This window comes from Streptomyces sp. QH1-20, from assembly GCF_041283565.1.
In the GTDB taxonomy this organism is placed as follows: domain Bacteria; phylum Actinomycetota; class Actinomycetes; order Streptomycetales; family Streptomycetaceae; genus Streptomyces; species Streptomyces syringius.
Genome location: NZ_CP166299.1, coordinates 6,799,459 through 6,912,234, shown reverse-complemented (window position 1 = coordinate 6,912,234; position 112,776 = coordinate 6,799,459). Strand labels below are relative to the sequence as shown.

The 112,776-nt window shown below is 72.1% G+C and carries 101 protein-coding genes, 1 tRNA gene, 2 pseudogenes and 1 riboswitch (2 of these 105 cut by a window edge); of the genes and pseudogenes, 55 read left to right on the top strand and 49 right to left on the bottom strand.

Annotated elements, in window-relative coordinates; translation table 11 throughout:
- Together AB8O64_RS31135 and AB8O64_RS31130 are read right to left on the bottom strand one after the other, a co-directional pair.
- Positions 1-684 carry the 5' end (the start) of an SDR family oxidoreductase gene (locus tag AB8O64_RS31135; protein ID WP_370422825.1) on the bottom strand. The gene continues 858 nt to the left of window position 1, outside the view, so the window shows 684 of its 1,542 coding nt (coding positions 1-684); it begins with the start codon at positions 682-684; the stop codon falls past the left edge of the window.
- Between the two features lie 97 nt (positions 685-781).
- Positions 782-2,263, bottom strand: coding sequence for an SDR family NAD(P)-dependent oxidoreductase (locus AB8O64_RS31130; protein ID WP_370422823.1), 1,482 nt, complete (start codon positions 2,261-2,263; stop codon positions 782-784).
- Between the two features lie 442 nt (positions 2,264-2,705).
- Between AB8O64_RS31130 and AB8O64_RS31125 the strand changes: the two genes are divergently transcribed.
- Positions 2,706-3,023, top strand: a complete 318-nt coding sequence (locus AB8O64_RS31125) for a chaplin (protein WP_370422821.1) — start codon at positions 2,706-2,708, stop codon at positions 3,021-3,023.
- Between the two features lie 155 nt (positions 3,024-3,178).
- Here AB8O64_RS31125 and AB8O64_RS31120 read toward each other — a convergent pair whose 3' ends face one another.
- The 3 genes from AB8O64_RS31120 to AB8O64_RS31110 form a co-directional block, all read right to left on the bottom strand.
- Entirely contained in the window at positions 3,179-3,349 is a 171-nt protein-coding gene (locus AB8O64_RS31120; protein WP_370422819.1) for a hypothetical protein, read from the bottom strand.
- 39 nt (positions 3,350-3,388) lie between these two features.
- Positions 3,389-3,613, bottom strand: coding sequence for a DUF5133 domain-containing protein (locus tag AB8O64_RS31115; protein WP_130881256.1), 225 nt, complete (start codon positions 3,611-3,613; stop codon positions 3,389-3,391).
- A 77-nt stretch (positions 3,614-3,690) separates the two neighbouring features.
- Positions 3,691-4,473, bottom strand: a complete 783-nt coding sequence (locus tag AB8O64_RS31110; protein WP_370422817.1) for a sigma-70 family RNA polymerase sigma factor — start codon at positions 4,471-4,473, stop codon at positions 3,691-3,693.
- A gap of 392 nt (positions 4,474-4,865) precedes the next feature.
- Between AB8O64_RS31110 and AB8O64_RS31105 the strand changes: the two genes are divergently transcribed.
- The 6 genes and pseudogenes from AB8O64_RS31105 to AB8O64_RS31080 all read left to right on the top strand — a co-directional run bounded on the left by AB8O64_RS31105 (position 4,866) and on the right by AB8O64_RS31080 (position 13,539).
- Positions 4,866-7,196 carry a phosphoketolase gene (locus AB8O64_RS31105; RefSeq protein WP_370424025.1) on the top strand — a complete coding sequence of 777 codons (2,331 nt, stop codon included), beginning with the start codon at positions 4,866-4,868 and terminating at the stop codon, positions 7,194-7,196.
- Between the two features lie 144 nt (positions 7,197-7,340).
- Entirely contained in the window at positions 7,341-8,354 is a 1,014-nt protein-coding gene (locus AB8O64_RS31100) for a LacI family DNA-binding transcriptional regulator (RefSeq protein WP_370422816.1), read from the top strand.
- 36 nt (positions 8,355-8,390) lie between these two features.
- Complete coding sequence (locus AB8O64_RS31095) at positions 8,391-9,974, top strand: sugar ABC transporter ATP-binding protein (protein ID WP_370422815.1); 1,584 nt, start codon at positions 8,391-8,393, stop codon at positions 9,972-9,974.
- A pseudogene (locus tag AB8O64_RS31090) lies at positions 9,964-11,855 on the top strand (substrate-binding domain-containing protein). The gene AB8O64_RS31095 and the pseudogene AB8O64_RS31090 overlap by 11 nt, the downstream one beginning before the upstream one ends.
- A 34-nt stretch (positions 11,856-11,889) precedes the next feature.
- On the top strand, positions 11,890-12,846 hold the full coding sequence (locus AB8O64_RS31085; protein WP_370424024.1) for a ribokinase: 957 nt from the start codon (positions 11,890-11,892) through the stop codon (positions 12,844-12,846).
- 183 nt (positions 12,847-13,029) lie between these two features.
- Positions 13,030-13,539, top strand: coding sequence for a hypothetical protein (locus AB8O64_RS31080; protein ID WP_370422813.1), 510 nt, complete (start codon positions 13,030-13,032; stop codon positions 13,537-13,539).
- Between the two features lie 2 nt (positions 13,540-13,541).
- On the opposite strand, the gene AB8O64_RS31075 is transcribed toward AB8O64_RS31080, so the two are convergent.
- Positions 13,542-14,552 (bottom strand): streptomycin biosynthesis protein, encoded by a 1,011-nt coding sequence (locus AB8O64_RS31075; protein WP_370422811.1) that lies wholly within the window; start codon positions 14,550-14,552, stop codon positions 13,542-13,544.
- Between the two features lie 284 nt (positions 14,553-14,836).
- Here AB8O64_RS31075 and AB8O64_RS31070 point away from each other — a divergent pair, with 284 nt between their 5' ends.
- From AB8O64_RS31070 to AB8O64_RS31055, 4 genes are read left to right on the top strand one after another with little or no spacing between them, the layout of a single operon-like run.
- On the top strand, positions 14,837-15,280 hold the full coding sequence (locus AB8O64_RS31070) for a helix-turn-helix domain-containing protein (RefSeq protein ID WP_366686815.1): 444 nt from the start codon (positions 14,837-14,839) through the stop codon (positions 15,278-15,280).
- 46 nt (positions 15,281-15,326) lie between these two features.
- Positions 15,327-15,857, top strand: a complete 531-nt coding sequence (locus AB8O64_RS31065; protein WP_370422810.1) for an ImmA/IrrE family metallo-endopeptidase — start codon at positions 15,327-15,329, stop codon at positions 15,855-15,857.
- Positions 15,854-17,104, top strand: a complete 1,251-nt coding sequence (locus AB8O64_RS31060; protein ID WP_370422808.1) for an MAB_1171c family putative transporter — start codon at positions 15,854-15,856, stop codon at positions 17,102-17,104. The genes AB8O64_RS31065 and AB8O64_RS31060 overlap by 4 nt, the downstream gene beginning before the upstream one ends.
- Positions 17,105-17,151: 47 nt before the next feature.
- Complete coding sequence (locus AB8O64_RS31055) at positions 17,152-17,883, top strand: alpha/beta hydrolase (RefSeq protein WP_370422807.1); 732 nt, start codon at positions 17,152-17,154, stop codon at positions 17,881-17,883.
- 61 nt (positions 17,884-17,944) lie between these two features.
- Here the strand turns inward: AB8O64_RS31055 and panD are convergent, their stop codons facing one another.
- Entirely contained in the window at positions 17,945-18,361 is a 417-nt protein-coding gene (gene panD, locus AB8O64_RS31050; RefSeq protein ID WP_356457021.1) for an aspartate 1-decarboxylase, read from the bottom strand.
- 394 nt (positions 18,362-18,755) lie between these two features.
- Here panD and AB8O64_RS31045 point away from each other — a divergent pair, with 394 nt between their 5' ends.
- From AB8O64_RS31045 to AB8O64_RS31030, 4 genes are all read left to right on the top strand, one after another.
- Positions 18,756-19,274 (top strand): helix-turn-helix domain-containing protein, encoded by a 519-nt coding sequence (locus AB8O64_RS31045; RefSeq protein ID WP_370422805.1) that lies wholly within the window; start codon positions 18,756-18,758, stop codon positions 19,272-19,274.
- A gap of 74 nt (positions 19,275-19,348) precedes the next feature.
- Positions 19,349-19,852: an ImmA/IrrE family metallo-endopeptidase gene (locus AB8O64_RS31040; protein ID WP_370422804.1), complete on the top strand. Its 504-nt coding sequence runs from the start codon at positions 19,349-19,351 to the stop codon at positions 19,850-19,852.
- The gene (locus AB8O64_RS31035) at positions 19,849-21,054 is read left to right on the top strand and encodes an MAB_1171c family putative transporter (RefSeq protein WP_370422802.1); all 1,206 of its coding nucleotides are present in this window, start codon (positions 19,849-19,851) and stop codon (positions 21,052-21,054) included. Before AB8O64_RS31040 ends, AB8O64_RS31035 begins: the two co-directional genes overlap by 4 nt.
- On the top strand, positions 21,051-22,295 hold the full coding sequence (locus AB8O64_RS31030) for a cytochrome P450 (protein ID WP_370422800.1): 1,245 nt from the start codon (positions 21,051-21,053) through the stop codon (positions 22,293-22,295). Before AB8O64_RS31035 ends, AB8O64_RS31030 begins: the two co-directional genes overlap by 4 nt.
- Here the strand turns inward: AB8O64_RS31030 and AB8O64_RS31025 are convergent.
- The 4 genes and pseudogenes from AB8O64_RS31025 to ddaH form a co-directional block, all read right to left on the bottom strand.
- Positions 22,252-24,357, bottom strand: a complete 2,106-nt coding sequence (locus AB8O64_RS31025) for a SpoIIE family protein phosphatase (protein WP_370422799.1) — start codon at positions 24,355-24,357, stop codon at positions 22,252-22,254. The genes AB8O64_RS31030 and AB8O64_RS31025 overlap by 44 nt on opposite strands.
- A gap of 183 nt (positions 24,358-24,540) precedes the next feature.
- Complete coding sequence (locus AB8O64_RS31020; RefSeq protein WP_370422797.1) at positions 24,541-24,987, bottom strand: ATP-binding protein; 447 nt, start codon at positions 24,985-24,987, stop codon at positions 24,541-24,543.
- Positions 24,988-25,470: 483 nt separating this feature from the next.
- Positions 25,471-26,124 carry a DUF4360 domain-containing protein gene (locus tag AB8O64_RS31015; RefSeq protein ID WP_356457007.1) on the bottom strand — a complete coding sequence of 218 codons (654 nt, stop codon included), beginning with the start codon at positions 26,122-26,124 and terminating at the stop codon, positions 25,471-25,473.
- Between the two features lie 450 nt (positions 26,125-26,574).
- A pseudogene (ddaH, locus tag AB8O64_RS31010) lies at positions 26,575-27,354 on the bottom strand (dimethylargininase); the annotation flags it as partial.
- A 58-nt stretch (positions 27,355-27,412) separates the two neighbouring features.
- Between ddaH and AB8O64_RS31005 the strand changes: the two are divergent.
- Positions 27,413-27,823 (top strand): (2Fe-2S) ferredoxin domain-containing protein, encoded by a 411-nt coding sequence (locus AB8O64_RS31005; RefSeq protein WP_370424023.1) that lies wholly within the window; start codon positions 27,413-27,415, stop codon positions 27,821-27,823.
- Between the two features lie 6 nt (positions 27,824-27,829).
- On the opposite strand, the gene AB8O64_RS31000 is transcribed toward AB8O64_RS31005, so the two are convergent.
- Both AB8O64_RS31000 and AB8O64_RS30995 read right to left on the bottom strand, forming a co-directional pair.
- Positions 27,830-29,368, bottom strand: coding sequence for an APC family permease (locus AB8O64_RS31000; RefSeq protein ID WP_370422795.1), 1,539 nt, complete (start codon positions 29,366-29,368; stop codon positions 27,830-27,832).
- A gap of 71 nt (positions 29,369-29,439) precedes the next feature.
- The gene (locus tag AB8O64_RS30995) at positions 29,440-30,405 is read right to left on the bottom strand and encodes a hypothetical protein (protein ID WP_370422793.1); all 966 of its coding nucleotides are present in this window, start codon (positions 30,403-30,405) and stop codon (positions 29,440-29,442) included.
- A 345-nt stretch (positions 30,406-30,750) separates the two neighbouring features.
- On the opposite strand from AB8O64_RS30995, the gene AB8O64_RS30990 reads away from it, so the two are divergent.
- Positions 30,751-31,638 (top strand): DMT family transporter, encoded by an 888-nt coding sequence (locus AB8O64_RS30990; RefSeq protein WP_370422792.1) that lies wholly within the window; start codon positions 30,751-30,753, stop codon positions 31,636-31,638.
- Positions 31,639-31,673: 35 nt separating this feature from the next.
- The gene (locus AB8O64_RS30985; protein ID WP_370422791.1) at positions 31,674-32,189 is read left to right on the top strand and encodes an NUDIX hydrolase; all 516 of its coding nucleotides are present in this window, start codon (positions 31,674-31,676) and stop codon (positions 32,187-32,189) included.
- A 225-nt stretch (positions 32,190-32,414) separates the two neighbouring features.
- Here AB8O64_RS30985 and AB8O64_RS30980 read toward each other — a convergent pair whose 3' ends face one another.
- Positions 32,415-33,335: an NADP-dependent oxidoreductase gene (locus AB8O64_RS30980; protein WP_370422789.1), complete on the bottom strand. Its 921-nt coding sequence runs from the start codon at positions 33,333-33,335 to the stop codon at positions 32,415-32,417.
- A 49-nt stretch (positions 33,336-33,384) separates the two neighbouring features.
- Positions 33,385-34,884, bottom strand: coding sequence for an MFS transporter (locus AB8O64_RS30975; RefSeq protein WP_370422787.1), 1,500 nt, complete (start codon positions 34,882-34,884; stop codon positions 33,385-33,387).
- 139 nt (positions 34,885-35,023) lie between these two features.
- Here AB8O64_RS30975 and AB8O64_RS30970 point away from each other — a divergent pair, with 139 nt between their 5' ends.
- From AB8O64_RS30970 to AB8O64_RS30955, 4 genes are all read left to right on the top strand, one after another.
- Positions 35,024-35,461, top strand: a complete 438-nt coding sequence (locus AB8O64_RS30970; RefSeq protein WP_370422785.1) for a MarR family winged helix-turn-helix transcriptional regulator — start codon at positions 35,024-35,026, stop codon at positions 35,459-35,461.
- Between the two features lie 85 nt (positions 35,462-35,546).
- Entirely contained in the window at positions 35,547-36,488 is a 942-nt protein-coding gene (locus tag AB8O64_RS30965; protein WP_370422784.1) for an MBL fold metallo-hydrolase, read from the top strand.
- Positions 36,489-36,656: 168 nt separating this feature from the next.
- Complete coding sequence (locus AB8O64_RS30960; protein ID WP_370422782.1) at positions 36,657-37,679, top strand: phosphotransferase family protein; 1,023 nt, start codon at positions 36,657-36,659, stop codon at positions 37,677-37,679.
- Positions 37,680-37,682: 3 nt separating this feature from the next.
- A complete protein-coding gene (locus AB8O64_RS30955) occupies positions 37,683-38,915 on the top strand; it encodes an acyl-CoA dehydrogenase family protein (RefSeq protein WP_370422780.1) in 1,233 nt (410 codons plus the stop codon).
- Between the two features lie 164 nt (positions 38,916-39,079).
- On the opposite strand, the gene AB8O64_RS30950 is transcribed toward AB8O64_RS30955, so the two are convergent.
- The 3 genes from AB8O64_RS30950 to AB8O64_RS30940 all read right to left on the bottom strand — a co-directional run bounded on the left by AB8O64_RS30950 (position 39,080) and on the right by AB8O64_RS30940 (position 42,253).
- Entirely contained in the window at positions 39,080-39,688 is a 609-nt protein-coding gene (locus AB8O64_RS30950; protein WP_370422779.1) for a TetR/AcrR family transcriptional regulator, read from the bottom strand.
- Positions 39,689-39,721: 33 nt separating this feature from the next.
- A complete protein-coding gene (locus AB8O64_RS30945; protein WP_370422777.1) occupies positions 39,722-41,386 on the bottom strand; it encodes an AMP-binding protein in 1,665 nt (554 codons plus the stop codon).
- A 90-nt stretch (positions 41,387-41,476) separates the two neighbouring features.
- Positions 41,477-42,253: an SDR family oxidoreductase gene (locus AB8O64_RS30940; protein ID WP_370422776.1), complete on the bottom strand. Its 777-nt coding sequence runs from the start codon at positions 42,251-42,253 to the stop codon at positions 41,477-41,479.
- Between the two features lie 372 nt (positions 42,254-42,625).
- Here AB8O64_RS30940 and AB8O64_RS30935 point away from each other — a divergent pair, with 372 nt between their 5' ends.
- Positions 42,626-43,930, top strand: a complete 1,305-nt coding sequence (locus AB8O64_RS30935) for an alpha/beta fold hydrolase (RefSeq protein WP_370422774.1) — start codon at positions 42,626-42,628, stop codon at positions 43,928-43,930.
- A 195-nt stretch (positions 43,931-44,125) separates the two neighbouring features.
- The gene (locus AB8O64_RS30930; RefSeq protein WP_365215355.1) at positions 44,126-44,737 is read left to right on the top strand and encodes a hypothetical protein; all 612 of its coding nucleotides are present in this window, start codon (positions 44,126-44,128) and stop codon (positions 44,735-44,737) included.
- 118 nt (positions 44,738-44,855) lie between these two features.
- On the opposite strand, the gene soxR is transcribed toward AB8O64_RS30930, so the two are convergent.
- Positions 44,856-45,443 carry a redox-sensitive transcriptional activator SoxR gene (soxR, locus tag AB8O64_RS30925; protein ID WP_370422772.1) on the bottom strand — a complete coding sequence of 196 codons (588 nt, stop codon included), beginning with the start codon at positions 45,441-45,443 and terminating at the stop codon, positions 44,856-44,858.
- Between the two features lie 96 nt (positions 45,444-45,539).
- Here soxR and AB8O64_RS30920 point away from each other — a divergent pair, with 96 nt between their 5' ends.
- Positions 45,540-46,001, top strand: coding sequence for a MaoC family dehydratase (locus tag AB8O64_RS30920; RefSeq protein WP_370422770.1), 462 nt, complete (start codon positions 45,540-45,542; stop codon positions 45,999-46,001).
- Between the two features lie 61 nt (positions 46,002-46,062).
- Here AB8O64_RS30920 and AB8O64_RS30915 read toward each other — a convergent pair whose 3' ends face one another.
- The 5 genes from AB8O64_RS30915 to AB8O64_RS30895 all read right to left on the bottom strand — a co-directional run bounded on the left by AB8O64_RS30915 (position 46,063) and on the right by AB8O64_RS30895 (position 53,537).
- A complete protein-coding gene (locus AB8O64_RS30915) occupies positions 46,063-46,683 on the bottom strand; it encodes a TetR/AcrR family transcriptional regulator (protein WP_370422768.1) in 621 nt (206 codons plus the stop codon).
- 128 nt (positions 46,684-46,811) lie between these two features.
- Positions 46,812-47,906, bottom strand: coding sequence for a zinc-binding dehydrogenase (locus tag AB8O64_RS30910; RefSeq protein ID WP_370422766.1), 1,095 nt, complete (start codon positions 47,904-47,906; stop codon positions 46,812-46,814).
- A gap of 87 nt (positions 47,907-47,993) precedes the next feature.
- Positions 47,994-49,412, bottom strand: a complete 1,419-nt coding sequence (locus AB8O64_RS30905; RefSeq protein WP_370422764.1) for an aldehyde dehydrogenase family protein — start codon at positions 49,410-49,412, stop codon at positions 47,994-47,996.
- 258 nt (positions 49,413-49,670) lie between these two features.
- Positions 49,671-51,128, bottom strand: coding sequence for a CitMHS family transporter (locus AB8O64_RS30900; RefSeq protein WP_370422763.1), 1,458 nt, complete (start codon positions 51,126-51,128; stop codon positions 49,671-49,673).
- Between the two features lie 120 nt (positions 51,129-51,248).
- Entirely contained in the window at positions 51,249-53,537 is a 2,289-nt protein-coding gene (locus tag AB8O64_RS30895; RefSeq protein WP_370422761.1) for a molybdopterin oxidoreductase family protein, read from the bottom strand.
- Between the two features lie 349 nt (positions 53,538-53,886).
- Between AB8O64_RS30895 and hmgA the strand changes: the two genes are divergently transcribed.
- Together hmgA and AB8O64_RS30885 are read left to right on the top strand one after the other, a co-directional pair.
- Entirely contained in the window at positions 53,887-55,227 is a 1,341-nt protein-coding gene (gene hmgA, locus AB8O64_RS30890) for a homogentisate 1,2-dioxygenase (protein ID WP_370422759.1), read from the top strand.
- A gap of 48 nt (positions 55,228-55,275) precedes the next feature.
- Positions 55,276-56,037 carry a GntR family transcriptional regulator gene (locus AB8O64_RS30885; RefSeq protein WP_370422757.1) on the top strand — a complete coding sequence of 254 codons (762 nt, stop codon included), beginning with the start codon at positions 55,276-55,278 and terminating at the stop codon, positions 56,035-56,037.
- Positions 56,038-56,195: 158 nt separating this feature from the next.
- Here AB8O64_RS30885 and AB8O64_RS30880 read toward each other — a convergent pair whose 3' ends face one another.
- Entirely contained in the window at positions 56,196-56,459 is a 264-nt protein-coding gene (locus AB8O64_RS30880; protein ID WP_130881299.1) for a hypothetical protein, read from the bottom strand.
- Between the two features lie 468 nt (positions 56,460-56,927).
- Positions 56,928-57,734: an SGNH/GDSL hydrolase family protein gene (locus tag AB8O64_RS30875; RefSeq protein ID WP_370422755.1), complete on the bottom strand. Its 807-nt coding sequence runs from the start codon at positions 57,732-57,734 to the stop codon at positions 56,928-56,930.
- Positions 57,735-58,157: 423 nt separating this feature from the next.
- Here AB8O64_RS30875 and AB8O64_RS30870 point away from each other — a divergent pair, with 423 nt between their 5' ends.
- From AB8O64_RS30870 to AB8O64_RS30845, 6 genes are all read left to right on the top strand, one after another.
- The gene (locus tag AB8O64_RS30870) at positions 58,158-58,595 is read left to right on the top strand and encodes a hypothetical protein (protein ID WP_370422753.1); all 438 of its coding nucleotides are present in this window, start codon (positions 58,158-58,160) and stop codon (positions 58,593-58,595) included.
- 1 nt (position 58,596) lies between these two features.
- Complete coding sequence (locus AB8O64_RS30865; RefSeq protein WP_370422751.1) at positions 58,597-59,691, top strand: GNAT family N-acetyltransferase; 1,095 nt, start codon at positions 58,597-58,599, stop codon at positions 59,689-59,691.
- 405 nt (positions 59,692-60,096) lie between these two features.
- Positions 60,097-60,915: a glycosyltransferase family 2 protein gene (locus tag AB8O64_RS30860; RefSeq protein ID WP_356455110.1), complete on the top strand. Its 819-nt coding sequence runs from the start codon at positions 60,097-60,099 to the stop codon at positions 60,913-60,915.
- Complete coding sequence (locus AB8O64_RS30855; protein WP_370422749.1) at positions 60,912-62,039, top strand: glycosyltransferase family 2 protein; 1,128 nt, start codon at positions 60,912-60,914, stop codon at positions 62,037-62,039. Before AB8O64_RS30860 ends, AB8O64_RS30855 begins: the two co-directional genes overlap by 4 nt.
- Positions 62,036-62,836, top strand: coding sequence for a polysaccharide deacetylase family protein (locus AB8O64_RS30850; RefSeq protein ID WP_370422747.1), 801 nt, complete (start codon positions 62,036-62,038; stop codon positions 62,834-62,836). The genes AB8O64_RS30855 and AB8O64_RS30850 overlap by 4 nt, the downstream gene beginning before the upstream one ends.
- Positions 62,829-66,686: a lipopolysaccharide biosynthesis protein gene (locus AB8O64_RS30845; RefSeq protein WP_370422745.1), complete on the top strand. Its 3,858-nt coding sequence runs from the start codon at positions 62,829-62,831 to the stop codon at positions 66,684-66,686. The genes AB8O64_RS30850 and AB8O64_RS30845 overlap by 8 nt, the downstream gene beginning before the upstream one ends.
- Before the next feature lie 73 nt (positions 66,687-66,759).
- Here the strand turns inward: AB8O64_RS30845 and AB8O64_RS30840 are convergent, their stop codons facing one another.
- A complete protein-coding gene (locus AB8O64_RS30840) occupies positions 66,760-68,118 on the bottom strand; it encodes a xylan 1,4-beta-xylosidase (protein ID WP_370422743.1) in 1,359 nt (452 codons plus the stop codon).
- A 114-nt stretch (positions 68,119-68,232) separates the two neighbouring features.
- Between AB8O64_RS30840 and AB8O64_RS30835 the strand changes: the two genes are divergently transcribed.
- Positions 68,233-69,378 (top strand): DUF5925 domain-containing protein, encoded by a 1,146-nt coding sequence (locus tag AB8O64_RS30835; RefSeq protein ID WP_356455118.1) that lies wholly within the window; start codon positions 68,233-68,235, stop codon positions 69,376-69,378.
- Between the two features lie 36 nt (positions 69,379-69,414).
- Here AB8O64_RS30835 and AB8O64_RS30830 read toward each other — a convergent pair whose 3' ends face one another.
- Both AB8O64_RS30830 and asnB read right to left on the bottom strand, forming a co-directional pair.
- Positions 69,415-69,801 (bottom strand): GntR family transcriptional regulator, encoded by a 387-nt coding sequence (locus tag AB8O64_RS30830; RefSeq protein WP_370422740.1) that lies wholly within the window; start codon positions 69,799-69,801, stop codon positions 69,415-69,417.
- A 90-nt stretch (positions 69,802-69,891) separates the two neighbouring features.
- A complete protein-coding gene (gene asnB / locus AB8O64_RS30825; RefSeq protein WP_370422739.1) occupies positions 69,892-71,751 on the bottom strand; it encodes an asparagine synthase (glutamine-hydrolyzing) in 1,860 nt (619 codons plus the stop codon).
- Positions 71,752-72,509: 758 nt separating this feature from the next.
- Between asnB and AB8O64_RS30820 the strand changes: the two genes are divergently transcribed.
- The 10 genes from AB8O64_RS30820 (at position 72,510) to AB8O64_RS30775 (ending at position 81,245) form a co-directional block, all read left to right on the top strand.
- Positions 72,510-72,932: a minor capsid protein gene (locus tag AB8O64_RS30820; RefSeq protein WP_370422737.1), complete on the top strand. Its 423-nt coding sequence runs from the start codon at positions 72,510-72,512 to the stop codon at positions 72,930-72,932.
- Between the two features lie 57 nt (positions 72,933-72,989).
- Complete coding sequence (locus AB8O64_RS30815; RefSeq protein ID WP_370422735.1) at positions 72,990-73,481, top strand: phage tail tube protein; 492 nt, start codon at positions 72,990-72,992, stop codon at positions 73,479-73,481.
- A complete protein-coding gene (locus AB8O64_RS30810) occupies positions 73,478-73,966 on the top strand; it encodes a hypothetical protein (protein WP_370422733.1) in 489 nt (162 codons plus the stop codon). Before AB8O64_RS30815 ends, AB8O64_RS30810 begins: the two co-directional genes overlap by 4 nt.
- A gap of 59 nt (positions 73,967-74,025) precedes the next feature.
- Positions 74,026-74,175, top strand: a complete 150-nt coding sequence (locus AB8O64_RS30805; RefSeq protein WP_356455130.1) for a hypothetical protein — start codon at positions 74,026-74,028, stop codon at positions 74,173-74,175.
- A 16-nt stretch (positions 74,176-74,191) separates the two neighbouring features.
- Positions 74,192-75,904, top strand: a complete 1,713-nt coding sequence (locus AB8O64_RS30800) for a hypothetical protein (RefSeq protein WP_370422731.1) — start codon at positions 74,192-74,194, stop codon at positions 75,902-75,904.
- Positions 75,904-76,776 carry a hypothetical protein gene (locus AB8O64_RS30795; RefSeq protein ID WP_370422729.1) on the top strand — a complete coding sequence of 291 codons (873 nt, stop codon included), beginning with the start codon at positions 75,904-75,906 and terminating at the stop codon, positions 76,774-76,776. Before AB8O64_RS30800 ends, AB8O64_RS30795 begins: the two co-directional genes overlap by 1 nt.
- Positions 76,777-76,819: 43 nt before the next feature.
- The gene (locus tag AB8O64_RS30790) at positions 76,820-78,082 is read left to right on the top strand and encodes a hypothetical protein (RefSeq protein WP_370422727.1); all 1,263 of its coding nucleotides are present in this window, start codon (positions 76,820-76,822) and stop codon (positions 78,080-78,082) included.
- Between the two features lie 4 nt (positions 78,083-78,086).
- Positions 78,087-79,250 (top strand): hypothetical protein, encoded by a 1,164-nt coding sequence (locus AB8O64_RS30785; protein WP_370422726.1) that lies wholly within the window; start codon positions 78,087-78,089, stop codon positions 79,248-79,250.
- A 41-nt stretch (positions 79,251-79,291) separates the two neighbouring features.
- Positions 79,292-80,020, top strand: coding sequence for a hypothetical protein (locus tag AB8O64_RS30780; protein WP_370422725.1), 729 nt, complete (start codon positions 79,292-79,294; stop codon positions 80,018-80,020).
- 205 nt (positions 80,021-80,225) lie between these two features.
- A complete protein-coding gene (locus tag AB8O64_RS30775; RefSeq protein ID WP_370422723.1) occupies positions 80,226-81,245 on the top strand; it encodes a DUF5937 family protein in 1,020 nt (339 codons plus the stop codon).
- A 40-nt stretch (positions 81,246-81,285) separates the two neighbouring features.
- Here AB8O64_RS30775 and AB8O64_RS30770 read toward each other — a convergent pair whose 3' ends face one another.
- From AB8O64_RS30770 to AB8O64_RS30715, 12 genes are all read right to left on the bottom strand, one after another.
- Positions 81,286-82,494, bottom strand: coding sequence for a type III PLP-dependent enzyme (locus AB8O64_RS30770; protein WP_370422721.1), 1,209 nt, complete (start codon positions 82,492-82,494; stop codon positions 81,286-81,288).
- Positions 82,491-84,266, bottom strand: coding sequence for an IucA/IucC family siderophore biosynthesis protein (locus AB8O64_RS30765; RefSeq protein WP_370422720.1), 1,776 nt, complete (start codon positions 84,264-84,266; stop codon positions 82,491-82,493). The genes AB8O64_RS30770 and AB8O64_RS30765 overlap by 4 nt, the downstream gene beginning before the upstream one ends.
- Before the next feature lie 149 nt (positions 84,267-84,415).
- Complete coding sequence (locus AB8O64_RS30760) at positions 84,416-86,152, bottom strand: IucA/IucC family protein (protein WP_370422718.1); 1,737 nt, start codon at positions 86,150-86,152, stop codon at positions 84,416-84,418.
- Positions 86,149-87,378, bottom strand: a complete 1,230-nt coding sequence (locus AB8O64_RS30755; RefSeq protein ID WP_370422716.1) for an acetyl-CoA carboxylase biotin carboxylase subunit family protein — start codon at positions 87,376-87,378, stop codon at positions 86,149-86,151. Before AB8O64_RS30755 ends, AB8O64_RS30760 begins: the two co-directional genes overlap by 4 nt.
- Before the next feature lie 657 nt (positions 87,379-88,035).
- On the bottom strand, positions 88,036-89,595 hold the full coding sequence (locus AB8O64_RS30750; RefSeq protein WP_370422714.1) for a carboxyl transferase domain-containing protein: 1,560 nt from the start codon (positions 89,593-89,595) through the stop codon (positions 88,036-88,038).
- Positions 89,596-89,794: 199 nt separating this feature from the next.
- Complete coding sequence (locus AB8O64_RS30745) at positions 89,795-90,304, bottom strand: DUF402 domain-containing protein (RefSeq protein ID WP_370422712.1); 510 nt, start codon at positions 90,302-90,304, stop codon at positions 89,795-89,797.
- A gap of 93 nt (positions 90,305-90,397) precedes the next feature.
- A complete protein-coding gene (locus tag AB8O64_RS30740) occupies positions 90,398-91,171 on the bottom strand; it encodes an enoyl-CoA hydratase (protein WP_370422710.1) in 774 nt (257 codons plus the stop codon).
- Positions 91,168-92,094 carry a 3-hydroxyisobutyrate dehydrogenase gene (mmsB, locus tag AB8O64_RS30735; RefSeq protein ID WP_370424022.1) on the bottom strand — a complete coding sequence of 309 codons (927 nt, stop codon included), beginning with the start codon at positions 92,092-92,094 and terminating at the stop codon, positions 91,168-91,170. The genes AB8O64_RS30740 and mmsB overlap by 4 nt, the downstream gene beginning before the upstream one ends.
- Before the next feature lie 23 nt (positions 92,095-92,117).
- On the bottom strand, positions 92,118-93,200 hold the full coding sequence (locus tag AB8O64_RS30730; RefSeq protein ID WP_370422708.1) for an enoyl-CoA hydratase/isomerase family protein: 1,083 nt from the start codon (positions 93,198-93,200) through the stop codon (positions 92,118-92,120).
- Complete coding sequence (locus tag AB8O64_RS30725) at positions 93,197-94,351, bottom strand: acyl-CoA dehydrogenase family protein (RefSeq protein ID WP_370422706.1); 1,155 nt, start codon at positions 94,349-94,351, stop codon at positions 93,197-93,199. Before AB8O64_RS30725 ends, AB8O64_RS30730 begins: the two co-directional genes overlap by 4 nt.
- Positions 94,348-95,847 carry a CoA-acylating methylmalonate-semialdehyde dehydrogenase gene (locus tag AB8O64_RS30720; RefSeq protein WP_370422704.1) on the bottom strand — a complete coding sequence of 500 codons (1,500 nt, stop codon included), beginning with the start codon at positions 95,845-95,847 and terminating at the stop codon, positions 94,348-94,350. The genes AB8O64_RS30725 and AB8O64_RS30720 overlap by 4 nt, the downstream gene beginning before the upstream one ends.
- A 203-nt stretch (positions 95,848-96,050) precedes the next feature.
- Positions 96,051-96,233, bottom strand: a riboswitch (cobalamin riboswitch).
- A gap of 68 nt (positions 96,234-96,301) precedes the next feature.
- Positions 96,302-97,711 carry a short-chain fatty acyl-CoA regulator family protein gene (locus AB8O64_RS30715; RefSeq protein WP_370422703.1) on the bottom strand — a complete coding sequence of 470 codons (1,410 nt, stop codon included), beginning with the start codon at positions 97,709-97,711 and terminating at the stop codon, positions 96,302-96,304.
- 409 nt (positions 97,712-98,120) lie between these two features.
- On the opposite strand from AB8O64_RS30715, the gene aceA reads away from it, so the two are divergent.
- Positions 98,121-99,404: an isocitrate lyase gene (gene aceA / locus AB8O64_RS30710; RefSeq protein WP_370422701.1), complete on the top strand. Its 1,284-nt coding sequence runs from the start codon at positions 98,121-98,123 to the stop codon at positions 99,402-99,404.
- A 144-nt stretch (positions 99,405-99,548) separates the two neighbouring features.
- On the opposite strand, the gene AB8O64_RS30705 is transcribed toward aceA, so the two are convergent.
- The 3 genes from AB8O64_RS30705 to AB8O64_RS30695 all read right to left on the bottom strand — a co-directional run bounded on the left by AB8O64_RS30705 (position 99,549) and on the right by AB8O64_RS30695 (position 101,917).
- Positions 99,549-100,262, bottom strand: a complete 714-nt coding sequence (locus AB8O64_RS30705; RefSeq protein ID WP_370422700.1) for a transglycosylase SLT domain-containing protein — start codon at positions 100,260-100,262, stop codon at positions 99,549-99,551.
- Between the two features lie 446 nt (positions 100,263-100,708).
- Positions 100,709-101,287, bottom strand: a complete 579-nt coding sequence (locus tag AB8O64_RS30700; protein WP_370422699.1) for a hypothetical protein — start codon at positions 101,285-101,287, stop codon at positions 100,709-100,711.
- Positions 101,288-101,341: 54 nt separating this feature from the next.
- Positions 101,342-101,917 (bottom strand): antibiotic biosynthesis monooxygenase, encoded by a 576-nt coding sequence (locus AB8O64_RS30695; protein ID WP_370422697.1) that lies wholly within the window; start codon positions 101,915-101,917, stop codon positions 101,342-101,344.
- 135 nt (positions 101,918-102,052) lie between these two features.
- Here AB8O64_RS30695 and AB8O64_RS30690 point away from each other — a divergent pair, with 135 nt between their 5' ends.
- From AB8O64_RS30690 to AB8O64_RS30650, 9 genes are all read left to right on the top strand, one after another.
- Positions 102,053-103,042, top strand: a complete 990-nt coding sequence (locus tag AB8O64_RS30690; protein ID WP_370422696.1) for a hypothetical protein — start codon at positions 102,053-102,055, stop codon at positions 103,040-103,042.
- 232 nt (positions 103,043-103,274) lie between these two features.
- Positions 103,275-103,964 carry a sporulation delaying protein family toxin gene (locus AB8O64_RS30685; RefSeq protein WP_370422694.1) on the top strand — a complete coding sequence of 230 codons (690 nt, stop codon included), beginning with the start codon at positions 103,275-103,277 and terminating at the stop codon, positions 103,962-103,964.
- Positions 103,965-104,134: 170 nt separating this feature from the next.
- The gene (locus AB8O64_RS30680) at positions 104,135-104,671 is read left to right on the top strand and encodes an SdpA family antimicrobial peptide system protein (protein WP_370422692.1); all 537 of its coding nucleotides are present in this window, start codon (positions 104,135-104,137) and stop codon (positions 104,669-104,671) included.
- Positions 104,665-105,687 (top strand): sporulation-delaying protein SdpB family protein, encoded by a 1,023-nt coding sequence (locus tag AB8O64_RS30675; RefSeq protein ID WP_370422691.1) that lies wholly within the window; start codon positions 104,665-104,667, stop codon positions 105,685-105,687. Before AB8O64_RS30680 ends, AB8O64_RS30675 begins: the two co-directional genes overlap by 7 nt.
- A 93-nt stretch (positions 105,688-105,780) precedes the next feature.
- Positions 105,781-106,323: a hypothetical protein gene (locus AB8O64_RS30670; RefSeq protein WP_370422689.1), complete on the top strand. Its 543-nt coding sequence runs from the start codon at positions 105,781-105,783 to the stop codon at positions 106,321-106,323.
- A 7-nt stretch (positions 106,324-106,330) separates the two neighbouring features.
- Positions 106,331-106,654: a hydroxyisourate hydrolase gene (locus AB8O64_RS30665; RefSeq protein ID WP_370422688.1), complete on the top strand. Its 324-nt coding sequence runs from the start codon at positions 106,331-106,333 to the stop codon at positions 106,652-106,654.
- A gap of 28 nt (positions 106,655-106,682) precedes the next feature.
- A complete protein-coding gene (locus AB8O64_RS30660) occupies positions 106,683-107,525 on the top strand; it encodes a hypothetical protein (protein ID WP_370422686.1) in 843 nt (280 codons plus the stop codon).
- Between the two features lie 150 nt (positions 107,526-107,675).
- Entirely contained in the window at positions 107,676-108,062 is a 387-nt protein-coding gene (locus AB8O64_RS30655; RefSeq protein WP_365376331.1) for a hypothetical protein, read from the top strand.
- Positions 108,063-108,280: 218 nt separating this feature from the next.
- On the top strand, positions 108,281-109,270 hold the full coding sequence (locus tag AB8O64_RS30650) for a phospholipase (RefSeq protein ID WP_370422684.1): 990 nt from the start codon (positions 108,281-108,283) through the stop codon (positions 109,268-109,270).
- A 71-nt stretch (positions 109,271-109,341) separates the two neighbouring features.
- Here the strand turns inward: AB8O64_RS30650 and AB8O64_RS30645 are convergent, their stop codons facing one another.
- From AB8O64_RS30645 to AB8O64_RS30630, 4 genes are all read right to left on the bottom strand, one after another.
- Positions 109,342-110,196 (bottom strand): methyltransferase domain-containing protein, encoded by an 855-nt coding sequence (locus tag AB8O64_RS30645; RefSeq protein WP_370422682.1) that lies wholly within the window; start codon positions 110,194-110,196, stop codon positions 109,342-109,344.
- 171 nt (positions 110,197-110,367) lie between these two features.
- On the bottom strand, positions 110,368-111,171 hold the full coding sequence (locus tag AB8O64_RS30640) for an ABC transporter permease (protein WP_370422681.1): 804 nt from the start codon (positions 111,169-111,171) through the stop codon (positions 110,368-110,370).
- Positions 111,168-111,773: an ATP-binding cassette domain-containing protein gene (locus tag AB8O64_RS30635; protein ID WP_370422680.1), complete on the bottom strand. Its 606-nt coding sequence runs from the start codon at positions 111,771-111,773 to the stop codon at positions 111,168-111,170. Before AB8O64_RS30635 ends, AB8O64_RS30640 begins: the two co-directional genes overlap by 4 nt.
- A 205-nt stretch (positions 111,774-111,978) precedes the next feature.
- Positions 111,979-112,052: transfer RNA gene (locus AB8O64_RS30630), tRNA-Pro, on the bottom strand.
- Positions 112,053-112,263: 211 nt separating this feature from the next.
- Between AB8O64_RS30630 and AB8O64_RS30625 the strand changes: the two genes are divergently transcribed.
- Positions 112,264-112,557, top strand: a complete 294-nt coding sequence (locus AB8O64_RS30625) for a YiaA/YiaB family inner membrane protein (protein ID WP_184738031.1) — start codon at positions 112,264-112,266, stop codon at positions 112,555-112,557.
- Positions 112,558-112,596: 39 nt separating this feature from the next.
- Here the strand turns inward: AB8O64_RS30625 and AB8O64_RS30620 are convergent, their stop codons facing one another.
- Positions 112,597-112,776 carry the 3' portion of an MmcQ/YjbR family DNA-binding protein gene (locus AB8O64_RS30620; protein ID WP_370424021.1) on the bottom strand. The gene runs 210 nt beyond the window's last position, so 180 of the gene's 390 nt are visible here — the last part of the coding sequence; its start codon lies beyond the right edge, outside the window; its stop codon occupies positions 112,597-112,599.

Sequence of the window (112,776 nt, the reverse complement as noted above, 5' to 3'; positions counted from 1 at the left end):
GCTGCGGCTGACGTCGTCGGGCAGCCCTGCCGCCGCCACGAGGCAGCGCAGCACGTCGCGGACGGCGATGGGCTGGATGCGGGTGTTCACCCAGCTCGGGGTGACCATCACCGGGAGCCGCTCGGTGAGGTAGCGGAGCATCTCGAAGGAGGCGGAGCCGGATCCGATGATCACCGCGGCGCGCAGCTGTGCCGTGGGAACCCCGCTGTCGAGGAGGATCCGTCCGACCTCGGCGCGGGAGCGCAGGTGGGGTGAGAGCAGCCGCTCGGGCACCTGGCGGGGGGAGAGTCCGCCGAGGTAGACGATGCGTCGCACCCCGGCGGCCTTGGCGGCGCGCCCGACGGCGAACGCCGCCCGCCGGTCGGTCTCCTCGAAGTCCGCTCCGGTGCCCAGCGCGTGCACGAGGTAGTAGAGGACGTCCACGCCGGCGAAGGCGTCGGGGAGGGTGTCCGGGCGGGTCACATCGGCCTTGGCCGTCTCGACCCGGCCGGCCCAGGGCTGGTCGCGCAGCCTCCGCGGGTCGCGCGCGAGGCAGCGCACCCGGTAGCCGGCGTCGAGCAGTCCGGGGACCAGCCGGCCCCCGATGTAGCCCGTGGCCCCGGCGACGAGGACGCGGGGCGCCGGCTTCTCCGTGCTCCCGTGGTCGTCCCGGATCCGGTCCTGGTCGTTCCCTGTGGTGCCCATGGGATCCACGGTCTCCCGCCCGGCACACCTCGCGCCAGGCGGGACTGGTCCTTTAGGGGGTGCGGCGGCTCCCGTACGGGTGCCGCCGCGGCGTCCGTCACCAGTTGGCGGGGGCGTAGTCCTTGAGGAAGCAGCCGTAGAGGTCCTCGCCCTGCTCGCCGCGGACGATCGGGTCGTAGACCCGGGCCGCGCCGTCGACGAGGTCCAGGGGGGCGTGGAAGCCCTCCTCGGCCAGACGCACCTTGTCGGGGTGCGGGCGCTCGTCGGTGATCCAGCCGGTGTCGACGGCGGTCATCAGGATGCCGTCGGTCTCCAGCATCTCCTGGGCGCTGGTGCGGGTGAGCATGTTCAGGGCGGCCTTGGCCATGTTGGTGTGCGGGTGGCCGGCGCCCTTGTAACCGCGGCTGAAGACGCCCTCCATGGCGGAGACGTTCACCACGTACTTACGGCGTGCGGCGGACGCGGCCATGGCCGGGCGCAGTCGGCTGACCAGCACGAACGGCGCGGTCACATTGCACAGCTGCACTTCGAGGAGCTCGACGGGGTCGACCTCGCTCACCGTCTGGACCCAGGTGTTCGTGGCGTCCAGGTCGGGGACGAGCCCGCCCGCGTCGATCGCGGTGCCCGCCTCGACCCGGGCGAGGGAGGCGGAGCCGCTGGTCAGGGCCAGGTCGGTGAGGGCCTGGGGGGTCAGCTCGTCGTGCCGGCTGCCGGCCGGGGCCGGCAGGGCGGCCTGGGCGCCGCTGCCGAAGGCGCCGAAGACGACCGAGGCGGGCAGCTCACCGGCGGGCAGCGGCGCGGACTCGGCGCTGACCAGCTCGCGGTAGGCGGAGGGGCTGCGGCGCACGGTCTGGGCCGCGTTGTTGATCAGGATGTCGAGCGGGCCCTCGGCGGCGACGGAGTCGGCCAGGGCGACGACCTGGGCGGGGTCGCGCAGGTCGATGCCGACGATCTTGAGGCGGTGCAGCCAGTCCGCGCTGTCCGGCATGGCCTTGAAGCGCCGGATGGCGTCGTTGGGGAAACGCGTGGTGATGGTGGTGTGCGCACCGTCGCGCAGCAGCCGCAGCGCGATGTACATACCGATCTTCGCCCGGCCGCCGGTGAGCAGCGCGCGCTTGCCGGTCAGGTCCGTGCGGGCGTCCCGGCGGGCGCGGTTCTCCGCGGCGCAGGGCTGGCACAGCTGGTGGTAGAAGGCGTCGACCTCGGTGTACCGGGTCTTGCAGATGTAGCAGGAGCGGGGGCGCTCCAGGATGCCGACGATCTGGGCGGTGGACGTGGCGGCCAGGGGTATGCCGCGGGTCTCGTCGTCGATGCGGTCGGCGGCACCGGTGGCGGTGGCCTCGGTCACGGCCCGGTCGTTGGCGGTCTTGGCGGCCCGGCGCTCCTGGCGGCGGCGCTGCTTGACGGTCCGGTAGATACCCGCGGTGGCCCGTCGGATCTCGATCGCGTCGGGGTGGTCGACGGGCAGTGCGTCGAGCTCCTCGAGCACGCTCAGGCACATCGCCATGCGCTCCGGATCGATACCGGATTCACCGGACTGGCGACCCGCACCGTCGCGGCTTTCTTCTGTGACCGTCATCGGCGCTGTCGTTTCCCAGTTCGTCTGATCAATTGAAGCTTCGAAGAACTGTACGTAGACAGGGGCGGCCACGCCAAACGCGCACCTTAGAGCATGCCCCCGGCAAAGCGGCAGGGGGGTGCGCCGGAAGGACGGGCGGCCACGATCAGTGACGCAGGTCACAGATCCGCGCGCGGCGGAGGGACGTCGGTGATCACCCCCGGGGCGCCGACCCGGGACGAGGGAATGGCCGACGGAGGCCGAGGAATAAGGCGGAAAACGCGAAAACGCACTGCGCCAGCCGAGAAACAGCGAAGAAATGCGGAGAAATACCCCACCCTGTATTTCATACGACTTATTGGCCTTTCCGGGTTAATCATGACCGCTGGAACCTAAATTGGCTCAACTGCGGCCATTCCGGCGGTAACAATTGCCGCTCAACGCCCCTTAGAAAGGTTTAGTCATGTCGCGTATCGCCAAGGCAGCCATCCTGACCGTCGCCGCCGGCACCGCCCTCTCGGGTGCGGCGGGGATCGCCGTCGCCGACTCCGGCGCCAAGGGTGCGGCCGTGGGTTCGCCCGGCATCATCTCCGGCAACGTCATTCAGGTGCCGCTGCACATCCCGATCAACCTCTGCGGCAACACCATTGACATCGTCGGTCTGCTGAACCCGACCTTCGGCAACACCTGCGTCAACGCCGATGGCGACCACGGGGACCACAAGGGTCACGACGGGCACAACGGCCACAAGGGCCACAACGGGCACAACGGCCACCACTGAGCCCTCCCTTAAGACGCGGGCAGCAGACCGCGTCCGCGCAGCCCGCGTGGGGCAGGGAGCCACAGTCAGCCGCCGGAGCCCTTACTCGCGCGTCCGTGGCGTCCACCATGTTCCTCATGGTGGACGCCACTGCCATGTCCGGACGCACCGCCGGGTCAGTCGGCGGGTGCGCGCCGGGTGGGCGAGCCGTCGGGCGGCTCCTCCCGGTGCGGCTCGCGCTCGCCGTGGTCGGTGCGGGGGTCATGGGGGTGCGGGGCGCCGGGGAGATCGGGTACCTCCACGGTCGGGGGCAGGTCGGGGGTCAGATGTGTGTGGCGTGACGTCATGATGATGCGCCTGGCCTGTCGTTGTAGGGGGAGGGGCGATCAGACGGCGACGGCCTCCGCCGCCGGGTACTGCGCCACGCGCGACCGCGCGGCGCGCAGGGCGGCATCGATGTCGCGGGTGCCGGTGGTGACACACAAGGTGTAGGCGGTGTCCTGGAGCCGCCGGTAGATCTGGGCGCGGACGACCCGCTCACCCGCGACGGCCCGCAGGCTTTCGTACCGGTCGAGCAGATCGCGCAGAACCGCCGGGTGAGCCATCAGCATGAGGGGGATCCCTTCGACGGTGGACGGGCGGGCCCATGACGTGCCAGGTCACCACCGGGTGACCGCCGGCGCGGACCTCACACCGGCGCGAGCAGCTGCTCGCGCAGCCGGGCGCAGGTGCGGCTGAGGATGCGGGAGATCTGCATCTGGGAGACGCCCAGCCGGGCGCCGATCTGTTTCTGGGTGAGGCCCGCGAAGAACCGCCAGTACAGGACGGTCTTCTCCCGTTCGGGCAGCGCGTCCAGCAGGGGCCTGAGCGACTGGCGGTCGATGACCAGGTCCAGGGTGCGGTCGGCGCGGCCGAGGGTGTCGGCGAGCGGCAGCTCCCCCAGCCCGGCCGACGGCTGGTCCAGCGACAGCGTGCGGTGCACACCGTCGGCGTCGAGCCCGCGCCGCACCTCCTCCTCCGTCAGCCCGGCCTCCACGGCCAGCTCGGCGAGGGTGAACCGGCCCCCGGCGCCGCGCTGTTCCAGCCGCCCCTGGGCGGAGCGGACGGCGGAGCGGAGTTCCTGGTCCCGGCGCGGGATGCGCAGGGACCACACATGGTCGCGGACGTGCCGTTTGAGTTCGCCGTTGATGGTGGGGACGGCGAAGGACTCGAAAGCGAACCCCAGCTCCGGATCGAACCGGTCCACGGCGTTGACCAGCGCCAGGGCCGCCACCTGCCGGAGGTCCGCCGCACTCTCCCCGCTGGCGCGGAACCGCCGGCTGATGCGCTCGGCCATCGGCAGCCACGCGGCGATCACCTCCTGCCGCAGCCGGTCACGCTCGGGCCCGTCAGGGAGGGCCGCCATCCGCAGGAAGAGGGCTGCCGTGTCGGGTGCGTCGCGCACACACCGGGGGGACGTCGTCTCGGCCATGGTCACAGTGATCCCCTCGCTCGTGCGACAGGAGTGCCGGCCGGAACGCCGTCCGCCCGGCCGCCACCCTCGCGTACCCGTGAACGGATCGGCGCCGGGGCCGGGGCGGCCGGAGTCGGCCACGGCTCTCAGCATGCCGCGCACGGGCCGAACACGCGACTCGACGCAAGTGCCCCATCACAGGGAGTGAGGGCGTCGACGGAGAAAGGCCCTCACGTTCCCCCGCAGCCGTGCAGCGGCCGTTTCCCGGCCCAGGACCGGGGTACTCGCGGCAGCGGCAGCAGCTCCGTCCGGCCATCACCGAGGAGATCCCCGTGGCCCCGCACGCCCAGCCCTTTGCCCACTCCCCCGAGCCGGGTGCCCACGAACTCACCGACCGCGACCTCGCGGCCCTGGACGCCCACTGGCGCGCGGCCAACTACCTGTCGGTCGGCCAGATCTATCTGTTGAGCAACCCGCTGCTGGCGGTGCCACTGGAGCCGGAGCACATCAAGCCCCGGCTGCTGGGGCACTGGGGGACGTCCCCCGGCCTCAACCTCGTACACACCCACCTCAACCGTGTCGTCAAGGCACGGGACCTCGACGCGATCTGCGTCTGGGGGCCGGGGCACGGCGGGCCGGCCGTGCTCGCCAACTCCTGGCTGGAGGGCAGCTACCGCGAGGTCTATCCGGACGTGAGCCGGGACGCGGCGGGCATGGAGCAGCTCTTCCGGCAGTTCTCCTTCCCCGGCGGGGTCCCGAGCCATGTGGCCCCGGAGACGCCCGGATCGATCCACGAGGGCGGCGAGCTGGGCTACTCCCTCGCCCACGCCTACGGTGCCGCCCTGGACAACCCCGGCCTGCTGGTCGCCTGCGTCGTCGGCGACGGCGAGGCCGAGACCGGGCCGCTCGCCACGTCCTGGCACGCGAACAAGTTCCTCGACCCCGTCCACGACGGTGCGGTCCTGCCGATCCTGCATCTCAACGGTTACAAGATCGCCAATCCCACCCTGCTGGCCCGGCTCCCCGACGAGGAGCTGGACAGGCTGCTGCGCGGCTACGGCCACGAGCCCCTCTACGTGACGGGCGGCGACGACCCGGCGCAGGTGCACCGGGCGATGGCGCACGCCATGGACCGGGCGCTGGACCACATCGCCACCGCCCAGCGCGTCGCCCGCGAGGAGGGCGTCACCGACCGGCCGCACTGGCCGATGATCGTGCTGCGCACCCCCAAGGGCTGGACGGGCCCGGCCGAGGTCGACGGCCTGCCCGTCGAGGGCACCTGGCGCTCCCACCAGGTCCCCCTCTCCGGAGTCCGCGACAACCCCGAGCACCTGCGCCAACTCGAGGACTGGCTGCGCTCGTACCGGCCGGAGGAGCTCTTCGACGAGGACGGCGAGCCCCGTCCGGAGGTGCTGGCCTGCTGTCCGGAGGGCGACCGGCGGCTGGGGGCCAACCCGCACGCCAACGGCGGCCTGCTGCTGCGGTCCCTGCCGATCCCGCCGCTGGAGCACTTCGCCGTCCCCGTCGACAAGCCCGGGGCGGCGCTCCACGAACCCACCCGTGTGCTCGGCCGGTTCCTCGCCCAGATCATGGCCGACACCGCCGGGAGCCGGAACTTCCGGGTGGTCGGCCCGGACGAGACCGACTCCAACCGGCTGGAGGCGCTCTACGCCGCCACCGGCAAGGCGTGGCAGGCCCTCACCCTCGACACCGACGAACACCTCGCCCACGACGGCCGGGTGATGGAGGTGCTCTCCGAGCACCTCTGCCAGGGCTGGCTGGAGGGGTATCTGCTGACGGGCCGGCACGGGTTGTTCTCGTGCTACGAGGCGTTCGTCCACATCGTCGACTCCATGGTCAACCAGCACATCAAGTGGCTGCGGACCTCCCGCGCGCTGCCCTGGCGCCGCCCGGTGGCCTCCCTCAACTACCTGCTCACCTCGCACGTCTGGCGCCAGGACCACAACGGCTTCTCCCACCAGGACCCCGGCTTCGTCGACCACGTCCTCAACAAGTCCCCCGAGGTCGTGCGGGTGTATCTGCCGCCGGACGCCAACACCCTGCTGTCCGTGGCCGATCACGCCCTGCGCAGCCGCGACTACGTGAACGTCATCGTCGCGGGCAAGCAGCCCTGCTTCGACTGGCTCGGGATGGACGAGGCCCGCGCCCATTGCGCGCGGGGCGCCGGGGTGTGGGACTGGGCTGGCACCGAGACCGGCGAGCGGGAACCGGACGTCGTGCTCGGCTGCGCGGGCGACGTCCCCACCCAGGAGACGCTGGCCGCCGCCGACCTGATCCGCCGCCACCTGCCCGAGCTGACCGTACGCGTCGTCAACGTCGTCGACATGACCCGGCTGCTGGCGCACGGGGAACACCCGCACGGCATGACCGACGCGGAGTACGACGCGCTGTTCACCCCCGACAAGCCGGTCATCTTCGCGTACCACGGCTACCCGTGGCTGATCCACCGCCTCACCTACCGCCGCACCGGCCATGCCCATCTGCATGTACGCGGCTACAAGGAGAGGGGCGCGACGACCACGCCCTTCGACATGGTCGTCCGCAACGACCTCGACCGCTACCGCCTCGTCATGGACGTCATCGACCGGGTCCCCGGTCTGGGGGTCCGGGCGGCGTCCGTGCGGCAGACCATGGCCGATGTCCGTACCCGCCATCACGCGTGGATCCGCGAGCACGGGGTGGACCTGCCGGAGGTCGCCGACTGGTCCTGGTCGCGCTGAACCCCGCGCGGCACGGGCACCGTTCCGGCCAGGCGGCTGTGCCGCGCGTCACCTTGGCGAGATCTTGACGCCATGACCGTGTAATCGATTACCTGTCCCCGTCACGCCGGTACGAAATCGATTACACCCGCGGTCGGAGGCCTCATGGCGAACATCAAGGACGTGGCCGAACGGGCCGGTGTATCGGTGGCCACCGTCTCCCGAGTCCTCAACGGCCGCTCCCCCGTGGCCGAAACCCGCGAGCGCGTACTGGCCGCCGTCGACGAGCTCGGCTACCGCCCCAACGTGGTCGCCCGGTCGCTGCGCACCGCCCGCACCCGCACGCTCGGGCTGGTCATCAGCGATCTGCGGAATCCGTTCTTCACCGAGCTGGCCGACGCCGTGGAGCAGGAGGCCCGGCGACTGGGGTACAGCCTGATCATCGGCAACGCGGGCGAGAGCCCGGAGCAGCAGGACGACTACATCCGCACCCTGCTGGACCGCCGGATCGACGGGTTGCTGGTCAGCTCCGCCGGCACCGGGTCCGCGATGCTCGGTGAGGTCGTCGCCTCCGACACCCCGCTGGTGCTCCTCGACCGCACGGTCCCGGGGATCGACGCCCCGTGCGTGCGGGCGGCCGGCGGCGCGGCCCTCACCGACCTCGCCGCGCATCTCGCCGCGCTGGGCAGGCACCGGCCCGCCGTGATCGTCGCGCCCGCGGGGACGCCCATCGGCGACGAGCGCCTGGAGCTGTTCCGTACGGCCCTCGCCGCGCACGGCATCGCGCTGCCCGCCGAGCGGATCGGCTCCTCGCCCGACCTCGGCCCCGGCGGGGGGCGGCGGGTGATGCGGGAACTGCTGGATCTGCCGCAGCCGCCGGACGCCGTGCTGGCCACCGACAATCTGATGGCGCTGGGCGCCCTGGACGAGGTGCGGGCGCGGGGCCTGCGGGTCCCGGCCGACGTGGCGCTGGTGGCCTTCGACGACGTGGCGTGGTTCGCGCACACCGACCCGCCGCTCACCGCCATCGCCCAGCCGACCCGCGACCTCGGCCGGGCCGCGGTGCACGCCCTGCTGGAGCGGATCGACGGCCGCCCGGCCGAGTCGGTGCTGCTGCCCGCGCGGCTCGTCGTCCGCCGCTCGTGCGGCGAGAGCGCCACCCCAGGACCGTCCCATTAGAAGGACCGACCCACCGACGATCGAGAGGGGCAGCGCATGACCGGCGTCAACGACGACGTACCGGGCGGCCGCGAACTGCTACGGGTGGAAGGAGTCACCAAGTCCTTCCCCGGGGTCCGCGCGCTGGACGGCGTGGACCTGAGCCTGCGCGCGGGCGAGGTGCACGTCCTGCTCGGGGAGAACGGGGCGGGCAAGAGCACGCTCATCAAGATGCTCTCCGGCGCGCACCGCCCCGACGGGGGCCGTGTCCTGGTGGACGGGCAGGAGGTGGCCATCCGCTCCGCCCAGGACGCCGAGCGCCTGGGCATCGCCACCATCCACCAGGAGTTCAATCTCGTCCCCGGTCTCACGGTGGCCGAGAACATCTTCCTGGGGCGGCAGCCACGCACCTCCCTCCGTCTGGTCGACAAGCACGCCATGCGCGCCCGGGCCGCGGAGCTGCTGCGGCGGGTCCGCCTGGATGTCTCCCCCGCCACACCGGTGGCCGAACTCGGCATCGCCCGGTTGCAGATGGTGGAGATCGCCAAGGCCCTGAGTCTGGACGCACGCGTTCTGATCATGGACGAGCCGACGGCGGTGCTCACCTCCGAGGAGGTGGCGACGCTGTTCGGGATCGTCCGCGAACTGCGCGCGAGCGGCGTCGGGATCCTCTTCATCACACACCATCTGGAGGAGATCGCCGCCCTGGGCGACCGGGTCACCGTCCTGCGGGACGGCCGTTCGGTGACCGAGGTGCCCGCGAGGACCGACGAGGACGAGCTGATCCGGCTGATGGTCGGCCGGGACATCGCCGAGCAGTACCCCCGGCAGCGGCCCGAGCGGCCGGGCGCGCCCCTGCTGCGGGTGCGCGGGCTGACGCGCGGCGGCGGCAGGCAGGGCGCCGTCTTCCGGGACGTCGGCTTCGAGGTCCGGGCGGGGGAGGTGGTCGGGCTGGCCGGGCTGGTCGGCGCGGGGCGCACCGAGGTGGCGCGGGCGCTGTTCGGCGTCGACCGGTACGACGCCGGTTCCGTCGAGGTGGACGGCCGGGTGCTGCCCCCGGGGGATGTGCGGGCCGCGATGCGGGCGGGCGTCGGGCTCGTGCCCGAGGACCGCAAGGGCCAGGGGCTGTTGTTGGACGCGTCGCTGCGGGACAACCTCACTTTGGCCCGGCTGGAGCGGGACACCCGGGGCGGGCTGGTCGACCGGCGCGGTCAGCGCCGCGCGGCGGCGGAGGTCGCGGCGCGGCTGAAGGTGCGGATGAGCGGGCTGGAGCAGTCGGCGCGCACGCTGTCCGGCGGCAACCAGCAGAAGATCGTCATCGGCAAGTGGCTGCTGGCCGGGGCCCGGCTGCTGATCCTCGACGAGCCGACGCGCGGCGTCGACGTCGGCGCCAAGGTCGAGATCTACCGGCTCGTCAACGAGCTGACGGCGGCGGGCTGCGCGGTGCTGATGATCTCCAGCGATCTGCCCGAGGTGCTCGGGATGAGCGACCGCGTGCTGGTGATGGCGCAGGGCCGGCTGGTGGGCGAGCTGTCCGGCGAGGCGGCCACCCAGGACGCCGTCATGGAACTGGCCGTGCGGTCGGCCACGGAGACGAAGAAGTGTGACGAGAGCGCGATGGAGGGCTCCGATGTCGGCTGAGGTGCTGCGGGCGCCCGGGAGTGTGTCCGGGCAGTGGTTCACGAGGGCGGTGCTGCGCAACGGCCCGCTGGGCGGTCTGATCGCCCTGGTCGTGGTGATGGCGGTGCTGTCCCGGGACTTCCTGAACGGTCAGAATCTGCTGAACGTCGGCGTCCAGGCGTCGGTGACCGCGATATTGGCCTTCGGTGTGACGTTCGTGATCGTGTCGGCGGGCATCGATCTGTCCGTGGGGTCGGTGGCCGCGCTGTCGGCGACCGTCGTCGCGTGGGCCGCCACCTCCGAGGGCCTGCCCGTGTGGCTGGCCGTGCTCCTCGGTCTCGGCGTCGGCGCGGGGGCCGGACTGGTCTCCGGCGCCCTGGTCGCGTACGGGCGGCTGCCGGCCTTCATCGCCACGCTGGCGATGCTCTCGATCGGCCGCGGTCTGGCACTGGTGATCTCCGGTGGTTCGCCGATCGCCTTCCCCTCCTCGGTCGGCCGGCTCGGTGACACCCTCGGCGGCTGGCTGCCGGTACCGGTGCTGGTCATGGTGGTGATGGGGCTGATCGCGGCGCTGGTCCTGGCGCGTACGTACACCGGCCGGGCGATGTTCGCGATCGGCGGCAACGAGGAGGCGGCCCGGCTGTCGGGGATCGATGTCAAGCGCCGCAAGCTCGTCATCTACGCCCTCTCCGGGCTGTTCGCCGCCGTGGCGGGCATCGTGCTGGCCGCCCGGCTGACGTCGGCCCAGCCGCAGGCCGCGGCGGGCTATGAACTGGACGCCATCGCCGCGGTCGTGATCGGCGGGGCGAGTCTGTCGGGCGGCTCCGGCAAGGCGTCCGGCACGCTGATCGGGGCACTGATCCTCGCGGTGCTGCGCAACGGTCTCAATCTGCTGAGCGTCTCCGCCTTCTGGCAGCAGGTGGCCACGGGGCTCGTCATCGCGCTGGCCGTGCTCCTGGACACCCTGCGCCGCCGGAGCGCCCGATGAGGGGGCGCACGGGCGTCCTCGCCGCGGTGGCGGTGCTGGCGGGGTCGATGGTGCTGTCCGGCTGCGACCGGGGCGGCAACACGGACCTGGGGCTCGCGCTCTCGACGATGAACAACCCCTTCTTCGTCGGCATCAAGAAAGGTGCGGAGGCGGAGGCCGATGCGCGCGGCCTGAAGATCAACACGACGGACGCGCAGAACGACCCGATGCAGCAGGTCAATCAGATGGAGACGTTCACCAGCCAGAACGTCAAGGCGGCCATCATCAACCCGGTCGACTCCGACGCGGCGGTACCCGCGGTGGGTGTGGCGAACCGGGCGGACGTGCCGGTGATCTCCATCGACCGCGGGGTGAACGGCGGCCGGGTCGGCTGCACGATCGCCTCCGACAACGTCGCGGGCGGGCGGCTGGCCGCGAGGACGCTCGCCGCGTCGCTCGGCGGCAAGGGGAAGGTGGCCTTCCTCGAGGGCCGGCCCGGTACGTCCGCCGCCCGTGAGCGCGGCAGGGGCTTCGAGGAGGGCATCAAGGCGTTCCCGGGCATCGAGGTCGTCGCCCGGCAGCCCGCCGACTTCGACCGCGCCAAGGGCATGGACGTGATGGCCAACATGCTCCAGGCGCACCGCGGCATCACCGGGGTGTTCGCCGCCAACGACGAGATGGCGCTGGGCGCGGCCAAGGCGCTCGGCTCCGCGGCGGGCAAGGGGGTGAAGGTCGTCGCCTTCGACGGCACGCCGGACGGGATCAAGGGTGTGCGCGGCGGGACCCTGACGGCGACGGTGGCCCAGCAGCCGCGGCTGCTGGGCCGGCAGGCGGTCCACTGGGCGGTGCGGGCCGCCGAGGGCGAGCGGCTGCCGCGCCTGGTGAAGGTGCCCGTGGTCCTCGTGACGCGGGAGAACGCGGCGGAGTTCGACTGATGAGACGGTGTACGACAACGGAAACGGCAGGAGGATGACGGTGAGCGGTACGGAGTCCGCCGGCACGCGGACGTACGACGTGTTGGTGATCGGTTCGGCCAACGCGGATCTGACGGTCCGGGTGGACCGGCGGCCGGGGGCGGGCGAGACCGTGCACGGCACGGATCTGGTCGAGTCGGCGGGCGGCAAGGGGGCCAATCAGGCCGCGGCGGCGGCCCGGCTCGGCGCCCGGACGGCGTTGCTGGCGAGGATCGGTGACGACGCCTACGGCGAACTGCTGCTGGCCGCCCAGCGGGAGGCCGGTACCGAGGTGCGGCACGTGCTGGTCGAGGCGGGCGCGCGGACGGGTACCGCGCTGATCGTGGTGGGCCCGGACGGGGACAATTCCATCGTGGTCTCCCCCGGCGCCAACGACCGGCTCACCCCCAAGGACGTCACCTCGGCGCGGGAGACGGTCGCGGCGTCGGCGGTCCTCTCGCTCCAGTTGGAGATCCCGCCCGCGACCGTACGGGCGGCTGTCGCCGTCGCGCGGGAGACCGGCACCCGGGTCGTGCTCAACCCCTCCCCCACCCCGGACCGGCTGGAGCCCGAACTCCTGGCCGCGGCGGACCCGTTGGTGGTCAACGAGCACGAGGCGCGGCAGTTGTCCGGGCTCACGGACGGCACCCCCGCCGAGTGGGCCCGCGCGCTGCGGGACCGGGGCGCCCGGTCGGTCGTGGTCACGCTGGGCGGTGACGGCGCGCTCGCGCTGGACTACGCGGACGCGGAGCCGGTGACGGTGCCGGGGGCCGCGGTCAAGGCCGTGGACACCACGGGTGCCGGGGACGCGTTCACCGGGGCGCTGGCGGTGCGGCTCGCGGCCGGCACCCCGCTGGCCGCGGCCGCGCGGTTCGCGGTGCGGGTCGGTGCCGCGTCCGTCACCAAGGCCGGTGCGCAGCCGTCGTACCCGACCCTCGCGGAGCTGCCGTCGGCGCCCGGATTGTCCGCATAGCGGACGGGACAACGGTCGTGGTCAGTCCGCCGGATGAACGTTTTTCTCTGGCGGGTGATGTTCTGTCGGCGGCGTCGGCCGGGCGGTACGGTCGGGAGTCGAGGTGAACGCGGCGTCGGACGAGGCGGGTGGGGGGAGCCCGGTGGTCCGGCGGACCGCCCCCGACCCGATCTGGAGGAACCGATGTTCCGTGACCGTCCCCGCCGTACCGTCGCCGCCGCCGTCGCCGGTGCGGCGGCCCTCGGGGCCGTGGCCTTCGGCCTGACGTCCCCGCACACCGCCTCCGCCGCCCAGGAGGACACGGAGCTGCGGCTGACCACCGTGGAGAAGACCGACACCCGGACCGAGTACCCCAAGGCCGGGGACCACTGGGTGAGTTACTTCGATGTGCACACCACCGAGACCGGCAAGGACGGCAAGGAGAGCGCCGGTCGCCGCGTGGGCGACGGGAGCGACCGCTGCGACGTGGTCCTCGCCCGGTACGAGGGCGTGGTCACGCAGTGCCAGCGGGTGCTGCGCACCGAGAACGGCACCCTGGTGCTGACGTCGATGACCGACCGCTTCGGCCGTGGCCCGCACACCGGTACCGCCGCCGTGACCGGCGGTACCGGCGCGTACGCCAAGGCGCGGGGCGAGGCCTCGCTCACCCAGACCGACAAGCAGGGTTCCTTCCGCATCCGGCTGCGGGACTGACCTCAGGCGCCCTTCCGCTCCAGCTCCAGCGCGAAGCGCTGCCACGCCTCCGCGCAGTTCCGGGCGGCCTGGGCCACCATCGCGGTGCGGTGCGCGGGGACGCTCTCGACGAGCCGCTGCCAACGCTCGCCGCCCATGGCGTGGGCGCTGAGGAGTTGGAGCAGCGCCCGGCCGCCCTCGGTGAAGCGGAGGGAGGGGTCGCGGCGCAGATTGGGCAGCGGCTGCTCCCCGCCCGTGGTCACCGGCGCGGAGGCCACGGGGGTGGTGCGCAGTGTCATGGAGGAGTCGGCGGCCGTGCGGCTCTCCGCCTCCCGCAGCTTCTTCGGCACCGGGTCCTCGCCCAGGCGCAGCCGCTGCCGTACGTCCCGCGCGGTGCCGACGGCTATTCCGGCGACATCGGCGATCTCCCGCAGACTGGCGTGCGGCTTGGCGGTGATGAGCGCGACGGCCCGTCGGCGCCCCTCCGCCGCGTTGAGCGGGCGGACCCGTCCGTCGCGGCCGGTCCTGGCGTTCACCTGCACGCTGCCCGCACATCGTCTGCGCAGCGAGGCGACCGTGCTCGCGGCGAGACCGGTCGCCGAGGCGATCAGCCGGTCCGACCACTGCGGGTGGGTGCCGATGATGCGCTCGGCGGCGGCGGTGCGGTCGGCGGGGCTGAGCGGCAGCCCCTGGAGGGTGTTGAGGCGGACGCCGTAGACGAAGGCGTCCGCCTCGCTGCCTTCGAAGAAGCGGACCGTGATGCGGTCGTCGCCGCGCAGCCGCGCGGCCCGCAGCCGGTGCATGCCGTCGACGACGCGCATCGTCGAGCGGTGCACGATGATCGGCGGGAGACGGGCGTCGAGTTGGGCGAGCGCGTGGACATGGCGGGGGTCCTCGCCGGCCACGCGGGGGGAGTCGGCGGGCAATAACGCGTCGAGCGGGACCACTGCCGTCAGACAGCGGTCCGCTCCGCTCTCACTGTGCACGCCCGCCTCACGCACCGCGAACTCCGCGGCCGGGGCGTCCGTTGCCAACTCTCCCGATCGAGCACATTCCGAAGTCGTCACGACACCCTTCCAGGAACTCCTCCGACGGACCACGATGGAGATCACGCGCGCGACGAAGACAGTTCTCCGGGGCCCCCGCCTCGCCAACTGGCAATCGACCGCCGGAGCGGGCGATCCAACACCAGTTGATCCCACCGACAGCAGGGACGCTAGGCAGCGACCGGTATGGCTGTCAACCGCATTGCCAGGTGCGCCTCATGGGGCCGCAGTGACCTCTAAGCTAGATTGACCCGCTGGAGGGAGGTGTGATCATGAACGACCCCGACGCCCTTGCCGAGCACACGCTCGCCGACAAGCTCAACCACTTGTTCAACACGGTGGTACCGGCCGGCCGTGAGCCGTACAGCACCGAGGAAGTGGCGCGCTCGATCACCGCCGGGGGTGTGTCGATCTCCGGGAGCTACATCTGGCTGCTGCGCAAGGGTCAGCGCGACAATCCGACGCTGCGGCACCTGGAGGCGCTGGCGAAGTTCTTCGGCGTGCCGCCGGCCTACTTCTTCGACGACCGGGTGACCGAGGCCGTCAACGCCGACCTGCGCCTGCTCGTCGCCTTCCGCGACACCCAGGTGCAGCGGGTCGCGCTGCGGGCGGCCGGGCTGTCCCCCAAGAGTCTGCATTCGATCAATGAAGTGATCGAGCGTGTCCGGGAGCTGGAGGGCCTGCCGGCCAACCGGCCCGAGAAACACCACCCCTAGCAGCGTCGGAGGCACGGCGCGACAACGCCACGGGGGAGTGACACCAATGAACTTCAAGAGGCTGCACCGGCGAAGCCTGGAACGGGTTCGCAGTCTGGACATACCCACGCCGTTCGACGTCTGGGAGCTGTGCGAGCGGGTCGCCGAGCGCCATGGCCGGCCCATTCGCCTGGAGGCCATCCATCTGCCCGTGGACGGGCCCTGCGGGCTGTGGATCTCCGGGCCCGAAGTCGACTACATCTTCTACGAATCCGACACCAGCCCGCTCCATCAGGAGCACATCATCGCCCACGAATTGGGCCATGTGATCTGCGGTCACAAGGAGAACGCGGTGCTGGGCGAGGAGACCTCGCGCCTGGTGCTGCCGACGCTCGATCCGCGGATGGTGGAGAGCGTGCTGCAGCGCACGTACTACACCTCGGCCGAGGAGCAGGAGGCCGAGATGATCGCCTCCCTGATCCTCCAGGAGGCCAACCGGCGCCCCTTGGAGCGCAACTGGACCGTGCCCTCCGAGGCAGCCGAAAGCGTCGGGCGGCTGGACCGGTCGCTGCGCAGCTCCCCCCTGGACGAGACGTGATCACCTCCCTCCACGCGTTCGGCGCCGTCGCCGCCTGGGCCGGGCTGTTCTACAAGTTGCGTTCCCTGCGGCAGAACCCGGCCGACCCCGCCCTTCTCGCCCTGTGTGCCGTCTTCGCCCTCTCGGGCCTGAGCTTCTTCATCTCGCTGCCCATGGTGTGGGTCCGCGTCGACGGTCTCCTGGGGGTGCCGAACATCGCGGCACTGCTCGCCCAGAGCTGTGTGATGGCGCTCCTGGTGGGCCAGCAGGTCGTGCTGACGTACTGGGCGCGCCCGCCCGAGCGGGCCCGCGTCCTGGTCCGGCTGCAGCTGTGCTTCGGGGTCGCGGCGATCGCCTCGCTGGTCACCCTCTTCTGGCTGCTCACCCCGACCGCGCAGCGCCCGAGGGACTTCACCCTCTACTACGTGCACGACCCGTACTATCTCGCCTACCTGTCCCTGTACATCGGGACGTATCTGATCGGCGAGATCACCATCGTCCGCGTCTGCTGGAGCTACTCCGCGGTGGCGGGGCGGACCTGGCTGCGGCGGGGGCTGCGGGTGACGGCCGTCGGGGCGTTCATCACCCTCGGCTACGGCGCCATCCGGGCCGGCAACATCCTCGGCATCGCCTTCGGCTTCGATCTGCGCCATCTGGAGACCGTCGCCTGGCTGTGCGGGGACCTCGGCTCCGCGCTCACCGTGGTGGGCTGGACGCTGCCGGGGTGGGGCCCGCGGGTGGCCGCGGCCGGCCGGTGGGTGACGGCGTACCGACGGCACCGCCGGCTCTATCCGCTGTGGGCGGCGCTCCATGAGGCCGTCCCCACCATCGCGCTCGCCCCGGCACGCAGCGAGCTGGCCGACCGGCTGGCGGTACGGCAGCTGGAGTTCCGGCTCTACCGCCGGGTGATCGAGATCAGGGACGGTCAGCTCGCCCTGCGGGCCCACGCCGATCCGGCGGCGATGGCGGAGGTGACCCGCGCGAGCCGGGAGGTGGGGCTGTCCGGGGACGAGCTACGGGCGAGGGTCGAGGCCCTGCGCATCGCCTCGGCCCTGCGGGCGCGGGCCCAGGGCCGGACGGTGGCCGACGCCGACCGCGCCCGGGTCGGGGCCGAGGGCCCGGCGTTCACCGACCTCGGCGCGGAGACCGCCTGGCTGGTGCGGGTGGCGGTCGCCTTCGCGGCCCTGCCGGCCGAGGTCGCCGACCGGCCCGGGAGTACGGCCCGCGCGGCCGTCCCGGGGGACGGCCGCGCACCGGAAGCCGGTTGATAGCGTGACGACTTGTGAGGTCTCCGTTCCCGATCGGAAGGTCCGGCATGCCCGTACGCAGCGGTGTCGAGCAGCGGCTCGCCCTGGCGCCCCACGGCAAGTCCATCGACGTCTACCGGCCGGAGCGTGCCCCGGCGCCGTTGCCGACGGTGCTGCTGTGGCACGGGATAGGCCCCGACGAGCGGGACATCCTCATGCCGCTCGCGCGGGAGGTCGCGGCCCACGGGGTCCTCGTCTTCGCGCCGGACTGGCGTTCCGACGCGGCCGACGGCGGGCGCGCGGATCTGCTGGGCTCGCTGGAGTTCGTCCGTGCGCGGGCCGCCGAGCACGGCGGCGACGCGGACCGGATCGTGCTCGCCGGCTGGTCGGCGGGGGCCTCCGCCGCGCTGGGGGTCGCGCTGCATCCGGAGGTGGCCGACGGCTGGCGCCCCAGGGCGGTCGTGGGGATCGCCTCGCGGTACGACCGTCCGGCACGGTCGACGGGCCACGTGCCCCTGGTCGATCTGGCCGCCGGCCCCGCCGCGTCACCGGTGCCGGTCCGTCTGGTGCACGGCACGGCGGACGAACAGATCGACGTCGCGTTCTCCCGCGATCTGGTGGCGGCCCTGGAGACGCACGGCTGGGCGGCCCGTCTCGACGAGGTGGGGGCCGACCACGCGGGCACCATCATGGCGGCGTACGACCCGGAACTCGGCCGCTGTCGTCCGAGCGAGGACGAGCGCGTCCGCCGGGCCGGGGAGCTGACGGCTCGCGCCGTGGCGGAGGCGGCGGCCGCGTAGGCCCGCACCTCCGCTGCGTGGCGGTGTCCTCAATCGCCGGACGGGCTGGATTCGGCTGGGCTCAGCTCTCCACGAGGTCGCCCCGGCGCAGGCCGGATCCGTCCGGGACGGCGGCCGGGTCGCTGCCGAGGTCGACGACGGCGTTGCGCTCGTCGACGAAGACGACCCGGGGCTCGAAGGCGGCGGCCTCCGCGCTGTCCATCGAGCCGTAGGCGATGATGATGACCAGGTCACCGGGGCTGATCAGACGCGCGGCGGCGCCGTTGATACCGATCACCCCGGAGCCGCGGGGCCCTTCGATGACATAGGTCGACAGCCGGGCGCCGTTGTCGATGTCGACGATGTCGACCTTCTCACCGGGCAGCAGGTCGGCGGCTTCCATCAGATCGGCGTCGATCGTCAGGGAACCCACATAGTGCAGGTCCGCCTGGGTCACGGTGGCGCGATGGATCTTGGACTTCATCATGGTGCGGTACATGGTGTCCGTATTTTACGCGCTTTTACGCGCACAGATTTTCGAGCCCCGAGAAAAAGGAACGGCGGCGTCACTCAATGCACCCCCGTGGCTCTGAGTGACCGCCGCACGCAACACCGGGGACGTTAGTCATCCGGATCCGGTCATCGCAACTTGCTGCATCGAAGTTGCAACATAATGCACTCGCACGCGACCTCAAATCCGTATGCACCGCCAGCAAGCCGGGCATTCGATCCTTGCGCCGGTGCCCGCACCGCGCGGGGGTCCGCTCTCGGCGGCGGAACGGCCGGGCAGAGACTGGCTAGGGGCTTCACCAGGAAGTTAGAGTCCTCCGGTTGGCACACTGCCGCGCCGCGGCGCCCACGGTGCCGCGCGTCGACATCCGAGAGGTTGAAGGATGAATCAGGGGGGTGGGGCTCCGGAGGCGTCGGCACGGCCCTCCCTGGAGCAGCGGATCCAGGCGGCGAAGGCCGAAATCGCCCGTCGACTGCGATACGTGCGCCGGCATCACCCCGAAGGTCCCTTCACCCTGGCCGGATTGGCCGAGCGCGCGGGTGTCTCCAAGCGCACGCTCTCCCACGCGGAATCCGCGGACGGCTCGAACCTCACGCTGGAGACCCTGCTCAAGGTCTCCTACAGTCTGGGCATTTCCCGCGACGCGTACTTCCTGGACGAGCAGGTCTTCCAGCAGGTGAACGAGGAGCTGGAGACCCTGCGCGTGCTGCGCACCCAGCGCGTGGAGGGCGTGGCCCTGCGCACCGCCGCGCACGGCGCCCCCGGGGCCGGCCACGCCCCGCCGGTGGACCGGCTGTCGGGGCTGCTCCAGGAGATCCTCGCCTCCGCGGCGAAGGCGCAGAACGAGTTACGGGACCTTCCGGCGCCGGCCGGGCCGCCGGCTTCGAACGACGACCGTTGATGATGGTGATGCGCTGGCGCCGGAAAGAGCCGGACCATGAATTCACCTCGTTCCGGCTCGATTGTGAGGAGCGCGTGCGCGCGCTCCGGCTTCCGCCGGGCGAACTGACCATTCAGTCGCTCTGCGACCATCTCGGCGAGCGGTTCGGCCGGCCCATTCATCTGGTGCCGCTCGCGCTTCCGCCCGGCAGCCCCGACGGAATGTGGGTATCGGCGGAGGAGCGGGACTTCATCGCGTTCGAGGCGCGGCTCGCGCCCATTCACCAACGCCAGGTCATTCTCCATGAGATCGGGCATTTCGTCTGCGACCACGAGGCGGCCCCGGTGATGACGCCCGAGGCGACCCGGTTGCTGCTGCCCTCCCTCGACCCGGAGTTGGTGCAGCGGGTCCTGGGCCGGGAGCACGCGCACTCGCCGGCCGAGCGCGAGGCCGAGTTCATCGGCTCCCTCCTCGGCCGGCGCATCGGCACCTGGACCACCCGACGCGTCTGGGAGGTACCACCGGAGGCCGCGGAACTCGCGGCCCGGCTGTCCGCGCTGGAGCGCCCGGCCCGTGAGCGAGACGAACGGAACGAATGAACAACACCCTGAACAGCGTCATGTATCCGACGTGCGCCGCGGTGAACCTCCTGGCATTCCTCTACAAGGCCAGAGTCCTGCGCGTCGACCGGTCCCCCGCGCAATGGGCCCTCGCCGGAAACTTCTTCATACCCTTCCTGATCTTCACCGTGTCGACCCCGGCGGTCTGGGTGGCGACCAGCGAGGCGGTGGGCATCCGTAACTTCTCGGGCCTGTTCACCCAGAGCTGCGTCATGCTCCTGACCGCCTGTCAGCAGCTGGTCCTGCTGCACCTCACCTACGAACGGAAGGTCGCCTGGCGCAAGGCGACGCCGCGGCTCATCGGCATCGGCGCCACCATCCTCGTCATGGTGACGCTGTTCTCCGTGGCCACCGAGCTCCACGAGCGCCCCACCGACTTCGCGCTGAGCAGGGCGCAGTTCTACCCCGCGTACCTCAGCGTCTATCTGATCGCCTACGCCTGGAATCAGATCGACGTGTGCATCCTGTGCTGGCGCTACGCCGACATCGCCCCCACCCCGTGGCTGCGCCGCGGTCTGCGGCTCGTGGCCCTCACGCTGCCCGCCGGCCTGCTCTACGCGGGCTGCCGGGCCGCCGACATCGTCGCCGGGCAGTTCGGCACGACGGGCCACGCCTGGGAGGCGATCGTGCCGTTCGCGGTCACGGTCAACACGATCGGGAAGACGGCGGGCTGGACGATGCCCGACTGGGGGCGCTCCCTCAGCGCCCTGTGGGCACGGATCGACCTGCGCCGGGCCCACGCCGAACTGCGGCCCCTGCACCGGGTCCTGACCGCCCAGGTGCCCGAGCCGGTGCTCGAACTGGAGCCGGACGCGGACCGCCGCACCCGGGTGTACCGCACGGTGATCGAGATCCGCGACGCCCAGTGGGCCCTGCGGACCTGGATGGACCCCGCCGTCGCGGACACCGCGCGGGCCCGGGCCGCGGACGCCGGGCTGACGGGCGACGACCTCGCCGCGACCGTCGAGGCCGCGCTGCTCGCCGCCGCTCTGCGGGCGAAGGAGCACGGTCCGCGGCCCGCCGAGCACGTGAGCACCCCACTCGCCGCCGAACCCCAGGACCTGGCCGCCGAACTGTCCTTCCAGCGCACGCTGGCCCGCGCCTTCGCCACGTCCCCGGTCGTGGCGGACACCCTCACCCGTACCCCGCTCAGCCACGCCTCGTCGGAGCAGACCGCATGACAGACCGGACCGAGACCACCGCGCTCCCCCAGCCCTTCACGGGGTCCTTCTTCGCCGATCCCTACCCCGCCTACGCGCGGCTGCGCGACGCCGCGCCCGTGCACCGCGTCGCGCTGCCGGACGGCTCCCCGGTCTGGCTCGTGACCCGGGAGGCCGATGTACGTGCCGGTATCACCGATCCGCGGCTGTCGGTCAACAAGGACCGCTCCGGCGTGGGCTACAAGGGCTTCTCCCTGCCCCCGGCGCTGGACGCCAATCTCCTGAACATCGACCCCGAGGACCATCTGCGGCTGCGCCGCCTGGTCTCGAAGGGCTTCACGCCGCGGCGCGTCGAGGACCTGCGGGGGCGCGTACAGGCCGCGGCGGACCGGCTCGCCGACGAACTCGCCGCCGGGCTCACCGACGGTGCGGATCCCGTCGACGTCGTCGCCACGTTCGCCAATCCGCTGCCGCTGGTCGTCATCGGGGATCTGCTCGGGGTGCCGGAGGCGGACCGCCGGCCCTTCTCGGAGCGGGTCGCGACCATGCTCGCCCCCGAGCACCCGCGGCAGATCGTGGAGGCCGTGGACCATATCCACCGCTTCCTGGTGGACCTCGTCGCGGCCCGCCGGGAAGCGCCCGGCGACGACCTCCTCTCGGCGCTCATCGCCGCCCGCGACGACGGCGACCGGCTCAGTGAGGACGAGCTGGTCTCCCTCGCCTTCCTGATCCTCATGGCCGGCAGCGAGAACGCCCAGCACCTGATCAGCGGCGGTCTGCTGACCCTGCTGAACCACCCCGGCCAGCTCGCCGAGGTACGGGCCGATCCGGGGCTGCTGCCCGCGGCCGTCGAGGAGCTGCTGCGCTACGCGCACCCCAACCAGATGGCCATCCGCCGCTTCCCCACCGAGCCCGTCGAGTTCGGCGGGGTACGGATCCCGGTCGGCGACACGGTGCTGCTCTGCCTGGCCTCCGCCCACCGCGACCCCGCCCGCTACCCGGACCCGGACCGCTTCGACATCCACCGGGCGGACAAGGCGCATCTCGCGCTCGGCCAGGGCATCCACTACTGCCTCGGGGCACCGCTGGCCCGGATGGAGATCCAGATCGCTCTGGAGACGCTGCTGCGCCGCTTCCCCCGCCTGGAACTCGCCGTCCCCGCGGACCGGCTGCGCTGGCGGACCTCGTTCCGCTCGCACGCCCTCAGGGAACTGCCCGTCACGGTGCGGGCGACTCCGGCTCGGGTCGGACCCGCGCGATGAGCAGGGCGACATCGTCGTCGTTGCCCTCGGGCAGGTCCTTCAGCAGCAGGTCGCAGGTGGCCTCCGGCTCCCGGGGCGGGCCGTCGAGCAGGGCCAGCAGGGCCTCCAGGCGGGAGTCGATGGCCTCGTCGCGGGTCTCCACCAGACCGTCGGTGTAGAGGATCAGCTGGTCACCGGGGGCCAGCTCCACCGCGACGCTCTCGAAGGGGATGCCGCCGACGCCGAGCGGGGCCCCGGTGGGGAGTTCGACCAGTTCGGGACGGCGGCCGGGGCGGAGGACGACGGGCGGCAGATGGCCGGCGTTGGCCACGTGGGCCCGCCCCTGCTCGGGGTCGTAGACGGCGTAGACGCAGGTGGCGATCATCTGGTCGAGCCCGGCAGCGGTGTCGTCGAGGTGGCGCAGCACCTGTGCCGGGTCGATGCCGAGGCCGGTCAGGGTGCGGGCGGCGGTGCGCAGCTGTCCCATCGCCGCGGCGGCGTTGATGCCGCTGCCCATCACATCGCCGACGACGAGGGCGCTCTTGCCGTCGGACTGCGGGATGGCGTCGAACCAGTCGCCGCCGACGTTGGTGGCGAGCCCGGCGGGCTGGTAGCGGTAGGCGATGTCCAGGCCCGCCAGCCGCGGGGGCCGGTGCGGCAGCAGATCGCGCTGGAGGGTGAGGGCGGTGGCGCGTTCGCGCTGGTACCAGCGGGCGTTGTCGATGCAGACCGCGGCGCGGGCGGCCAGTTCACCGGCGAGGACGACATCGTCCTCGCCGAAGGGCGCCGGGTTGCCGATGCGTTTGAGGTCCAGGGCGCCGAGCACCTCGCCCCGGGCGATCAGCGGCACCGCCATGTACGAGTGCAGGCCGGCGTCGGCCAGCAGACGGACGGCGTCCTCGTCCCGGGCGATGCGCGGCAGGTCGGCGGCGGTGACGTGGGCGATGTGGACCGGGCGGCCGGTGCTGACGCATTGGGTGACCAGCCGGTCGGCGTCGTACTTCGCGATCTGCCCCGGGGGGTCGGCCGCGCGGACGGCCTCGGCGGCCTCGGCCGTGTCCCCCGCCGCCACGGCCAGCGCGCGGAAGACGGCCGCCTGCCCGTCCGGTACGGAGCCGGAGCGGGTGCCGCCCAGGACGGTGTCGAGGACGTCGACGGCGGCCACGTCCGCCAGGTCGGGGACGACGACCTCGGCGAGCTCCCGGGCGGTCTGGTCGAGGTCGAGGGTAGTACCGATCAGTACGGAGGCATCGGCGACGAGGGACAGTCTGCGGCGGGCCTCGGCGGCCGCGCGGTGCCGGTCGGTGACGTCCACGACGGAGGTGGCGAGGCCCAGAGGTCGGCCGCCGGGGTCCTCCAGCCGGTAGTAGGAGACCAGCAGCGCCCGGTCGGGGCCGACGCCGCTGCCCACGGGGCGGCCGACGGAGAACTCGTCCAGCAGCGGGTTGCCGGTCTCCATGACCCGGCGCATCGCGGACTCGATCTGCTCGGTGTCCGCGTACGGCAGGGCCTCCCGGACGTGCCGGCCGATGTGCCGCTCGGCGGGCAGGTCGTTGATGCGCTCCAGTGCGGGGTTGACCAGCACGTACCGCAGCCCGGTGTCCAGCACGGCGAGCCCGATCGGGGACTGGGCCACCAGCCGGAGCGACAGCGCCAGGTCCCGTTCGACGTCCCGCAGGACCGCCTGGTCGGTGGACATCCCGAGGGCGTACAGCCTGCCGTCCTCGTCCTCCAGCCGCATGGTGCGCAGCTCGATCAGCCGGGAGCCGCCGTCCTTGTGCCGGGCGGGGAAGACACCGGACCAGCCGCCGCCCTCGCTGACCACCCGGGCGAACTCCGCGAGGACCGTCTCGAAGTCCTCCTCGGCGACCAGCAGCCGGGCGGCGAACGACCCGAGCGCCTCCGCCGGGGTCCAGCCGAACAGCTCCTCGGCCTGGGGGCTCCACAGCACGATGCGGCCGTCCTGGTCCAGGACCACCGCGGCGACGCTCAGGACGTCCAGCAGGCTGCCCGGCTGGTGCCGGCCGGTGCGCCCGGCCGGGATCCGGCCGGGCTCGGGCCGGAATGTCTCGGCACTGCCCATGCGAGGTCCTCCCTCCGCCCGCTCAGGGGTGGTGCGGCGGCCTCGTGCCTCTGCGTCCGTCCCTCGTTCCTCGTGCCGTGCGCCGCAGCGACTTCCATGGTCTCTCCGAACCGGCCCACCTCGCAGCCCGCGGCGCGCGTACGGGCCCCGCGGGAGGCCGCCGGCAGGCCTGTGCCCGGGGTCTCAGGCCCCGGATGTGCCCGCCGGGATGCGCAGGGTGAACCAGACGGTCTTCCCCTCCTCGCACGCGTGGTGGCCCCACTGGGTGGCGATCTGCTCGACGAGCCACATCCCCCGGCCGTTCTCGCTGTCCGGTCCGGCCTCGGCGCAGCGGGGCAGCAGCCCGCCGGCGTCGGTGACCTGGGCGACCAGGTGGTCGGCGGAGCGGGTGAGGACGAGGCGGACGTCACCGGCCGTCATCGGGACGTGCACGATGGCGTTGGTGACGAGTTCGGAGAGCAGGAGCGTGGTGTCCGCCGCGAGCTCGGCGAGCCCCCACTCGCTCAGCAGGCGCTCGCTGAAGCGCCGCGCGGCCCCGACGGACCGGGTCGAGGCGGGCAGCGAGATGCTGTGGGAGGGCAGACCGGGCGGCAGGTAGTGCGGTGCCCAGCGCGAGGGCGGGCTGTGCATGCACAGCGGCATCCCGCGGCCCCAGTGGCCGAGGAGTCGCTGCGGATGCGCGGCCCGGGTACGGAGGGGGTCCGGAGCGGCGGGGAGCCCGGGAAGGGCGGGGAAGGCTCCGGGAAAAGCGTGGGCCGTATGCGAGGAGCTCAGGGTGTGGCTACTGGGAGGCATAGGGGCTCTGGCAATCGACTAGCGCGAAGGGCGCTGAACGAGGACTCGTCTCCGACGCCTGGGCGGCCCTGGGGGCTGTGCGGACCGCTCGTCTTCGCATGGGGATCTCCCACATTCGCTCGATTTCCGCCAGAGGTCTATACCCTATGGGTGACGATGGGCGTGCGGAGCGCTATCCCCGCAGGTGAGGCGGTACGCAAGGGCATAAAGTCCCGGTATGCAAAAGGCGGGCAAAGCCCGGGCGGGCGGCGCCGGCGAGCGTCGCAAGCCCGCCGGAGTGGCTCCGGCGGGCCGCCGGCCGTCCGCCGGGCGTGGCGGCTAGGCCTTTCTGGGGCATTCCTTCCAGGACAGGTGATAGATCGTGTTGATGTCGCCGTCCGTCGAGTCCATCGTCATGAAGCTCGTCGTCCTGGCCGGATCCGAGCTGCCGACGCCGACGCGGAGTTCGGTGTTGATGTTGAAGTTCCGCTTCTCACCGCAGGGCGCCCAGACCAGCGCGCCGACCGGGACCCGGTCGCTCGCCTGCCAGTTGTCCTTGTACGGGCCTCTGAAGGCGTGACTGCTCGGGGTGGTCGCGGACGACCCCTGGAAGTAGTACGACGCCTTCTGGGTGCCGACGGCACCGGACTCCAGGGACGCGAAGCCGCGGTAGTCGGCGCTGGCGATCGCGTAGGTGAAGCCCTGCGGCACGTGCACGATGAGGTTCAGCTGGCAGTTCTTGCGGAAGTCGGTCGGCTTGGAACCGACGCCCACCTGGGCGAGGTAGTCGCTGTAGGTGACGGTGAAGGCCGTGTTGTCGGGGGCGACGGCCACCGCCGCCGTTCCCGCGGGACATCCCGACCCGTTGACGGTCGCCACCTCGATGACGATTTTGTCCGGGGGCGGGGTGATGAGGGCCGCGGGGTTGTGCGTGGCGAGCGGCGCGGCGAGTAACGCCGCGATCGCGCTGCCGGTGAAAAGGCCGCCGGGCATGGGTTCTCCTGTCGATTGTCTTCGCGCCATACGGCGCGAGGGGAAGACGAAAGGATCCTGAAGTGCCCGCACCGCGGGAATCACGGCTGTGAATTCACGCTTTCCCCTGAGCGGTAGGGGCGGGTCGATGGGGTGCCGACTCGGCTGCGGGAGCGTCAGGAGTCAGTGGTTCCGGACCGACGAAAGAGCCATGGACCACGGCATTGTCCTTCGAGCACGATTTTGATATGGGCATGAACATGCCAAGCCACTGCGCTGCCCTCCTGCGGTCCGTAGGACTGGGAGCGTTCGAATAATAGGGAGCGGCACGCACGTTGGCTAGAGTTCGCGCCGCTGATCCGTTTCGGCTCTCTGGCTCAAAAGGAATGGCTCGGGAACACCGCTCCCCAGGTGATTCCTTCTCGGTTCAAGCAGTGCCGCCCGGGGATTTTCCGAAACAGGACCGCAACCGGCCTGCAACGCGCGCAACCGCACCGACAGACAGGTCACGCAGCCCTCCAGTTTCTCGAACTCGCCGATGTCCACCACCACCGGCCGATATCCCAGGCCGGTGTACAGCGCGGCCGTCCTCGGGGCACTGGCGGCCATCAACAGCCGGTCGCCGCCCAGCAGCACGACGTGCGCGCCCGACTCCTCGGGCACCGGCAGGAAGCGCGGGAAGAGGGACGGGTCGTCGACGAGCGACGGATGGCCGACGACCGTGCCGTCGGGAAGCGCGGTCACGGCGGACTTCAGGTGCAGCACCTTGCCGCCGGCGAGGGGGACGGCCACCACCCGGGCGCCCAGCGGGCCGAAGACCGCACGCAATTGCCGTACGCCGTCCGCGTTCGTGCGTCCGCCCTGTCCTACGTAGAGGGTGTCGCCGACCTTGAGGACGTCGCCGCCGTCGAGCGTGCCGGGTTCACGGAGCCGATCGATGGAGCAGCCGAGGGCCGCGACCGCGTCCTCGGCCCCCGGCGTCTCGGCCCGGCGGCCGGCCGCGCCGGAACGGGCGATGAGGGCGACGTTCCGGTGGACCACCATGGTGTCCTCGACGAAGACCCCGTCCGGGCAGTCGTCGGCGGGGGCGGCCTCGACGGTCCGCCAGCCGTGCGTGCGCAGTGCCTCGACATAACCGTGCCATTGACGCAGGGCGAGCGCGGTATCGACGGGGGTGCGCTCGATATGGGTCACCAGACCCTCGGCGAGGCGGGGGCCGGGGCGGCGGACTACGGCGATATTCCCGGACATACAGTCATCCTCTCGTCAACGGACGGGCGGTGGCGGTCTGCGTATCATCGGGCCGGTGATCTCGAACAGCGCCCGACGCGCCTCTTCCGCTCCCGCCCCCTGCCGGATCACGGTCTGCCGCGGCTGCTGCTGCGGCGACCCGGCGAAGGTCCCCGGTGTCGACCACGGCGGACAGATAGCGAGGCTGCGCGGCGCCGTCGACGGGGCCGCGCAGGTGCGCGCGTCGGAGTGCCTGGACGTGTGCGACCAGGCGAATGTGATGGTGGTTCAGCCATCGGCTGCGGGCCGGGCCGCCGGGGGGCGGCCGGTGTGGCTGGGGCTGGTCAACGACGACGACGCGCTGGCGGACATCGCCGCGTGGGTGCGGGCGGGCGGCCCCGGGCTCGCGGAGCCGCCCGGGGTGCTCGACCTCTATGAATTCACCGTCTCGCGACGGGTGAGCGGGCAACTGGGCGGCCCGGGAGCCTGAGACCGGTCAGCGGCTCGACGACTCGGACAAGGGGGCGGCCGCTGCCTTCTCCAGCAGGAACGCCTCGTTGCCCAGCCCGATCCGGGCGTGCCGCTCCGGCCGCGCGGACTTCAGCACCAGCCCGTAGACCAGCCCGAGGACGACGGCCGCGGCGACGATGCCCGGCAGCGCCCAGCGCAGCACCGGGCCGGGGTCGGCACCGAGCAGCACATCGAAGTCCTTGACCGCGTAGACGATGATGGCGAGCAGCGCGAGCCCGGCGACACCGGAGGCGACGAGCCGCGGGGCCTGGGCACGGGCCGCGCCGCGGCGGACGAAGAAGACGATGACGGCGGCGCTCGCGGCGGTCATCAAGACGATGACGCCGAGCGCGCCGACGTTGCCCATCCAGGTGAACAGCCGCTGGACGGGTGCGGTCGGATCGCCGTGCGGCTTGTCGTCGGTGATCGCGAAGAGCAGGACGACCAGCAGCGAGACGACGCTCTGGAGCAGCGAGCCGTGGGCGGGCGCGCCGCTGGCCTTGGAGGTACGGCCGAAAGCGGCGGGCAGCAGGCCCTCGCGGCCCATGGCGAAGGCGTAGCGGGCGACGACGTTGTGGAAGCTGAGCATCGCGGCGAACATGCCGGTCACGTAGAAGACGTGCATCACATCGGCGAACGCGCCGCCGAACCGGTCGGAGGTGAGGGCGAAGAGCAGGTTCGGGCCCTCCTTCCGGGCCTCGCCGACGATCCGCGAGGGCCCGGCGGCGACGGTCAGCGCCCAGGAGCTGACGGCGTAGAAGAGGGCGACGAAGCCGACGGCGAGGAAGGTCACCCGGGCGACGACCTCCTGCGGGCGGCTGGTCTCCTCGGCGTAGACGGCGGCCTGCTCGAAGCCGACGAAGGAGGCGATGGTGAAGCAGAGGGCGGTGCCGAGCCCGGCGCCGCCGAGGGTCTCGGGGTTGAACGCGTGCAGCGAGAAGCCGTCCTTGCCGGGGCTGGCGACTCCCACGATGTCGAAGAGGGCGACCATGGCACACTCGACGAGCAGCAGCACGCCGAGGACCTTGGCGTTGAGGTCTATCTTGAGCCAGCCGAGGGCACCGACGACGGCCACGGCGCCGAGCGCGGGCAGCCACCACGCGACGTCGATGTGCAGATACCTGGCGAGCAGACCGGAGACCTCGTAGCCGAAGATGCCGTAGATCGCGAACTGCATGGCGCTGTAGGCGACCAGCGCGACGACGGAGGCGGCGGCGCCCGCGGTGCCACCGAGGCCGCGGGCGATGTAGGCATAGAACGCCCCGGCGTTGTGGACATGGCGGCTCATCTCGGCGTAGCCGAAGCTGAAGAGGGTCAGCACCACGCCGAGGATGACGTAGAGGAGGGGCTGCCCGACGATGCCCATCGTTCCGTAGGTGGTGGGCATGACGCCGGCCGTGACCATCAGGGGCGCGCTGGCGGCGACCACCGACAGCAACAGTCCGGCCAGGCCTATCCGGTCGGCGCGCAGCCGTCTGTCCTGGCCCTTGAAGGTGCTGATCTCGCTCGTGGTGCCCGTCGACATGGCGGGGGTCGTCCTTCCCATGGGGGTGAGCGGGGTTGGGGGTGCGCACGCGGCCGACGGGGCCGCGCGGGTCACGCCGCGCCGAGCGCGGCGCGGCGAGCGGCGTGGAACGCCTTGGCGGGGTCCCGGTCGGGGTAGGACCAGGGGGCGCGGACGGCGTGCGGGCCGATGCGGGTGAGCAGGGCCGCGGCCTCGGCCATCCGGCCCTCGTGGAGCTTGGCGTGGGCGAGGTAGTTGAGATCGACCTTGCGCCGGGGGTGGGCGGTGGCGGCGGCGTCCTCGTCGACGTCCCATTCGAGCCACCAGTCGAAGGCCGCCTTCATCACCTGCCGGGCCCGCCGGGTGGTCCAGTGCCCGGAGCGGGCGGGGTCACGGGGTTCGAGTCCGGCCCGGGCGAGGACCCGGTAACGCTCGGCGTGGGCCACCACGGGCAGCACGGCCAGGGGCGAGTCGGCGGGTGCCTGCTCGGCGGCCCAGGAGGCGAAGTCGTAGACCTCGTGCAGCGGGTCGTCCCGGTCGTCCCTCTGGTGTTCGGCCAGGCAGGCGGCCATCAGATGGTGCGCGTGGTGGTGGTCGCGGTGGCGGGCGCGCACCTGGTCGAAGGCGCGGACGCGCTCGTCGTCGGTGCCGGTCCGGCGGGCGAGGACGAGGATGGCCAGCCATGGCGTCGGATCGGCCGGGGCCATCCTGGCCGCGGTCAGCGCGCAGGCGCGGGCCGCCTCGGGGCTGCCCTTGCCGCGCACGGCCCTGAAGACGGTGGCGCAGGCGAGAAGGGCGGCGGCGTCGGGGCTGTCGGGCTCGGCGAGCTGCCATTCCCGGGCCCAGGCGACGCTGGTGGCGCCCTCACCGAGGACGGTGAGGCGGTGGCCGCGGCGGTCCCAGTCGTCGCCGGTTTCGGCGAGGAGCTTACGGGCGTCCGCCCAACGCCCCCTCGCCAGCGCGTCGCGGACGGTGGCGAGTTCGGTGTCGTCGAGGGCGGGGTCGAAAGTCAGCCCGTCCTTGTTCCGGGGGCGGCCCAAGGGGGGTGGGGGCGTCATCGTCGGGCTTCCTCCACGGCGTACGTCCCCTCCGGGCGCCGGGTCAAGGCGTCCGCAAACAAGCTGTCGCAATCACGCACAGCAAAGCGGTAGTCACGGCTCCGAGTCAAGACCGATCTTGCGCTGACGCTTCATCAATTGACGCCACGTCAGCTCTGCTTGTCGAGGACCGTACGTCCGATCAACGAACGACTGTTCGGTAGCGAGGGTGGGGACGGGCCGGCCGTTCGGCCGTTTGCCCGCCCCGCCAGCGGAAAGGCCGTTGCCCGGCCGTCGCACCGCCCTACGGCGGTTAGCCTCGTCCCGTCAAGTCTCCTACGGCCCGGTGGCCTTGAGGTACGCGGCGTGTCGGTCTTCGTCTTCGCCCTGAGTGCGGCGTGCTGCCTGGGTGTCGGATTCGTGCTCCAGCAGAACGCGGCCCAGCACGCCCCGATGAGCGACTTCCTCTCCTTCCGGCTGCTGCTGGACCTCGCGCGGATGCCCCGCTGGCTGGCCGGCATCGGGCTGATGGTGTGCGGCACGGCCCTCGGCGCGGTGGCGCTCGGCCGGGGCGAGATCTCCCTGGTGGAGCCGCTGCTGGCGACGAACCTGCTGTTCGCGATGGCCCTGTCCCGGTGGCAGACCGGGCAGCCGCTCGGACCGGCGGGCTGGGGCGGGCTGTGGCTGCTGGCGGGCGGGGTGACGGCGTTCATCGTCGCGGGCCGCCCGCACGGCGGTGACGACGCCGCCGATCCCCTGCGCCAATGGCTGTTCATCGGCCCGATGGTGGGCACGGCACTGCTGCTGGCGGCGGTCTCCAGACGGGTCCGGGTGGTCGTGGAGGCGGCGCTGCTGGGCGCGGCGGCGGGGCTGCTGTACGGCGTGCAGGACGCCCTGACCCGGCTGAGCGGCCAGCGGCTGCACAGCGGCGGCTGGACCGCGCTGCTGCTGAGCTGGCAGCCGTACGCGGTGCTGACCCTCGGGCTGGTGGGGCTGCTGTTCGTGCAGAGCGCCTTCGAGACGGCCCCGCTGCGGTTGTCGCTGCCCGCGCTGACGGCGGCCCAGCCACTGGCGGGCATCGTGTGCGGGGTGGGGTTCCTGGGAGACCAGGTGCGGACCACACCCGGGGCGCTGGCCTGGGAGGCGGCGGGGCTGGCGGCGATCGTGACCGGCATCGTGCTGATCGGCCACCACCCGGCGATGCCGGCGGGGGTGGGCGGCCCGGACCGGGTACGCGACCTCCCACCGCGCTGAGCCGCGCACGCGGGCCGGCTGGTTGGATGGGCCGTATGACCGATCAGCAAGGGCTGCCGGCCGACGAGCTGCTGGACATCGTCGACGAGCGGGACGAGGTCGTGGGCCAGGCGCCCCGCGGCGAGGCCTACGCACGCGGACTGCGCCACCGCTGTGTCTTCGTCCTGGCCAGGGACGGCGCGGGGCGGATCTTCGTACACCGCCGCACCGCCACGAAGCTCGTCTTCCCCTCGCGCTACGACATGTTCGTGGGCGGCGTGGTCGGAGCCGGCGAGTCGTACGACACGGCGGCGCTGCGCGAGGCCGAGGAGGAACTGGGCGTCAGCGGCCTGCCCGCCCCCACGCCGCTGTTCCGCTTCCTCTACCGCACGCCGGAGCACTCGTGGTGGTCGGCGGTCTACGAGGTGCGGTGCGACCTGCCGGTCGCGCCCCAGGCCGAGGAGGTCGCCTGGCACGCCTTCCTCACCGACGAGGAACTGACGGCCCGGCTCCCGGAGTGGGACTGTGTCCCCGACGGCCTGGAGGCGTACCGACGGCTGAGCATGCCTTGAGCGGCGGGCATGACCGTCCACTGCGTGGTGTGCCGGGTGCCCAACCCTTCCCCACCCAGGGACGGAGGCGCCGCAGGCCCACCGGCGTGAGGGCCCGCGACCCACCGGAGCGGCACGGGCCCGCCCCACGGCCGGGCCCGCACAAGGGCCGACGGCCCGAACCCCACCGCCCCCGCCGCAGGCGAAACGACGCCGCACCGGACCGACAGCCCAAACCGACGGACGTCAGACCGTGACCACGATCTTCCCCCGCGTGTGCCCCTCCGCGCTCAGCCGCTGCGCGTCCGCCGTCTTCTCCAGCGGGAACACCTCCGCGACCTCGACCGTCAGCACGCCCTGCTCCGCCAGGTGGCTGAGCGCGGTGAGGTCGGCGGCGTCGGGGCGTACCCACAGCAGGCGGCCGCCGAGGGCCGACACCTCCGGGTCCGCGATGGAGATCAGCCGGGCGCCGGGGGCGGTCACCTCGGGCGAGGTGTGGATCGTTCCGCCGCCGACCAGGTCGAGGACCACGTCGACGCCTTCGGGCGCCAGGGCGCGCACCCGCCCGGCCAGGCCGTCCCCGTAGGTGACGGGCTCGGCGCCCAGCCCGCGGAGGTAGTCGTGGTTGCGCTCGCCCGCCGTGCCGATGACGCGGGCCCCGAGGTGCTTGGCCAGCTGTACGGCCATGGTGCCGACCCCGCCGGCGGCTGCGTGCACCAGGACGGTGTCACCCTCGCCGGTGCCCGCCGCCCGCAGCGCCTGGTAGGCGGTCAGGCCCGCCAGCGGGATGCCCGCGGCCTGCTCGAAGGTGAGGTTGGCCGGCTTGCGCGCGAGGGTGCGCACCGGTGCGGCCACGTACTCGGCGAAGGTACCGCGGGAGAGGAGGTCCTCACGGACGTAGCCCATGACCTCGTCGCCGATCGCGAACTCGGGGGTGTCCGCGCCCAGGCCGACGACGACGCCGGAGACGTCCCAGCCCGGGACGACCGGGAAGACGGCCTGGAGCATGCCGTCGAGGTAGCCCGCCTGGGCCTTCCAGTCGACGGGGTTGACGGCCGCGGCCCTGACCTTGATCAGGACCGAGTCCGGGCCCACCTTGGGCTCGGGGAGCTCGCCGAACTCCAGGACCTCGGGTCCGCCGTAGGCGCGGTAGCTGATGGCCTTCATGGTGATGCTCCTTACGGAATACGGGAGAGGGTGAGCGGGGGCCGGTGGATCAGGCGTGGGCGGCTGCGGTCCCAGCGTCCGCCGTGGCGGAGCGGTCCGCCACTTCGGCCGGACGCGGGCCGTGGATCTTGCGCAGGCCACGCCAGGCGACCAACGCGACCAGCAGGAACGCGGTGCCCGCGATCACGAAGGTCAGCGTGAACTGACTCTCGGCGGGCAGCTTCGGCGCGCCCGGCGGCAGGTGCTCGAGGCTCTTGGAGGCGAGCACGGTCGTGATCATCGCGCTGCCGATGGCGCTGCCGGTCGAGCGGGAGATGGAGTTGATGCCGTTGGCGATGCCGGTCTGGCGCGGCGGCACACTGGCGACGATCACCGCGGGCATGGCGGCGTAGCCGAAGCTGATGGCCGCGCCGACGAACATGCCGGCGGCGATGACGGAGAAGGCGTGCTCGTGGTCGAGGGCGATCCAGACGAAGCCCGCGGTGCCGATGAGCGAGGCGAGCAGCAGCACCAGACGCGGGCCCTTGTGGCGGACGAGCTGGCCGCCGACGGGGGCCGCGAGCAGCGAGACGATCGTGCTGGGCAGCAGGAACTGCACGGAGGCGCGCAGGACACTGGCGTCGAAGCCGTAGCCGGCGATCTTCGACGGCATCTGCACGAGGTAGGAGACGCCGATGAAGAGCGCGAAGGAGCCGAAGCCGACGAGCAGACCGGAGATGTTCGCGAAGAGCACCGGGCGGTGGGAGAACATCCTCATGTCGACCAGCGGCTCGCGCACCGTGCGCTCGACGAACGTCCAGACGGCAGCCATCACCACGGCACCGGCGAAGCAGCCGATCGTACGGGCGGAGGACCAGCCCCACTCGTGGCCCTGGGTGATGGGCAGCAGGAGCAGGACGAGGGTGGCGGCGAGGCTCAGCGCGCCGAGGACGTCGGTGCGGCCGCCGGTGGTCTGCCGGGTGGCGGGGACGAGGAGGACGACGGCGAGCAGGGCGAGCGCGGCGAGGCCGGTGGCCAGCCAGAAGGCGCTGCGGTAGTCGGGGTTGTCGCCGGAGGTCAGCAGCCCGGTGGCGACGAGCGCGAGGCCGCTGCCGAATGCGAGGGTGCCGCTGACCATGGCCATCGCGCCGGGCAGCTTCGCGGGGCGGACCTCCTCCCGCAGGACGGACAGCGCGAGCGGGAAGATCGCGGTGGCGGCGCCCTGGAGCACCCGGCCGACGATGAGCCACAGCAGGGAGTGCGTGACGGCCGCGAGGACCGAGCCCGCGACCATGACGATCAGCACGCCGACGAGGGTCTTCTTCTTGCCGTGCTGGTCGCCGAAGCGGCCCAGCAGCGGGGTGAAGACCGCGGCGGAGAGCAGGGTGGCGGTGGTGACCCAGCTGACATTGGCCGAGGAGGTTTCGAGGTCGTTCTGGATGAGGCCGAGGATCGGCACGACCAGCGTCTGCATCATCGAGACGACCATGGCGGCGAGGCTCAGGGCGAAGACGATGACCGTCTCGTTCCGCTGCCTGCCCGCCGGGGCGGTGGTGGCTTGGGTGCTCATGAGGGGTGGCGGGTCCTTCGAGTTACTTCACGACATGGATGCTTGAGATCGTCAAGCAACTCGATGTACGGTAAGTCGAAATAGTTCACATAGTCAAGTTAATGTTTTACGGGCTCAAGCTCTTGAGTACACTTCAACCATGACCGCGATCCCCCAGCCCCCGACCAAGGCCCAGCTCCTGGAGCTGGTGGCGGCGCTCGGCACCGCCCAGTGGCAGGACTTCGCGGCCGCCGCCGCCCGGCACGGGCTCACCTCCGTCCAGGCGAAGCTGCTCGCCCAGCTCAAGGGCCCGGTCCCGATGCGCGGCCTCGCCACCCTGCTGGTCTGTGACGCCTCCAATGTCACCGGCATCGTGGACCGCCTCGAATCGCGCGGTCTGGTCCGCCGCGAGCCCGACCCCCGCGACCGCCGCGTGAAGAACGTGGTCGCCACCGACGAGGGCCTGGAGACCATCCAGCGGGTCCGGGCCGAGATGCAGGCCACGCACAGCGCGCTCGACGCCCTCGACGAGGAGGAGCGCACCGCGCTCTACGCACTGCTGGAGCGACTGCGCCCGGGCCTGGAGCGGCGGGGCTGACCGGCCCTCCCCCGGCCGGACCGTGACCGTATTCTGACGGTCAGTCCGATCCGCGCGCCCGCGCGGACGCAAGGGGAGGCCAGCGATGTCCAGCTCGACCACCGTCCGAGCCGTCGAACCGGCGGACACGGAGCCGTACACGGTCCCGCTCGCACCGGGGGTGAGCGCGTTCGTCCAGCCCGACGGCGGCTGGTGCCTGAACAACGCGGGGTTCGTGACGGCCGGCGGCCGGACCCTGCTGATCGACACCGCCGCGACCGAGCGGCGGGCGCGCCTGCTGCGCGCCGCCGTCACCGACAGCGGTGCCCCGCTGCCCACCACCGTGGTCAACACCCACCACCACGGCGACCACACCTACGGCAACTGCGTGTTCCCCGAGGCCACCGTCGTGGGGCACACGGCCTGCCGCGCGGAGACCCTCGCCGCGGGACACCAGCTGCACGGCATCTGGCCCGGGGTCGACTACGGCGAGGTTGCCATCACCCCCGCCACCCTCACCTACTCCGACACGCTCACCGTGCACGTGGGCGACATCGAGGTCCGCCTGATCCACCCGGGTGTCGCCCACACCGTCGGCGACACCGTCGCCTGGCTGCCGGAGCAGGGCATCGTCTTCACCGGTGACCTGATCTTCAACGGCGGCACCCCCTTCCTCATGATGGGCTCCCTCGCGGGATCGCTGCGCGCCCTGGAGCGGCTGCGCTCGCTCGATGCCCAGGTCGTCGTGCCCGGCCACGGCCGGGTCACCGACCCCGGGGTGTACGACGCCACGGAGGCCTATCTGCGGTACGTCGACGAGCTGGCCCGCGCCTCCCACGCGGCCGGGCGCACCCCGCTGGAGGCCGCCCGCGAGGCGGATCTCGGCGCGTTCGCGTCGCTGCGCGAGAGCGAGCGCCTGGTCGCCAATCTGCACCGCGCCTACGCCGAGCTGGAGGGGCTGCCGTGGGGCGCCCCGCTGAACCTGCCGGAAGTCCTCGGCGACATGATGACGATGAACGGCGGCAAGCCGATGGCCTGCCACGCCTGATCCGTACGCGCCCCCGCGCCGTGGCGGCCCGGGGGCGGTCCGCGGTCAGGGAGACGGGAAAGCGGATCACATTGGTCCCCGGTGCCCCCTAGACGGCATACCGACCGGTCGGCATCATGATCGGGGACCACACGTCCGTATGTTCAACTCCCCGTGGAGGAGCACTCGATGAGCAAGGGCAACCCCCCAGGGCTCGACCTGGAACGGCTGCGCGCGTATCTGGAGCGGGAGCGGCCGGGGCTGGTGCGCGGACCGCTGGGCGCGGAGCTGGTCGAGGGGGGACGTTCCAACCTCACCTATGCCGTCACGGACGGCACCGGCCGCTGGGTGGTACGCCGCCCGCCGCTCGGGCACGTGCTCGCCACCGCCCACGACATGCGGCGCGAGCACCGGGTGATCAGCGCGCTGCGCGACACCGCCGTGCCGGTGCCCGAGGCGATTCTGCTCTGCGAGGACGAGGACGTCCTCGGAGCGCCCTTCTACGTCATGGAGTTCGTGACCGGCACGCCGTACCGCACCGCCGAACAGCTCGCCGCCCTCGGCCCCGCCCGGACCCGTGAGGTCGTCCTCGGCCTCGCCGACACGCTCGTGGACCTGCACGCCGTGGACCCCGACGCGGTGGGGCTCGGGGACTTCGGGCGGCCGGAGGGGTTCCTGGAGCGGCAGTTGCGGCGCTGGGGCAAGCAGCTGGAGGCCTCCAGGAACCGCGAGCTGGCCGGGATCGACGAGCTGCGCGAGGCGCTGGGCACGGCGCTCCCGCAGTCCCCCGCGCCCACGGTCGTGCACGGCGACTACCGGCTGGACAACGTCCTGATCGGCGCCGACGGCACCGTCGAGGCCGTCCTGGACTGGGAGATGTCCACGCTCGGCGACCCGCTCACCGACCTCGGGCTGCTGATGATGTACAGCGAGCAGCGGCCCGTTCCCGGCTCGCCGATCGCCACCACGCGCGACGCCCCCGGCCACCCCGAGCCCGCCGAGATCGTCGAGCGGTACGCCGCGCGCTCGGGCCGCGACGTCTCGGCCCTCCCCTGGTACACCGCCTTCGCCTACTTCAAGCTCGCGGTCATCCTCGAGGGCATCCACTACCGCTACACGCTCGGGCACACCCTCGGCCCGGGCTTCGACCGCATCGGACAGCTCGTGCCGCTCTTCGTCGAAGGCGGCCTCACCACGCTTCGGAAGGGCTGAGCCATGGACTTCGCGTTCGACGCGCGCACCGAGGAGCTGCGCGGCAAGCTGCTGGCCTTCATGGACGAGCACGTGTACCCGGCGGAGGCGGTCGCCGAGGAGCAGCGCGCCGCCCTCGCGGACCCGTGGGACACCCCGCCGGTCGTCGAGGAGCTGAAGGCGGAGGCCCGGCGGCGGGGGCTGTGGAATCTCTTCTTCATGGACCAGCACAGCCTGCCCGACGCGGAGTACGGCGCCGGGCTGACCAACGTCCAGTACGCGCCGCTCGCCGAGATCACCGGCCGCAGCCCGCAGCTCGCCCCCACCGCCCTGAACTGCGCGGCCCCCGACACGGGGAACATGGAGGTGCTCGCCCAGTTCGGCACCGAGGAGCAGCGCAAGCGCTGGCTCCATCCGCTGCTCGCCGGCGAGATCCGGTCCGCGTTCGCGATGACCGAGCCGGAGGTCGCCTCCTCCGACGCCACGAACATCGAGACCCGGATCGAGCGGGACGGCGACGACTACGTCATCACCGGCCGCAAGTGGTACATCTCCGGTGCGATGAACCCCCGTTGCGAGATCTTCATCGTCATGGGCAAGACCGACCCGGAGGGCTCGGACCCGCGCCGCCAGCAGTCCATGGTCCTCGTCCCGCGCGACACCCCCGGCGTCGGGATCAGGCGTGCCATGCGGGTCTACGGCTACGAGGACCACTACCACGGCGGCCACGCCGAGGTGGTCTTCGACGGCGTCCGCGTCCCGGCGGCGAACATCGTCGGCGAGGAGGGCGGCGGGTTCGCCATCGCCCAGGCCCGGCTCGGTCCCGGCCGGATCCACCACTGCATGCGTCTGATCGGCATGGCCGAGCGTGCCATCGAGCTGATGTGCCGGCGCGCGGCGGACCGTACGGCGTTCGGCAAGCCGCTGGCGGCGCAGGGCGTCGTCCAGGAGTGGATCGCCGATTCCCGGGTCGCGGTCGAGCAGTTGCGGCTGCTGGTGCTGAAGACCGCGTGGCTGATGGACACCGTCGGCAACCGCGGGGCGCACACGGAGATCCAGGCCATCAAGATCGCGACGCCGCGCACGGTCGCCGACATCATCGACAAGGCGGTCCAGCTGCACGGCGCGGGCGGTGTCGGCCAGGACTTCCCGCTCGCCGAGCTCTGGGCCGCGGCGCGGACGCTGCGGCTGGCCGACGGGCCGGACGAGGTGCACCAGCGGTCGCTGGCGCGGCGGGAGCTGAAGAAGTACCGGTAGCCCTGCGGGAGGCTTTCGTCGGCCCCCGGCCCTGGTGATTCCTCGGCTGCGGGCCGTCCGTGCCGCCTTCGGCGGCGAGCGCCCTGCGGGCGCGTCCTCAAACGCCGGAGGGCTTGATGTGGCTGGGCTCAGCCACATCGAGCCCGCCGGGAGGCGCACACGCCCTACGGGCGCAGGGCCCGCATCAGCAGGTCCGCCAGGTGCTCCGCGACCTGCTGGGGGCTCAGCGGGCCGTCGGGGCGGTACCAGCTGCTCAAGTGGTGGACCGAGCCGAAGTGGTAGTCCACCACCAGGTCGGCGGGGGTCGCCGTGCTGAACACCCCGGCGCGCTGGCCCTCCTCGACCAGCGCGCGGAATCTCTCGTGGTACCGGCGGCGCTCGGCCCGCACCTGCTTGTCCTTCTCCGGCGCGAGGTGGTGCATGGACCGGAAGAAGATCTTCGTGTCGTCGAGGTTCTCGATCGTCGTGACGACGACGTCGGCGGCCGCGTCACGCAGCCGCCGCTCGACGGGGGCGTCCGAGCCCGCCATGGCGTCCAGCCGCTCCTGCTGGAGCCGCAGGACCCGCGCGTAGACCTCGTGCAGCAGGTCGTCCTTCGACCCGAAGTAGTGATAGAGCGCGCCCTTGGTGACGCCCGCCGCCTCCACGATCTCCTGCACGGACGTCCGGTCGTACCCCTGGTCCGCGAAGAGGCGGGTGGCGGCGGCCAGCAGCCGCTGCGGCACGGCCCTGCCGCCGCCGTCCGTCGTTCCGGCCGTCGTCGTCCTGGTCATCGCCCGCCACCCGCCTGTCGCCGAAGTGCTGTGCTACGCCCGGCCGCGCAGCTCCCGTCTGAGGATCTTGCCACTGCTCGTCTTGGGAAGGTCCGGCAGGATCTCGACCGCGCGCGGGTACTTGTACGCGGCGAGCCGCTCGCGGCAGTAGGCGACGACCGCGGCCGGGTCCGCGGTCGTGCCCGGCCGGAGGCTGATCCAGGCCTTGACCGTCTCGCCCCGGTAGGGGTCCGGCACCCCGACGACGGCCGCCTCGCGGACGGCGGGGTGGGTGTAGAGGACGTCCTCGACCTCGCGGGGCCACACCTTGAAGCCCGACGCATTGATCATGTCCTTCTTGCGGTCGACCACATAGAGCCAGCCCTCGCGGTCCATGAAGCCGATGTCACCGGTCCGCAGCTCGCCGCCGGGCAGGGCGGCGGCGGTGTCCTCCGGGCGCCGCCAGTAGCCGGGGATCACCTGCGGGCCGCGCACCGCGATCTCGCCCTGTTCGCCGAAGGGGACGTCCGCGCCCTGGTCGTCGACGACGCGGACGAGAGTGTCGGCGCCGGGCACCCCGACGGCGAGGGTGCCGGAGACGGGGTCGACCGGGGCCTCGAGGCCGGGCAGGACGGCGGCGCAGGGGGCGGTGCACTCGGTGAGTCCGTAGCCGTTGTGGAGGTACGGGCCGAGGGTGGCGCGGAACTGCTCGACCAGCGCGGGCGGCAGCGGGGCCCCGCCCGAGGAGATCATGCGGAAGGACGCGAAGTGGTCCCGGCTCACTCCCTCCTGGGCCATCAGGGCCATGAACGCGGTGGCCGGGCCCACGGTGTAGGCGGGGCGGTGCTCCAGGAACGCGTCGAGGACGACGCCGGGTTCGAAGCGGTAGGCGAGCGCGAGCGTCCCCGCCCCGGCGACGCAGGCCGCGAGCTGGGCGACCATGCCGGTGATGTGGAACAGCGGGGCCAGGGCGAAGTAGGTACAGCCCTCGGGCAGTCCGGAGCCGGTGCGCTGCCGCTCGGCGTTGTGGCAGATGTTGCCGTGGGTGTTCATGGCGCCCTTGGGGCGGCCGGTGGTGCCCGAGGTGTAGCTGATGAGGGCGATATCGCCGGGGCCGAGGTCGATGCCCTCGGGCACCGCGGCACCGGAGCGGGCCACGGTCAGGAGGTCCTCGGCGCCCTCGGGCACCGGCAGCCGGCCGCCGCGCAGCACACGGGTGTCGTCGCGGGTCTGCAGCCCGGCCTCGCAGGCGGTGAGGACGGTCCGGACGGGCGAGGAGTCCGCCGCTTCCCGCAGCCGCTCCACCCAGGCGCGGTCGGCGCAGACCAGGGCGGTGGCTCCGGCGTCGTGCAGGATGTGCCCGGCCTCCGCCGCCTTGTACATGGGATTGAGGGGGACGACGGTGCCGCCCGCCTTCCAGATGCCGAGGACGGCGAGGACGAAGTGCGGGGAGTTCTGCAGCATGACGGCCGCCCGGTCGCCGCGCCGGAAGCCGCGGGCGGCGAGGTGGCCCGCTATCGCGTCGGACAGCTCGTCGGCCCGGCGGTAGGTGAGCCGCCCGTCGAAGTAGGCGAGCGCGTGCCGGTCGGGGGCGCGCCGCACGGCGTCCCGGAAGGCGTGCGGCACACTCGGCGGCGGCTCGACGGGCGCCCGCTGTGCCTCGCTGAGCAGCGAGAGCCAGGGCTTGTCCGCGTAGGAGTCCGGTACGGCCCGTGCCATCGGGGCGCGGCCTGAAGGGGATGGGGAGGAGGGGTTCGCTGTCATGGTGCGGTGCCGCCCTTTCCGTGGCTTCTCCGGCTGCCTCCGCGGCTATGCGCGTTCGGGGTCCGGGGCCTGTTCGAGCTTGCGCTGAAGGTGGTTCATGCCGTCGAGCCAGCGGTCGGGGTCGGCGGCCCGCGCGGTGTAGTAGTCCGCGACCTCCGGGTGCGGGAGGATCAGGAAGCGGTCTGTGGCCATGCCTTCGAACAGGGCGTCCGCGACCCGTTCGGGCTCGACGGCGGTGGGCGCGAGCAGCAGGTCCCCGGCCGCTCCGGTGCCGCGCAGCATGTCCGTCCGGACGCCCTGCGGGCAGATCGCGTGGACGGCGATGCCGCGGTGCCGGTAGGTGAGGGAGAGCCATTCTGCGAAGGCGTACGCCGCGTGCTTGGAGACGCTGTAGGGGGCCGAGCCGACCATGGTGAGCAGCCCGGCGGCGGAGACGGTGGCGACGAAGCGCCCGCTGCCGCGTTCCAGCCACGCGGGCAGCAGTTCACGGCTCGCCCGTACGTGCGCCATGACGTTGACGTCCCAGGAGGCGGCCCACTGGTCCTCGTCCGCCTCGGGGCCGCCGGTGGCGGCGACGCCGGCGTTGGCGCAGTAGACGTCGATCACCCCGCCCAGCGCCTCGCGGGCGGCGGGGAGGATCTCCGAGGCGTCACCGGGGACGGCTGTCGCGCCGATCTCCGCGGCGACGGCCGCGGCCTTGGCGGCGTCGAGGTCGTTGACGACGACGCGGGCGCCTTCGGCGGCGAACCGACGGGCGAGGGCGGCACCTATGCCGCCGCCCGCTCCGGTGACCACAACTCCCGCGTCCCGCACGGTGTTCACGTTCGTGTCTCCCTCGTTCTCGGTCCCGGCCGCCACGGCCGCGTGCGCAGACTAACCAGTCGGTATGTGGAAACGGAAGAGCGCGTCGCTCCGCGGGCAGAACACCTGTGCCGCCTGCGGCGGCGAGCGCCCTGCGGGCGCGTCCTCAATCGCCGGACGGGCTGATTTCAGCCCGTCCGGCGATTGAGGACACAGCACAGCAGCCCGTCCGGCGATTGAGGACACAGCACAGCAGCCCGTCCGGCGATTGAGGACACCGCCGCGCAGCGGAGGTGCGCACACTGCGGCCCAGCCGCAGGCGAAAAGGCTGGACAGGCCCTCTTGACGGCGGGACGATGCGCGGCACATCTGACCGGCACAGGGGGACTGGGCATGGCGGGCACACCGGTGGAGCCTTACTGGGAACTGACTTTCGACGCGGACGGCGACGTCCACACCGGCGAGCGGGAAGGCCTGGTGGCAGGGGTCGGGCGGGAGCGGCTCACCGATCTGGTGATCTTCGCGCACGGCTGGAACAACGACCGTCCGAGGGCGAGCGGGCTCTACCGGCGCTTCTTCGCCCCCTTCCCGGCGCTCGTCGACGGGGCCGTGGGGGCCGACGGAGCCGAGGCGCGCGTGGGCTACGGCGGCGTGATCTGGCCGTCGATGCGGTTCGCCGACGAGCCCGTCCCCGACTTCCCGGAACGGGCGCTCACGACCACCGCCACCGGGCCGCCCGTGCTCGACGCGGCCACCCGGCAGGCGCTGACCGCGGTCTTCCCGGGGAGCGAGGAGACGGTGGCCCGGCTCGCGGAGCTGCTCGAGCGGCGACCGGAGGCCCCGGAACGGCTGGCGGAGTTCACCGGCCTCGTCCGCGCGCTCGTCACGGCGGACCAGCAGGGCGCGGGTTTCGTCCAGGACCTGGAGGGCGAGCGCGAACCCACCGTGCTCGCCGGGGACCCGGAAGTGGTGTGCAAGGCCTTCGCCGACGCCCTGGCGGGCGGCGAGGCACCGGCCGAGCTGTTCGGCGGTGGCTGGAAGAAGCTGTGGAAGGGCGCCCACGAGCTGCTGCGCCAGGCCTCGTACTACACGATGAAGCGCCGGGCCGGCACGGTGGGCGAGCGGGGTCTCGGCCCGGTGCTCGGGGTGCTCGCCCGCTCGGCGCCGGACCTGCGGGTCCATCTGGTCGGGCACAGCTTCGGCGCCCGGCTGATGGCCTTCGGGCTGCGCGGGCTGCCGGAGGAGGCCGCGGTCTCGTCCCTGACGCTGCTCCAGGGCGCCTTCTCGCACTACGCCTTCTCCTCCCGGCTGCCCTTCGACACGCGCCGCGGCGGTGCGCTGAAGGGCGCGCACCGCCGGGTGCGGGGGCCGGTGGTGTGTGTCCACTCGCGGCACGACACGGCCCTCGGCGTGATGTATCCCCTCGCGTCCCGGCTGGCCCGGGACGCGGACTCGGTGCTGGGGATCGACAACACCCGGTGGGGCGCGATGGGCTATGACGGCATCCAGGCCGTGGACGGCTCCGCGCGCCTCTCGCTCGCGCGGGCGCTGGACGGCGGGCTGCCGGACCAGGGCTGCGCGAGCGTCGACGCGTCGGCGGTCGTCTCGCGCGGCGGACCGCCGTCGGGAGCGCACAGCGACATCTGTCACGACGAGCTGGCACGGCTGATCCTGCTGGCCGGCCGCATCGGCGGCTGAGCACGGCCCACGGCTGACGGCCCAAGGCTGACGGAGGGTGAGGATCCGCCACCTTCGCGGATCCTCACATCTGTACGCCCGATGGGGGTAGCAGATGCGGAGTCGGCCGCGTCAGGGCGTCCGATGGATCCGAATGGCGATGAGTTACGTCCCTTCCATGTCGATCCGAGTCCGCGCTGTCGGAGGTGGGATGCAGTGGCAGGTTTCAGAGCACTCGCACGAGAGGTGCGCAATCCACGGAACACGATCGCGCTGCGACGGACCTCCTTGCGCAAATGTCTCGAACGTTTCGCCCCGTACGGGCACCGGGCGACCTGGCACCACCTGTGCGCCCGGGCGGGACTGGCCCCCGACGACCGCGCACCCGACCCCGAGCTGCTGATCGCGGCGCTGGAGGAGCTGGAGGAGGCCCGGGAGCTCTGGCTGGCCTACGAGGTCGAGTTCGCCGGCCGGCGCAGGCGCGAGAAGCACGACGGCATCCGGCAGCCCAGCGCCGTCGACGACTGGCACCGCAACACCTGGGGCGGCTGTGACATCGTGCCGTGCGCGAGCCCCACGCTGTTCCCGAGCGCGCGCCTCGCCGAGGTGCTGCGCCGCATGATCACCGCCATGGAGTCCGGACCCGGGGACGCCTGCCCGGTCTGCTCGCAGGAGCGGATCGAGTGGCGCACCGACCTGGAGCGTTACCCGCTGGCGGGACCCGTCTGCACGGACTGCGGCATCGTGGTGCCGGTGCCCGTGCTCACCACGGACGCGCTGGCCGCGGCCAGGAGGTACGCCTACGCGGCCCGGTACGCCACGGTGTGAGGAGCTGTCCGTCGCGCGCCCGGACAAGCACGGGCGCGCCGCCCGAGGCGATCAGCGGCTGATCGCCTCGGGACCGGTGGCACGGCCCGGCCTCAAGACCGGTGGCAAGGCCCGGACCTCAGGCTTCGGTCTTGACGCACTGCTCGGACGCGGCGTTCCTCTTCGGCGTCCCGGCATCGACGGCCTTCTCCGTCTTCCCCGCTTTCTCCGCCTTCCGTGCTTTCTCCGAGGTGGCCGGCCCGCCGGCCTTGTCGGCCACGGCGAGCAGGACCGAACCGCTGCCGTAACCGCCGAAGCGGTCCTCCGGGTTGGACAGCGCGCACTTGTCGAGCGAGAGGCAGCCGCAGCCGATGCAGTCGGCGAGGCGGTCGCGCAACTGATTGAGCTGCGCTATTCGCTGGTCCAGCTCCGAGCGCCACAGCTCGGACATCCGGGCCCAGTCCTCGCGGTTGGGGGTGCGCTCGTCGGGCAGCTCGGCGAGCGCCTCACGGATGGTGGCGAGCGGGATGCCGACGCGCTGCGCGGCGCGGATGAAGGCGACCCGGCGCAGCGCGTCACGCTCGTAGCGGCGTTGGTTGCCGGAGGTACGCCGGCTGCTGATCAGGCCCTTGGACTCGTAGAAGTGCAGCGCGGAGACGGCCGCGCCGCTGCGCGCGGACAGCTGGCCGACGGTGAGTTCGTGAACCTTCGTGGAAATCTGCGGCACGGCTCAAGACCTTACGTCAACGCGGGGCGTTGACACCGGGAGAGCCGCCCCACATGCTGAGCAAGCGCTTGGACACTCTGTGCGGGAGGCACGTGGATGACGGAGCCCCGGATCTTCACCTCGTTGGACGACCTACGGGCCGCGGTCGGTGTGGAACTCGGCCCGAGCGACTGGCTCGACGTGGACCAGAAACGGATCGACCTCTTCGCCGAGGCGACCGGGGACCACCAGTGGATCCATGTGGATCCGGACCGGGCGGCGGCCGGCCCCTTCGGGGCGACCATCGCGCACGGCTATCTGACGCTCTCGCTGCTGCCGTCCCTCGTACCGATGCTGATGCGCGTCGAGAACGTCCGCATGGGCATCAACTACGGGGTGAACAAGGTGCGCTTCCCCTCCCCCGTACCGGTCGGCTCACGGCTGCGGGCCACGGCGAGGATCGCCGGGGTGTCGGAGGTGGAGGGCGGAGTGCAGCTGGTGACGGCGGTGACGGTCGAGCGCGAGGGCGGGGAGAAGCCGGTGTGCGTGGCGGAGTCGGTGAGCCGCTTCTACCTCTGAGATCCGCTGCCGGGGTTCGCTGTTGACGTTCCGTCCCGGGACCCGGCCGCCCCGGGACGCCTCACTCCTGGCCCGCGTACCCCACCATGCGCAGGACCAGCCCCGCGTACAACTCGCCCACCTCGTCCGGGGTGCGCTTGCCGTCCGCGTTGAACCAGCGGGCGACGTCGATGCACAGCGACAGCACGGCGAGGGTGGTGCCGCGCACGTCCGGGACGTCGAAGTCGCCCGTCGCCACGCCGTCCTCGATGATGGCGCGGACGGCGGCGTCCGAGGCACGGCGCAGCCCGACGATCTCCTTGTGGTGCTCCTCGCCGAGCGCCCCCAGTTCGTACTGCACGACCCGGGCGGTGGTGTGGTGCTCCGCGTGCCAGCGGACGAAGGTCCGTACGGCTTCGGCGAGCCGCTCGGCGGGGCTGCCCCCGCCCTCCCGGGCGCGGCGGAGGATGTCGAGCGCGAGCCGGTGGCCGACGCCGCTGATCCGGTAGAGCAGCTCTTCCTTGGTCTTGTAGTGGATGTAGAGCGCGGCGGGGCTCATGCCGGCCCGCCCGGCGATGTCCCGGGTGGTGGTGGCGTGATAGCCGCGCTCGGCGAAGGCCTGGACGGCCGCGGTCACCAGCCGCCGGGCGGCATCGGGTGTGACGTCGGCCCACTCCTCGGCCCGCTTCGCCTCCGCGCCCATCGCACGCCCCGCTCTCCCGGCCCGCCACGGGCCTGTTCCGACAGAACGAACACCATACCGCGAAGGTGAGCAAGCGCTTAGGGTGCGGACGGCCCGTGTCCGGGAATCCCGCCTTCGCGGCCCGTCGGCTACCCCGCCTCGGGGAACACCACCAGCGCCCGGCCGCCGCGTCCCGCGAGCATGGCGTCGAAGGCGGCGGGGATGCCGTCGAGCCCGATCCGCTCGGTGACCAGGGCGGAGAGGTCGAGCCGCCCGGCGCGCACATGTCCGGCGATGACGGGCAGGTCCCGGGCCGGGTCGCTGTTGCCGTAGACACAGCCGGACAGCGTGCGCCCGAAGTGGAAGAGCTCCAGGGCGGAGAAGGTGACCCGCTGGTCCTTGCCGCCGATGCCCACGACGGTGGTGCGGCCGCCGCGGCGCGTGGCCGACCAGGCCGTACGGATCGTGTCGGCCCGGCCCACGCACTCGATGGCGACGTCCGCGCCGTGGCCGCCGGTGAGTTCACGGATCCGCTTGGCCGTCGTGTCGTCCGCGACGAGGAAGTCGGTGGCCCCGGCGGTGCGGGCCAGTTCCTCCTTCCGCGGTGACACGTCGACGGCGACGATCGTCTGTGCGCCGGCGAGGCGCGCGGACTGGAGGGTGGCCAGCCCCACGCCACCGACACCGAACACCACGACGGACTCCCCCGCCCGCACCCGGGCGCTGTGGTGCACCGCGCCGTAGCCGGTCAGTACCGCGCACCCCAGCAGCGCCGCTTCCACCAGGGGAACCCCCTCGGGCAGGGGCAGCGCGGCACTCGCCCGGACGACGGTCTCCTCGGCGAAGACCGCGGTGCCCAGGCCCGGGTAGAGGGAGGAGCCGTCGCCGGTGAGCGTGGCGTACGGGACGGTGGCGGCGGACCCGGCGTCGGCGCACAGCCAGGGCTCGCCGAGTCCGCACAGATGGCAGTCACCGCAGGACGGCGCCCAGTTGAGGACGACCCGGTCGCCGGGGGCCACATGGGTCACCCCCTCGCCGACCTCGGTCACCGTGCCCGCGCCCTCGTGGCCGAGGACGGCGGGCACGGGCTGGCGCAGCGTCCCGTTGGACAGCGAGAGGTCGGAGTGGCAGACCCCGGCGGCGGCGAGCCGGATGCGGACCCGGCCGGGCCCGGGCGAGGGCAGCTCGATCCCGGCGATCCGGAGCGGGGCACCCACGTCGGACAGTACGGCGGCACGGATCATGACGGCCTTCCCTTACCTCTGCATCGGCTACCGCTACGTCGGCTGTCTCTACGTCGGCTCGACCGGGGCCGGTGGCGACCGGTCGGGTCAGAACTGCAGGGACTTCGTCTGCAGGAACTCCGCCAGGCCGTGCGTGCCCAGTTCACGGCCGATGCCCGACTGCTTGTGGCCGCCGAAGGGCGCGAGCAGATTGAAGCCGCCGCCGTTGATGTCGACCTGTCCGGTGTCCATGCGCCGGGCGAACGCGGCGGCCGTGGCGTCGTCGGCCGCCCAGACGGCCCCACCCAGGCCATAGACGGTGCCGTTGGCGATGCGGGCCGCCTCGTCCTCGTCGGTGTACTTGATGAAGCTGAGGACCGGGCCGAAGATCTCCTCCTGCGCGATCGTCATCTCCGGGGTGACGTCGGCGAAGACGGTCGGGCGCACGAAGTAGCCCTTCTCGCGGCCCTCCGGGACGTCGGAGCCGCCCGCGGCGAGCCGCGCGCCCTCCGCGACGCCCCGGTCGATGTAGCCGCGGACGCGGGCGTGCTGGGCGGCGTTGACGAGCGGTCCGAGGCGGACGTCCGGGTCGGTCGGGTCCCCGGGGGTGTACGCGGCGACGGCCTCGGCCGCGAGGGCGACCGCCTCCTCGTAGTCGTCGGCGTGGACGAGCGTCCGCGTCCAGGCGTTGCAGGACTGGCCGGTGTTGCGGCAGACGTCGGCGACATTGGCGGCGACGGCCTTGGCCAGGTCCGCGCCGGGCAGGATGACGTTCGCGGACTTGCCGCCCAGTTCGAGGGTGACGCGCTTGACGGCCGCGCCGGCGATCGCGCCGATCCGCTTGCCCACCGCCGTCGAGCCGGTGAAGGAGACCAGGTCGACGCCGGGGTGCTCGGCGAGCGCCTGGCCGGCGACGGCGCCGAGCCCGGTGACGAGGTTGAAGACACCCGCCGGGATCCCGGCGGCGGCCACGCACTCGGCGAAGAGCCGGGCGGTGAGCGGGGTGTCCTCGGCGGGCTTGAGGACGACCGTGCAGCCCGCGGCGAGGGCGGGGGCGACCTTCACGACGACCTGGTGCAGCGGGTAGTTCCAGGGAGTGATGGCGCCGACGACGCCGACCGGCTCGTGCAGGACCGTCGAGTTGCCGATCTTCTCCTCGAAGGGGTGGGTCGCGGCGAGTTCCGCGCAGGAGCCGGTGACGGCGATCGGCAGGCCGGTGTGGACCCGCTGTGCGAAGCGGGCGGGCGAGCCGAGTTCGGCGACGACGGTGGCGGCGATCTCCTCGCGGCGGGCGTCGAGCGCGTCGCGCAGGGCGGCGAGGTGCCGCCCCCGCTCTGCGGGCGGGGTGGCGGCCCAGCCGGGCAGGGCCGCGCGGGCGGCCCGTACGGCGGCGTCGACGTCCTCGGCCGTGCCCGCCGGGACGGTGCCGATGACCTGCTCGTCGGCGGGGTTGACGACCTCGATGGTGTCGTGGCCGGCCGCGGGCCGCCACTCGCCGTCGATGAACATCCCGTCGTGCGCGATCACAGGCCGTCTCCTCGGTATCGGGGCAGGGCCGCGGGCGGCCATGCCTTCGTGCGCCCGTTCGATGCCCGTACGCGCCTCACGCTAACGCCGAACGCTTTTGGTACGCCAGGGGACGGTGCGCTTGGGCGCGGGCTGCGGGTCGAATGTCGTCCGCACCCCCGCTGCGCGGCGGTGTCCTCAATCGCCGGACGGGCTGCAAAAAATGCAGCCCGTCCGGCGATTGAGGACGCGCCCGCGGGGCGCCTGCAGCCGAAACCCCTAGATGATGCCGAACAGCATTCCCGCGCCGAGCACGACGAGGGAGGTGAGCGCCGCCCATTTGACGGTGAACCGGGTGTGGTCGCCGAACTCCACCTTCGCCATGCCCACGAGCACATAGACGGCGGGCACGAGCGGGCTCGACATGTGCAGGGCCTGGCCGACGAGCGAGGCCCGGGCGATCTCCAGCGGGGAGACCCCGTGGGCGGCGCCCGCCTCGGCGAGGATCGGCACGATGCCGAAGTAGAAGCCGTCGTTGGACATGAAGTACGTGAACGGGATCGACAGGACGCCGGTGACCAGGCCCATGTGCGGGCCCATCGCGTCGGGGACGGAGTCGACGACTGTACGGGCCATCTCCTCGACCATGCCGGTGCCGGTCAGCACCCCGGTGAAGACGGCGGCGGCGAAGACCATCCCGGAGACGTTGAGGACGTTCTCGGCGTGGGCCGCGATGCGGGCCTTCTGGTCGGGCATGTGCGGGAAGTTGACGGTCAGGGCGATGGCGGCACCGAGCAGGAAGAGCACCGGGATGGGCAGCGTCTGGCAGATCAGCAGGGTGAGCAGCGCGACCGTCAGCGCCGCGTTGAACCAGTACAGGCGCGGTCGCAGGGTGGCGCGACGGGGGTCGAGGATCTCGGAGGAGGCGTCGTCTTCCCGGGAGCCGGCCTGGGCGTCGCCGGCGTCGACGGTGTGTCCGTCGGCTGCCGCACCGCTCGCCGAACCGGCCACCGCCTCACTCGCCGCACCGCTCGCCGTGGATCCGGCGCCGGCCGAGCCGATCAGCGCCTGCTCGGGCTCCGGTTCGCCGTCGGGCCGGCCCAGGGCCTGCTCCAGCGTCAGGACGCCGAGCCGCTTGCGCTCCCGCAGCCCGAGGACGTACGCGAGACCGATGACGAAGAGCAGGCCCACGGCCAGCGCCGGGATCATCGGGACGAAGATGTCACCGGCGTCGAGCTTGAGCGCGGTGGCGGCGCGGGCGGTCGGGCCGCCCCAGGGCAGGGTGTTCATGACGCCGTTGGCCATGGCGGCGACACCGGTCATGATGACCAGGCTCATCTTCAGGCGGCGGTAGAGCGGCACCATCGCCGAGACGGTGATCATGAAGGTGGTGGAGCCGTCCCCGTCGAGCGAGACGATCGCGGCGAGCACCGCGGTACCGACGACCACCCGCATCGGGTCGGCCTTGCAGAAGCGCAGGATGCCGCGGACGATCGGATCGAAGAGCCCGACGTCGATCATCACGCCGAAGTAGACGATGGCGAACATCAGCATGGCGGCCGTCGGCGCCAGGGAGCCGATGCCCTTGAGCACGTAGTCGCCGAGGTGGGAGCCCTTGCCCACCAGGACGCAGAACAGCGCTGGGACGATCACCAGCGCCGCCATGGGCGACATCTTCTTCAGCATGATCAGCACCAGGAAGGTGGCGATCATGCCGAAGCCCAGGATGGTCAGCATGCGGGTACCTCACGTTCGCCTTTGAACTCCACCGCGGGACGGCGGTCCTGGTGACGCTAAGTGCGCGAACTTTGGGTCCACAAGGCCTTGACACCTGCGCAATACGAGCAGAACCCCAGGTCAGGAGGTTGATGCGAGCGGCGCATAAGTGACCGGAGTGACGCGCACCGGATAGCCGTTGAGCACGGCGGTGCCGGAGAGCGGGTCGAGTCGGGTGCCGTCGGACAGCGCGTTGACATTGACGCCCGGGGTGCCGGCCGCGACCGACAGACGGGTGCCCGGCCGGTCGTGCCCCCAGCCGTGCGGCAGGCTGACCACGCCCCGGCGCACCGTGTCGGTGATCTCGACCGGTGCCTCCACCGTGCCGCCGTCGCCCGTGACCCGCGCGCCGCCGCCGTCGAGCAGCCCCAGCCGTGCGGCGTCCTCGGGGTGGACCTGGAGGGTGCAGCGGTTGCTGCCGCCGGTCAGGGCGGGGACGTTGTGCATCCAGCTGTTGTTGGAGCGCAGGTGGCGCCTGCCGACCAGGAGGAGCGAGTCCGGTGCCGCGGCGGTCTCGTCGAGGGAGCGCCGCAGCCGGAGCGCCTCGCCCACGAGGGGTTCGGGGCACAGCTCGATCGTCCCGCTGCGGGTCCGCAGCAGCTCGGGCACGCGTGGGGTGAGCGGTCCCAGGTCGATGCCGTGCGGATGGGCGAGCAGTTTCTCCAGCGTCAGGCCGTCCGGGTCGGCGCCGAATCCCTCACCGTAGGGGCCCAGGCGCAGCATCAGGTCGAGCCGTCGCTCGGCGCCCGTCAGTCCGGTGAGACGCTCGGCGAGGGCGGCGGGGTCCTGGCCGTGCACCGGGGAGAGCGGGTCGGTGACGGCCTTGCCCAGGGTGCGGGTGATGACGGAGGTGTCGACCGAGCGGTGGTCGGCGTCGGGGTGGCCGCCGGCGCACAGGACGAGCCGGGCGAGGATCTCGGCCTCGTCGGGGCGGTCGTCACCGAGGGGGACCGGCGGCCGGGTGTAGCGCACCTGGTTGCGGACGGCGAAGGCGTTGAAGGTGAAGTCGAAGTGGGCGCTGCGGCTGGGCGGGGGCGGCGGCAGGACGACGTGCGCGTGGCGGGCCGTCTCGTTGAGGTAGGGGTCGACGCTGACCATGAAGTCGAGCCCGGCCAGGGCCCGGTCGAGCCGGTCGCCGTTCGGCGCGGAGAGCACCGGATTGGCGGCGACGGTGACGAGCGCCCGGACCTGCCCCTCCCCCGGTGTGTCGATCTCCTCCGCCAGCGCGGCGACGGGCAGCTCCGACTTCGCCTCGGGGTGCCCGCCGACCCGGCTGTGCCAGCGGCCGAGGGCGAAGCCCTTGCCCGGCCGGGGCGGACGGGGCGCGACGGCGGTGGCGGAGAGCGGGAACATCGCGCCGCCCGGCCGGTCGAGGTTGCCGGTGAGGATGTTGAGCACGTCGATCAGCCAGCTGGTGAGCGTGCCGAAGGCGACGGTCGTGCTGCCGATGCGGCCGTAGACGGCGGCGCGGGGCGCCGCGGCCAGCTCGCGGGCGAGGACGCGGATCTCCTCGGCGGGTACGTCGCACGCCCCGGCCACGGCTTCGGGGGTGAAGTCCTCGGCCAGGCGCCGCACTTCCGCCACGCCCGTGAGGTGCGCGTCGAGCGGTCCGGGGCGCACGAGGTCTTCGGCGAAGAGCGTGTGGACGACCGCGAAGAGCAGCAGCGCGTCGGCGCCGGGCCGGATCGCCACGTACCGGTCGGCGAGGGCGGCGGTGCGGGTACGGCGCGGGTCGATCACGACGAGCCGGCCGCCGCGCCGCCGGATCGCCTTGAGGCGGCCGGGGAAGTCCGGGGCGGTGCACAGGCTGCCGTTGGAGTCGAGCGGGTTGGCGCCGATCATCAGCAGGTGGTCCGTGCGGTCCAGGTCGGGCACGGGCACCGCCATCGCGTCGCCGTAGAGCAGCCCGCTGGAGACGTGCTTGGGCATCTGGTCGAGGGTGCTGGCGGTGAAGACGTTACGGCTGCCCAGTGCCCCGATCAGGAGCGGCGGGTAGAGCGCCCCCGCCATGGTGTGCGCGTTGGGATTGCCGAGAACGGTGGCCACGGCCTGCGGTCCGTACTCCTCGACGACCGGCCGCAGTCCGCGCGCGACCGCGGCGAACGCCTCGTCCCAGCTCGTCTCCCGCAGCTGTCCGGCGCGGCGCACGAGAGGGCGGGCGAGCCGGTCCGGGTCGGCGTCCAGCTCGCCGAAGGCGGCGCCCTTGGGGCAGACGAAGCCCCGGCTGAAGACGTCGGCGCGGTCGCCGCGGGCGCCGGTCACGCGCCCGTCCTCCAGCGTGAGGGTCAGCCCGCAGGTGGCCTCGCACAGCGGACAGATCCGCAGGGCACTCGCCGGGCCGGTCGGGGCGCTGCTGTGGGGTCGGCTCATCGGTCCCTCCCGGGGACGGCGGCGGTGACGCTCTGTCCGGGCCGACCCTACCGACCGGTACCTCTCGCCTGGCCGGCGGATCCTCGGCTGCGGACCATCTGTGCCGCCTGCGGTGAGCGGGCACCCTGCGGGCGCGTCCGCCACCTCCCCGGCTACCGCTGGGAGGCGCCCCCAGCGGGCTGCGTGTGAAGCCCGTCCGGCGATTGAGGACACCGCCGCGCAGGGGAGGTGCACAGCGACACGACCCGCCGCGCCCGCGCCCCCGCGCGTCGGTGAACTGATCCATTGACGCGCCAGGCCAGGAATCCTACGGTCTTCCATAGGAATCCACCGGCAGCGGGAGCACGCGATGAGCGGTACGGACAACGAGCAGGCGCGCAAGACGGCCGAAGGGCTGGTCCACTCGTCCGGCTTCGGCAACGAACACAGCACCGAAGCCGTCCCCGGGGCCCTGCCGCACGGCCGCAACTCACCGCAGCGGGCACCTCTGGGGCTGTACGCGGAGCAGCTGAGCGGCAGCGCGTTCACCGAGCCCCGGCACAGCAACCAGCGCTCGTGGCTCTACCGGATCCGCCCGTCCGCGGCCCATCCGCCGTTCACCCGGATCGACAACGGCGGCCTGCGCAGCGCGCCGTTCACCGAGACCGTCCCGGACCCCAACCGGCTGCGCTGGGACCCGCTGCCCGCGCCGGCCCCGGGCACGGACTTCCTCGCCGGGCTGTGGACCCTCGGCGGCAACGGCGACGTCACCCAGCGCGCGGGCATGGCCGTGCACCTCTACGCCGCCAATGCCTCGATGACCGACCGGGTGTTCAGCGACGCCGACGGCGAGCTGCTGATCGTCCCCCAGCGCGGCGGTCTGCTGCTGCGCACCGAGTTCGGTCTGCTGCGCGCCGAGCCCGGGCACGTGGCGCTGATCCCGCGCGGGGTGCGTTTCCGGGTGGAGCTGCTGGATGCCGAAGCCCGCGGTTACGTCTGCGAGAACTACGGCCGCCCCTTCGTCCTCCCCGACCTCGGCCCGATCGGCGCCAACGGACTGGCCAATCCCCGTGACTTCCTCGCGCCCGTCGCCGCCTTCGAGGACGTCGAGGGCCCCGTCCAGGTGATCAACAAGTTCTGCGGCAACCTCTGGTCGGCGACCTACGGCCACTCGCCGCTGGACGTCGTCGCCTGGCACGGCAACCTCACCCCGTACGTCTATGACCTGCACCGTTTCAATGTGATCGGCACGATCAGCTACGACCACCCCGACCCGTCGATCTTCACGGTCCTCACCTCGCCGTCCGACACCCCGGGCCTGGCCGGCGTCGACTTCGTGGTCTTCGCACCGCGCTGGCTGGTCGGCGAGGACACCTTCCGGCCGCCGTACTTCCACCGGAACGTGATGAGCGAGTACATGGGGCTGATCGAAGGCGCGTACGACGCGAAGACCGCCGGCAAGGGGGGATTCGTGCCGGGCGGCGGCTCGCTGCACAACATGATGTCCGCGCACGGCCCGGACCGGGACACCTTCGACAAGGCGAGCGCGGCCGAGCTGCGACCGCAGAAGGTGGACGACGGGCTGGCGTTCATGTTCGAGACGCGCTGGCCGGTGACGGCGACCGAGCAGGCGCGGACCGCGGGGCATCTGCAGAAGGGGTACGACGAGGTGTGGCAGGGTCTGGAGCGCCATTGGGGCTCCGGGGCGTGACCCCCGGCAGGACCCAGCCGTCAGTGCCGCAGTAGAGCCGGAGTTCCCGTGACCACCTTCGCCCCCGACTCCCTCGCGCTCAACCGCAAGCTGCCGCTCTGGTATCAGGTGTCGCAGTCCCTGCGCGCCTCGATACTCGGGCGCCGCCCGCACGACCCGCTGCGGCTGCCCACCGAGGACGCCCTCGCCGAGCACTACGGCGTCAGCGTGCTCACCATGCGGCAGGCGCTCAAGGAGCTGGAGGCGGAGGGGCTGATCAGCCGCCACCGCCGGCGCGGCACGTTCATCGAGCCGAGCGCCCGGCGCGGCTCGCCGGTGCGGCTGCTCGGCTCGGTGGACACGATCGTGGCCCAGCAGTCCGGCGAGCGCACGGCCGTGCTCGGCCACGGCCCGGTCCCCGTCCCCGCCGAGCTGGCCGAGCACTTCCCGGACCTCGACGAGGCGGTGGCCTACCGGCGGCTGCGCTGCGACGAGGAGTCGGGCGAGCCGACGAACTGGGCGGAGAACCTCGTCCGCCCCGAGCTGGCCGAGCGCATCGACCTCGCGGACCTCGCCCGCTGGCCGATGACGAAGGTGCTGCGCGACGCGGTCGGGGTGCGCATCAGCCGCATCACCGACACCGTCGAGGCGCGCCTGGCGGACCCGGAGACGGCCCGGCTGCTCCAGGTGCCGCTGCTCAGCCCGATCCTGCACTACACGGGCGTCACCTACGACGGGAGCGGCCGCGCGGTCGACGTCGCACGCATCCGCTACCGCGGCGACCGGTTCTCCTTCACCGTCACCCTCGAAACGGAAGCGGAAACGGACTGACGGGCTCACCACCGGGGCCGCGCCGGACCGGGCCGCGCCGGTGGGAGCTGGACACACCGAAGCGCCGACGGTCGACCCCGGGGAAAGGGGTGGACCGTCGGCGCTGTGCCGGGTCGGTGGGGCTGCCGGGCTCCGAGGTTCGGGGGCCGGGCCCCGGGTCAGCTGTGGTTGCCGAACAGCGAACGGCGAAGCCGTCGCAGCGGTGCGAACAGCGAGACCCTGGCGGTCCGGCTCTGCTTGGTACGCGTGCGGTCACGCGCGGTCAGCTCGCGCATCAGCACCGTCGCGCCCTCCACCTCACGCTGCGGCAGGGCGGGGCCGCCCAGCACGGCGAGATGGCGGTCGAGACGCGCGCTGGTGGCGCCGTTTCCGCAGTTGATGGCAGGCACACGTGGCCTGCCGCGCATTGCTATCTGATCCATTTGAGACTCCCCACCCGTACGAGGCACCCGGCCCAGGCAGAGTAACCCTATCGCCCCATCGCGTCACCCGCGCATCGGGAGCCCGGATTCACCACCCCGTCAAGGGCGTTGACGGCGCTGGCGTGAACCTGCTGTCACGGAGGGCGAGTTGACGGGGCGAAAGCAGTGACGAACCGGCGGCAATCACACTCCGTTGTGGGGTATTTACTCAGAATTGCCCCCTTGCGGGGGCGGAGCCGGTGACGAGGGGAAACGGGCCGGGAAGGGCGGGTCGAGCGGCGCGCCCGTCCCGGGGAGGCCGGGGCGCGGTGACCCGACGTGGTATGAGTCACGGAGGGTGAGACCCAGGGGTGACCAGGGGGAGTCCCTCTTCTCTCTATGCGCCTCTCCATGCGCCTCCCGCGCGCCCCCTGCCCCGGCGCGTCCGGCCCCGCGGTCCACCGCGGGGCCGGACGCGCGGCTCGTGGCTCAGACCGCCGAGGCGAAGACCGGCAGGTAGCCGCCGGACTGCCCCGAGGCGGTGGGGTGATACGACTCGTCGACGGGGAGCGTCACGCTGTGCAGCCACGCGTTGCCGGAGCAGATCTCGTGGCCGGCGAAGGTCGTGTTCACATCACCGAAGGCGAAGCCGTGGTCGGCGGCGCGCTTGGCGAGGACGGTGTTGATGTGGTCGGCCGCGGCGTTGATGGCGATCCGCTTCTTCTCGCTCAGGCCGCTGCTACACCCGCCGCCGATCCGGTAGAAGCGTGGATAGCCCAGCACGACGACGTGGGCGGCGGGCGCCTTGGCCTTGATGGCGGAGTAGACCGAGTCGAGCTGCCCGGGGAGGGTGCCGTCGATGTACGTACGGGCCTGGGCGACGCGGTTCAGACAGGTGCTGTCGGACCCGAAGACGCACGTCGACATGGTGTCGGCGAATCCGGCGTCGTTGCCGCCGACACTGATGCTGACGAGCCCGGTCGAGGTGCTGAGCGGGGCGAGCTGACGGCTGAGAACATCACCCGTTCGAGCGCCCGAGCAAGCGGTGAAGGAGAAGCTCGCGGGCGCGTTCGCGGCGGCCCAGAGCGCCGGGTAGGACTTGCTGCTGCGCTTGCAGTCGCCGCTGGAGCCGATGTAGCCCCCGGCCCCGACCCCGGACGAGTAGGAGTCACCGAGGGCCACATAGGCGGGAGTTGAGGATCTCTCCCCCGCATGTGCGGCCCCGGCCCCGGACAGGGCACAGACGGCGGCGAGGACGAACGCGGACAGCGAGCCGGTGAGCGTGGACAGTTTCATGGAACCTCCCATAGCAGGGTTTCGGCCACGTCCGTCGTAGCAGTCACCCCCGCAACAATGGAAGTGTCCATGCCAAAATTGCGGGAACAGTGGTCCCATAAATGACCTTTGCGTGTCAGGTCTATGACATTCCGCTTCCGACTGCCCACCCGGGGGCCCGACGGCCCGATAGCGGAATCCGCGTCCGCGTCCGCATGGGTGTCGGCGCTCGCCCGGCGTCCCCCATATGCCCCAACGGGCTTTTGGAGATCCTGGGTTGACGGTGCGACACTTTGGTGAAGTGTTCACCTGACGGACAACCTCCGGTTCCACCGCGGTGCGATAACCGGAGGCCGTTTGCACGGCCTTCACATCTTGACGCGCCTCTGCCGATTGCGCGACATTGAAGCCCGGCATCCGGCGCTTCGGGGGGCAAAGTCGCCAATGCAGAACGTCACTGATCTCACGGATCCCACAGAACTCGACCAAGCCGACGATCCCGTCGGAAGGAGAACTCGGACGGCCGAGTCCCTTCCCCTGGTCGTCGGCGCCGCCGTCGCCATCGCGGGGGTCGGGGCCGTGCTGGCGCTCGCCGACATCGGCTCGCCACTGCGTGCGCCGCTCACCCTCTTCTTTCTCGTCATGGCACCGGCGGGCGCCGTGGCGGCGGCGCTGCGCGGTCTCGATCCGCTCAGCCGCTCGGTCGTCGCGGCGGGCGGTGCGGTCGCCATCGATCTGCTGGTCGCGCAGACCATGCTCGCGTTGCACGCCTGGAGCGTGCGGGGCGGGGTGGCCGCGGTCGCGATCGTCAGCCTGCTGCTGTTCCTGCTGGCACACGTGTGCCGACGCCGGGACGGCGCTCCGCGAAGCCGGGCCGCCTGAGGTGGACATCAGGGTGTACCGACCCGGCGACCTCACGGCGGCGGACCGGGCGGCGTGGTCCGCCATGCAACGGCGCGCCGCCCTGGACGGATCGCCCCAGCTCGCCAACCCCTTTCTCGCACCCGAGTTCACACTCGCCGTCGGCCGGTCCCGGCACGGCGCGCGGATCGCGGTCGTGCGGGAGGACGGCGAGCCGGTGGCCTTCTTCCCGTACCAGCGCAGCTCGTTGGGGGTGGGCCGGGCGATCGGGCTCGGTGTCTCCGATGCCCAGGGCCTTGTCCACCGGCCCGGATTCCAGTGGGACGCCCGGGAGTTGCTGCACGCCTGCGGGCTGTCCGTCTGGGAGTTCGACCACTTGGTGGAGGGACAGAAGCCGTTCGAGGTGGCGGCCACCGGGGCGTTCGCCTCGCCGGTCATCGATGTGGACCAGGGCTTCGAGCGGTATCTGACGGGGCTGCGCAAACAGCGGCCGAAGTTCGTCCGCACCACGCGCGCCAAGGAGCGCAGGCTCGCCCGGAACGTCGGCGAGGTGCGGTACGTGCACGACGAACGCGATCCGGCCGTCCTGCGGACACTGATCGGATGGAAGTCGGCGCAGTACCGAAGAACGGGGCGCAGCGACCGGTTCGCGCGCCCCTGGATCTGCCGGCTGGTCGATCAGCTCTTCCACACCCGCACCGAGTCGTTCGCGGGTCTGCTGTCGGTGCTCTACGCGGGCGGGCGGCCGGTCGCTGCGCATTTCGGGCCGCGCTCGCGGACGGTGCTGTCCTGCTGGTTCCCCGCGTACGACCCGGAGTTCGGGAGGTACTCCCCCGGGCTGCTGCTGCATCTGCGGATGGCGGAGGGGGCCGCCGCGGAGGGCCTGGGCTACGTGGACCTGGGGCGGGGCGAGAAGGAGTACAAGGATCTGCTCAAGACGCGTGAACTCAGCGTGTGCGAAGGGTGGGTGATGCGCCGACACCCGGTGGCCTTCGGTCACCGCGCACGCCGGGCGCCCCTGCGGGCGCTCCGCAACACCGTGGTGTCCCGGCCCGGTCTCTTCGAGCCGGCGGACCGGCTCCTCAAGCGCATGGGGAGCCTGCGCGAAGGTAGTTGAGGCGCACGATATTCGAATGCGCCGTCGACACAGATCACCAATACCCGACACCTCGAACGCGGCGGGAAAACACCAAAGGGGGAGTCACCGCGGGAGCTCTTGCCATACAGTCTCAAGCATCAATACCGTCGTACATCCACCCGCAACGGCCCATCATCAAGGCGGCACTAGGGGAGGGCTCAAGCGTCGCGATGGTGTCCGGAGCGGGGCGCGGTAGGGGGTAGCCGCGCTCGGCCTTCACAGTAGTGCCGAGTCGCGTGCCGCGCGGCCAGCAACACTTGCCAACTCACCCTGTCCGTACGGCGATCCGTGCCGTTCGGGGCAAGGTGAGTACCCCCTTTTCGACCCGGAAAACCACCGGACCGCTCTGGGCGGGCGGTCCACCGGACGAGAGGGAGACAGTACATGAGTTCTTTTCTGCGCCCGGCGGCCGAGCAAGATCCATTGATAAGCGGTCGCTACCGCCCGGTCACCTCACATTTCGCCATCGCACCGCCGGTCAGCGTCGTCATCCCGGCGATGAACGAGGCGGAGAACCTCCCGTACGTGTTCAAGACGTTGCCCGAGTGGATTCACGAAGTGGTGCTCGTCGACGGCAATTCGACCGACGACACCGTGCAGGTCGCCCGTGACCTGTGGCCGGACGTCAAGGTCGTGGAGCAGCTCGGCAAGGGCAAGGGGGATGCCCTGATCACGGGCTTCGCGGCCTGCACGGGCGAGATCATCGTCATGGTCGACGCGGACGGCTCCGCGGACGGCAACGAGATCGTCAGCTATGTCTCCGCGCTCGTCGGTGGCGCGGACTTCGCCAAGGGCTCTCGGTTCGCCAACGGGGGCGGCACTGACGACATGACTCCGATCCGGAAGCTCGGCAACCGGGTCCTGACCTCCATCGTCAATCACAAGTTCGGGGCACGCTATACCGATCTGTGCTACGGCTACAACGCGTTCTGGAAGCGCTGCCTGGACGAACTCGCCCTGGACTGCGCGGGGTTCGAGGTGGAGACGTTGATGAACATCAGAGTGGCCAAAGCGGGGCTGCGGGTACAGGAGATTCCCAGCCATGAGTTCGTCCGCATCCACGGCACCAGCAATCTACGGGCCGTGCGCGACGGACTACGGGTGCTGCATGTGATTCTGCGTGAACATGGTGCAAAGCGACTGCGGAGCCGCCCACCGCGGCTCGCGATCGCGCCCTCCGCGAGCCGGGGGGAGGTGTCTTGAAACCTCCACCGGCCGGGCCGGGTGGGGCACCTGACGTCTCGGTGGTCATCTGTGTCTACACCGAGGACCGGTGGGACGACATCCTCGCGGCGGTGTCCTCGGTGCGGGACCAGTCATGGCCCGCGCTGGAGACGCTGATCGTCGTGGACCACAATCCCGCTCTTCTGCGGCGGCTCGCGAAGACCTTCGGCGACGACGGCGCCGGGGGTACGCCGGACCGGGTGCGGGTGCTCGCGAACGCGGGCCCCCGCGGCCTGTCGGCGGGCCGCAACACCGGGACCGCCGCGTCGACCGGCGAGGTGATCGCCTTCCTCGACGACGACGCGGTGGCCGAGCGGGACTGGCTGCGGTATTTCGCCGAGGCCTACGCCGATCCGCGGGTGATGGCGGTGGGCGGCCGCACCCTCCCCGTGTGGGAGTCCCGGCGCAGACCCGTGTGGTTCCCGGCCGAGTTCGACTGGGTCGTGGGCTGTACGTACCGGGGTCTTCCGCCCGGCCGGACCGAGGTCCGTAACGTCCTCGGCGGCAACGCCTCCTTCCGCAGGTCGGCGCTGACGGCCGTGGGCGGCTTCGCCAACGGCATCGGCCGCGACGGCGACCGGCTGCCGCTGGGCTGCGAGGAGACGGAGCTGTGCATCCGGCTCACCCGGGCCGTACCGGACGCGGTGCTGTTGATCGACGACCGCGCGGTGATCCATCACCGGGTGCCCGCCGCCCGCGAGCGGTTCGCCTACTTCCGCACCCGCGCGTACGCCGAGGGCCTGTCCAAGGCGCTCGTGGCACGGAGCGTGGGCGCCCGGGCGGGGCTCGCGACGGAGCGCCGGTACACCACGCGTGTGCTGCCCGCGGGCATCGCGCGCGGGGTCCGCGACGCGCTGCTCGGCCGGCCCGGGGGCGCGGGGCGGGCGGGCGCGATCGTGGCCGGCGTGGCCGCGGCGGCCGGGGGCTACGCGGTCGGCAGTGTCCGGGCGCGCCGTGGCGGCGAGCGGTTCGCGCCGGCGACCGTACCGGGCGTCGGGCTCGGCGCCGAGCCGGCCGGCGGTCCGGGGCGGTCCGCCGCCCCGGAGGGCACGGCCGCGGCCGGTCCCGTGGCGGAACCGGCCAAGGAGGGAACCGAGGCATGAACGGAGGTCCGGTTCCCATACTGATGTATCACGCGGTGGCGCACACGCCCTCGCGTGCGGCACACGCGCTGTCGGTGTCACCGGCCGCGTTCGGCGAGCAGCTGCGGCTGCTCGCCGAGCGGGGTTTTTCCCCACTGACCGCGGAACAGCTGGCAGCCGCCTGGCGCGACGGCCTCGCGCTGCCGCCGCGTCCCGTCCTGATCACCTTCGACGACGGCTATGAGGGCGTGCACCGCTACGCCCTTCCCGTCCTCGGCGAGCACGGCTTCACGGCCACGCTCTTCGCCTCCACGGGGTGGGTGCGCGGGGAGTACGAGACCGGTGGGGCGCTCGATCTCATGCTCACCTGGGACCAGGTCCGCGAGCTGGCCGGTGCCGGACTGGAGATCGGCGGTCACAGCCACACCCACCCACAGCTCGACCAACTCGCCGATGACAAGCTGCGGTTCGAGGTGGAACGCTGCCGGGACGTACTGACTCTGGAGCTCGGCCGTCCGCCGGTGTCCTTCGCCTACCCGTACGGCTATTCGAGCCGCCGGGTGCGGAGCGCCGTGCGGACGGCCGGCTTCGGCGTCTCGCTGGCCGTGGGCAACGCCCTGGCCGCGCGGCGCCAGGGGCCGTACGCACTGGAGCGCGTCACCGTGGGCCGCTCCACGACGATCGACGAGTTCGCACAACTCGTCGAGGGCCGGGGCGTCGGCCGTCACTTTGCCGGGGACCGGGCGTTGACCAAGGGTTACGCCATGGTTCGTAGAACTCGACAGATCATGAGGAAGGTAAGCGAAGTCCGTGTCTGACACGTCCACCCGGGCCGAGGAACGGGAGGCGCAGAGTCCGGTGAGCCGCAGGCTGCGGCTCCCGGGGCGCGGCGGCAGCAGTCCACTGTTCCGCAACGCCTTCGCCCTGATGCTCAATACGGGCATCAGTGCCGTCCTCGGCGTGGGCTACTGGCTGATCGCCGCCCGGTACTACACCCCGAACGCGGTCGGCCAGGGTTCCGCGGCCATCGCCGCGATGAAGCTGCTCGCGGGGCTCACCGCGATCACCCTCACCGGGGCGCTGGCCCGCTTCATCCCCGTGGCCGGACGGTCGACGGGCCGGCTCGTCCTCCGCACGTATGCGGGGAGCTCGGCCGTCGTCGCCGTCGCGGCCTGCGTCTTCCTGTCCACATTGGATCTCTGGGGCCCCTCCTACAGATCTCTGCACGGAGTGCTGCCCGGTCTCGGGTTCGTCGTCGCCGTCGTCGCCTGGTCCCTGCTGACCCTCCAGGACGGGGTGCTGACCGGCCTGCGCAGCGCGTTCTGGGTGCCGGTGGGCAATACGGTGTTCTCCGCGGCGAAGCTGGCGCTGCTGGTGGCGCTGGCGACGGCGTTGCCGGCGTCCGGGGTGTTCACGTCCTGGGTCGTCTCCATCGGGGTGTCGGTGCTGCCGCTGGGCTGGCTGGTCTTCCGCCGGCTGGTGCCGCGGCACGCCCTGGCGACCGCGAAGACGGCCCGGCCCCCCACCTACCGGGAGATGGGCCGCTTCCTGGCCGGGGACTACACCGGGTCGCTGTTCTCGCTGGCCGTGGTCTATCTGGTGCCGGTGATCGTCGCCTCCCAGGTCAGCTCCACCAACAACGCGTACTTCTACATCGCCACCACCATCGGTGGCACGGTGAACCTGCTCGCCATCAACATGGGCGCCTCCCTGACCGTCGAAGGCTCGCACGACCCGGCCCGGCTCGCGGAGAACTGCCGGGCGGCGCTGCGCCGGATGGCCAAGATCATGGTCCCGGTCTGTGTGCTGCTCTTCCTCCTCGCCCCGTATGTGCTGCGGGTCTTCGGGCAGGGCTACGCGGACGCGGCCACGCCGCTGCTGCGGTGGTTCGCCGTGGGGGCCGCGCTGCGGGTGGTGATGGAGGTGTACTTCGCGGTGCTGCGGGCCCAGAGCCGGACGGCTGGGCTCGCCTATCTCCAAGGGCTGCTGTGTGTCCTGGTGCTGGGGCTGACGCTGCTGCTGCTCCCCCGGCTGGGGCTGGCGGGTGCGGGCATCGCGGAGGTCGTCAGCCTCGCGGTGATCGCCTCGATCTCGGCGGTGCGGCTGCGCAGGATCCTCATGGAGGCGCCGGCGGTCCCGCCGTCCCGCTCCCCCGGCGCCGCGCCCGACGGCGATCTCGCGGATCTGGCGGTCCACGGCGACCGGCGGGGTGCCCGCCAGGGTTTTAGGCACGGCCGCGGGGCGGCGGCCGGAGCGGAGCGCGACAGCGGCGGTTTCGGCACCCGGTGGGCGCTGCGCGCCGCACTGGACGCGGACACGATGCCGCTGGGCGTGCGGCTGGACTTCGACCACTTGGAGAGGCGCCCCGATCTCCGGCACACCCCCGAGGCGGTTCCCATGTCCTCCGCAGTCCCCGAGCCGGACGAACCCGCCGAGCCGGACGAGCCGCGTACGGCGGCCTCCGCTCCGGCGCCGGCTTCCGTCGCCGCCGCGGCGTCGGGCGGCACGTCCGCCGTGTCCGCCGCTGGCCCTTCGGCAGGGCCGGCCGGTGCCTCCTCGGCCTCGACCGCCGCGTCCGTCTCCGCGGCCTCGGACGTGTCCGCGCTGCCCGAGGGCTCGGGAGCGCCGCCCACCGTGGTCACCCGCAAGCCACCGCAGAGCCGCGTGCCCTGGTGGCGGGGCCCGGAGGCCGGGATCTGGCTGCTGTTCGGCGCCGCCCTGGCGATGTACTGGGTGCCGCTGAGGTCCCTCGGGGAGTCCGAGCTGGACGGCATGGGCGGGCTCGGGCTGGTGTCCGTGCTCCCCGTGGCGACGGTCCTGGGGGCGGCGCTGCTGGTGGTGTCGTTCGCGGGGGCGCTGTGGCTGGACCGGCCCCGCCGTGGGCTGCTGACCGCCGTCCTGCTGCTGACGGTGGTGTCCCTGCACGCCGTGCCCGCGCTGCTGGAGGACCAGCCGCGCTTCGCGACGGCCTGGCAGCATCTCGGCTTCCTGGACTACATCGACCGGACCGGGACGGCCGCGCCGGACCTCGACGCCCGCTGGAGCTGGCCCGGCTTCTTCGCCCTCGCCGCCCTCACCGCCCGGGCCTGCGGGGTGAGCGACCTCACCGAGGTGCTCCGCTGGTGGCCGCTGGCCGTTCAGCTGCTGTGTCTCGCGCCGCTGGCGCTGCTGCTGAGAGCCGTGCGGGCGAGCTGGCGGGCGAAGTGGACGGCGGTATGGCTGTTCGCCCTGTGCGGCTGGGTCGGACAGGACTACTTCTCGCCCCAGGCGCTGAACTACTTCATCTATCTGCTCTTCATGGCCGTGCTGCTGGTGTGGTTCCGCTGGCCCCGGCAGCTGGGCGGGAAACTGCTGCCGGGCGAGGCGGAGGTCGCGCCCGCCGGCCGCCGTCAGCAAGGGGTGCTGCTGGCGCTGCTCATCGCCCTGTTCGCGGCCTCGGTGGCCAGTCATCAGCTGACCCCGTTCGTGATGCTGGGCGTGCTGACCGTGCTGGTGCTCACGCGCCGCTCGACGCTGACCGGACTACCACTGCTGTGCGGTGTGTTGCTGGCGGTGTGGGTGGGGTTCCTCGCGGAGCCGTACTGGTCGGGGCACTTCGACGAGCTGTTCGGCGGTCTGGGCTCGCTGGGCGGCAATGTCTCCTCGTCCGTCTCGGGCCGCATCGAGGGCGGCAGCAGCACCCACAAGCTGGTGCTGTACACCCGGGTGGCGCTCGCGGGCGGGGTGCTGGCCTGCGCCGCGTTCGGCTGGTGGCGACGCCGACGGTCCGGCCGCGCCGACACCGCGCTCCTGGTCCTGACCGCCGTCCCCTTCCTCGCCTTCGGCATGCAGTCCTACGGCGGCGAAGTGGCCCTGCGGGTTTTCCTGTTCGCGCTGCCCGGCGCCTGCGCCCTGGCCGCCCTCGCGCTCTTCCCGCGCACGGGCGCGGCACGCGGCCGTACCGCCGCGGGGCCGCTCGCCGCGCTGCTGGCAGGGCTCGTGCTCATCTTCGGCTTCCTCGTGGCGCGTTGGGGCAACGAGCCCTTCGAGCGGGTACGGCCGGGTGAGGTCGCCGCGATGGAGTACGTGTACGAGCACGACAGGCCGACCGTACGGCTGCTGTGGATGAGCCAGGACCCCGTCAACAGCGTGACGCCCGCCATGCCCTGGGGCGCCCGTGACATGGAACGGGTGACATACGAGCCGACGCAGGCGCCACGCGATCCGGTCCTGGTGGAAAGCCTGGTCGTCGCGCTGCGGAAGGCCGGGCCCAACTCCTACCTCATGGTCAACCGCGGCCAGTCCGTCACCCTCCAGCTGTCCGCGGGCTACGCCGTGAACTGGGAGCCGCGGCTGCTGCGAGCCCTCGACCGACGGCCCGAGCTGCGCCGGGTGCTGTCCAACGACGACGCGGTGCTCTACGAACTGTCCCGGCAGTCCCCGGGCGCGGTCCCGGAGCCGCGGCCGGGCCCGGCCGGGCCGCGGGTCACGTGGACACCGATGTCGGTGATCGGCGGGCTGGCGGCACTGGCGCTGATCGTGCTGCTCACGGCACGGGAGTTGACACGGGTCGCGGCCCGGCCGGGCGTTCGGCAACTGCGCTGGCTGCAGGGTTCGTACTGGTTCGCACTGCCGCTGCTGGTACTGCTGCTGGTGTCGCTGGCCGTACGGCTCACGACGATGTCCTGACGGCCGCCCCGGCGCCGGTGAGGTGGGCAGGGGCCACCGCCCGGCGCCGGGCGGTGGCCCCTGCCCGCCCGGGCTAGGAGATCCAGCGGACCTCGTACGCCTTGAGGTCGACGCGGCTGCCGTCCACCCGGGTGGATACGGCCCGGTTCTGGGTGTTGACGACCAGCAGGGACGTGTCCGTCGCGAGCGCGCGGACGCGTGCGTCGTCGTCGATGTCGACCTCGCGGAAGTCCGTACCGGGCGGGAACTCCTTGGCGAACCGGGTCAGCAGCTTCATCATCGGCAGCTCCTTGCCCCCGTCGGCCAGTTCGGTGCTGCGCCACAGACAGCCGGGGCAGTCGGCGCTCTGCTCCTGCGGATTCCAGTAGAAGGCCGCGGAGGCGCCCGAGCCGGCCAGCTGCATCATCGCCGTGGCCTGGACGGCAAGGCGGTGCTGTTCGGTCCACCCCCTTCGGTCGTCATTGCCGTCGGCGGGCTCCACGTACCACTCGGCCCACCAGACCGGCAGCCCCGTGGTCTTCCTGAGCCAGGTCGTGACATCGGCGAACTTGGTGGTGGCGCCGAATTCGTCGGGGTGGAACTGGTCGCTCTCCCGCGTGTAGCTGGAGCCGTCGACCACGACGAAGTCGGCTCCCACCTTGTGCTTGTTCCAGTAGGTGACGGCGTCGACGGACCGCTGGTCCACGACGCCCCAGGGGCCACGCAGCGACGATGCGTTGGCCTTGGATCCGGGGGCCTCACTGTCCATGACGACATACGGACCGCCGACGAGGTTGTTCCTGTTCTGCTTCTTCAGTTCGGCGTGGACAAGGTTGTACAGCTCGGTATAGCCCTCGTAGTCCCAGCGGTTCTTGGATTCGTCGAAGAAACCCTTGAGTTCGTTCCAGACGATGAAATGGCGTACATCCGGATAGCGCTTGGCCACCACTCCGGCGAGCTTCGCGAAATCCTTGTAGTACTTACGGTCGGGGGCCGTCTCCAATGATTTCTGGGACCAGTCGGTCCGCTGCCCGCCGCCCTTCATCCAGTCGGGGGCGCAGCACAGCGTGAGCACCGGCGTCCCGGCCGTTCTTCGCATCAGCGCGACACGCCGGTCCAGGTCGGCGAAGTTGTACGCGCCGGGCTTGGGCTCGGGGTTGTCCACCCCCCAGCCCATGATGTGCTGGTTCTGCGACAGGGGGCCGGCGGAGAGGAGCCTGCCGGCGGCCTTGCGGGCGTCGGCGTCGCCGTGGTCGGCGCTGTACTGCGTGTGCGTGAACCCCCAGCCGACGGCCACCTCCCGGCGGGTGTCCACGTCACCGCCGCGCGGCTGGAGGACGCCGCCGCACATGGCCACCAGCAGCGCGAGCACGAGCAGGGTGAGACCGAGCAGTGCCGTGAATCCCCACCGACCCGCCCGGGACAACCGCCGGCTCGTCTCATGACGTCCCATCACCGGCCAGAGTATCGGCGCGGGAATCGATGTGCGGCGATTTACCGGGTAACTACGACGGAACCGGGGAAAACCATGGTGCGCCCGGGCGGTCCGTGCCGGATCATGGGCGGCATGTGTGCCGACCGCCCCGCTGCCAGGAGGCAGGCCCTGCCCGCCGAACCGGACACCACCCCGACGGAGAAGTCCCTGCCCATCCGGCTGAACGTGGATGACAGCGACTCGCCGTCCGATGTCATCGACGCCCTCTTTCTCGGCCGGTTCGCCACCGGCGAGCAGCCGTACGCGCACAGCCACTCCGTGGACCGCGTCAGGACCGGGGTGACGCTGCTGCCACCCTCCGCCCGTGTGGTGCGCGCCGCGCGGGACGACGACCGCAGCGCGACCCTCGCGGAGGGCGACGGCTGGACGCTGCTGATCTCCCGCTGGAGCCGGGGCGCGGACGTGTCGGTGACCGCGGCCACCGACGAGCTGGCCAAGAAGGTGCTGGACCAGGCGGTCTCGGGCGCGGAGGACGAGCCCGAGCCCCAGCCCGAGCACGTCACCATGGGTTTCTGGTATGTCTCCCCGCGGCGCGGCCCGCACCGCACCACCCGGCAGATCTCCGCCGGCACCTGGGAGGAGGTGCGGCCGAACTACACCGCGCCGGTCGCCGATGCCATGGACCGGCTGATGAAGATCACCCCGGATGACATCGCCGGCCGGCTGCTGCTCCTGCACGGCCCGCCGGGCACGGGCAAGACCTCGGCGCTGCGCACCCTGGCCCGCTCGTGGCGGGACTGGTGCCAGGTGGACTGCGTGCTCGACCCGGAGCGGCTGTTCAACGACGTCGGCTATCTGATGGACATCGCGATCGGCGAGGACGACGGCACGGCGAAGGGCCGTTGGCGGCTGCTGCTCCTGGAGGACTGCGACGAGCTGATCCGGGGCGAGGCCAAGCACACCGCCGGGCAGGCGCTGTCGCGGCTGCTGAACCTCACGGACGGGCTGCTCGGCCAGGGCCGCAATGTCCTCGTCGGTGTGACCACCAACGAGGACCTGGAGCGGCTGCACCCCGCCGTCGTGCGTCCCGGCCGCTGTCTCGCCCGGATCGAGGTGGGTTCGCTGACCCGTCCGGAGGCGGTGAACTGGCTCGGCCGGGAGGAGGGCATCGGCCGGGAGGGCGCGACGCTCGCGGAGCTGTTCGCGCTGCGGCGCGGCAGCGGGCCCGCGTCGGTGCCCGCGCAGCACGACGGCGCGGACTCGGGGCTGTACCTCTAGGCGGCCGGAAGGTAGGGCCGGCCGGCCCGGCCGGCCCTACCCCTGGTCACCGCCGTCGTACGCGGCGCGCAGGGCGTCCTCGACGGCGGCGAGCGCGGCCGCCCGGTCCAGGCCCAGCCGGTGGGCGCGCTGGGCGAAGGCCTGGGCGGCCGCGGCCGCCTCCCGGTCGGCGGCGTCGCCGGGGGCGGCGATGAAGGTGCCGTTGCGGCCCCGGGTCTCGATCACCCCGTCCGCTTCGAGCGCGCGGTAGGCCTTGGCCACCGTGTTGGCGGCCAGGCCCAGCTCCTCCGCGAAGCCCCGTACGGTGGGGAGTTTGTAGCCCACGGGGAGCGCGCCGGAGCGGGCCCGGTCGGCGATGCGGGCGCGGATCTGCTCGTAGGGCGGTTCGGCCGCGTCCGGGTCGACGGTCAGTTGCAAGGCCACGGTGGGACTCCTGGCTGGGCGAGGTGGTACCACCCATTGTGCGCCTTGGGAGACCCACCGTGCCCGGTCCTCGGGCAATGCCCTGCCGCGCTACACCTCCAGGGTCGTGCCGTGGGTCCGCAGCCAGGAGTTGATGCCGAGGACCAGTTCCGTGCCGGTCCGGAAGGACTCGCCGGCGTCGTCGGCGAGCGCCTGTGCGACGGAGGCGGTGTCGAGCAGCGGGCGGACGGGCGCGTCGTTGTCGGCCATGACCCGCTTCAGCTCGGTGCGCAGCGCGGCCGCGTAGCGCGGGTCCTGGGTGCTCGGGTAGGGGCTCTTCACCCGGTCGGCGACGATGTCGGGCAGCGTGTCGCGGGTGGCGGCGCGCAGCAGGGACTTCTCCCGGCCGTCGAAGGTCTTCATCGCCCAAGGGGTGTTGAAGACGTACTCGACCAGGCGGTGGTCGCAGAACGGCACCCGGACCTCGAGGCCGACGGCCATGCTGGCGCGGTCCTTGCGGTCGAGGAGGAGGTTCACGAACCGGGTCAGGTGCAGATACGAGACCTCGCGCATGCGCCGGTCGTGGCCGCTCTCGCCGGCCAGCCGGGGGACCTCGGCGAGGGCTTCGCGGTAGCGCGCGTCCCGGTAGGCGTCCACGTCGAGCTTGCCGAGGAAGCCCGCGTCGAGGAGCGCGACCCGGCCGCCGCTGCGCGGGCCCGAGAAGCGGTCGGCGATACCGGCAGCGATCCATGGGAAGGTGTCGGCCGCCACGATCTCGGGGTCGTGGAACCAGTGGTAGCCGCCGAAGAGCTCGTCGGCGGACTCGCCGGACAGGGCCACGGTGGACTGTTCGCGGATCGCCTTGAACAGCAGGTAGAGCGAGGTGTCGCCGTCGCCGAAGGCCAGCGGCAGATCGCGGGCGGACTGGATGGCCGCGCGGTGGGCCGGGTCCATCAGGGCGGCGGTGTCGAGGACGATGTCGGAGTGGTCGGAGCCCACGTGCGCCGCGAGGGCGTGGGCGTACGGGCCGTCGGGGGTGGGCCGCATCTGGTCGGGGGTGAAGTTCTCGGTGTGGCCGGCGAAGTCCACGGAGAACGAGCGCACCGGGCCGCGGCCCGCGTCGGCCAGGCCCTTCGCCGCGAGCGCGGTGATGGCGGAGGAGTCGAGCCCGCCGGAGAGCAGGGTGCACAGCGGGACGTCGGCGATGAGCTGGCGGGCGATGATGTCGTCGAGCAGCTCACGTATGTGGTGGATCGTGGCACCCAGGTCGTCGGTGTGCTCCCGTGCCTCCAGGGCCCAGTAGCGCCGGACGGTGAGGCCGTCACGGCGGATGCGCGCGAGGTGACCGGGGCGCAGTTCGTACATGCCCTTGTAGACGGCGTGGCCGGGGGTCTTGGTGTTGGCTATCAGCTCGGCGAGGCCCTCGGCGTCCACGGCGGGGCGGACGGCGGGGTGGGCGAGGATGCCCTTGGCCTCGGAGGCGAAGAGCACGCCGTCGGGGGTGGGGTGGTAGTAAAGCGGCTTGACGCCCATGCGGTCGCGGACCAGGAGGAGTTCCTCGCTGCGCGGGTCCCAGATCGCGAAGGCGTACATGCCGTTGAGGCGCTCGGCGAACGCGTCGCCCCATTCGAGATAGGCGTGCAGGACGACTTCGGTGTCGCTGGAGGTGCGGAACGCGTGGCCCAGGGATTCGAGTTCGGCCCGCAGCTCACGGTAGTTGTAGACCTCGCCGCTGTAGGTGGTGGCAAGGAGGGTGCGGCCGTCGCGCTCGACGAGCATCGGCTGCTTGCCGCCCTCGATGTCGATGACGGCCAGTCGGCGGTGGCCCAGAGCGGCATGGGTGTCCAGCCAGACGCCTCCGGCGTCCGGGCCGCGGCAGACCATCGTCTCGGTCATCGCTTCGAGCGTGTTGCGTGTGGTGGGGGTATTGAGGTCCTGGTCGTAGGAGATCCATCCGGTGATCCCGCACATGGTCGCGGTCTCCTTCTCGGTAGGCCGCCCGGGTGGCCCGGGGCGGCTGTGCCCTCGTCGATCACGGTCCGCGACACTGCACGAGCGGATCGCGATGATCACCGTACGCCCCATCTAGATGCATGCACCATCTAAGATCGTTTGGAACCCCCCGGAACCGGCCAATTCCACTGGGCACGTCCTGTCAAGTGCCCCACAGCGAAGGCTTTTTACTGGCCGTCGGCCCGGAACGGGCGGCCCCGGAAGCGCTCGTGTGCCCGCCGAGCTGCGGCTTGAGGCGGAGCGCGGCGAGTTGGCCGGACGGCCCCCGGGCGTCGCCCGGACCGGCGTTCCCGCTTCGGCCGCGACGGGCCCGGGCCGGTCCGTCGCCGCGGTCGCGGGCGTTCCGCGGCCACGACGGCGGACACGCACCGCGTCGCGGTGCCGCGACCTGGCCGAAATCGGAGGGGCCCACCGGCGCACGTCGGACCTGAAGGAACCACTCCGCCTCCGCGCACACCGGGCCCGAGCCGGCCGTAACACCCGTGGCTCGTGGGACACGCGGTGCCCGAAAATCCCCCATACCCGGCGGACCTGCGGCTTTAGAGGGGCTTCGAAAAGGTGGACCCTCCCCGGCGCCCCCTGGCACGTTGGTCTTGCCGCCGGGCCGGGTCGGGGGGCCGGCCCGCGGCACCGGACCGAGCCACGGCGAGCCACGGCAAGGAGGCCCTCGTGAACGCAGCCGGACGACCGGGTCTCCTGCCGGGCCGGGAGCCGTCGTGACGCCGCTTCAGGAGATCGCGCGGCTGCTGGAGGAGCTCGGTCTCGGTACGTACCGGCCGGAGGGCGGCGACGGGGACATCTTCCTGGGCGGCCTGCCGTCCACCCCGTCGGCGGCCCTGGCGCTCAGCCGGGCCGTCGGCGGGACGTCCGACGCCCGGCTCGGCTACGACGAAGCCGTGGTGCTGGCCCGGGTGCGGGGCGCCGCCGACGACGCGCCGGGGCCCGAGGCCAGGGCCCAGGCCGTCTACGACGCCCTGCACGGCCTCGGCAGCCGTCAGCTGCCGGGGGGCACCTGGCTGGTGCTCGGTCTGGGCTCGCACGGCGGCCCGGTCTACGTCGGCCGTGACGCCGACCGCCGGGACGAATGGACCGCGACCGTACGCATGGAACTGCACCGCCCCACCCCCCACCGCCCTTGAGGAACCGGGCACCCGCCTCGGAGGAGCCGGGCCCCCTGCACGCCGGGAGTGACGCTCATGCCATCAGTGAAGATCAACGCCAGGGACATCGTCATCGAGGTCGCGGAGGCCGACGGGACCACCTGGACCGCTGTCGCGGGGCTCACCTCGGCGACCCCGAACCAGAGCGAGAACGAGGAGGTGGCCGACACCACCACCTTCGACTCCGCGGGGAACTACGAGCAGGAGGTCGTCCAGCGCGGCGCCACCCTGGAGTTGGAGGGCTTCACGCTCAAGGACCCGGCCACCGGGCGGCAGGACCCCGGGCAGGCGCGCGTGGAGCAGCTCGCCACCCAGGTCGGCTCGGCCAGCATCGGCAGACTCCGCTTCCGCCATCCGATGGACACCCAGTGGAAGGTGTGGAACGCCACCTTCACCCTGGGTGAGCAGGGCGGCGGCAACAACGACAAGGTCAGCTGGAATGTGGCCATCACCCGCTCCGGCGCGTCCGGTTCGGCCCCCGTGGCCACGCCCGCCACCGCCGGCGCCGGCCAGGAGGGGCGACGGTGAACGCCTACCAGGCGGAGCGGGGTGCCGCGCCCGCTGCCACGGACGACGGGGCCGCGGTCGACTACGACTTCGACGAGGCGTGGCGGGAGCGCAAGGCGGCCCGCGTCGCACCCCGGATCCGGGTGCTCGGCAAGGTCTACACCCTGCCTCCCTCACTGCCCGCCAAGCTGATCCTCTTCGCCGTCTCGGCACGCAAGCAGGGCCGGGCGGCCGACGCGCAGGTGACGGCCGAGGAGTCCTTCGACATGCTCGCCTCGCTGCTCGGGGAGGCGAATCTGCTCGACATCCTCGACCGCGGGCTGGAGATGGACGACCTGCCGGATCTGCTCGGCCAGTGCCAGAACGTCTACAAGGCCCGGCAGGAACGCGGGCCGGACGGCCCGGCGGGCACCCCGCCGGGAAACCGACTCGCCCCCGGCGCGCAGGGGACGCCGGGGGCGGCCACGGGGTCGGCCGGGGCGGCGGCGAGTACGCCGTCCGGCTGATCCTGCGGCACTGGCGGCTGGTCTACGCCGACTGGCGACGGGAGTACGGCCGCGACCTGATGGCCGACCTGGACGCCGGGCTGTCCTGGTGGGAGTTCGCCGCGCTGCTCTCCGGGCTGTCCGGGGAGAGCGTCTGGCGGCAGGTCGTGGCCGAGGAGCCGGTCGAGGTGGACAGCGAGACCGCGCGGGCGGTCATCGGGAATCTGTAGGAGGAGGTGGGCGCCCGTGGCGCTGTCCGTCGGCGAGTTCGCCGTGGGCGTCGGCATCGACGACGCCGGATTCGTCCAAGGCCTGGCCGGCATGCTGTCCCGGTTCGATCAGTCGATGCAGAAGATGGCCCAGCTGGCCAAGGACACCGGGCTGGAGATGCTGAACGACCTCGGTTCGTCGATGTCGGCGGCCGGGGACCTCGGCCGGGTCGCGGGGCAGGCGTTCACCCACAACTACAGCCAGTCCATGGGCAGGATCAAGGAGGCCGTCCAGGGCGCCTTCCAACAGGCCCGGGACACCGGCACCTTCGGTGACTCGCTGACGGGCATCGCCGGCAAGGCCGCCACCACCGCCACGACGCTGAGCTCCACACTGGCGCCCGCGCTGAGCGCCATCGGGCTGGAGGCGGCGGCCGCTGCGGTGCAGGGCGGGGAGTCGTTCGTCGCCATGGCGGCACAGGCCGTGCCCGCCCTGCTGGAGCTCGGGCTCCAGGTGGGGACGGCCGCGGCGAGGATCGCGCAGATGGCACCGGCCTGGGTCACCGCCATGGGGCCCATTCCGCTGATCATCGCCGCGGTGGCGGGCCTGGTCGCGCTGATCGTCCTGAACTGGCAGACGATCGTGGACTGGACGACGACGGCGTTCACCGCCGTGTGGACGTTCCTGCAGACCGTCTGGAACTCCATCGTCCTCGCCGTGCAGACCGCACTCACGTTCCTGCTCACGATCGTCACCACCGTGTGGAACGCCGTGGTGGCCACGACCACCGCCGTCTTCACCGGCGTCTGGACGTTTCTGCAGCTGGTCTGGGCGGGCATCGTGACCGCCGTGCAGACCGCCGTCGGCGTGGTCCTGGCGGTCGTCACCGCCGTCTGGGACGCGATCGTGGTGGCGACCACGGCCGTCTTCACCGGCGTCTGGAGCTTCCTGCAACTGGTGTGGACCGGCATCGTGACCGCCGTGCAGACCGCGGTGGGCTTCGTTCTGTCGGTCGTCACCACGGTGTGGAACGCGGTCGTGGGGGTCACCACCGCCGTGTTCAACGGCATCTGGGGTTTTCTGACCGGGGTGTGGAACGCGATCGTCGGCGCGGTGCAGGCCGCGGTGGGCGGGGTGCTCGGGGCCGTCGGCTGGCTGGCGCGGCTGCCGGGCCTGGTGGGCGAGTGGTTCGGCTCGGTGTTCCACGCGGCCGTCGAGCGGCTGGGCGCGCTGATCTCCTGGCTGGCCGGGCTGCCGGGCCGGATTCTCGGCGCGCTCGGCGATCTGGGGAATCTGCTGCTGGGCGTCGGCTCCTCGATCCTCGAGGGCCTGTGGCGCGGTCTGCAGAACGCGGCCGGGTGGGTGAAGGACCGGATCCTGGGCCTGATCAAGGCCATCATCCCCGGGCCGATCAGGGACATCCTCGGCATCGGCTCACCGTCGAAGGTCGCGGCCGAGCTGGGCCGCTGGGTGCCGATCGGACTGGCCCGGGGCATCGAGGACACCAGTTCCACGGTGGCACGCGCGACCGGCCGACTGGCCGGGCTGGTGACCGCGGGCATCGGAGACCTGGACCGGGTGGCGGGCCCCCGCCCGCTGACGGCCGCCGGGGCCGGTGGCGCGGTGCCGTTCGGGGCGCCGGCCGACGGCCGGTCGCCGCTGCGCATCGATCACTTCCACGCCACGGCGGGCCAGACGCCGGCGGAGATCGCCGTCGAACTCGACTGGCTGTCACGAGGAGGCGGCTGATGCCCGCGGGAGACCTGATCACCAGGGACGGGCAACTGGAGTGGCGGGGCGCACTGCTCGGCGCCGGGACCCCGTACCGGATGACCCGGCTGGAGGGCTGGCTGGATCTGGGGGAGACACGCGGCGCGAACCCCGACCGCCCCGGGCGGCACGGCCTCCTCCAGGGCAGCCTGCTGCTCGGCAGGCGCACGGTGACCCTGTCGTATCTCGTCAGCGGGGTGCCCCGGGAGCGGTTCGGCCAGGTCGTCGAGGATCTGCGGACGCTGACCGCGCCGGGCGAGAGACCCGTCGAGGAACCGCTGGTGATCCGGTTGGACGGCCACAGCTGGCTGGCCAACGTCCGCTGTGTCCGGCGGACGGTGGGCGTGGAGAAGCTCTACGCCGTGGGCCACACCACCGGGGCCGTGCAGTGGGAGGCCACCGACCCCCGGCTGTACTCCCCCACCGAGCACCGGGCGGCCACCCCTCTGCCCGCACCGCCCACGGACGGGCTGCGCTTCCCGCTCGTCTTCCCGCTGGCGTTCGGCGCCGGCAAGTCCGGGGGCCGGCTCATCGCCGTCAACCGGGGCGGCGCCGCCACCTGGCCGGTGTGGGAGATCGACGGCCCGGTCACCGGCCCGGTGGTGACCGAACGGGAGACCGGGCAACAGCTCGTCTGCCACCCGGACTTCACCGTCGCCCGCGACCAGACGCTCGTCATCGACACCGACGCCCGGACCGTCCTGCTCAACGGCGTCAACCACAACGACGTACTGCTCACCCGCCAGTGGTTCCCCTTCCCGGTGGGCATCCCGGCCCGGGTCGACTTCACCGCCACCTCCTACGACCCGGCCGCCCGGCTCACCGCCCGCTGGCGGGACGCCACCCTCTGAACCTCAGCCGAAGGCCTCAGCAAGCGCAAGCGAAGGGAACGCCATGGCGGAACGCAACTCGTGGGCGGTGTCCGACCCGTCGAAAGGCGTCGTCACCACCGAGGACGCCCGGCTCGCCGTCAGCGCCCTGATGCAGGCCGGCCCCTCGCCCGTGACCGCCCGGGACGGGCTGCGCCCCGGCCCCGGCCGCCCGGGACTGGTCGCGGCGGCCGCACCGACGCCCGACAAGACCGTCACCGTCCAGCCGTTCCAGATGTTCATGCGCTCCTCCCGGGGCACCGGCAGTTACGTCCAGACCCTGGACGCGGTCAAGTCGATCGACCTGCTCACCAAGAACCCGGCCGACGCCTCCAACCCCCGCTACGACCTGATCGTCGCCCAGCAGTCCGACACCTTCTACGGCGACCCCGCCAACTCCTTCGCCGTACAGCAGATCGTCGGCAGGCCCTCGGCCACCCCCGTCAATCCGCGGGTGCCCGGCTCCCCGGACTTCTTCCCCCTCGCCCGCGTCCGGATCCCGGCCGGGGCGACCAGCATCGACAACTCGATGATCGACGACCTCCGCCCGGGTTTCGCCGTGGCGCTGGGCGGACTCGCGCCCGTGCGCGGCGCCGAGGAGCGCGACGGCACCACCGCCTACCCGGGGGCGCAGGTCTACCGCCAGGACCGGCGGTGGGTCGAGGTGCACGACGGGACCGCGTGGCGGGTGGCGAACCTCCCCGTGGGCAGCTCCGCCGCCGATCTGGCCGCAGCCGTGACCGCCCCGGCGCTCGGGCAGCTCGCGTTCGGTACCGGGGACAATCTGCTGTACCGGTGGGACGGCTCGGCGTGGGTGGGTTCGGTGGCCGCCGGCGGCACCGGCGCGGCGCGGCACGAGGCCCGGTACGAGGTGGGCCCCGGGCAGGGGCAGTCGTTCGCCGCGCACACCGACACCCGGGTGCAGTTCCCCAGCGCCGTCCACACCACCCCCGATGTCACGGCCACGGACAACAGCAGCGTCTTCACCCTCAACCGGGCCGGGCTCTGGCACATCACGGCCAGCCAGAAGCTCGTGACCGAGCCCACCGAGCCCTACGACGTGTACTTCGCCCTCGTCGACAGCACCAACTCCTTCCGCGTCCGCTACGCCAACGTGCAGATCAGCTACACCGCGAGCTCCTATCCGGGGCTGACCTGCACGACCATGGGCAGATTCGGCGCGGGGGCGCAGGTGTGCGCGATCCTGTGGATGACCAAGGCCGGCCCGGCCCACGATCTGACCTGGCCGTCCGTGAACAACATCGCGCTGACCTGGCTGAGGGCGTGACGCGGTGACCGCCCTGCACTCGGTGACGCCGCCGGTCTACACGTATCTGGTGGCGGACCTGGTCACCAACCGGACGCTGGCCGAGATCCCGCTGACGGGGGTGCGCTACTCCAAGCGTCTCAACGACTCCGGCCGATTGTCGGGGACGTTCCCCCTGGGCGACCCGCGCGTGCGGTCGATCGACCCGTACGACCTGACCACCCCCGTGCGCCGAGTGGTGTACGTCCTGCGGGACGCCACGCCCATCTGGGGCGGGCTGGTGTGGACGCGCCGCTACGACTCCGCGTCCCAGCGGGTCACCATCGGCTGCGGCGACTTCTGGTCCTATTTCGACCACCGCAAGGTGCTGCCCCGGCTGCCGCCGGCGGCGTTCCAGGACCCCCGCGTCGTCGCCGCGCTGCGGGTCGCGTGGACGAACACCGAGCAGAGCCGGATCGTCGGCGAGCTGATCGCGCTGACGGCACGGCACGACGCCGGGGACATCGGCGTCACCGTCGTCCCGCAGCCCGGCGGTTCGGGGACCGCCCGGGACCGTACGTACTTCGGCTATCAGAACGCGGACGTGGGGGACGCGCTGCGCAAGCTGTCGGCGGTCGCGGACGGGCCGGACCTGGCGTTCGACGTCGGTCCCACCGACGCGCACGGCCGGCCGACCCGGCGGCTGCTGGTGGGCGGCCCGCGGCTCGGTCAGCAGGGGTCGGCGCACGTGTGGGAGTACGGGGGGAACCTGGTGGGCTACACCTGGCCCTCCGACGGGTCCCGGATGGCCACCCGCGCCTTCGCGGCCGGCGACGGCATCGAGGCCGGCACCCTGATCGCGGTCAGCGAGGACCCCGAGCCGTACCGCGACGGCTGGCCGCTGCTGGAGTCGGAGCACGGCTACAGCTCCGTCACCGACCCGGCGCAGTTGCGTTCGCACGCGGCGTCCGACCAGCGGGTCGCCCGGCTGCCGGTGGTGCTGCCGACGCTGGCGATCCACGGCGGGCTGCCGCCGACCACCGCCGACTTCGGGCTGGGCGACGACGCACGGGTGATCATCGAGGATCCGTTCCACACCGCCGGGATCGACACCGCGATGCGCATCGTCGGCATCGACGTCTCGGTGGGGGACGGCGGCGACGAGGCCGTGACGCTGACCATGAACCCGCTGCTGGAGGACGTGGCGTGAGCGGGACGCGAGGAGCGGCGCGGGGACGAAGGAGGCCGTAGATGGGTCAGGTCAATCAGCCGTCCACCCTCATCGACCAGGTGGTGGAGCTGCGCAAGGAGCTCGCCGAGCTGCGCAAACGGGTCGGTATCGGCAACGCCACCATCTCCGGGGGCGTCTTCACCGTGCAGCACGACGGGGCGGTCAGGATGGTCGACGCGGCGGGCGACGAGATCCTGTACTTCGGGCCGGACGGGACGGGCCGGCAGGTCATCCGGATCGCCCGCGACGGCGGGCGCCCGGTCCTCCACACCTATCCCACGCTCAGCGGACAGCAGCACTGGGCGCTGTCGGACCGGTCGGGGGGCATCGTCGTCTCGGACGACCCCGGGGCGGGCGACGGACTGGCCACGCCGTGGATCCCGGTCGCGTTCCAGAAGGTGCGCTTCGCCGACATGCCGTCCGTCACCAACGCCTCCTTCGAGACGGTCTGGGAGGCGAATTTCCAGCGCAGCCATCCGTGCATCGAGCTGTACACGGTGGACGGCTGCGACGACGGCACGACGGGCGAGGGCCGGGTCGTGATCACCGATCCGGTCACGGGCCGGGCGGTGGTGGCCGGCTCGTGGGACAACGGCGGCGGGCCGGTGCGGGCCCGTCGCGGACCGTACGCGCTGCCGGGCCGCAGCTACGCGGGGCCGGTGCGGGTGGCCGTCGACTACCGCAGGACCGGGGGCGGCGGGAAGGTCTACGCGGTGGTCATGGACGCGACGCAGCGGCAGACGCCGTAGCGGCCGCTCCGGCGAACGCCCTTGCGGACGCCGTAATGGACCATGACCGTCCGGAAATTTTACAGAACGTGACATTCCGTCAACCCAGGGCAACCCTTTGGGCAAGCCGGGCGTCCCACCCAGCAGAAGGGACACACGGACACGCCTGGCAACCGCGGCCACCACCGCGGGAGCGCGAGGCATCCCGAGCACGAGGGACGCCGCCATGACGCTGCGCATCCATTTCACCAGCGAGGATCTGACCCGCATCACCATCGCCCAGCACCCGGATCCGCTGTGGGAAGTGCTGCTGAGCCTGCATGTGCTGCAGAGCACCGACGCCGCACCGGTGTTCGCCCGCTGGCGCCGCCAGGTGCGCTCCGATCCGGGCACCGTCGACCGACGGCTGCTGGACCTCGCGCCTCCCTACGGCTACTCCCCCGACTTCCTCACCCCCGCCGCCGCGGCCGACGGCCTGGAGAACGGCATCGACGCCTTGCGCTCGACCCCCCGCGACCGGCTGCGCAAGGATCTGACGGAGCTGTCGGCCACCCGGCCGCTGGCCCACTGGACCCGGCCGCTCGGGGACGGCGACCGGGACACCCTCGACGGGCTGGCACAGGCGGTGCGCGACTACCACCGGGCGGTGCTGATGCCGCACTGGACGCATATCCAGGGCCGGCTGGGCGCCGACTGCTCGGTGCGCACCCGTGCCCTGCTCACCGGCGGCAGCGCGCGACTGCTGCCCACGCTGCACCCGGCGCTGTGCTGGAGCCCGCCGGTGCTGGAGCTGCGCGGCCCGCACGTGCGGGGCGACCTCCATCTCGACGGGCGCGGCCTGCGGCTCGTGCCCTCGTTCTTCTGCTGGCCCGCGCCGACGCTGCTGCGCGACCGGGGGCTCGCTCCGGTGCTGGTCTACCCCATCGCCCACGATCTGCGCTGGCTCGGCGAGCCGGAGCCCCGGCCCGCCTCGGGGCGGGCACTGGCGGCGCTGCTGGGGATGCGCAGGGCCGCGGTCCTGGAGACCGTCGCGGGCGGGGCGGGCTGTACGACCGGTGAGGTCGCCCGCCGGGTGGGCATCTCGCCCGCCACCGTCAGCCATCACACCTCCGTGCTGCGCGAAGCCGGGCTGATCGGCACCCGGCGCGTCGGGGAGACCGTCCTGCACACCGCCACCGGGCTGGGCGTGGGCCTTCTCAACGGCGACTCCTGCCTGGCCGTCGGACGGCCCGCCGGCCCGGTGTGACCGGACCCTTCCGGGCCCGGTCAGCCCCGCTCAGATCCGCTCAGATCCGCTCAGATCCGCTCCCGCCGAGAAAGTGGAAGGTCGGCGCGGGGTGCATCAGGAAGTCGTGGTGCGAGATGTTCCAGGCGTACGCGCCGGCCATGGAGAACGCCACCCGGTCCCCCACCCGCAGCTCCGCCACCGGGGCGCGGCGCGCCAGGATGTCCTTGGGGGTGCACAGCTGGCCGACGAGGGTCACCGGCTCGTCCAGGGCAGCCGGGCGCGGCCAGGACCGCTCCCAGGTGTCGACGGGCAGCACGGTGAAGGGCTGGTCGTGCTGTTTGGCGGCGGGGGTGCGCAGGTGGTGGGTACCGCCGCGCAGGATCGCGAAGGCCTCGCCGTGGCTGTGCTTGAGGTCGAGGACCTCGGTGACGTACCAGCCGCAGTAGGCGGTGAGCGCCCGGCCGGGTTCGACGCGCAGGGTCAGCCCGGGGTTGCGGACGGCCAGGTCACGCAGGCCCGCGCCGTAGGAGTCCCAGTCGAAGGGGACGGCCGGGCGGGCGTAGTCGACGGCCATGCCGCCGCCGACGTTGATCTCCGTGAGGGTGAGGCCGTGCCGGTCGGCCAGCTCGCGCGTCCAGTCGGCGACCCGGGCGGCGACGGCGAGATGGGCGGGCCCGCTCAGTCCGCTGGCCAGATGGGCGTGGATGCCGCGCAGCCGTAGTCGGCTGCCGCGCAGCAGCGGCAGGCACGCCTCGGCGCGGCGGGGGTCGAGGCCGAAGGGGCCGGGCCTGCCGCCCATGGCCAGGGCCGCCCCGGCCAGCTCGTCGTCCCCCGCCGGGAGGTTGACACGCAGCAGCACGTCCACGGGGTCATCGCCGGGCCGTTCGTCGGCGAGTTCCGCGAGCAGCCGCAGTTCGCCCTCGCTCTCCACATGGAATCGCCGGGTGCCCAGGCGGAGGGCGAGCCGCAGTTCGGCCTCGGTCTTGCCGGGGCCGCCGAAGGCGACCGGGAGGGCGGGGACGGCCTTGCGCACATGGGCCAGTTCGCCGCCGGAGGAGACCTCGAACCCGGTGACGTGCGGGGCGAGGGCCTGGAGGATCTCCGGGGCGGGGTTGGCCTTGGCCGCGTAGTACAGCTCGGCGCTGCCGGGCAGGGCGGCCCGTACCGCGCGCGCGTGGTCGTCGAGCGCGGCCAGGTCGTAGACGTAGGCGGGCAGTTCGTCGGCCGGCAGGCCGGCGGCGCGGGCGGCGACGCGGGGGGTGATCACGGTGTGGCACTCCAGGGTTCGGTGCGGGTGGTGCCCGGGAACGCGGACAGCAGGTCGGGCACCAGCGGCGAGGCGATGCGGACGTAGCCGGCGTCGCGGTCGGCCTTGCGTTCCCAGCGGGTCAGGAGATTGGCCTTGGCGGGCAGCGGCACCCCGGCGACCAGGGCGCGCAGCGGGGCCGGGTCGCCGTGGGCGGTGGCGCGCCGGTCCAGCGTCGCGCGCACAGCGCGCCACAGCTCCGGCTCCAGGTGCGGGTGCCGGTCGGCGAGGGCGGCGAGCATCTCGGCGAGGTGGTTGACGAGCAGGCAGTAGACGACCCGGTCCCAGCCGCGTTCCCGGTCGTAGGTCATGGGGCGGGCCACGTCGCCGGGGAGGGCGGCGAGGGCGGTGGCGTGCCGGTCGGGGAGCAGTTTGGTCCCCTCGAGGTCCCGGAAGAGGACCTGCCGGGGGGTGCCGTCGGCGTCGACGCCGACGACGACGTTCTGCAGGTGCGGTTCGAGCACGACGCCGTGGTCGAAGTAGGCGGCGAGGACGGGCGGGACGAGCAGGCCGAGATAGGCGTTCCACCAGGCGAGTGCCTCCGCCGGGCCGGCCGTGGCCGGCAGCCGGGCGAGCTGCGCGGCCCCGGTGGGGTATTCGTCGGCGACGGCGGCGGCGAGCAGCCCGGTGACGCCGGGGGCGAGCCGGGCGTCCAGGCCTTCCCGGACGATGACGCCGAAGCCTTCGGCGAGGTCGCGGCTGCCGAGGTCGAGGGTGCGGTAGGCGGGCTCGCGCAGCAGGTCGGTGCCGGGAAAACGGGCGGCCAGGTCGGCGGCGACGGGCTCCAGCAGCCGGGTCAGGGCGACGGCGCCGGTCAGCTCGTACTCGGCGTTCTTGCGGAGGCAGTTGGTGATGCGGATGTTCAGGCTGAACTTGAGAAAGTCCCGGCCGTCGTAGAGCGTCCGCACCGAGGCGGTCGGCTCGAATTCCGTGCCGCGCGGCCCGAGGTCGAGGACGTCGCGGCGGCCGATGGCGGCGCGCAGGGCCGCTTCGTCGCGGAGCATGGCGTACTGCCAGGGGTGCACGGGCAGCAGCCGGTAGCCGTCGGGGACGGTGCCCTGCCGGTCGAGGGCGGCGAGGGCGCCGGGCGTCGCGGTCTCCTCGCGTACGAACTCCCGCCGTACGGCCAGGTGACGGAGCCGGAAGCGGGCGCGGGTCTCGGGGGCGTAGCGGTCCCAGTCCGCGAGGGAGCCGGTGCGGGCCTTGGGGGTGGGGTGGAAGCGGTGGCCGAAGAGCAGGGACTGCTCCGAGTCCATGTAAGGGTCCGGGCCGTCCGCGTCTCGTCGGCCGGGGGTCCCGGTCTCCCGGCGGGCCGCGTCCAGGGCGGCGCTCACGCCCGCGTGGCTGGAGGCCACTTGGGCGAGGAATTCGTCGTTGCGGACGCCGGTGCGCAGTTCCAGCTCGCGGTGGATGTACTCGGCGACGGTCTGCCAGGGCAGTTCGGCCCAGCCGTCGGATCCCTGCGCGCTGACGGGTCCGGTGAAGCGGTGGGCGCCGATCAGGGAGGCGCGGCGCAGGGCGACGCGCAGCAGGGCGCCGCAGCGCGGCAGCCGCAGCAGCAGGTGCCCGTCGCTGACGGCGGTCTGGTGCTCGGGGCCGGACACCTCGCGGAGCAGGCAGTTCAGCAGGGTGTGCGCGACGACGTGGTCGGCGTCCGCGCGGCCCGCGAGGGCGGTGGCCCGCGCGCGATGGGACGGGAGGGGAGGCGAGGTGGGAAGGGACGCGGAGGACATTCAGCGGCTCCAGCGGGTACGGAGGGCAGTGGGGGTGCCGGCGGGGGCGGTCGGCGGCAGCGGGTACCGGCGGTGCGGTGACGCCCATGGAGTGAGTGTGCCCACCATGAAGGGTGCGGCCACGAGCGCGGGCCCGGGGCCTGTCGCCCTCACGCGTCCCCTCGCAGGTAGTTGGGGCCTTCGACGTAGTACTTGTTGATGTCGGCGGCGCCCGACCGCTCCTTGGTGAGCAGGGTGCCGGCGGTGACCATGGCCTTGACCGGCAGCCGGTCGGCGTCGAGGACCCGGGCGCGCAGTACGGCCGCCGGGCCGGGGGCGAGCCGGTCGACGGCTTCGGTGAGCCGGTGGCGGAGCTGCCCGAGCAGGGTGTCCAGCCGGGCGCGGCCGGTGCGGGCCAGCTCGAAGGCGAGGGCGCCCGCGCACAGGTGCACGGTGATCGTCGCGAAGACGTCGGCGACGGGTCCGTCACCGCCGACGAGGATCCGCCGGTCGTCGAAGCCGAGGAGGTCGGCGGCCTCACCGCCGAGCCGTCTGGCGAGCCGGACGGAGTGCACGCGCGGCCCGTCGTTGTCCTTGAGCAGCAGGCGCAGCCGGGGGCCGGCGGGTGTCTCGTCGAGGACGACGGAGGTGTTCTGCTGGTGGGACTCCAGGGCGATGCCGTATGCGAACAGCGTGGTGTGCCAGTCGAGGAGCAGCGTCAGGTAGGCGTCGAGGAAGTCGGTGAGCGAGCCGCCGTAGTAGCGCCCGGCGAGCGCGTCGGCGACGAGCGTGCCGTCGGGGGTGCGGGCGAGCAGCGCGGCGACGGGCACGATGTGCGCGGCGCGGAGGCCGGGCGGGTAGCGGCGTACGAGGGCGGCGAGGAGTTCATGGCCGGCGTCGAGGTGGGTGCGCTCGTCGGCGAGGAGGACGGTGGTGGCGAAGCGCGGCTCGGCGGCGATGATCTCTTCGAGGAGCCGTTGTCCGACCTCGCCGTCGACGAGGGTGCCGGGTTTGATGGTGCGCCGGTTGCGCAGGCCCAGGGTGGCGGTGGCGAGCGGGAGTTTGAGGTGGACGTCCGGGTCGTCGGTCACGGCGAGGGTGCGCATCGACAGGGTCGGCGTGACCGGGAGCCAGGGCCGTTCGGTGAGGTGGGCGGCGCCTTCGAGGCCGGCGGCCTTCAGCGCTCCGGCGAGCGGGTCACCGACGGTGAGGGGGTGGACGGGCAGGGTGAGGTGGGTGGCGTCGAGGCCGGGCAGGCCGAGGGCTCCGGGCGTGGGCCACCACCGCGGGAGCTCCGCCCGGCCGCCGCGCACGGCGCCCTGCGGGACGGCGAGCCAGCGCAGGGCGAAGGCGGGGTGGAACTCGGGTGCGTAGGCACGGAGTTCGGTCTCGGTGAGACCGGCGCGGGCCCGGCCGGTGGGGTAGACGGGGTGGTCGCGGAAGGCGGCGAGGGTGTCGTAGGCGAGGGAGCGGCGTGGGCCCGTCCACCGGCCGGTGTCCCGTCCGTAGGCTCCGGCCAGCCGCTCCACGACGTCTTCGCGCACCCGGCCGTGCAGGCGGGTGGTGGCGAGCGCCTCGTCGCACTCGTCGAGGAAGTGGTCGAATCCGGCCCGGTCCCCCGGGGCCACCGCGGGGCGCAGCCGGGTGAGGACGGGGCGCAGCCCGGTGAGGACACCGTCGGGCGTCTCCAACAACGCCTCACGGGCCCGTACTTCGCACTGGAATCCGTCGGGGGTGACGGGCAGCGCGCAGCCGTCCCCGCCGACGCGGAGCCGGAGCCAGTCGCCGTCCGGGCGCCGTTCGGTGCGCGCGCGGCTGCGCAGTCCGTAGGTGTCCTCGCGGAGCAGTGTGCTCAGTATCCGCCCGAGGAGTTCGTCCTCCACCGGGTCGGAGCCGTTCGGGGTCATGACGCGATCTCCCAGCGCCGGTCGGCCAGGAATTCCTCGACGGCCCGGTCGATCCGGCCCTGGTCGGTGCCGGTCGCCCGCAGTACTCCGAGGTAGTCGCGGTTGGTGCGGTACAGCGGGTGCTCTTCGCCCGTCTCCCGCAGCGGCCGGTAGACCAGCCGTACGCCGTCGCGCTCGGTGTCGCTCGCCCGGGGGGCCGCGACGAGCGTACCGCCGCGGTCCGCGCAGATGTACTCCACACGGGCCCGGCCGTCGGTGCGTGCCCCCAGGTCGCCGGGCAACGGCTCGCCGAGGTGGACGCGGAGGATGTGCTCGAAGAGCGGGATGTCCAGCAGGTGGGCGAGGGTGAGGTCGCACTGGTCGCCGATGGCGCGGTAGTTGACCTCGATGAGGCGGGCGCGGTCGCCCTGGGTGACGAACTCGGTGTGGCAGGCGCCGAAGCCGACGCCGAGCGCGTGGAGCTGTTCGAGGACCCGGTCGGCGTGCGGTGTCGGTGGCGCGGCCAGCAGGTCGAGCCGTTCCTCGATGAAGTGCGGCGGCGGGGACAGCCGGGTGCGGAAGGCGCCGAGCGTGTGCAGGGTGCGGCCGTCGCCCAGCGTCTCCAGGGTGTGCAGCGGCCCGTCGAGGTACTCCTCGACGAGGAGCGCCGCCCGGGGCTTGCGTTCGCGGATCTCCCGGCAGCGGACCACGAGTTCGTCGCCGTCCTCGACACGTACGACGTCTTCGCTGGCCACGCCTTCGCAGGGTTTGACCACGCAGGGGAAGGGCGCCCGGAGGTCCTTCAGGGTGTCCGGGTCCTCGGCGGGGGCCAGTTCGGCGGACCAGACGGTGTCGAGGCCCGCTTCGGCGAGGACGCGGCGCAGCTGTGCCTTGTTCTTGGTGCGCAGCGCGGCACGCCAGTCCTTGCCGGGCAGCGCGAAGTAGTCGGCGGCGAGGGCAGCCTGTGTCTGGAGGTGGTCGCTGTTGGTGAACACCGCGTCGGGGCGGCCGAGTGCGGAGATCTGCCGGATGACCTCGCGGAATTCGCGTACGTCGCACTCCACGACGGTGAGGTCGGGCCAGGGGACGCCGGGGGCGGCTCCTTCGGCGAACCGGGCGTAGGCGTGCCGGTGGGCGGCCGGCTGGTCGGTCAGGAGGGTGACGGCGAGACCGAGCCGGGCGGCCGCGGGAAGGAAGCCCTCGGTGACGGAGTCGGTCGGGTTGAGCGCGAGCAGATGAAGCCGCACGGGAGGCGCCTTTCGGGGCGGGTGGCGGGTTTCGGGCAGGTCTCAGCGCCGTGGGGGCGCGCTGACGGGAGTTGACGCCGACGGCGGGCCGTACGGCCGCCCAGTGGGTGGCTACGTTCCGGAGGTCGCGATGCCGGCCGGACCGGCGCCGACTCCGCTCTCGCCCTCGTCCCGCGTCGTCCCGCCGCCGCACGCGGGGGGAACGACGGTGTCGACGGGCAGAGCGCGTGCCGGCCTGCGGACGACGGGCCGACGACGGCCGGGCGGGCAGCGGACGTGGCCACCGGACGGCGGACGTGGGGAACGGCCGCACGGCCGGGGCCGCACGAGCGCCTCACGGCGGTTCGCCCGGCCTCGGTACCCGGCTTCCCGAACGGGCCGGTGAGGGGCCCGCACCCCGACGGCCGGGGCGCCGGGCACGCGGGCGGACGCGTCGGGGAACGCGGGCCGGAATCCCACGACCGCGCTGGGCTCCGCGCAGCCGACAGACAGGGGGGCGACGGCCCGGAGTGCAGCCGTCCGGGGGCGCGCGGCAGCGGTCCGGGCATCCCGGAGATCGATCGCCTTCACACCCGTGACCTTAGGTTAGGCAAACCTAAGGGCGCCAATCCCCCGAGGGGGTATGGAGGCAATGCCCGCATTTTTCGGGGCGCGAAGTCACCTGCGCACGCCCAGATTTCGGTAGCGCGCGCGGCGGGCGGTAAGCCGTTCACCCTGTTCACGCCCCTTGAGGACAGCGAGTTCGGCGCCGAGGATCCGGCCGAGCCGGGGAAGGAAGCCGTCGGGATCCGCCGTCTCTCCCTCGCCCTCCTCCACGATGCGGTCCACGATGCCGTTCGCCAACAGGTCGGCGGACCGCACCCCCTGACGTTCGGCCACTTCGTACGCCCGGTCCGTCGTGCGGTACAGAATCGCCGACGCACCCTCCGGCGGCAGCGGTGACAGCCACGCGTGACGGGCCGCCAGCACCCGGTCCGCCGGGAGCAGCGCGAGGGCGGCCCCGCCCGCGCCCTGCCCCAGCAGCAGGCACAGGGTCGGGGCGGGCAGGGCCATCAGGTCCGCGAGGCACCGGGCGATCTCCCCCGCCAGCCCGCCCTCCTCGGCGTCCCGCGACAGCGCGGCCCCGGCCGTGTCGACGACGGTCAGCAACGGCAGGTGCAGCTCGGCGGCGACCCGCATCCCCCGTCGCGCGGCGCGCAGCCCGGCCGGGCCGAGTGCCTGGCCGTGCGCGGGAACGCCGGTCCCCGCCGGGTCCGGGCCCGGCTCCTCCGCGTGGCTGCCGCGGTCGTGACCGAGCACGACGCACGGGGTGCCGCCGACGCGCGCGAGCGCGAGCAGCAGTCCGGGATCCCGCTCCCCCGCGCCCGTGCCGCTGAGCGGCGTGACGTCGGTGGCCGCGGCCCCCAGCAGCCGCCGCACACCGGGCCGCTCGGGGCGCCGGGAGCGGCGAATCGATTCGGCGGCGGAGGCGGGGACCGGAGCCGGAGCCGGATCGTGCGCGCCGGACGCGTCCTCGGGCGGTGTGTCGGCGGCGTCCCCGCACAGCACGGTGAGCGCCCGCGCCACCGTCTCCGGCAGCCGGTCCGCGGGCAGCACGGCGTCCACCAGGCCGTGGGCCAGCAGGTTCTCCGCGAGCTGGACACCGGGCGGGAACTCCTCGCCGTAGAGGGCCTCATGGACGCGCGGCCCGAGGAACCCGATGAGGGCCCCCGGTTCGGCGGCCGTGACATGGCCGAGAGAGCCCCAGGACGCGAGGACCCCGCCCGTCGTGGGATGGCGGAGATAGACGAGGTAGGGCAGCCCGGCGGCCTTGTGGTCGGTGATCGCCGCGGTGACCTTCACCATCTGCAGGAAGGCGATCGTGCCTTCCTGCATCCGGGTGCCGCCCGAGGCGGGCGCCGCCAGCAGCGGCAGCTCCTCGGCCGTGGCCCGCTCCACGGCGGTGACGAGCCGCTCCCCCGCCGCCACGCCGATCGACCCGGCCAGGAAACGGAACTCACAGGCCACGACCGCCACTCGGCGCCCGCGCAGCAAGCCCTCGCCGGTGATGACCGACTCGTCCAGCCCGGTGCGCTCGCGCGCGGCGAGCAGATCGGCCCGGTAGGCGGGATCGTCGGTCGTCACCTCGACCGGTTCGTCCCACCCACGCCAACTTCCGGGGTCCACCACCGCTTCGATGAGTTCGAGGGCGGAGGTGCGGGGGCTCGTAGCACTCATGGAGCCAGCCTGCCATGAGTTCCCCGCAAGCAAGCCCGTCCGGCGCTTGAGGACAGAGCACAGCAGCCCGTCCGGCGCCTGAGGACAGAGCACAGCAGCCCGTCCGGCGATTGAGGACGCGCCCGCAGGGCGCCCGCCGCCGCAGGCGGCAAGACGGACCCGCCGTCGGCAGGACAGACCGCAGGCGGCAGGACAGGCCTCAACCGAGAAGCGCGGCGAAGCCGCCAGCGCGGGCGAGCTGCTCGAGGTCGTCCAGCGCACGGCGGGCGTGTCCGGCGGCAGCCGGGTCGCGCTCGGCGATGCCGCTCTCGGCGAACTCGTCCTCGTCCAGGCGCAGCACCGTCGCCCCGTCGGCCGAGAGCCACAGGTCGAGGTCCAGGTCGGTGACGACGAGCCCGTCCGCCTCGACGCGGGCGGGGCGGGTCACGTCGCAGTACCAGCCCTTCACGGCCCCCGCCGCGTCCCGCACCTCCTTGACGGCGTACCAGCGGTCGCGCCAGTAGTGCTCGGTGAACACGTCGCCCTTCTCGAACCGCACGAACCCGAAGTCCCGGGTGCCGGCCCCCGCCCAGGGGGCGCGCACCACGACGTGCGTGCCGTCGTCGCGCACGACGGTCGCGGGGTACCGCACCTCGGGCCGGGGCTCCTTGACGAGCCTCACCGTCACCGCGTCGCCCGCCGCCAGCAGCCCGCTCATCGTCCCGCTCATGAATACCCGCTCCCGTTCGTGGATCGTCCGACGGCAGCCTCTCCCATGGCGGAATCCTGGGCGAATGATTTTCGGGACGAGGCGCTCGTCCGCCTACCGGTGTGTGAACTCCGGCGGTCGCTTCTCCACGAACGCCGCCATTCCCTCCTTCTGGTCCGCGACGGCGAACACCGCGTGGAAGAGCCTGCGTTCGAATCGGACGCCCTCCGCCAGCGTCGTCTCGAAGGCCCGGTTGACCGCCTCCTTGGCCATCATCGCGACCGGCGCGGACATCCCGGCCACGGTCTCCGCGACCGCGAGTGCCTCCGCCAGGAGATCGTCCGCCGGGACGATCCGGGAGACCAGCCCGGCCCGTTCGGCCTCCGTCGCGTCCATGGTGCGGCCGGTCAGGCACAGCTCCATGGCCTTGGCCTTGCCGACCGCGCGGGTCAGCCGCTGGGAGCCGCCGATGCCGGGGATCACACCGAGCTTGATCTCCGGCTGGCCGAAGACCGCCGTGTCCGAGGCGAGCAGGATGTCGCAGAGCATGGCGAGCTCGCAGCCGCCGCCGAGGGCGTAGCCGGAGACGGCCGCGACGGTCGGCGTGCGGAGTTCACCGAGCCGGTCCCAGGCGGTGAACCAGTCGCTGAGGTACATGTCCATGTACCCCTGCGGCCGCATCTCCTTGATGTCGGCCCCGGCCGCGAACGCCTTCGGCGAGCCGGTGAGGACGATGCAGCCGATGTCGGGGTCGCGGTCGAGTGCGGCCGTGGCCTCGACGACCTCGTTCATGACCTGGAGGTTGAGGGCGTTGAGGGCCTTCGGCCGGTTGAGGGTGATCAGGGCCGTGCGGCCCTTGCACTCGACGAGGATCGTCTCGTAGGTCATGCGGTGGCCCTTCCGTTCTCTTCGGTGTTCTGGGTGGACCGGTCCCTGATCGTCCGGACGATCCCGGAGAAGTCCTCCGCCGCCCCCGGGCCGTCGGCGAACTGCGCGTACAGTTCCGCGGCCCGCAGGCCCAGTTCGGCGTGCACCCCGCCCGCGCGGAGGGCGTTGGCGGCGAGGCCGAGGTCCTTGGCCATCAGGGGCGCGGCGAAGCCGGGCCGGTAGTCGTGGTTGGCGGGGCTGCCCGGGACGGGGCCGGGGACCGGGCAGTTGACCGTGAGGGCCCAGCACTGGCCGGACGCGGTGGAGGCCACGTCGTAGAGGGCCTGGTGGGACAGGCCGAGGCTCTCGCCGAGGACGAACGCCTCGCCGACCGCGATCATCGAGATGCCGAGGATCATGTTGTTGCAGATCTTCGCGGCCTGACCGGAGCCTGCCGCTCCGCAGTGGACGGCCTTCTTGCCCATCGCCGACAGCAGCGGCTCGGCCCGCGCGAACTCGGCCTCGCCGCCCCCGGCCATGAAGGTCAAGGTGGCGGCTTCCGCGCCCGTCACCCCGCCCGAGACGGGCGCGTCGAGGGCGCGGTGCCCGGCCCGCGCCGCGGCGTCGTGGGCAGCCCGGGCGTCGGCCACGTCGATGGTGGAGCAGTCGACGAAGAGGGTGCCGGGCGTCGCCGCCGCGAGGAGCCCCTCGTCCTGGTAGAGGGCGAGGACATGGCGGCCGGCGGGCAGCATGGTGATCACCACGTCCGCGCCCGCGGCGGCTTCAGCCGCCGAGGCGGCCGGCTCGACACCGGCGGCCACAGCGGCTGCCAGGGACGCGGCCGACAGGTCGTAGCCGCGCACCCGGTGCCCGGCCCTGACGAGGTTGGCGGCCATCGGGCCGCCCATGTGGCCGAGTCCGACGAAGCCGACGACCGTACTCACGGGGCTCACGGGGTCCACGGGGCTCACCAGGGCACCTCCTGCGGGGCCTCGTCGGCGAGGGAGAGTTCCCGGGCGCCGAGCGGTGTGAAGAACCGGTCCACGTCCGCCTCGTCGACCTCCGCGAGCGTCGCCGGTGACCAGCGCGGGGCGCGGTCCTTGTCGATCACCTGGGCGCGGATGCCCTCCACCAGGTCGGGGGCGGACAGCGCCGCGCAGGAGACGCGGTACTCCTGCTCCAGGACGCGCTCCAGCGGCCCGAGGTCCCGGGCGCGGCGCAGCGCGGCGAGAGTGACCTTGAGGGCGGTGGGCGACTTGGCGAGGATCGTCCCGGCGGCTTCCTTGGCGGCCGGCACGCCCGCGTCGAGCAGCCGTTCGACGATCTCCTCGACGGTGTCGGCCGCGTAGCAGTGGTCGATCCACTCCCGGTCCTCGGCCAGCCGCCCCTGCGGTGCCTCGCGGACGTGGCGGGGCAGCACGTCGGGTACGGACCCGGCGGCGAGGTCCGCGGCGAGGGCGGGCAGCGCGTCGGCCGGTACGAAGTGGTCGGCGAGGCCGCACAGCAGGGCGTCCGCAGCGCCCACGGGCACCCCGGTGAGCCCGAGGTGGGTGCCGAGCTCCCCGGGGGCGAGGGCCAGCAGATAGGTGCCGCCCACGTCGGGCACGAAACCGATGCCCGTCTCGGGCATCGCGACCTTGGAGCGCTCGGTGACGATCCGCACGCTGCCGTGGGCCGAGATCCCCACTCCCCCGCCCATCACGATTCCGTCCATGAGGGCGACGTACGGCTTGGGGTAGCGGGCGATACGGGCGTTGAGCCGGTACTCGTCGCGCCAGAAGGCCGCCGAGGCGTCGCCGCCGGAGCGGGCGTCGGCGTGGATGGACCGGATGTCGCCGCCCGCGCACAGCCCCCGCTCGCCCGCGCCGCTGATCACGACGGTCTCGACGGCGGGGTCGTGCTCCCAGACGGTGAGAGCCTCGTCGACGCGGCGCACCATGGTGTGACTGAGGGCGTTGAGGGCCTTGGGCCGGTTGAGGGTGAGGTATGCGGCACGGCCCTCGGTGCGCAGCAGTACGCAGTCGTCACTGCCGTCCGTCGTCGGGGTCATCGGGCGGCTCCCGTCAGTCCGCGGGCCACGATCAGGCGCATGATCTCGTTCGTTCCTTCCAGGATCCGGTGCACGCGAAGGTCTCGGACGATCTTCTCGATGCCGTACTCGGTGAGGTAGCCGTAGCCGCCGTGCAGTTGCAGGGCGCGGTCGGCGACGGAGTAGCCGGTGTCGGTGGCGAAGCGTTTGGCCATGGCGCACAGCTGCGCCGCCTGGGGGTCGCCGCGGTCCAGGGCCTCCGCGGCCTGGCGGACCAGGGCGCGGGCGGCGGCGAGTTCGGTCGCCATGTCGGCGAGGCGGAACTGCAGTGCCTGGGCGTCGAGCAGCGGTGCCCCGAAGGCCTCCCGGTCGGCGAGGTATTCCAGGCTGCGGTGCAGGGCGTTCTGTCCGCCGCCGAGGGAGCAGGCGGCGATGCCGAGCCGGCCGCCGTTGAGCCCGTTCATGGCGATGCGGAAGCCGTCGCCCTCGGCGCCGAGCCGGCGGTCGGCCGGGAGGCGGACGCCGTCCAGGACGACCTGGCGGGTGGGCTGGGCGTTCCAGCCCATCTTCTTCTCGTCGGGGCCGAAGGACAGCCCGGGGTCGTCCCGTTCGACGACGAACGCGGAGATGCCTCCCGGCCCCTCCCCGCCCGTGCGCGCCATGACGATGTACACCTCGGCGGCTCCGGCGCCGGAGATGAACTGCTTCACGCCCGTCAGGACGTAGGAGTTCCCGTCGCGTACGGCGCGGGTCCGCAGCGCGGCGGCGTCGGAGCCCGCGCCCGGCTCGGTCAGGCAGTAGCTGCCGAGGGTGTCCATCGAGCACAGCCGGGGCAGCCAACGGGCGCGCTGGGCTTCGTCGCCGTAGCGGTCGATCATCCAGCCGACCATGTTGTGGATGGAGAGATAACCGGCGATGGAGGGACAGCCGGTGGCCAGTACCTCGAAGATCAGCACGCCGTCCGCGCGGGTGAGGCCGGAGCCCCCCGCGTCCTCGCGCACGTAGACGCCGCCGAGACCGAGGCCCGCGGCCTTGCGCAGCACGTCGAGGGGGAAGTGTTTGTCCTGGTCCCAGGCGACGGCATGCGGGGCGAGGTGTTCCCGGGCGAAGTCCAGCGTCGTCCCGGCCAGCGCGAGCTGGTCCTCGGTGAGGCCTGTCGTCATGGCGCTCATCCCATCGTGGGGATGGTGAAGCTCGCGCCCTCCTTGACCCCGGAGGGCCAGCGCGAGGTGACGGTCTTGGTGCGGGTGTAGAAGCGGATGGCGTCCGGACCGTGCTGGCCCAGGTCGCCGAAGCCGGAGCGCTTCCAGCCGCCGAAGGAGTGGTACGCGACCGGCACGGGGATCGGCACATTGACGCCGATCATGCCGGTGTCCACGCGCCGGGTGAAGTCGCGGGCGGTGTCCCCGTCGCGGGTGAAGATCGCGACGCCGTTGCCGAAGGCGTGCTCGGAGGGCAGCCGCAGCGCCTCCTCGTAGTCCGCCGCGCGGACCACCGACAGGACGGGCCCGAAGATCTCCTCCTGGTGGATCCGCATGTCCGGGGTGACCCGGTCGAAGAGGGAGGCGCCGGCGAAGAAGCCGTTCTCGTGCCCGGCGAGGGTGAAGCCGCGCCCGTCCACGACGAGTTCGGCGCCCTCCTCCACTCCGAGGTCCACATAGCCGCGGACCCGGTCGACGGCGTCGCGGCCGACGAGGGGGCCGAAGTCGGCCTCGGGGTCGTCGGACCGGCCGATCCGCAGGGTGCCGATCCGCTCCTTGAGGCGGGCGACCAGCGCGTCGGCGGTGTCCTCGCCGACGGGCACGGCGACGGAGATCGCCATGCAGCGCTCCCCGGCCGAGCCGTAGCCCGCGCCGATCAGGGCGTCGGCGGCCTGGTCGAGGTCGGCGTCCGGCATCACGATCAGATGGTTCTTGGCGCCGCCGAAGCACTGGGCCCGCTTGCCGTGGGCGGCGGCGGTGGCGTAGATGCGGGCGGCGATCGGGGTCGAGCCGACGAAGCCGAGCGCCTGCACCCGCGGGTCCTCGAGCAGGGTGTCGACGGCTTCCTTGCCTCCGTTGACGACGTTGAGCACACCGGGCGGCAGGCCCGCTTCCAGGAACAGCTCGGCGAGCCGGAGCGGGACGGACGGGTCGCGCTCGGAGGGCTTGAGGATGAAGGAGTTGCCGCAGGCGATGGCCGGGGCGGCCTTCCACAGCGGGATCATCGCGGGGAAGTTGAACGGGGTGATGCCCGCTGTCACGCCGATCGGGCGGCGCAGGGAGTGCACGTCGATGCCGGTCCCGGCGTTGTCGCTGAAGTCGCCCTTGAGCAGGTGCGGGATGCCGGCGGCGAACTCCACCACGTCCAGACCGCGCTGTATGTCGCCGAGGGCGTCGGGGACGGTCTTGCCGTGCTCGGAGGACAGCAGCCGGGCGAGGGAGTCCTTCTCGCCCTCGACGAGCTGGAGGAACCGCAGCAGGACGCGGGCCCGGCGCTGCGGGTTCCACTCGCCCCACTCCCGCTGGGCCTCGGCCGCGTCGGCGACGGCCGCCTCGGTCTCGGCCCGGTTCGCCAGGGGCACCCGGGCCTGCACGGCGCCGGTGTTGGGGTCGTACACATCGCCGTAGGCACCCGATGTTCCCGGGGTGTGCCTGCCGCCGATGAAATGGGTGAGTTCACGGACCATGGGAGAGCCTGCTCTCGTCAGGTGAGATCCGAGGACGGCGCGAAGCGTCCGGCGGAGGGCGCGAGTTGCGCGCGGCCGCCGACGGGTCGCGGGACGCGAAGGGCCGGGAACCGTCAGCGAGCGGGAACAGCCGCTCGCCGCGCCGGATCACCAGGGTCGTGGGTACGGACCGGTGCCATGCGTGTCTGCTCCATCCTCGTGGACAACACGGAACGTTCCGCGGCCGGTATCCTGACTCCCGGATCACCGCGCGTCCCCGTGCCTTCCCGACATCCCGCTCGTCAGTGGCGTGTACCGCGAGGACGAACTCCCCGGTCACAGTGGCGGGACCGTGCCGGATTCACACCGGCTTCCCTGCACCGCGGACCTTGTCCCCCGAACATATAGTTGGACGTCCTAGTAAGTCCAGGGTCTCCCGGCCCGGAGTGTCAGCGGCCCGGATCAAGGCCCGGGTTCAGCGGGGCCCGGCGTCCCGCACCGGGTACGGCACGAAGGTGCTGCGGTTCTCGTCGACGGCGAGGGGCCGGCCGAGCGGTGGGACGGCCCGCTGCGGGCAGTCCAGGCGTTCGCAGATCCGGCAGCCCATGCCGATGGGGGTGGCGGCCGTGGCGTTGTCGAGGTCGAGTCCGTCGGAGTAGACGAGCCGGGATGCGTGGCGGATCTCGCAGCCGAGCCCGATGGCGAAGGTCTTGCCGGGCTCGCCCCAGCCACCCCGGTGCCGGGTGACGGTGCGGGCGGTCCACAGATGGCGCTGCCCGTCCGGCATGGCCGCGATCTGCACATGGATGCGGCCGGGAGAGGCGAACGCCTCGTAGACGTTCCACAGCGGACAGGTGCCGCCGGCCCGGGAGAAGTGGAAGCCGGTGGCCGACTGCCGTTTGGACATGTTGCCCGCGCGGTCGACCCGTACGAAGGAGAAGGGCACCCCGCGCAGCCGCGGGCGCTGCAGCGTGCTGAGCCGGTGGCAGACGGTCTCGTAGCCGAGCCCGAAACGGTCGGCGAGCCGCTCGATGTCGTACCGCAGCTCCTCCGCCGCGGCGTGGAACTCGCGGTACGGCAGGATCAGCGCGGCGGCGACGTAGTTGGCGATGCCGATCCGGGCCAGCGGCCGGACGGCGGAGTCTTCGTCGTAGTCCTCCGAGGCGAGCCGGGTGAGTTCCCCGTCGTACTCGAGCAGGGCGAGCTGGGTCGCCATCCGGAAGGCCTGCTGGCCGGGGCGCAGCCGGTTCGACAGGTGCAGCACCCGGGCGCGGGGGTCGTAGGTGTGGAGGTGGTCGGCGTCGGCGGCGATGCGGACCCCGTGGCGTTCGGCGAGCCGGGCGGCCAGGGCGGGCAGCACCTCGCCGGGACGGATGCCGATCTCGGCGGCCAGTTCCTCGGCGGCGGTGTCGACGGTGTGAAGGTAGTTCTGCCGACGGTAGAAGAACTCGCGGATCTCCTCGTGGGCGGAGCGCGGGAGATCCGGGTCGTCGGTGCCGCGGCGCTCGGCGACCTCCGCGAGCCGCTCGGTCAGGGCCTGGTTGCGCCGGCCCAGGTCGAGCAGCACCGCCGCCACGGCGGGCAGCCGGGAGGCGAGTTCCGACAGATCGGTGGGCGAGACACGGGCGGCGGCCACCTCGTCGGCGAGGGCTTCGCGCAGGTCGGCCAGGACGCGGCCGGTGTCGCGCTCGGAGAAGAAGCCGGGGTCCACGCCGAACGCCTCGGTGAGCCGCAGCAGTACGGGCACGGTGAGCGGGCGGGAGTCGTGCTCCATCTGATTGAGGTAGCTGGGCGAGATGGCGAGCATCCGGGCCAGTTGGGCCTGGCTGAGCCGCCGTTCCTCGCGCAGCCGCCGCAGTCGCACCCCCGCGTATGTCTTGCTCATGCCTCGCTCGTGTTCCCGCTCACCCCAGGCCCCCTCCGGCCGCCCCCGGCTCCGTGCGCTCACCCTAGCCGGGGCGAGCGGACCCCGGCCATGGCAGCTCGGCAAGGTTGACAGAGTTGGCAAAGTTGGCAGACAAGCCCGGGAAGATTCACAGAACTTGGCAATCCGCCAGGGTTGATGACACTGAGTGCCACTGCCAGAGTCGTAGCACGGCCCGCCGGAGCCCCGGTTTCTCGACATTGCCCGCTCAACGGAGCTACGGCGGGCCGTACTTACCAGGGGAAACACTTCCCTTCACATTCTTGGCAGAAATCCGAGCACGTTCGGTGCGGGTCCGGCGCGGAGGCGCTGCGGATGCGACGCGGATCCGGCGCGGATTCACGCGGCACGGCGACACTGGGAGGCGGTCATGGCGCAGACAGGGACGACGACGGCCGAGGAGCTGGCACAGCGGTGGGCGACAGACCCGCGCTGGCAGGGCGTGCGGCGCTCGTACGGCGCCGAGGACGTGGTGCGGCTGAGCGGCAGCGTCCGGGAGGAGCACACCCTGGCCCGGCGCGGCGCCGAGCGGCTGTGGCGGCAGCTCCACGAGCGTGACTACATCCACGCGCTCGGCGCGCTGACCGGCGGCCAGGCCGTCCAGATGGTCAAGGCGGGACTGCAGGCCGTCTATCTTTCCGGCTGGCAGGTCGCCGCCGACGCCAACCAGGCCGGGCACACCTACCCCGACCAGAGCCTGTACCCCGTCAACTCCGTACCGACCGTGGTGCGCCGCATCAACAACGCGCTGCTGCGCGCCGACCAGATCGCCACCGCCGAGGGCGACGGCGCGGCCGTCGACTGGCTCGTCCCGATCGTGGCCGACGCCGAGGCCGGCTTCGGCGGCCCGCTCAACGCCTTCGAGCTGACCAAGGCGATGATCGCGGCGGGTGCGGCCGGCATCCACTACGAGGACCAGCTCGCGTCCGAGAAGAAGTGCGGCCACCTCGGCGGCAAGGTCCTGGTGCCCACCTCCCAGCACATCCGCACCCTCAACGCGGCCCGCCTCGCCGCCGACATCGCCGATGTGCCGACCCTGATCGTGGCCCGCACGGACGCGCTCGCCGCCAATCTCCTGACCACCGATGTCGACGAGCGCGACGCCCGCTTCTGCACCGGCGAGCGCACCGCCGAGGGCTTCTACCGCGTCGAGCCCGGCATGGGGCCCGTAATCTCCCGGGGCCTCGCCTACGCCCCGTACGCGGACCTGCTGTGGGTGGAGACCGGCACCCCCGACCTGGCGCAGGCGCGCGAGTTCGCCGAGGCCGTCCACGCCGAGCACCCCGAGCAGATGCTCGCCTACAACTGCTCGCCGTCCTTCAACTGGCGGGCCGCGCTCGACGACGACCAGATCGCCAAGTTCCAGCGGGAGCTGGGGGCGATGGGCTACCGCTTCCAGTTCATCACCCTCGCCGGTTTCCACTCCCTCAACCACGGCATGTTCGACCTGGCCCGGGGCTACGCGGAGCACGGCATGCCCGCCTACGTCGACCTCCAGGAGCGGGAGTTCGCCGACCAGCGGCACGGCTTCACCGCCGTGAAGCACCAGCGCGAGGTCGGCACGGGCTACTTCGACCAGGTCAGCACGGCACTCAACCCCGCCGCGGAGACGCTCGCGCTGCGCGGCTCCACGGAGGAGGAGCAGTTCCACTAGGCCGGGGGCCACACATACGACCGGGGCTGAGGGGCCCGGGTCACGGCCGGGGCTGAGGGGCCCGGGCCGCTGCGGAGGGACACGCCGAAGGGCGGCGGCACCTGGTGGGGTGCTGCCGCCCTTCGGCGTGCGGGGTCGACTCCCTTAGTACGCGGAGTTGACGTTGTCCATGGAGCCGTACTTGTCGGCGGCGTAGTTGCAGGAGGCGGTGATGTTGGCGACGGGGTCGTAGGGGTCCCAGGAGGTGCCCTCGACGTGGTAGGCCTTGAAGGTGGGGTCGATGATCTGCAGCAGGCCCTTGGAGGGGACGCCGTTGGCGGCGTTGATGTCCCAGTCGTTGATCGCACGCGGGTTGCCGGTCGACTCGCGCATGACGTTGCGCTTGATGCCCTCGTAGGTGGCGGGGATGTTCTTGGACTTCAGGATGTCCAGGGACTCCTTGATCCACCCGTCGAGGTTGTCGGCGTAGGCCTTCTTCACCGGAGCCGCCGGGGCGGCGGGCTTGGCGGGAGCGGGCTTGACGGGGGTGCGGGCCTGGGAGCGGCTGGCGGCCTGCTGGTCGGCGCGGGCCTTGTCGGCCTTGGCCTTCGCGGCGGCGTCGGCCTTGATCTTGGCGGCAGCGGCGTCGGCCTTGGCCTTGGCGGCGGCCTTGTCGGACTGGGTGCCGACGTGGTCGTGAGCGCCGAGGTCGGTGGTGGTCCACGCGACCGGCTTCACGGCGATGGAGGGGGTCTCGGCGGCCTGGCCGGGGGTGACGGCGAAGGCCAGGGCGGCAGCACCCGCGGCAGCGGTCAGGCCGACGGCGGAGATCTTGTGGAGCGTGGTCAGTCGGGCGGTACCGGTGGTGGTGGAGCGCATGCTGGCTGAACCTCTTCCAATCGCGTGAGTCGCACGGGCCGGATCGGCGCGAAGAAAGCGCCGTTTCTCGATCGACGGCGCCATGCGACTCGGCAATTGTTAGCGGCCCGAAAAGCCCCTGGCAAAGGTGTGACCTACTACCCCACCCGCGAACAACCACCCACCCCGAACCCCATCCACCACCCCACTTCACACCCAAATGTCCGAATCGGAACCCCACTACCCGGCTTCGTAAGTGATCTGGGTCCCATGAGCGGCCTCACACCACACCCCCCACCGCCACACACCACGTAACGAACCGCGCACATACCGTGCGCGGCGGCTGGCGCGTGCGCCCCGGACCGGGGCGATCGGCTCACCGGCGCGCCGTTTGCCTGTCGCGCCGCTTGGTGCCGCCCGCGCCGAGCTGCGAGCCCACCGAATGAGCGCCTCGTGGCCGTGACTTCTCAGCGCGACTGGAGAGCGTCCAGGGCCACGGCCATGCTCAGAGCGAGCCGGCGATCGAGGTCGGCGTCCTGGATCCGCACGGCGTAGCGGTCCTTGAACCCCACCTTCCGCTCGACTGACATCACCGGCCGCCCCTCCCGGGCGAAGTCGAAGTGGTACATGAAGGGCACCGGGACCGGTATCGGCAGCACCGCGTCGGCTATCTCCACGGCCCGGCGCGCCAGAGCGATGCCGACGCTGCGCTCGGCGCCCTTGACCGACGGCCCGTCACCTTGCGTCAGGTGCCAGGTGGACCGGATCAGGGAGGCCTTGGCGTCCTTGCGGAAGGTGCCTATGGGTTCGCCCTCCGCCCCGTTCACCTCGTACGTGGCCCCGAGGTCGATGACTTTCCGGGCCTTGAAGCGGCAGAGAACCGCGGAGCGGTCCTCGCCCGTCCAGAGCGTGACCTCCTCCTTGAGCGCCATCCGCTTCTGCTCGGCGAACGCGACGACGGCACTGCCGTCGCGGGTGGTGATCACATATCGATTCACCAGAGCGGTGATCTTCTGTGTCATGACGAACTCACTCAGTTGCTGCATAGGGGGGACATTAACCTCCCCGCCGGACAGCCCGTACCCGATGTGCCCCGGCGCTCAAGGGGTATCGGGGTAGAGCCAGCGGCGGAACAGCTCGCTGAGGCGGGGCATGACCAGGTACGTCAACGTCGGGGACAGCGCGAGGGGGAGAACGGCGGCACGCAGGGGAACCGGCCAGGACACGAGGTTCGGCGCCACCAGCCAGGTGTACAGAAGGACGAAGGGGTAGACGGCCAGGAGCGTCATGCACGCCATCTTCCACCGGGCGGGCGGCCGGGCGACCCCGCCGGGCACGGTGAACCAGGACTCCATCCCGGTGGTCGTGAGGTGGGGATGCACCGGACGCGCGATGCCCGTGAGCCGGGCGTGCCACTGGGCGCGCTCGGGGGATTCCATCCACCGTTCCAGGCTTTCGGTGTCCTGGAACCGTACGACCGTGTGGAAGCGGTTCCCGTCGCCCTCCGGTCGCAGCCAGGTGACGCCCAGTTCTCCCGGGAAAGTGCGGGCCACCCGCTGGATGCCGTGCGCCCACTCCTGGAAGTCGTCCTGCCTGCCCGGTTCCACCTGCCAGGTGTAGACGACGCTGACCTGGTCGTCACCGCTGCTGTGTGAGCCCCGCGCCGGTTCGGTCATGTGCACACGATAAGTTCCGGTATCCCCGATATGCGCCTTGTTCCCGGCGAGTCCGCCGCCCGCGCCGCAAAGCCGATCAACATCTTCCGTGGTGATAGTTGTTCTATTACTATGCAAACAAGTGGAGGTGTTGTCATGCCGCAGATCCGGCACTTGTCCGTCACCGCACGTCGCACCCTGGTCGCCGTCACGCCGCCCCTCGTGGCCGCTGCCGTCGTCCTCTCGGTGTTCCTCTCCCTGCGCGACCGTCTGCCCGGGCGGCTGGCCACCCACATGGGCACGGGCGGGGAAGCCGACGGCTTCACGGGACAAGGGGCTTTCCTCGCCGTCGCGTTGGCCGTGCTGCTCGGTGACGCCGTGCTCTTCGGAGGGCTTACCCACTGGATACGGTCGACCCCCGGTGTTCAGCGGGTGATCGCCGTCACCGGCGGCAGCGCCGCCGTGCTGACCGGGTGGCTGGTCGTCGCCGTGCTGCGGGCCAACGCCCATGCCGCCGACGCCGCTTCCGTCACCCTGCCCGGCCTCCAGGCCGCGCTCGCGTTCGGAGCGGCGGCGGTCTACGCGGCCGTGGGGTGGCCGGCCTGCGGCAGGGTCCAGGAGGTCGAGACGCCCTCCGGCCCCTCGACCGGCGCCACCCGTCTCTCCCTCGGCGAGGGAGAGACGGCTTCCTGGTCCCGTGTCACCGGATCCCGCGTACTGCCCCTCACCGGCGTCCTCGTGCTGGCCGTCGGCCTCGTCGTCGGGATCACCACGGGGTGGCTGCTCGCGCTGCCCCCGCTGGTCATCGGCGCTCCCCTCGCCCTGCTGACCGGGGCCCGCGTCACCGCCGACCGGCGCGGGATCACCGTCACGCCCACCCTCGTCCCCTGGCCTCGTCTCAATGTCCCGCTGGAGCGCATCGCCGAAGCGGGCCACCGCCCCGTCGCCCCCCTCCGCGACTTCGGCGGGTGGGGCTACCGGGCGCGGCCCGGAGCCAGCGGCATCGTGCTGCGCTCGGGGGACGCCCTCTCCGCACGACTGACGACCGGCAGCGAGTTCGTCGTCACCGTCGACGACGCCGCCACCGCCGCGGCGCTGCTCAACGCCCTGGCCGAGCGCGAAGGCCGCGCTCCCGCCGGAGGGTGAGCCCACCCCTTCCGCGTCGATGACTCCCGCGCGGGAACCGGCGACCGGCGGAACCTGAACTTCCGTACATGGGCGGGTAATTCCCGGCATCAAGAACACATAAGAAACCCTCGACGGCCCGTGATCTTACTTCCGGGTAATGGAAAAGTTCCCCACCGAAGATCGCGTTCCCGCGGCAGTGCCCCGTGCGCCTGTCCGCGGGACCGCCACATCACCATGAGGGGGAACACCCATGAAGAGGAACCGGCGCACCGCCGGGATCGTCGGCGGCCTGACGGCCGCGGCGGTCTGCTTCACCGGCGTCACGGCCGCCGCGTCGCCGAGCGACGCCGGCCACGCGAAGACCGTCAAGGCCGCGCCCGCCAAGCCCGGACCGAGCGCAGCCGAGGACGGCAAGGCCGTCTTCAACGGCCTGTTCTTCGGCCAGGGCAAGGTCGGCGCCGAGCTCGCCAAGAGCCCGATGTTCAGCGAGATGCGCAAGGAGCTCGCCAAGGCCGACGCCAAGGACTCCGCCCGTGTCGCCCGGGCGGTCACCGGGGCCGTCGAGGCCAAGTACCCGCGATTCTTCGCGGGCTTCGACAAGAAGGTCCGCAGCGGTGACCCGCGCAAGGTCGAGTCGGCCGTCAACGACGCGCAGACCAAGCTGATGTCGATAGCCAAGAAGACGGACGCCAAGGACTCGGCGCGGCCGGTCCAGAACGGCCAGATGTGCGGCACGGTCGTCGCTGTCGCCGGTGCGGTCGTCCACGTCGCCGCGGCCGTGACGGCCGCGGCCGCCGCGGTGACCGTGACCGTCGCGGTCGGCGCCAACTTCGTCAAGGCCAAGAACTGGTTCTGGAGCGCGCCGCCCAAGGGCGACGACACCGCCCTCGGCCACGACGAGGCCGTCGCCACCGTGACGAAGATCCTCAAGGCCGCCTGATCCAGGGCGCGTAGCACAGCACCATCCGTGGGCCGGGCCACGCCGGCCGCCCGGCCCACACCCAGACCACCCACGACCGGGATGACGACGTGATACGCCCCCAAGGGACCGCAGGCTCCCGCCGCTTCCTCCGCAGAGCCACACAAGGCACCCCGCCGCACCGCGTCCAGGTGTCCGGACGCTCGGTGCTCGCCATTGCCGCCGTCTGGAGCGTGGCGATCCTCTACGTGGCGCAGGTCCACGTACCCAAGAACGTGCTCTCCCTGCCCGGCCAGAAGCAGGCCCGCTCCACCGTCAGCAACGTCGCTCCGCAGGGCTGGGCGTTCTTCACCAAGTCCGCCAGGGACGTGGAGGTCCTGCCCTACCGGCGCACGGCGAAGGGTACGTGGACCTCCTTGGCCCTGACCCCGCACTCCAGCCCCCGCAACGCCTTCGGTCTCGACCGCGCGTCCCGCTCCCAGGGCATCGAGATCTCGCTCCTGCTCAACCTGGCGGAGAAGAAGGAATGGCAGGAGTGCGAGGAGGGGCTCGCCGACTGCCTGGCCGGGGCCGGGGCCGCACGGAAGGTCGAGAACCCCTCGCCCGAGCCGACGGTCTGCGGCCACGTCGCGCTCGTCCAGGAGAAGCCCGTCCCGTGGGCCTGGCGCGACCTTGTCGACGAGCGTTCGACGCCCGAGCGCTTCCTCACCCTGGACGTCACATGCTGACCACCCGCACCGTCCCGCTGCCCTGGGGCAACGCCTACGGGCTCGCCCGCACCCTGCTCGCCCTCGGCACGGCGGGGACCCTGGCCTTCAGCAGCACGGCCACCCTCTTCCGGCCGGTCGTGACCATCGGCACGTATCCCCTGTGCCACGGCATGACGTCGAGCGGCGCCTTCTGCCTCGTACCGCGCGGGCAGTTCAACCTGGTGCGCTGGCTGTGCGTAGCGGTCCTGCTGATCGTCGCGTCCGGTTGGCGGCCACGGCTCACCGCCCTGCCGCACGCCTACATCAGCTTCAGTGTCTTCTCCGGCATCGCCATCGGGGACGGCGGCGACCAGATCACCTGGATCCTCTCCCTGCTGCTGGCCCTCGTGGCACTCGGCGACGGACGGCGCTGGCACTGGCAGACACCCGAAGGCTCCACGGCCGGGGAGCCCACGACCCGTGCCACCCGGGGCTGGGCCCTGCTCGGCACCAGCGCGTGGACCGTCGCCCGCCTCCAGATGGCTTTCCTCTACTTCCAGGCGAGCGTGGCGAAACTCCCGCACGCCGAATGGGCCGACGGCAGCGCCATGTACTACTGGGCGAACAACTCCTCGTTCGGCTTCCCCGAGTGGCTGCGCCCCCTGACCGATCCGGTCGTCTACTCCCCCGTCGGCGTCGCCGCCCTGACCTGGCTGCCCGTCGCCCTCGAACTCGCCCTGGCCGCGGCCCTGCTGATGCCGCAACGCCGGCGATGGGCACTGCTGCCGCTCGGAATCGCGTTCCACCTGGGCATCGCCGTGCTGATGGGCCTGTGGAGTTTCGCCTTCGCCATGTGGGCGGGGCTCTTCCTCCTCCTCGCCCCCATCGGACACAGTTTCCCGCTCCTCACGTCCGGCCGCCCGCGGAAGCAGCCCACAGCGGGCAAGTCCGCACCGGTGGACGACAGCGCACCCCCGCTCGCCACGGTCGGCAACGGTGCTCAGGGGCGCGTGCGCCGAGGCGCGGAAGGCCTGGACGCACTGCGACAGCCGTAGGAAGGCGGGGCTGGGGCATGGGGGCCGAGGGTAGGAACGGGCCCGTGAGCGTGCCGCGCAGGGCGGGGCGCGGTTCTCTGCGGTGGAGGTCTGATGGCACTGGGACGACACGTTGCCGGGATGGTGATGTGCGCCACGGCGCTCGTCGGCACGTCAGTGGGCTGGGTGCCGTCGGCACAGGCCCACGGCGGTGAGGCGGTCGTCTGCGCGGGGAGGGAGTCCATCGCGTTCAGCCCTGGTCTGACGCTCGCTTCCCGGCCGACGGATGTCACGGCGCGGGCCGCGTACCGGTGCGGGGGTTCGGGGGCGCCGGGGCAGGTCCTGACGGCCGAGGGCCGGCTCTCGGCCCACTCACCGGAAAGCACCTGCGTCACGCTCAACTCCGGCCGGGCGCGGGAGACCGTGCGCTATGGGGACGGCAGCGCATCGGAGATCACCTACACCCGGTCGTCGGCGGGCCGGGTCGCCGGGCTCACCGTCGTCAGAATGACCGGCACGGTCACCGAGGGGCGCGGCAAAGGCAGTGCGGCCGACCGCACCATCGCCCTCCTGCCCCATACGCTGCCGACCGCGTGCCTGACCCCCGAGGGGCTTCAGCAGGCGGCCGGCAGAGTGCAGTTGGAGATTCACCCGTGAGGCCTGCGTGAGCCTTTCGATCGAGGTGCGCGACAACCGGACCGGCCTGGCGGCCACGGGGCTACGGCTGTCTCTGCAGCGCCGGCAGGGCGACGTCTGGGCCGACGTCGCCACCGGCACGGTCGACTCCACGGGACATGCGAACGCATGGCCCGTGACCGCCGCGGGACGCAACCGCCTCGTCGTCAACGCCGAGGAGTACTTCGCGGAGACCGGCGCCGAAGGGCTCTACACGGAAGCCTCCTTCGCCTTCCGTATCGCGGACCCGGCCGACGAGCTACGGATCCTTCTGCTCCTCACCCCGGCATCCCTCAGCGTCTACCGCACGTAGCCCAGGAGAGCCCGGGAAGGGGCGACCCATGCATCACGTGGTGTCCACGCGATACGGCCGGCACGATCTCCGCCTCCTGGGCGTCAAGCCCGGTGTCCCCCATCACCGGGCGCGTGACCTGCAACTGACGATGACACTCGAGGGCGACTTCGCCCCCGCCTTCGTCAAGGGTGACAACGCGGTTCTGCTGCCGACCCGCAGCATGGCGAACACCGCATCGGCGTTCCTGCACGACCATCTGGATGCTTGTGTCGAGCAGTTGGCGGCCGCGCTCGCCGAGCGACTGGTCGAGGCGTGCCCTGCCGCGTCGACGGCCCGGGTCGGCGTCCTCGAACACCCGTGGACCCGGGTCGCCGACAGCCGCCATACCTTCACGACCAACCCCTCGGACCGGTGGACCGCCGACGCGACGGCTCACCGCGGCCAGCCGGCCACCGTGGTGAGCGGCATCAGCGGGCTCCACCGAGCGGTGACGACGGGATCCGCCTTCACCGGTTTCCTCGTGGACGACTACACCCTCGCCGAGCAGGTGACCAGGGAGGACCGGGTCCTGCACCTGTCCGGTGACATGTGGTGGGAGTACGGAAGCCGGCCGACGGACCACGACCGCTGCCGGTCGGAGGCACTGCGGGCCTTCATGGACTCCGTCACCGACCAACACAGCTTCTCTTCCCAGCACTCCGCGTACCTGTCCGCCTCCGCCGTCCTCGACGCATGCCCGGACATCAACCGCGTCGGCGTACGCGCCCGGGCCCACTATCACGTGCCGTTCGACCTCTCCCCGTTCGACCGGGGCGACCAAGGCAGCGTCCATCTCGGCACCGACTCCTCCTACAGTGCGGGCGAGGTCACCCTCACGCGAACCGTATGAGCCGTGGCGTAACCCATGATCTTTCCGCGCGTTGGCCCATTCGGGTCCCCACGCATCCGACGACGCCCGACTGCCCGCCCCCGAGAGGCAAGAACCGACGGGATCCCGGTGCCTCGGCACGGGCGGGGAAGAATGCTGAGGTCGCTCACCATGCACGGCATCACCAAGAAGATCACGGCGGGAATCGCCACCGCGGCCGCGGCGATCGGCTGCGTCATCGCCGCAGGACCGCCCGCGGCGGCCGCGGGCAAGTGGTGCAACCACTCGGTCTGCATCGAGACCTACGACACGGGCACCTACCTGGGCAGGGTGGAGGTGTCGGTCGTCAACACCAACCAGCCCCACCGCATCAGCGCCCGGGTGTGGACCACCAACGGCTGGAGCGCCCGCACCAAGACGGAGGACGTCAGCGCGTTCCGCACCTACCGGGACCAGGCCTATCCGCAACGCCATTTCCCGGCTGGCACCCGCCTGTGCGCCGAAGGCTTCCGAGGCGGCGCGAGCGTGGGCCTGCCCTGCGTCACCCTCACCGGCTGATGTGAGAGACGTCGGGCACCCTGAGGCCCGACCGCCCGGTGCGGCCCGGAGCGTTCCACGCAGACGTTCCAGGCCGCACGCTGCACCCCTGGTCAGAGATCACTTTCGCGTTCCGGCGTCCCGAAGTGCCGCGCTTTCGTAGCGGCTTGGACGCATGACCCCGCAAGCTCGGGTGGTCCATGCGCCACTTTCGGCACCGACGTGAAGGAGTGCCTTTCTTGACCACTCACCTCAGACATCGCGCCGGCCCGCGGAGGGTACTGGCGGTGATGGCGGCACTGTGCGGGATCATCGCTGCCACCGCGCTCGGTACGACCCAGGCGGCAGCCGCTGATCAGCGTCAGGCGATCTACGCCATCGCACACCGGGTCAACACCCTGGACGGCGTGGACGCCGCGATCAGCCATGGCGCCAATGCCATCGAGATCGACGTCTGCGCCTGGTGGAATCCGAACGAATGGCGCGCCTGGCACGACTGTTCCTCGGCCGGTGACAACCGGCGGGGCCCCAGCTTCGACAGCATGATCGACCGCATCGTCTCCCATGCCGGTGCGGGGCGCCGGCTGGGGCTGGTCTGGCTGGACATCAAGGACCCGAACTACTGCGGAGACGCACAGAACCGCGGGTGCAGTGTCGCCGGACTGCGCGACAAGGCGCAGCGGCTGACGGCGGCCGGCATCCAGGTGCTCTACGGTTTCTACGAGTACCACGGCGGCAGCACCCCGGACGTCGGCGGCCGGGGCTGGAAGAGCCTGGAAGGCAGGCTCGGCAGCCTGGAGGGCATCACGACGACCGGGACCCGCGACCAGGTCCGCGACGCCTTCAACCGGTCCGGTTCCGGATTCCCGGTCGGTCGCCGGGTGATGGACTACGGCGACGGCAATCTCCCCAACGGCTTCGGCAACTGCACGGAAGCCGGCCGCAGCACGTGCGCGGAACTGAAGAAGGGCGCCGGGGACCGTGCCGCCGGGCAGCTCGCGGCCACGCTGTCCTGGACGGCCACCTACAACGATCCGTGGTACGTCGACAAACTGCTGGGCGAGGCACGGGTGGACGGCATCATCGCGGGCTACGGCAACTTCACCGGAGAGCACGAGTACGACAACGGCTGGCAGTGCGCCAACGCCATCAACCTCGTCCGTGACTGGGTGAGCCGCCACAGCTCCACCCACCGCATGGCCACCAGCGGAGACCGCCTGTTCCGGTAGTGGACGGCCTCGGGCCCGTGTAACGCACCTGGCTGCGCGCGCGGCGGTGGCAAAGGCAGGGAGCTGTCGGGTTACGGCTTGGCGGCCACAGTGATGATGTACCGCCACGTCTCCTGGTGGCGGTACATCTCGACCCCGCTCATCGCGTTGATCAGCTTGTCGCCGAGGCCCACGCTGCGTGCGAGTGCGTAGGGCAGCCGTCCGAGCACCGAGAAGGCCCGCAGCATGGGAAGGATCTTCGCTGTCGCGTCATGGACGGACTCCAGGGTGAAACCCGTGTGCTGGAGCAACCGCTCGAGTTCTCCGTGGGTCAGGGTGAGCATCCCGGGCATGGCCGACAACTCGCAGACCCGGACGAGCGCGGATCGCGCCCGGGGCGAAAGTTGGGCCTGGGGGGTGCTCGAGTACTCGAACATCACCAGTCGGCCGCCGGGACGCAGGACGCGGTGGAATTCGGAGAGCACCTGCTGCGGGGCGGGCGAGTGGACGCAGGACTCCATCGTGTAGACGCCGTCGAAGGAGGTGTCAGCAAAGGGGAGGGCATGGTAGTCGGCCTTGAGGAATCGTGTGCGTGTGCCTGGTTCGCCGGCGCGAGCCGAGCGTCGCCGCGCGATGGCGATGTCGGACTCGATGCCGTCGATCCCTGTGACATGGACGCCGCTCGTCTCCGCGACGGTGCGTGCCACGTCTCCGACTCCGCAGCCGGCATCGAGCACCGCTGCTCCCGGGGGCAAGGCGAGCTTGTGTGCGGCGATGGTCTCCACACGCCGCATGGCGGCCGAGAATCGCCAGGGGGCGTCGGCGGGTTCGTACCAGCCGAAGTGGCGTGTGCGGCCGAGGAGCGTCGCATATCCGAGGCGTGACTCGAACGCCCGGTAGTACGGCAGGACGTGCTGTTGGTAGTGAGTGTCGTCCAAGTCAGTCATCGCGACAGTCCCTGTCCTTGTGGTGTCCGTGAACGAGGTGAGTGCGCGGGCCATGCGCTGTGCTTCGGGCGGCTGTCGACAGCCGCCGAGGTGTGGGGGGCTGTTCTCGCGCTGCACTGGTGTGGCGGCCGGTGCCCGGTGCGGACGGGAGCGACATGACTGCGAGGGTTCTCAGTCAACGGGCTGTGCGGTCATGGTTCGGGGCGGGTGGTCTTTGGGCAGGGCGTTGCGGGTTCTGCGGTGGAAGGCGAGCAGGGCGACAAGCGCCCCGGCAATGAACCATGCGAGCTGGATTGCGAGGTACGCGAGCACGGGGGTGGATGTGAAGCCGGCGGCCATGGCGCTCTGCATGGCGCCGTAGGAGGGGAGGTAGCGGATCGCGGCGCTGTCCGCATTGGAGCTGACGACCGGATTCTGGAGGCTGACGTCCAGGACGCTCGTCATGATCAACGCGAACATGCCCTCGACCTCCCGGTGCAGCAGCGATCCGAAAACAACGCCCAGAGCGCCGTAGGTCATGGCGGCGCAGAAGAGGGCGGCCGTCAGGAGGAGGGGCTGGCGGGGCATCCAGGACAGGCTGGTGACGGCTACGGCGTAGACGGAGATGAGCGCCGAGGCGACGGTGAGCGCGGCGGTCTTGGCCAGGACGAGGTGAGTGCGGGGGTAGCCGGCGAGTGCCAGGCGGTGGTCGAACCGGCCGCTGGCGAAGCCGGCGGCGAACATCATGAAGCCGGTGATCAGGATGACGGCGTTGATGGCGCCGGTGATCTGGGTCAGTTCGTTTCCGGGGGGTGCCACGACGGCCCCGGTGGCACGTAGACGGAACCGCGCGGGTGCGTCGGGCACAACGAACCTGGCCACCGTGCTCCACGTGGGGATGAACGCTGCGACCAGGAGCATGGCGAACCGGTTGCGGGCGTGCACGACGAGTTCGTACCAGCTCGCCGTGGCGAACAGGGCCAGGTGCCTCTTCACGTCCACACCCCATCGTGCTCACGCAACAGACCGCCGTCCAGGTGCCAGAGCTCATCGAGACGATCGGTGTTGTGGGCGAGGTGCGAGACGATGAGAACGGTGCGCCCGGCATCGCGCAGCTGGGTGGCGAGGTCCCAGAAACACAGGTAGGTATGCCAGTCGAAGCCCTGGTAGGGCTCGTCGAGCAGTAGCGTCTGCGGGTCGTGCATCAGGGCCAGCGTCAGGTTGAGCTTCTGCCGGGTGCCGCCGCTGAGGAGCCCGGCCAGTTCGTCGAGGTAGTCCGAGAAGTGCAGGGCTTCCATGATCTCCTGCGCGCGTCCGAGATCCGGGAGACTGAAGGCCTTCTGAAAGAGGTTCAGGTGCTGGCGGACAGTCAGGTGGTCGTTGACAACGACGCTCTGAGGGCAGTAGCCGAACTTGCCGTGGTGCCGGACGGTCCCACGGCTGGGACGCAGCTCGCCCGCGAGGATCTTGAGGAGGGTTGTCTTGCCGGCGCCGTTCTCTCCGGCGATCCCAGCCAGCGCCCCGCCCCGTAGCTCCAGGTCGATGCCGCGCAGCACCACCCGTTTCCCGTAGACGTGATGCAAGTCCCTAACCTCCATCAGGCCCTCCCTGGGCAACGCCGACCCGGCATGCGCCGTGGTTCCGGCCGCTCCACTACCCAACGGCCCTGGCCAAAGAGCGGTCACGCCCCGCGCGTACTCACCCGTGGAGATCGCGATCCGCCGGGGCCTGACGGAATTTCAGGGAAACAGAAAATGCCCTCTGACCTGGGATTTCTCCCAGGTCAGAGGGCATTTTGCACCGTCGGGACGACAGGATTTGAACCTGCGACCCCTTGACCCCCAGTCAAGTGCGCTACCAAGCTGCGCCACGTCCCGGTGCTCAACCGGCCCGGGCTTTCGCCCTCGCCGACCGCGCATGAGAACAATACCGCACTTCAGCCGGTGGTCGCGCACGGCTTTCGCGAGGCTCTGACCTCGGGCGGAGGCCGGTCCGGGGCTCCCCCGAGCATGATCGGCACCGGCGGGCCGGCGGAGATGAGTAGCCGTACTCATGCGCCCGGGGTCAGGGCGCGGACACGCTACGCACATGAGCACTCCATCGATACAGCGGCCGACGACCACCGCCTTCTTTGTGCAGGCCGCGCTCTCCTTCGGGTTGTCCCTGGTCGCGCTCGCCGTGGGGATCGCCAAGCTGCCCGTGGGGGCGTGGGAGCGGGCGTTTCTGGGGCTGGGGCTGATCTTCGTGGTGTCGTCCGCGTTCACGCTGGCCAAGTGCGTGCGGGACCGGCAGGAGGTCGAGGAGGTGACCAACCGGGTGGACAAGGCGCGGATCGACAAGCTGCTCATCGAGCAGGACGTCTTCAAGGCCGGGGGCATCTGAGGGCCCCCGCGGACCACACGTCCAGCGCGCCACGCCGCCTCACTCCCCCGCCCCGCCGAGCGCGTCGCCGTGCGCGTCGACGACCGAGCGGGGCGCCGCCTGCCGCCAGGCGTCGAGGAGGATTGCGCGCAGTTCCGCGGTGTCCTCGATCGCGGCGAGGCGCACCCGTAGCCAGTCGTAGTTGTCGTCGTGGCCCGGGCGGACGAAGAACTTCTCCGG

Bases quoted from the DNA above. Each gene is read 5' to 3' on its own strand.
- AB8O64_RS31130 (WP_370422823.1), bottom strand. From the start codon at position 2,263: ATGACGGTCACAGAAGAAAGCCGCGACGGTGCGGGTCGCCAGTCCGGT.
- AB8O64_RS31125 (WP_370422821.1), top strand. From the start codon at position 2,706: ATGTCGCGTATCGCCAAGGCAGCCATCCTGACCGTCGCCGCCGGCACC.
- AB8O64_RS31120 (WP_370422819.1), bottom strand. From the start codon at position 3,349: ATGACGTCACGCCACACACATCTGACCCCCGACCTGCCCCCGACCGTG.
- AB8O64_RS31115 (WP_130881256.1), bottom strand. From the start codon at position 3,613: ATGCTGATGGCTCACCCGGCGGTTCTGCGCGATCTGCTCGACCGGTAC.
- AB8O64_RS31110 (WP_370422817.1), bottom strand. From the start codon at position 4,473: ATGGCCGAGACGACGTCCCCCCGGTGTGTGCGCGACGCACCCGACACG.
- AB8O64_RS31100 (WP_370422816.1), top strand. From the start codon at position 7,341: ATGGCGAACATCAAGGACGTGGCCGAACGGGCCGGTGTATCGGTGGCC.
- AB8O64_RS31095 (WP_370422815.1), top strand. From the start codon at position 8,391: ATGACCGGCGTCAACGACGACGTACCGGGCGGCCGCGAACTGCTACGG.
- AB8O64_RS31085 (WP_370424024.1), top strand. From the start codon at position 11,890: ATGACGGTGAGCGGTACGGAGTCCGCCGGCACGCGGACGTACGACGTG.
- AB8O64_RS31080 (WP_370422813.1), top strand. From the start codon at position 13,030: ATGTTCCGTGACCGTCCCCGCCGTACCGTCGCCGCCGCCGTCGCCGGT.
- AB8O64_RS31070 (WP_366686815.1), top strand. From the start codon at position 14,837: ATGAACGACCCCGACGCCCTTGCCGAGCACACGCTCGCCGACAAGCTC.
- AB8O64_RS31065 (WP_370422810.1), top strand. From the start codon at position 15,327: ATGAACTTCAAGAGGCTGCACCGGCGAAGCCTGGAACGGGTTCGCAGT.
- AB8O64_RS31055 (WP_370422807.1), top strand. From the start codon at position 17,152: ATGCCCGTACGCAGCGGTGTCGAGCAGCGGCTCGCCCTGGCGCCCCAC.
- panD (WP_356457021.1), bottom strand. From the start codon at position 18,361: ATGTACCGCACCATGATGAAGTCCAAGATCCATCGCGCCACCGTGACC.
- AB8O64_RS31045 (WP_370422805.1), top strand. From the start codon at position 18,756: ATGAATCAGGGGGGTGGGGCTCCGGAGGCGTCGGCACGGCCCTCCCTG.
- AB8O64_RS31035 (WP_370422802.1), top strand. From the start codon at position 19,849: ATGAACAACACCCTGAACAGCGTCATGTATCCGACGTGCGCCGCGGTG.
- AB8O64_RS31030 (WP_370422800.1), top strand. From the start codon at position 21,051: ATGACAGACCGGACCGAGACCACCGCGCTCCCCCAGCCCTTCACGGGG.
- AB8O64_RS31025 (WP_370422799.1), bottom strand. From the start codon at position 24,357: ATGGGCAGTGCCGAGACATTCCGGCCCGAGCCCGGCCGGATCCCGGCC.
- AB8O64_RS31020 (WP_370422797.1), bottom strand. From the start codon at position 24,987: ATGCACAGCCCGCCCTCGCGCTGGGCACCGCACTACCTGCCGCCCGGT.
- AB8O64_RS31015 (WP_356457007.1), bottom strand. From the start codon at position 26,124: ATGCCCGGCGGCCTTTTCACCGGCAGCGCGATCGCGGCGTTACTCGCC.
- AB8O64_RS31000 (WP_370422795.1), bottom strand. From the start codon at position 29,368: ATGTCGACGGGCACCACGAGCGAGATCAGCACCTTCAAGGGCCAGGAC.
- AB8O64_RS30995 (WP_370422793.1), bottom strand. From the start codon at position 30,405: ATGACGCCCCCACCCCCCTTGGGCCGCCCCCGGAACAAGGACGGGCTG.
- AB8O64_RS30985 (WP_370422791.1), top strand. From the start codon at position 31,674: ATGACCGATCAGCAAGGGCTGCCGGCCGACGAGCTGCTGGACATCGTC.
- AB8O64_RS30980 (WP_370422789.1), bottom strand. From the start codon at position 33,335: ATGAAGGCCATCAGCTACCGCGCCTACGGCGGACCCGAGGTCCTGGAG.
- AB8O64_RS30975 (WP_370422787.1), bottom strand. From the start codon at position 34,884: ATGAGCACCCAAGCCACCACCGCCCCGGCGGGCAGGCAGCGGAACGAG.
- AB8O64_RS30970 (WP_370422785.1), top strand. From the start codon at position 35,024: ATGACCGCGATCCCCCAGCCCCCGACCAAGGCCCAGCTCCTGGAGCTG.
- AB8O64_RS30965 (WP_370422784.1), top strand. From the start codon at position 35,547: ATGTCCAGCTCGACCACCGTCCGAGCCGTCGAACCGGCGGACACGGAG.
- AB8O64_RS30960 (WP_370422782.1), top strand. From the start codon at position 36,657: ATGAGCAAGGGCAACCCCCCAGGGCTCGACCTGGAACGGCTGCGCGCG.
- AB8O64_RS30955 (WP_370422780.1), top strand. From the start codon at position 37,683: ATGGACTTCGCGTTCGACGCGCGCACCGAGGAGCTGCGCGGCAAGCTG.
- AB8O64_RS30950 (WP_370422779.1), bottom strand. From the start codon at position 39,688: ATGACCAGGACGACGACGGCCGGAACGACGGACGGCGGCGGCAGGGCC.
- AB8O64_RS30945 (WP_370422777.1), bottom strand. From the start codon at position 41,386: ATGGCACGGGCCGTACCGGACTCCTACGCGGACAAGCCCTGGCTCTCG.
- AB8O64_RS30935 (WP_370422774.1), top strand. From the start codon at position 42,626: ATGGCGGGCACACCGGTGGAGCCTTACTGGGAACTGACTTTCGACGCG.
- AB8O64_RS30920 (WP_370422770.1), top strand. From the start codon at position 45,540: ATGACGGAGCCCCGGATCTTCACCTCGTTGGACGACCTACGGGCCGCG.
- AB8O64_RS30915 (WP_370422768.1), bottom strand. From the start codon at position 46,683: ATGGGCGCGGAGGCGAAGCGGGCCGAGGAGTGGGCCGACGTCACACCC.
- AB8O64_RS30910 (WP_370422766.1), bottom strand. From the start codon at position 47,906: ATGATCCGTGCCGCCGTACTGTCCGACGTGGGTGCCCCGCTCCGGATC.
- AB8O64_RS30900 (WP_370422763.1), bottom strand. From the start codon at position 51,128: ATGCTGACCATCCTGGGCTTCGGCATGATCGCCACCTTCCTGGTGCTG.
- AB8O64_RS30895 (WP_370422761.1), bottom strand. From the start codon at position 53,537: ATGAGCCGACCCCACAGCAGCGCCCCGACCGGCCCGGCGAGTGCCCTG.
- hmgA (WP_370422759.1), top strand. From the start codon at position 53,887: ATGAGCGGTACGGACAACGAGCAGGCGCGCAAGACGGCCGAAGGGCTG.
- AB8O64_RS30880 (WP_130881299.1), bottom strand. From the start codon at position 56,459: ATGGATCAGATAGCAATGCGCGGCAGGCCACGTGTGCCTGCCATCAAC.
- AB8O64_RS30875 (WP_370422755.1), bottom strand. From the start codon at position 57,734: ATGAAACTGTCCACGCTCACCGGCTCGCTGTCCGCGTTCGTCCTCGCC.
- AB8O64_RS30870 (WP_370422753.1), top strand. From the start codon at position 58,158: ATGCAGAACGTCACTGATCTCACGGATCCCACAGAACTCGACCAAGCC.
- AB8O64_RS30860 (WP_356455110.1), top strand. From the start codon at position 60,097: ATGAGTTCTTTTCTGCGCCCGGCGGCCGAGCAAGATCCATTGATAAGC.
- AB8O64_RS30850 (WP_370422747.1), top strand. From the start codon at position 62,036: ATGAACGGAGGTCCGGTTCCCATACTGATGTATCACGCGGTGGCGCAC.
- AB8O64_RS30840 (WP_370422743.1), bottom strand. From the start codon at position 68,118: ATGGGACGTCATGAGACGAGCCGGCGGTTGTCCCGGGCGGGTCGGTGG.
- AB8O64_RS30835 (WP_356455118.1), top strand. From the start codon at position 68,233: ATGTGTGCCGACCGCCCCGCTGCCAGGAGGCAGGCCCTGCCCGCCGAA.
- asnB (WP_370422739.1), bottom strand. From the start codon at position 71,751: ATGTGCGGGATCACCGGATGGATCTCCTACGACCAGGACCTCAATACC.
- AB8O64_RS30815 (WP_370422735.1), top strand. From the start codon at position 72,990: ATGCCATCAGTGAAGATCAACGCCAGGGACATCGTCATCGAGGTCGCG.
- AB8O64_RS30805 (WP_356455130.1), top strand. From the start codon at position 74,026: ATGGCCGACCTGGACGCCGGGCTGTCCTGGTGGGAGTTCGCCGCGCTG.
- AB8O64_RS30795 (WP_370422729.1), top strand. From the start codon at position 75,904: ATGCCCGCGGGAGACCTGATCACCAGGGACGGGCAACTGGAGTGGCGG.
- AB8O64_RS30790 (WP_370422727.1), top strand. From the start codon at position 76,820: ATGGCGGAACGCAACTCGTGGGCGGTGTCCGACCCGTCGAAAGGCGTC.
- AB8O64_RS30780 (WP_370422725.1), top strand. From the start codon at position 79,292: ATGGGTCAGGTCAATCAGCCGTCCACCCTCATCGACCAGGTGGTGGAG.
- AB8O64_RS30775 (WP_370422723.1), top strand. From the start codon at position 80,226: ATGACGCTGCGCATCCATTTCACCAGCGAGGATCTGACCCGCATCACC.
- AB8O64_RS30765 (WP_370422720.1), bottom strand. From the start codon at position 84,266: ATGTCCTCCGCGTCCCTTCCCACCTCGCCTCCCCTCCCGTCCCATCGC.
- AB8O64_RS30760 (WP_370422718.1), bottom strand. From the start codon at position 86,152: ATGACCCCGAACGGCTCCGACCCGGTGGAGGACGAACTCCTCGGGCGG.
- AB8O64_RS30750 (WP_370422714.1), bottom strand. From the start codon at position 89,595: ATGAGTGCTACGAGCCCCCGCACCTCCGCCCTCGAACTCATCGAAGCG.
- AB8O64_RS30745 (WP_370422712.1), bottom strand. From the start codon at position 90,304: ATGAGCGGGACGATGAGCGGGCTGCTGGCGGCGGGCGACGCGGTGACG.
- AB8O64_RS30740 (WP_370422710.1), bottom strand. From the start codon at position 91,171: ATGACCTACGAGACGATCCTCGTCGAGTGCAAGGGCCGCACGGCCCTG.
- AB8O64_RS30730 (WP_370422708.1), bottom strand. From the start codon at position 93,200: ATGACCCCGACGACGGACGGCAGTGACGACTGCGTACTGCTGCGCACC.
- AB8O64_RS30725 (WP_370422706.1), bottom strand. From the start codon at position 94,351: ATGAGCGCCATGACGACAGGCCTCACCGAGGACCAGCTCGCGCTGGCC.
- AB8O64_RS30720 (WP_370422704.1), bottom strand. From the start codon at position 95,847: ATGGTCCGTGAACTCACCCATTTCATCGGCGGCAGGCACACCCCGGGA.
- AB8O64_RS30715 (WP_370422703.1), bottom strand. From the start codon at position 97,711: ATGAGCAAGACATACGCGGGGGTGCGACTGCGGCGGCTGCGCGAGGAA.
- aceA (WP_370422701.1), top strand. From the start codon at position 98,121: ATGGCGCAGACAGGGACGACGACGGCCGAGGAGCTGGCACAGCGGTGG.
- AB8O64_RS30705 (WP_370422700.1), bottom strand. From the start codon at position 100,262: ATGCGCTCCACCACCACCGGTACCGCCCGACTGACCACGCTCCACAAG.
- AB8O64_RS30700 (WP_370422699.1), bottom strand. From the start codon at position 101,287: ATGCAGCAACTGAGTGAGTTCGTCATGACACAGAAGATCACCGCTCTG.
- AB8O64_RS30695 (WP_370422697.1), bottom strand. From the start codon at position 101,917: ATGACCGAACCGGCGCGGGGCTCACACAGCAGCGGTGACGACCAGGTC.
- AB8O64_RS30690 (WP_370422696.1), top strand. From the start codon at position 102,053: ATGCCGCAGATCCGGCACTTGTCCGTCACCGCACGTCGCACCCTGGTC.
- AB8O64_RS30685 (WP_370422694.1), top strand. From the start codon at position 103,275: ATGAAGAGGAACCGGCGCACCGCCGGGATCGTCGGCGGCCTGACGGCC.
- AB8O64_RS30675 (WP_370422691.1), top strand. From the start codon at position 104,665: ATGCTGACCACCCGCACCGTCCCGCTGCCCTGGGGCAACGCCTACGGG.
- AB8O64_RS30670 (WP_370422689.1), top strand. From the start codon at position 105,781: ATGGCACTGGGACGACACGTTGCCGGGATGGTGATGTGCGCCACGGCG.
- AB8O64_RS30660 (WP_370422686.1), top strand. From the start codon at position 106,683: ATGCATCACGTGGTGTCCACGCGATACGGCCGGCACGATCTCCGCCTC.
- AB8O64_RS30655 (WP_365376331.1), top strand. From the start codon at position 107,676: ATGCACGGCATCACCAAGAAGATCACGGCGGGAATCGCCACCGCGGCC.
- AB8O64_RS30645 (WP_370422682.1), bottom strand. From the start codon at position 110,196: ATGACTGACTTGGACGACACTCACTACCAACAGCACGTCCTGCCGTAC.
- AB8O64_RS30635 (WP_370422680.1), bottom strand. From the start codon at position 111,773: ATGGAGGTTAGGGACTTGCATCACGTCTACGGGAAACGGGTGGTGCTG.
- AB8O64_RS30625 (WP_184738031.1), top strand. From the start codon at position 112,264: ATGAGCACTCCATCGATACAGCGGCCGACGACCACCGCCTTCTTTGTG.